Source organism: Echinicola rosea (genome assembly GCF_005281475.1).
GTDB lineage: Bacteria > Bacteroidota > Bacteroidia > Cytophagales > Cyclobacteriaceae > Echinicola > Echinicola rosea.
On sequence record NZ_CP040106.1, the window covers coordinates 4,433,310 to 4,548,652 of the forward strand.

The 115,343-nt window shown below is 43.8% G+C and carries 110 protein-coding genes, 2 tRNA genes, 1 pseudogene and 1 riboswitch (2 of these 114 cut by a window edge); of the genes and pseudogenes, 66 read left to right on the forward strand and 47 right to left on the reverse strand.

The genetic code is table 11. From position 1 onward, the window contains the following. From FDP09_RS17315 to FDP09_RS17330, 4 genes are all read left to right on the forward strand, one after another. A protein-coding gene (locus FDP09_RS17315) for an alpha/beta hydrolase (RefSeq protein WP_229683349.1) crosses the window boundary here: on the forward strand, positions 1–379 show its 3' portion. It extends 452 nt beyond the left edge of the window; only the last 379 of its 831 coding nucleotides appear in the window; its start codon lies beyond the left edge, outside the window; the stop codon is at positions 377–379. A 245-nt stretch (positions 380–624) separates the two neighbouring features. After that, complete coding sequence (locus FDP09_RS17320; RefSeq protein WP_137403861.1) at positions 625–1,653, forward strand: alpha/beta fold hydrolase; 1,029 nt, start codon at positions 625–627, stop codon at positions 1,651–1,653. Positions 1,654–1,772: 119 nt separating this feature from the next. Then, positions 1,773–2,333, forward strand: a complete 561-nt coding sequence (locus tag FDP09_RS17325) for a cysteine hydrolase family protein (protein WP_137403862.1) — start codon at positions 1,773–1,775, stop codon at positions 2,331–2,333. Positions 2,334–2,336: 3 nt separating this feature from the next. Beyond that, on the forward strand, positions 2,337–3,575 hold the full coding sequence (locus tag FDP09_RS17330; RefSeq protein ID WP_137403863.1) for an MFS transporter: 1,239 nt from the start codon (positions 2,337–2,339) through the stop codon (positions 3,573–3,575). Between the two features lie 128 nt (positions 3,576–3,703). Here FDP09_RS17330 and FDP09_RS17335 read toward each other — a convergent pair whose 3' ends face one another. Next, positions 3,704–3,970 carry a hypothetical protein gene (locus FDP09_RS17335; RefSeq protein WP_137403864.1) on the reverse strand — a complete coding sequence of 89 codons (267 nt, stop codon included), beginning with the start codon at positions 3,968–3,970 and terminating at the stop codon, positions 3,704–3,706. Positions 3,971–3,981: 11 nt separating this feature from the next. Then, a complete protein-coding gene (locus tag FDP09_RS17340) occupies positions 3,982–4,410 on the reverse strand; it encodes a hypothetical protein (RefSeq protein WP_137403865.1) in 429 nt (142 codons plus the stop codon). Positions 4,411–4,540: 130 nt separating this feature from the next. On the opposite strand from FDP09_RS17340, the gene FDP09_RS17345 reads away from it, so the two are divergent. From FDP09_RS17345 to FDP09_RS17355, 3 genes are all read left to right on the forward strand, one after another. After that, complete coding sequence (locus FDP09_RS17345; protein WP_137403866.1) at positions 4,541–4,963, forward strand: organic hydroperoxide resistance protein; 423 nt, start codon at positions 4,541–4,543, stop codon at positions 4,961–4,963. A gap of 84 nt (positions 4,964–5,047) precedes the next feature. Further along, the gene (locus FDP09_RS17350) at positions 5,048–5,473 is read left to right on the forward strand and encodes a DoxX family protein (RefSeq protein WP_137403867.1); all 426 of its coding nucleotides are present in this window, start codon (positions 5,048–5,050) and stop codon (positions 5,471–5,473) included. A gap of 38 nt (positions 5,474–5,511) precedes the next feature. Next, complete coding sequence (locus FDP09_RS17355) at positions 5,512–5,955, forward strand: MarR family winged helix-turn-helix transcriptional regulator (protein ID WP_137405078.1); 444 nt, start codon at positions 5,512–5,514, stop codon at positions 5,953–5,955. A 485-nt stretch (positions 5,956–6,440) separates the two neighbouring features. Here FDP09_RS17355 and FDP09_RS17360 read toward each other — a convergent pair whose 3' ends face one another. From FDP09_RS17360 to FDP09_RS17390, 7 genes are all read right to left on the reverse strand, one after another. Continuing rightward, positions 6,441–7,949, reverse strand: a complete 1,509-nt coding sequence (locus tag FDP09_RS17360) for an FMN-binding glutamate synthase family protein (RefSeq protein WP_137403868.1) — start codon at positions 7,947–7,949, stop codon at positions 6,441–6,443. Positions 7,950–8,159: 210 nt separating this feature from the next. Beyond that, positions 8,160–9,125: a YheT family hydrolase gene (locus FDP09_RS17365; protein WP_137403869.1), complete on the reverse strand. Its 966-nt coding sequence runs from the start codon at positions 9,123–9,125 to the stop codon at positions 8,160–8,162. A 363-nt stretch (positions 9,126–9,488) separates the two neighbouring features. Next, positions 9,489–9,845, reverse strand: coding sequence for a hypothetical protein (locus tag FDP09_RS17370; RefSeq protein WP_137403870.1), 357 nt, complete (start codon positions 9,843–9,845; stop codon positions 9,489–9,491). A gap of 14 nt (positions 9,846–9,859) precedes the next feature. Continuing rightward, complete coding sequence (locus FDP09_RS17375; protein WP_137403871.1) at positions 9,860–11,068, reverse strand: BaiN/RdsA family NAD(P)/FAD-dependent oxidoreductase; 1,209 nt, start codon at positions 11,066–11,068, stop codon at positions 9,860–9,862. Between the two features lie 109 nt (positions 11,069–11,177). Continuing rightward, complete coding sequence (locus tag FDP09_RS17380; protein WP_137405079.1) at positions 11,178–12,707, reverse strand: helicase HerA-like domain-containing protein; 1,530 nt, start codon at positions 12,705–12,707, stop codon at positions 11,178–11,180. A gap of 232 nt (positions 12,708–12,939) precedes the next feature. After that, on the reverse strand, positions 12,940–13,347 hold the full coding sequence (locus FDP09_RS17385) for a DUF4332 domain-containing protein (RefSeq protein ID WP_137403872.1): 408 nt from the start codon (positions 13,345–13,347) through the stop codon (positions 12,940–12,942). Between the two features lie 147 nt (positions 13,348–13,494). Further along, positions 13,495–13,944 carry a DUF937 domain-containing protein gene (locus FDP09_RS17390; protein ID WP_137403873.1) on the reverse strand — a complete coding sequence of 150 codons (450 nt, stop codon included), beginning with the start codon at positions 13,942–13,944 and terminating at the stop codon, positions 13,495–13,497. A 490-nt stretch (positions 13,945–14,434) separates the two neighbouring features. Here FDP09_RS17390 and FDP09_RS17395 point away from each other — a divergent pair, with 490 nt between their 5' ends. From FDP09_RS17395 to FDP09_RS17410, 4 genes are all read left to right on the forward strand, one after another. Continuing rightward, complete coding sequence (locus tag FDP09_RS17395; RefSeq protein ID WP_137403874.1) at positions 14,435–15,136, forward strand: tetratricopeptide repeat protein; 702 nt, start codon at positions 14,435–14,437, stop codon at positions 15,134–15,136. A 24-nt stretch (positions 15,137–15,160) separates the two neighbouring features. Continuing rightward, positions 15,161–15,505 (forward strand): zinc ribbon domain-containing protein YjdM, encoded by a 345-nt coding sequence (locus tag FDP09_RS17400; RefSeq protein ID WP_137403875.1) that lies wholly within the window; start codon positions 15,161–15,163, stop codon positions 15,503–15,505. A gap of 181 nt (positions 15,506–15,686) precedes the next feature. After that, a complete protein-coding gene (locus FDP09_RS17405; RefSeq protein ID WP_137403876.1) occupies positions 15,687–18,014 on the forward strand; it encodes a DUF2339 domain-containing protein in 2,328 nt (775 codons plus the stop codon). Further along, the gene (locus tag FDP09_RS17410) at positions 17,998–19,230 is read left to right on the forward strand and encodes a DUF3999 family protein (protein WP_137403877.1); all 1,233 of its coding nucleotides are present in this window, start codon (positions 17,998–18,000) and stop codon (positions 19,228–19,230) included. Before FDP09_RS17405 ends, FDP09_RS17410 begins: the two co-directional genes overlap by 17 nt. A gap of 15 nt (positions 19,231–19,245) precedes the next feature. On the opposite strand, the gene FDP09_RS17415 is transcribed toward FDP09_RS17410, so the two are convergent. Together FDP09_RS17415 and FDP09_RS17420 are read right to left on the reverse strand one after the other, a co-directional pair. After that, on the reverse strand, positions 19,246–20,271 hold the full coding sequence (locus tag FDP09_RS17415; protein ID WP_229683347.1) for a succinylglutamate desuccinylase/aspartoacylase family protein: 1,026 nt from the start codon (positions 20,269–20,271) through the stop codon (positions 19,246–19,248). A 21-nt stretch (positions 20,272–20,292) separates the two neighbouring features. Beyond that, the gene (locus FDP09_RS17420) at positions 20,293–21,285 is read right to left on the reverse strand and encodes a CobW family GTP-binding protein (RefSeq protein ID WP_187328703.1); all 993 of its coding nucleotides are present in this window, start codon (positions 21,283–21,285) and stop codon (positions 20,293–20,295) included. A 436-nt stretch (positions 21,286–21,721) separates the two neighbouring features. Between FDP09_RS17420 and FDP09_RS17425 the strand changes: the two genes are divergently transcribed. Next, positions 21,722–21,943, forward strand: a complete 222-nt coding sequence (locus FDP09_RS17425) for a hypothetical protein (RefSeq protein ID WP_137403879.1) — start codon at positions 21,722–21,724, stop codon at positions 21,941–21,943. 647 nt (positions 21,944–22,590) lie between these two features. Here FDP09_RS17425 and FDP09_RS17430 read toward each other — a convergent pair. Next, a complete protein-coding gene (locus FDP09_RS17430; RefSeq protein ID WP_137403880.1) occupies positions 22,591–23,622 on the reverse strand; it encodes a linear amide C-N hydrolase in 1,032 nt (343 codons plus the stop codon). A 395-nt stretch (positions 23,623–24,017) separates the two neighbouring features. On the opposite strand from FDP09_RS17430, the gene FDP09_RS17435 reads away from it, so the two are divergent. Beyond that, entirely contained in the window at positions 24,018–24,467 is a 450-nt protein-coding gene (locus tag FDP09_RS17435) for a glycosyl-4,4'-diaponeurosporenoate acyltransferase CrtO family protein (RefSeq protein ID WP_137403881.1), read from the forward strand. A gap of 173 nt (positions 24,468–24,640) precedes the next feature. Here the strand turns inward: FDP09_RS17435 and FDP09_RS17440 are convergent, their stop codons facing one another. The 5 genes from FDP09_RS17440 to FDP09_RS17460 form a co-directional block, all read right to left on the reverse strand. Then, complete coding sequence (locus FDP09_RS17440; protein ID WP_229683346.1) at positions 24,641–27,112, reverse strand: glycoside hydrolase family 2 TIM barrel-domain containing protein; 2,472 nt, start codon at positions 27,110–27,112, stop codon at positions 24,641–24,643. A gap of 69 nt (positions 27,113–27,181) precedes the next feature. Continuing rightward, a complete protein-coding gene (locus FDP09_RS17445) occupies positions 27,182–27,997 on the reverse strand; it encodes a GIY-YIG nuclease family protein (protein WP_137403882.1) in 816 nt (271 codons plus the stop codon). An 82-nt stretch (positions 27,998–28,079) separates the two neighbouring features. Then, the gene (locus tag FDP09_RS17450; protein WP_137403883.1) at positions 28,080–29,747 is read right to left on the reverse strand and encodes a PepSY-associated TM helix domain-containing protein; all 1,668 of its coding nucleotides are present in this window, start codon (positions 29,745–29,747) and stop codon (positions 28,080–28,082) included. A gap of 3 nt (positions 29,748–29,750) precedes the next feature. Then, positions 29,751–30,050, reverse strand: a complete 300-nt coding sequence (locus FDP09_RS17455; RefSeq protein WP_137403884.1) for a hypothetical protein — start codon at positions 30,048–30,050, stop codon at positions 29,751–29,753. 2 nt (positions 30,051–30,052) lie between these two features. Beyond that, positions 30,053–30,379 (reverse strand): hypothetical protein, encoded by a 327-nt coding sequence (locus FDP09_RS17460; RefSeq protein ID WP_137403885.1) that lies wholly within the window; start codon positions 30,377–30,379, stop codon positions 30,053–30,055. Between the two features lie 336 nt (positions 30,380–30,715). On the opposite strand from FDP09_RS17460, the gene FDP09_RS17465 reads away from it, so the two are divergent. Then, complete coding sequence (locus tag FDP09_RS17465; protein WP_187328704.1) at positions 30,716–33,115, forward strand: TonB-dependent receptor; 2,400 nt, start codon at positions 30,716–30,718, stop codon at positions 33,113–33,115. A 51-nt stretch (positions 33,116–33,166) separates the two neighbouring features. On the opposite strand, the gene FDP09_RS17470 is transcribed toward FDP09_RS17465, so the two are convergent. The 4 genes from FDP09_RS17470 to FDP09_RS17485 form a co-directional block, all read right to left on the reverse strand. After that, the gene (locus tag FDP09_RS17470) at positions 33,167–33,856 is read right to left on the reverse strand and encodes a TrmH family RNA methyltransferase (RefSeq protein ID WP_137403887.1); all 690 of its coding nucleotides are present in this window, start codon (positions 33,854–33,856) and stop codon (positions 33,167–33,169) included. Next, positions 33,846–36,473 carry a DNA gyrase/topoisomerase IV subunit A gene (locus FDP09_RS17475; protein ID WP_137403888.1) on the reverse strand — a complete coding sequence of 876 codons (2,628 nt, stop codon included), beginning with the start codon at positions 36,471–36,473 and terminating at the stop codon, positions 33,846–33,848. Before FDP09_RS17475 ends, FDP09_RS17470 begins: the two co-directional genes overlap by 11 nt. 162 nt (positions 36,474–36,635) lie before the next feature. Next, on the reverse strand, positions 36,636–38,540 hold the full coding sequence (locus FDP09_RS17480; protein ID WP_137403889.1) for a DNA topoisomerase IV subunit B: 1,905 nt from the start codon (positions 38,538–38,540) through the stop codon (positions 36,636–36,638). Between the two features lie 45 nt (positions 38,541–38,585). Beyond that, positions 38,586–39,080, reverse strand: a complete 495-nt coding sequence (locus FDP09_RS17485) for a DNA topoisomerase IV (RefSeq protein ID WP_137403890.1) — start codon at positions 39,078–39,080, stop codon at positions 38,586–38,588. Positions 39,081–40,000: 920 nt separating this feature from the next. Between FDP09_RS17485 and FDP09_RS17490 the strand changes: the two genes are divergently transcribed. After that, positions 40,001–40,393: a hypothetical protein gene (locus tag FDP09_RS17490; protein ID WP_137403891.1), complete on the forward strand. Its 393-nt coding sequence runs from the start codon at positions 40,001–40,003 to the stop codon at positions 40,391–40,393. Positions 40,394–40,460: 67 nt separating this feature from the next. Here the strand turns inward: FDP09_RS17490 and FDP09_RS17495 are convergent, their stop codons facing one another. Together FDP09_RS17495 and FDP09_RS17500 are read right to left on the reverse strand one after the other, a co-directional pair. After that, on the reverse strand, positions 40,461–41,378 hold the full coding sequence (locus FDP09_RS17495; protein WP_137403892.1) for an ROK family protein: 918 nt from the start codon (positions 41,376–41,378) through the stop codon (positions 40,461–40,463). Positions 41,379–41,427: 49 nt separating this feature from the next. Beyond that, positions 41,428–41,916, reverse strand: a complete 489-nt coding sequence (locus tag FDP09_RS17500) for a YkgJ family cysteine cluster protein (RefSeq protein WP_137403893.1) — start codon at positions 41,914–41,916, stop codon at positions 41,428–41,430. A 200-nt stretch (positions 41,917–42,116) separates the two neighbouring features. Between FDP09_RS17500 and FDP09_RS17505 the strand changes: the two genes are divergently transcribed. Next, a complete protein-coding gene (locus FDP09_RS17505; protein ID WP_137403894.1) occupies positions 42,117–42,476 on the forward strand; it encodes an arsenate reductase family protein in 360 nt (119 codons plus the stop codon). Here the strand turns inward: FDP09_RS17505 and FDP09_RS17510 are convergent. The 3 genes from FDP09_RS17510 to FDP09_RS17520 all read right to left on the reverse strand — a co-directional run bounded on the left by FDP09_RS17510 (position 42,473) and on the right by FDP09_RS17520 (position 44,040). Beyond that, a complete protein-coding gene (locus tag FDP09_RS17510; RefSeq protein ID WP_137405082.1) occupies positions 42,473–43,303 on the reverse strand; it encodes a CvfB family protein in 831 nt (276 codons plus the stop codon). The genes FDP09_RS17505 and FDP09_RS17510 overlap by 4 nt on opposite strands. Positions 43,304–43,367: 64 nt before the next feature. Continuing rightward, on the reverse strand, positions 43,368–43,574 hold the full coding sequence (locus FDP09_RS17515; RefSeq protein WP_137403895.1) for a helix-turn-helix transcriptional regulator: 207 nt from the start codon (positions 43,572–43,574) through the stop codon (positions 43,368–43,370). Then, positions 43,564–44,040, reverse strand: a complete 477-nt coding sequence (locus FDP09_RS17520) for a hypothetical protein (RefSeq protein WP_137403896.1) — start codon at positions 44,038–44,040, stop codon at positions 43,564–43,566. The genes FDP09_RS17515 and FDP09_RS17520 overlap by 11 nt, the downstream gene beginning before the upstream one ends. Positions 44,041–44,433: 393 nt before the next feature. On the opposite strand from FDP09_RS17520, the gene FDP09_RS17525 reads away from it, so the two are divergent. Beyond that, a complete protein-coding gene (locus FDP09_RS17525) occupies positions 44,434–45,324 on the forward strand; it encodes a 3-hydroxyacyl-CoA dehydrogenase family protein (protein ID WP_137403897.1) in 891 nt (296 codons plus the stop codon). Between the two features lie 114 nt (positions 45,325–45,438). After that, positions 45,439–46,056, forward strand: coding sequence for a deoxynucleoside kinase (locus FDP09_RS17530; protein ID WP_137403898.1), 618 nt, complete (start codon positions 45,439–45,441; stop codon positions 46,054–46,056). 252 nt (positions 46,057–46,308) lie between these two features. Here FDP09_RS17530 and FDP09_RS17535 read toward each other — a convergent pair whose 3' ends face one another. After that, positions 46,309–46,953, reverse strand: a complete 645-nt coding sequence (locus FDP09_RS17535; protein ID WP_137403899.1) for a DUF7255 family protein — start codon at positions 46,951–46,953, stop codon at positions 46,309–46,311. A gap of 38 nt (positions 46,954–46,991) precedes the next feature. Then, positions 46,992–47,141: a hypothetical protein gene (locus FDP09_RS23855; RefSeq protein WP_187328705.1), complete on the reverse strand. Its 150-nt coding sequence runs from the start codon at positions 47,139–47,141 to the stop codon at positions 46,992–46,994. Positions 47,142–47,314: 173 nt separating this feature from the next. Here FDP09_RS23855 and FDP09_RS17540 point away from each other — a divergent pair, with 173 nt between their 5' ends. From FDP09_RS17540 to FDP09_RS17550, 3 genes are all read left to right on the forward strand, one after another. After that, complete coding sequence (locus FDP09_RS17540) at positions 47,315–47,647, forward strand: Hpt domain-containing protein (protein WP_137403900.1); 333 nt, start codon at positions 47,315–47,317, stop codon at positions 47,645–47,647. 92 nt (positions 47,648–47,739) lie between these two features. After that, positions 47,740–50,115 carry a S9 family peptidase gene (locus FDP09_RS17545; RefSeq protein ID WP_137403901.1) on the forward strand — a complete coding sequence of 792 codons (2,376 nt, stop codon included), beginning with the start codon at positions 47,740–47,742 and terminating at the stop codon, positions 50,113–50,115. A gap of 93 nt (positions 50,116–50,208) precedes the next feature. Then, a complete protein-coding gene (locus FDP09_RS17550; RefSeq protein ID WP_137403902.1) occupies positions 50,209–50,748 on the forward strand; it encodes an SRPBCC family protein in 540 nt (179 codons plus the stop codon). Positions 50,749–50,926: 178 nt separating this feature from the next. Here FDP09_RS17550 and FDP09_RS17555 read toward each other — a convergent pair whose 3' ends face one another. The 6 genes and pseudogenes from FDP09_RS17555 to FDP09_RS17580 all read right to left on the reverse strand — a co-directional run bounded on the left by FDP09_RS17555 (position 50,927) and on the right by FDP09_RS17580 (position 56,647). Further along, a complete protein-coding gene (locus FDP09_RS17555; RefSeq protein ID WP_229683345.1) occupies positions 50,927–52,735 on the reverse strand; it encodes an OmpA family protein in 1,809 nt (602 codons plus the stop codon). Position 52,736: 1 nt separating this feature from the next. Next, the gene (locus FDP09_RS17560; protein WP_137403903.1) at positions 52,737–53,708 is read right to left on the reverse strand and encodes a deoxyhypusine synthase family protein; all 972 of its coding nucleotides are present in this window, start codon (positions 53,706–53,708) and stop codon (positions 52,737–52,739) included. 107 nt (positions 53,709–53,815) lie between these two features. Continuing rightward, on the reverse strand, positions 53,816–54,454 hold the full coding sequence (locus tag FDP09_RS17565; RefSeq protein ID WP_137403904.1) for an OmpH family outer membrane protein: 639 nt from the start codon (positions 54,452–54,454) through the stop codon (positions 53,816–53,818). A gap of 104 nt (positions 54,455–54,558) precedes the next feature. Continuing rightward, positions 54,559–55,462, reverse strand: a pseudogene (locus tag FDP09_RS17570) (histone deacetylase family protein). 72 nt (positions 55,463–55,534) lie between these two features. Then, complete coding sequence (locus tag FDP09_RS17575; RefSeq protein ID WP_137403905.1) at positions 55,535–56,092, reverse strand: hypothetical protein; 558 nt, start codon at positions 56,090–56,092, stop codon at positions 55,535–55,537. A gap of 183 nt (positions 56,093–56,275) precedes the next feature. Next, on the reverse strand, positions 56,276–56,647 hold the full coding sequence (locus FDP09_RS17580; protein WP_137403906.1) for a phage holin family protein: 372 nt from the start codon (positions 56,645–56,647) through the stop codon (positions 56,276–56,278). A 191-nt stretch (positions 56,648–56,838) separates the two neighbouring features. On the opposite strand from FDP09_RS17580, the gene FDP09_RS17585 reads away from it, so the two are divergent. From FDP09_RS17585 to FDP09_RS17620, 8 genes are all read left to right on the forward strand, one after another. Beyond that, on the forward strand, positions 56,839–57,588 hold the full coding sequence (locus FDP09_RS17585; protein ID WP_137403907.1) for an acyl-CoA desaturase: 750 nt from the start codon (positions 56,839–56,841) through the stop codon (positions 57,586–57,588). Between the two features lie 214 nt (positions 57,589–57,802). Next, positions 57,803–58,165: a BlaI/MecI/CopY family transcriptional regulator gene (locus FDP09_RS17590; protein WP_137403908.1), complete on the forward strand. Its 363-nt coding sequence runs from the start codon at positions 57,803–57,805 to the stop codon at positions 58,163–58,165. Positions 58,166–58,170: 5 nt separating this feature from the next. Continuing rightward, a complete protein-coding gene (locus FDP09_RS17595) occupies positions 58,171–60,639 on the forward strand; it encodes a M56 family metallopeptidase (protein WP_137403909.1) in 2,469 nt (822 codons plus the stop codon). Between the two features lie 108 nt (positions 60,640–60,747). Beyond that, the gene (locus FDP09_RS17600; protein WP_137403910.1) at positions 60,748–60,864 is read left to right on the forward strand and encodes a 30S ribosomal protein THX; all 117 of its coding nucleotides are present in this window, start codon (positions 60,748–60,750) and stop codon (positions 60,862–60,864) included. A gap of 213 nt (positions 60,865–61,077) precedes the next feature. Beyond that, positions 61,078–62,103 carry a hypothetical protein gene (locus FDP09_RS17605; RefSeq protein ID WP_137403911.1) on the forward strand — a complete coding sequence of 342 codons (1,026 nt, stop codon included), beginning with the start codon at positions 61,078–61,080 and terminating at the stop codon, positions 62,101–62,103. Between the two features lie 328 nt (positions 62,104–62,431). Continuing rightward, positions 62,432–62,541: riboswitch (SAM riboswitch) on the forward strand. Positions 62,542–62,765: 224 nt separating this feature from the next. Beyond that, complete coding sequence (metX, locus tag FDP09_RS17610) at positions 62,766–63,821, forward strand: homoserine O-acetyltransferase MetX (RefSeq protein WP_137403912.1); 1,056 nt, start codon at positions 62,766–62,768, stop codon at positions 63,819–63,821. Further along, positions 63,814–65,040, forward strand: a complete 1,227-nt coding sequence (locus tag FDP09_RS17615; protein ID WP_137403913.1) for a homoserine dehydrogenase — start codon at positions 63,814–63,816, stop codon at positions 65,038–65,040. The genes metX and FDP09_RS17615 overlap by 8 nt, the downstream gene beginning before the upstream one ends. Positions 65,041–65,114: 74 nt before the next feature. Then, positions 65,115–65,504, forward strand: a complete 390-nt coding sequence (locus FDP09_RS17620) for a VOC family protein (protein WP_137403914.1) — start codon at positions 65,115–65,117, stop codon at positions 65,502–65,504. Between the two features lie 914 nt (positions 65,505–66,418). On the opposite strand, the gene FDP09_RS17625 is transcribed toward FDP09_RS17620, so the two are convergent. Then, a complete protein-coding gene (locus FDP09_RS17625; RefSeq protein WP_137403915.1) occupies positions 66,419–67,840 on the reverse strand; it encodes an alanine/glycine:cation symporter family protein in 1,422 nt (473 codons plus the stop codon). Positions 67,841–68,102: 262 nt separating this feature from the next. Between FDP09_RS17625 and FDP09_RS17630 the strand changes: the two genes are divergently transcribed. From FDP09_RS17630 to FDP09_RS17745, 23 genes are all read left to right on the forward strand, one after another. Then, positions 68,103–68,993 (forward strand): cell division protein FtsX, encoded by an 891-nt coding sequence (locus tag FDP09_RS17630; protein ID WP_137403916.1) that lies wholly within the window; start codon positions 68,103–68,105, stop codon positions 68,991–68,993. Position 68,994: 1 nt separating this feature from the next. Then, on the forward strand, positions 68,995–69,204 hold the full coding sequence (locus tag FDP09_RS17635; protein WP_137403917.1) for a DUF3098 domain-containing protein: 210 nt from the start codon (positions 68,995–68,997) through the stop codon (positions 69,202–69,204). Continuing rightward, the gene (locus tag FDP09_RS17640) at positions 69,205–70,002 is read left to right on the forward strand and encodes an undecaprenyl-diphosphate phosphatase (RefSeq protein ID WP_137403918.1); all 798 of its coding nucleotides are present in this window, start codon (positions 69,205–69,207) and stop codon (positions 70,000–70,002) included. A gap of 1 nt (position 70,003) precedes the next feature. Then, entirely contained in the window at positions 70,004–70,678 is a 675-nt protein-coding gene (gene truB / locus FDP09_RS17645) for a tRNA pseudouridine(55) synthase TruB (RefSeq protein WP_137403919.1), read from the forward strand. After that, positions 70,675–71,604 carry a bifunctional riboflavin kinase/FAD synthetase gene (locus FDP09_RS17650; RefSeq protein ID WP_137403920.1) on the forward strand — a complete coding sequence of 310 codons (930 nt, stop codon included), beginning with the start codon at positions 70,675–70,677 and terminating at the stop codon, positions 71,602–71,604. Before truB ends, FDP09_RS17650 begins: the two co-directional genes overlap by 4 nt. 139 nt (positions 71,605–71,743) lie before the next feature. Beyond that, the gene (locus FDP09_RS17655; RefSeq protein WP_137403921.1) at positions 71,744–72,436 is read left to right on the forward strand and encodes a CoA transferase subunit A; all 693 of its coding nucleotides are present in this window, start codon (positions 71,744–71,746) and stop codon (positions 72,434–72,436) included. A gap of 147 nt (positions 72,437–72,583) precedes the next feature. Beyond that, entirely contained in the window at positions 72,584–73,240 is a 657-nt protein-coding gene (locus FDP09_RS17660; protein WP_137403922.1) for a 3-oxoacid CoA-transferase subunit B, read from the forward strand. A gap of 213 nt (positions 73,241–73,453) precedes the next feature. Further along, the gene (locus FDP09_RS17665) at positions 73,454–73,735 is read left to right on the forward strand and encodes a type II toxin-antitoxin system RelE/ParE family toxin (RefSeq protein ID WP_137403923.1); all 282 of its coding nucleotides are present in this window, start codon (positions 73,454–73,456) and stop codon (positions 73,733–73,735) included. A 17-nt stretch (positions 73,736–73,752) separates the two neighbouring features. Further along, positions 73,753–74,079 (forward strand): HigA family addiction module antitoxin, encoded by a 327-nt coding sequence (locus tag FDP09_RS17670; RefSeq protein WP_137403924.1) that lies wholly within the window; start codon positions 73,753–73,755, stop codon positions 74,077–74,079. Positions 74,080–74,641: 562 nt separating this feature from the next. Continuing rightward, positions 74,642–75,151, forward strand: coding sequence for a hypothetical protein (locus tag FDP09_RS17680; RefSeq protein ID WP_137403925.1), 510 nt, complete (start codon positions 74,642–74,644; stop codon positions 75,149–75,151). A gap of 361 nt (positions 75,152–75,512) precedes the next feature. Then, the gene (locus FDP09_RS17685) at positions 75,513–75,905 is read left to right on the forward strand and encodes a glycosyl-4,4'-diaponeurosporenoate acyltransferase CrtO family protein (protein ID WP_262710669.1); all 393 of its coding nucleotides are present in this window, start codon (positions 75,513–75,515) and stop codon (positions 75,903–75,905) included. 4 nt (positions 75,906–75,909) lie between these two features. Then, positions 75,910–76,500: a GDP-mannose pyrophosphatase NudK gene (gene nudK, locus FDP09_RS17690; protein WP_137403927.1), complete on the forward strand. Its 591-nt coding sequence runs from the start codon at positions 75,910–75,912 to the stop codon at positions 76,498–76,500. A 177-nt stretch (positions 76,501–76,677) separates the two neighbouring features. Then, a complete protein-coding gene (locus FDP09_RS17695) occupies positions 76,678–77,067 on the forward strand; it encodes a hypothetical protein (RefSeq protein ID WP_137403928.1) in 390 nt (129 codons plus the stop codon). Positions 77,068–77,172: 105 nt separating this feature from the next. Next, positions 77,173–77,589 (forward strand): DoxX family protein, encoded by a 417-nt coding sequence (locus FDP09_RS17700; protein WP_137403929.1) that lies wholly within the window; start codon positions 77,173–77,175, stop codon positions 77,587–77,589. 140 nt (positions 77,590–77,729) lie between these two features. Beyond that, positions 77,730–78,308 (forward strand): hypothetical protein, encoded by a 579-nt coding sequence (locus FDP09_RS17705; RefSeq protein WP_137403930.1) that lies wholly within the window; start codon positions 77,730–77,732, stop codon positions 78,306–78,308. A gap of 51 nt (positions 78,309–78,359) precedes the next feature. Continuing rightward, positions 78,360–78,833 (forward strand): hypothetical protein, encoded by a 474-nt coding sequence (locus tag FDP09_RS17710; protein WP_137403931.1) that lies wholly within the window; start codon positions 78,360–78,362, stop codon positions 78,831–78,833. 36 nt (positions 78,834–78,869) lie between these two features. Beyond that, positions 78,870–79,091 (forward strand): hypothetical protein, encoded by a 222-nt coding sequence (locus FDP09_RS17715; protein WP_137403932.1) that lies wholly within the window; start codon positions 78,870–78,872, stop codon positions 79,089–79,091. A 275-nt stretch (positions 79,092–79,366) separates the two neighbouring features. After that, entirely contained in the window at positions 79,367–79,732 is a 366-nt protein-coding gene (locus tag FDP09_RS17720) for a DUF2200 domain-containing protein (RefSeq protein ID WP_137403933.1), read from the forward strand. Positions 79,733–80,185: 453 nt separating this feature from the next. Beyond that, positions 80,186–80,767: a sugar O-acetyltransferase gene (locus FDP09_RS17725; protein ID WP_137403934.1), complete on the forward strand. Its 582-nt coding sequence runs from the start codon at positions 80,186–80,188 to the stop codon at positions 80,765–80,767. Positions 80,768–81,128: 361 nt separating this feature from the next. Further along, the gene (locus FDP09_RS17730) at positions 81,129–82,052 is read left to right on the forward strand and encodes a mechanosensitive ion channel family protein (RefSeq protein ID WP_244940515.1); all 924 of its coding nucleotides are present in this window, start codon (positions 81,129–81,131) and stop codon (positions 82,050–82,052) included. A gap of 620 nt (positions 82,053–82,672) precedes the next feature. Beyond that, positions 82,673–83,299 carry a hypothetical protein gene (locus tag FDP09_RS17735; RefSeq protein WP_137403936.1) on the forward strand — a complete coding sequence of 209 codons (627 nt, stop codon included), beginning with the start codon at positions 82,673–82,675 and terminating at the stop codon, positions 83,297–83,299. 823 nt (positions 83,300–84,122) lie between these two features. After that, a complete protein-coding gene (locus FDP09_RS17740) occupies positions 84,123–84,449 on the forward strand; it encodes an ArsR/SmtB family transcription factor (RefSeq protein WP_137403937.1) in 327 nt (108 codons plus the stop codon). After that, positions 84,446–84,949, forward strand: a complete 504-nt coding sequence (locus tag FDP09_RS17745) for an SRPBCC family protein (protein WP_137403938.1) — start codon at positions 84,446–84,448, stop codon at positions 84,947–84,949. Before FDP09_RS17740 ends, FDP09_RS17745 begins: the two co-directional genes overlap by 4 nt. Positions 84,950–85,290: 341 nt before the next feature. Here the strand turns inward: FDP09_RS17745 and FDP09_RS17750 are convergent, their stop codons facing one another. Continuing rightward, a complete protein-coding gene (locus FDP09_RS17750) occupies positions 85,291–85,740 on the reverse strand; it encodes a DUF2147 domain-containing protein (RefSeq protein ID WP_187328706.1) in 450 nt (149 codons plus the stop codon). A gap of 94 nt (positions 85,741–85,834) precedes the next feature. Between FDP09_RS17750 and gldC the strand changes: the two genes are divergently transcribed. From gldC to FDP09_RS17765, 3 genes are all read left to right on the forward strand, one after another. Beyond that, the gene (gene gldC, locus FDP09_RS17755) at positions 85,835–86,176 is read left to right on the forward strand and encodes a gliding motility protein GldC (protein WP_137403940.1); all 342 of its coding nucleotides are present in this window, start codon (positions 85,835–85,837) and stop codon (positions 86,174–86,176) included. Between the two features lie 213 nt (positions 86,177–86,389). Then, positions 86,390–89,275 carry a TonB-dependent receptor gene (locus FDP09_RS17760; RefSeq protein ID WP_137403941.1) on the forward strand — a complete coding sequence of 962 codons (2,886 nt, stop codon included), beginning with the start codon at positions 86,390–86,392 and terminating at the stop codon, positions 89,273–89,275. Between the two features lie 12 nt (positions 89,276–89,287). Next, the gene (locus FDP09_RS17765; protein ID WP_137403942.1) at positions 89,288–90,754 is read left to right on the forward strand and encodes an SGNH/GDSL hydrolase family protein; all 1,467 of its coding nucleotides are present in this window, start codon (positions 89,288–89,290) and stop codon (positions 90,752–90,754) included. An 866-nt stretch (positions 90,755–91,620) separates the two neighbouring features. On the opposite strand, the gene FDP09_RS17770 is transcribed toward FDP09_RS17765, so the two are convergent. The 5 genes from FDP09_RS17770 to FDP09_RS17790 form a co-directional block, all read right to left on the reverse strand. Then, positions 91,621–91,692, reverse strand: a tRNA-Glu gene (locus FDP09_RS17770). 26 nt (positions 91,693–91,718) lie between these two features. Further along, positions 91,719–91,793 (reverse strand) — tRNA-Glu (locus FDP09_RS17775). Positions 91,794–91,955: 162 nt separating this feature from the next. Beyond that, complete coding sequence (locus FDP09_RS17780) at positions 91,956–92,573, reverse strand: DUF4230 domain-containing protein (protein WP_137403943.1); 618 nt, start codon at positions 92,571–92,573, stop codon at positions 91,956–91,958. Positions 92,574–92,922: 349 nt separating this feature from the next. Beyond that, complete coding sequence (locus tag FDP09_RS17785) at positions 92,923–94,470, reverse strand: sulfatase family protein (protein WP_137403944.1); 1,548 nt, start codon at positions 94,468–94,470, stop codon at positions 92,923–92,925. A gap of 102 nt (positions 94,471–94,572) precedes the next feature. Further along, positions 94,573–96,033: a sulfatase gene (locus tag FDP09_RS17790; RefSeq protein WP_137403945.1), complete on the reverse strand. Its 1,461-nt coding sequence runs from the start codon at positions 96,031–96,033 to the stop codon at positions 94,573–94,575. Between the two features lie 248 nt (positions 96,034–96,281). Between FDP09_RS17790 and FDP09_RS17795 the strand changes: the two genes are divergently transcribed. Both FDP09_RS17795 and FDP09_RS17800 read left to right on the forward strand, forming a co-directional pair. Further along, positions 96,282–96,860, forward strand: a complete 579-nt coding sequence (locus FDP09_RS17795) for a DJ-1/PfpI family protein (RefSeq protein ID WP_137403946.1) — start codon at positions 96,282–96,284, stop codon at positions 96,858–96,860. A 107-nt stretch (positions 96,861–96,967) separates the two neighbouring features. Beyond that, entirely contained in the window at positions 96,968–98,383 is a 1,416-nt protein-coding gene (locus FDP09_RS17800; protein ID WP_137403947.1) for an SDR family oxidoreductase, read from the forward strand. Here FDP09_RS17800 and FDP09_RS17805 read toward each other — a convergent pair. From FDP09_RS17805 to FDP09_RS17830, 6 genes are all read right to left on the reverse strand, one after another. Next, complete coding sequence (locus tag FDP09_RS17805; protein ID WP_137403948.1) at positions 98,380–100,875, reverse strand: receptor L domain-containing protein; 2,496 nt, start codon at positions 100,873–100,875, stop codon at positions 98,380–98,382. The genes FDP09_RS17800 and FDP09_RS17805 overlap by 4 nt on opposite strands. Before the next feature lie 254 nt (positions 100,876–101,129). Next, positions 101,130–101,414 (reverse strand): hypothetical protein, encoded by a 285-nt coding sequence (locus tag FDP09_RS17810; RefSeq protein ID WP_308420998.1) that lies wholly within the window; start codon positions 101,412–101,414, stop codon positions 101,130–101,132. Between the two features lie 194 nt (positions 101,415–101,608). Beyond that, positions 101,609–102,565: a GNAT family N-acetyltransferase gene (locus FDP09_RS17815; protein WP_137403949.1), complete on the reverse strand. Its 957-nt coding sequence runs from the start codon at positions 102,563–102,565 to the stop codon at positions 101,609–101,611. Positions 102,566–102,573: 8 nt separating this feature from the next. After that, a complete protein-coding gene (locus FDP09_RS17820; RefSeq protein ID WP_137403950.1) occupies positions 102,574–103,476 on the reverse strand; it encodes a 1-acyl-sn-glycerol-3-phosphate acyltransferase in 903 nt (300 codons plus the stop codon). Between the two features lie 112 nt (positions 103,477–103,588). Beyond that, a complete protein-coding gene (locus tag FDP09_RS17825; protein WP_137403951.1) occupies positions 103,589–104,419 on the reverse strand; it encodes a DUF4249 family protein in 831 nt (276 codons plus the stop codon). Positions 104,420–104,423: 4 nt separating this feature from the next. Beyond that, positions 104,424–106,820, reverse strand: coding sequence for a TonB-dependent receptor (locus FDP09_RS17830; protein ID WP_229683342.1), 2,397 nt, complete (start codon positions 106,818–106,820; stop codon positions 104,424–104,426). A gap of 448 nt (positions 106,821–107,268) precedes the next feature. On the opposite strand from FDP09_RS17830, the gene FDP09_RS17835 reads away from it, so the two are divergent. The 9 genes from FDP09_RS17835 to FDP09_RS17875 form a co-directional block, all read left to right on the forward strand. Next, positions 107,269–108,234: a VWA domain-containing protein gene (locus tag FDP09_RS17835; RefSeq protein WP_137403952.1), complete on the forward strand. Its 966-nt coding sequence runs from the start codon at positions 107,269–107,271 to the stop codon at positions 108,232–108,234. 24 nt (positions 108,235–108,258) lie between these two features. Further along, positions 108,259–108,906, forward strand: coding sequence for a hypothetical protein (locus FDP09_RS17840; protein WP_137403953.1), 648 nt, complete (start codon positions 108,259–108,261; stop codon positions 108,904–108,906). Further along, positions 108,896–109,567, forward strand: a complete 672-nt coding sequence (locus tag FDP09_RS17845; RefSeq protein ID WP_229683341.1) for a hypothetical protein — start codon at positions 108,896–108,898, stop codon at positions 109,565–109,567. The genes FDP09_RS17840 and FDP09_RS17845 overlap by 11 nt, the downstream gene beginning before the upstream one ends. 213 nt (positions 109,568–109,780) lie before the next feature. Then, on the forward strand, positions 109,781–110,965 hold the full coding sequence (locus tag FDP09_RS17850) for an acetyl-CoA C-acyltransferase (protein WP_137403955.1): 1,185 nt from the start codon (positions 109,781–109,783) through the stop codon (positions 110,963–110,965). A 61-nt stretch (positions 110,966–111,026) separates the two neighbouring features. Beyond that, complete coding sequence (locus FDP09_RS17855; protein ID WP_137403956.1) at positions 111,027–112,331, forward strand: toxin-antitoxin system YwqK family antitoxin; 1,305 nt, start codon at positions 111,027–111,029, stop codon at positions 112,329–112,331. 127 nt (positions 112,332–112,458) lie between these two features. Then, positions 112,459–113,394, forward strand: coding sequence for a phosphoribosylaminoimidazolesuccinocarboxamide synthase (locus FDP09_RS17860; protein ID WP_137403957.1), 936 nt, complete (start codon positions 112,459–112,461; stop codon positions 113,392–113,394). Between the two features lie 55 nt (positions 113,395–113,449). Further along, positions 113,450–113,833, forward strand: coding sequence for an STAS domain-containing protein (locus tag FDP09_RS17865; RefSeq protein ID WP_137403958.1), 384 nt, complete (start codon positions 113,450–113,452; stop codon positions 113,831–113,833). A gap of 2 nt (positions 113,834–113,835) precedes the next feature. After that, positions 113,836–114,747 carry a ribonuclease Z gene (locus FDP09_RS17870; protein WP_137403959.1) on the forward strand — a complete coding sequence of 304 codons (912 nt, stop codon included), beginning with the start codon at positions 113,836–113,838 and terminating at the stop codon, positions 114,745–114,747. Between the two features lie 3 nt (positions 114,748–114,750). Further along, a protein-coding gene (locus FDP09_RS17875; protein WP_137403960.1) for a queuosine precursor transporter crosses the window boundary here: on the forward strand, positions 114,751–115,343 show its 5' portion. It continues 208 nt past the right edge of the window; only the first 593 of its 801 coding nucleotides appear in the window; its start codon is at positions 114,751–114,753; its stop codon lies beyond the right edge, outside the window.

Sequence of the window (115,343 nt, forward strand, 5' to 3'; positions counted from 1 at the left end):
CATCATCACCTCTCGAGCTTATCCATCGATCAAAGGGAAAATAGACTTTATCATAGGCGAAGGTTATGTTACCGATACATCAGCCATTATCGACAAGTACCAAGCCCAGGAGAAGCATCTTGACCTTCCTGAGGCCTCAGGGACTTATATGAACTCGATCCAATCAATAAATATCCCGATGCTCATTTTTACAGCTTCTGAGGATACCATCACCACACATGAAGATGCGCTGAAGTTGAAGGACAAGCTCGGAGATACCTGTCACATAATCCAATACCAAGCAGCACACCTTCAAGGTTTTCAGTATCTGTATGAATCCAAAGGCTTCGGAGGATGGTACATGGAGCAAATAGATGCATTCATAAAGTCCATTTCATGATGACCTCCTATTTTTGCAAAAGTAGAAGGTAAATTCCAGCCCAACATTATTCTCGAAATTCCTATTGTTTTTAGATTGATAGGAAAAATACTTCCCTTATCGTAAACGGAAAACACTTTATGATCGTTGATAAAGCAGATGAAATAAGTCAGCTTATCAATCAACAGGAACCATTACTTTTTACTGCACGATAAACCCTTTTTGTAACCTCCCCTTTTTGAATCATAAAACATTTGAAAACCATTATGAAAACGAACTTGATTTTAGTTGTAGTCATGTTTTTTGGGGTGGCATATCATGTCTCTGCCCAAAACCCAGACTTAAAATGGCTGGATATTGAACTTTCCAATTATCAATACCCTTATGACGTACACTCAATCGATCTGAATGTGCAGGGTCAACATCTCCACATGGCCTACATGGATGTCAAACCTACCAACTACAATGGCAAAAACGTCCTCCTGCTACACGGCAAAAACTTTAATGGAGCTTATTGGGAGACCACCATTGAGGCACTTACCCAGAAAGGGTTCAGGGTAATCGTCCCTGATCAAATCGGTTTTGGCAAAAGCTCCAAACCGAGCCAATTTCATTACACCTTCCAGCAATTGGCCCAAAATACCAAAGCAGTTCTGGACGAGATCGGGGTGGACCAGGCCGCTGTGCTCGGCCATTCCATGGGCGGTATGCTGGCGACCCGATTTGCGCTGATGTACCCCGAAATCACAGAAAAGCTGATTTTGGAAAATCCCATTGGGTTGGAAGATTGGAAACTAAAAGTCCCCTACAAACCTGTGGAGTGGTGGTACCAAAATGAGCTAAAAAAAGACTATGACGCCATCAAAGCCTATCAAACAGAAAACTACTATGACAATAAATGGAAACCTGAGTACGATGAATGGGTGAATTTACTGGCCGGATGGACCTTTAATTCCAATTACGAGACCATTGCTTGGAATGCAGCCCTTACTTACGACATGATCTTTACCCAGCCTGTCGTATATGAATTTAAAAACATCACCGTACCTACACTACTGATCATCGGTACCCGTGACAGAACTGCCCTGGGAAAACCACTGGTTTCTGAAGAAGTCAGGGCAACAATGGGACGGTATGATGAGTTGGGGAAAAAGACCCAAGAACGTATTCCCGATGCCCAATTGGTGGAAATAGAGGATACTGGACACCTTCCCCATATTGAGCGATTCGAACAGTTCATTTCCCCCTTGATTACCTTTTTGAAACCTATAGATACTGCCAAGCCACTAAGATAGTTATATCATTTCTTCATTGGAAAATAACTGATACAAGCCTCATTAATTGATATATTTACTTAAAATTAGTATATTTTACTTGTGAATTTTCCTACTTATTTAAATAAACACTTCCATTCATGAGCACGGCTTCCCCTTCCACCGCTTTATTGGTAATGGACATGCAATCGGTGATCCTGAACTTCATGCCAAATCACGAAACCACCTTACACAATGTGGCCAAGTGCCTCAAAAAAGCACGAGAGGATAAGATTCAGGTGATATACGTTCGATTGGGTTTTCGGGATGGCTTTCCTGAAATAAGTGAAAAGAACAAATCTTTTACAAATTTCAGGAAGTACCTAACCACCCTTGACCCATCGGAGATCAGCCAAATCCACCCGTCCATACTTCCTTTTGCAGAAGACATTGTGGTGACCAAAAAACGGATAAGTGCATTTTCAGGAAGTGACTTGGAGATGATCTTAAGGTCTATGGACATTGACCATTTGATCCTCACTGGAGTGGCTACGAGTGGTGTGGTGCTTTGTACTTTTTTGGAAGCGATGGATAAGGATTACCAGCTCACGGTCATTTCAGATGCCTGTCAAGACAAAGACGAAACGTTACATCACATGGTAATCGACAAGTTGTTTTCTGAAAGGGGAAAAATCATCTCCACCAATGATTGGGTAGCATAATGCATGGGAAAAGTTCAAAACACCTTCAGAGCACTCCAATCTTCCAATTATAGGATTTTCATCGCCGGCCAAGCCATTTCACGTATTGGGACATGGATGGAAAGGACGGCCGTAAGCTGGGTCGTGTACGAAATGACCAACTCTACCTTTATGCTCGGACTTACCGCCTTTGTGTCTCAGTTTCCCTCCTTCCTGTTTTCCTTGTATGGCGGCATTTTATCGGATAAGTATCCAAGGCACAAAATCGTCATGATCACTCAAATTGCCTCCTTTTTGCAAGCGGCCATTTTGGCTTTTATGGTGCTGAGAGGAGACACAACGATATGGCATATTCTGACCCTAATTACCCTGCTGGGCATTATCAATGCCTTCGACATTCCTGCCAGGCAATCGCTCGTGCACCAGCTGCTTTCCGATCCGGCCGATTTATCAAACGCCGTAGCACTCAATTCTTCTGTAGTAAATTTGGCAAGGCTGATAGGGCCTGCTATAGCCGGGCTGGTACTGAGTACACTGGGTGCTGGTATTTGTTTTTCCCTTAATGCCCTGAGCTATTTGGCCGTGATCATTTCACTCTTATTTCTCCGGCTAGCGCCACAACCCAAAAAAGTCAAAAAGCAAAGCAACTTCTCCGAGATCAAAGAAACCTTTTCATACTTAAAGCATCACCCCATCCTCGCCCCTACGATGATCTACATCGCCATCATCAGCCTCTTGGTCATTCCTTACAATACCCTTTTGCCGGAATTCGCAAAGGCCGTATTTCAGGGAAATGCACAGACCTACGGTTTTATGGTCAGCAGCATCGGTCTGGGGGCATTTTTGGGAACCCTGTTTTTGGCATCTCTGCCTCCAGAAACCAAAAAATCCCGGATCTTGATCATCAATGCGGCTATTCTGGGAATTTCCTTGATCATTTTTTCGATCACCGAGCTACTGCCTTTTGCCCTATTTTTGGCCGTCATCACAGGATTCACAGGACTGACCCAATCCACTATCTGCCTGACCATCGTCCAAACGGAAGCTGATGCGGAAAAAAGAGGCCAACTTATCAGCTTGTACGCCATGGCATTGTTTGGGATGATGCCCTTGGGAAGTTTATTGGTCGGATCAATCTCCAATCACATTGGGAGTTCTACCACACTGCTGATCCAAGGAATAATCGCCATTGCTATTGCCATCTCTTTCTTTCGATTCCTGAGAAATAAAAAGCTGAAATCAATGAAGTATACCTTACGATAAAAGTGTAACTATTTTTTGTTGTCATCTGCACCTTCTGTATGATCCTCCGCCAAAGGCGGATTAAACCCGAAACCAATGCCGTTTAGTTAAGGCTATATCCCTATTTTCACCTGCTAGGAGTTTCTTTTCTATTTGACTTTAACTTTATGGCTTTGACCATTTTGGTGGATTTTATACTTTTCCTTTTTTCCATTGATGAAAAAAGAAAGAAAAAAATCTAGGCCGGTGGTCTGCCCTTTAAAATGGGACATGGATTTACCCTGCGACGTGGATCCGTCACCCATTTTAATTTCCACCCGATGGCTACGACCTAAAAGCGAGTGGGTCTCGCTGTTCCACGACGCGAGCCAACTCCCTTTCTTAACGGCCTCCACCACCGGATGAAAAACAGGCATACCAAGGGCCGTCAAAAGGAAGCGATATATTTTTGGGACTTATTAACTGAATCCGCCTTGCAGGTATTGAGCGTTAAGAAATTAAAAAGCGGGCGGGCAATTAGGCAGGCTTGTTTGACGAAATGCTGCCCAAAAAGAATGTTGGCAGCTAAAGAAGGTTTACCTGGCTTTAAATTAGGCCTGCTTGGCTTTAGACAGGAGGAGTTTGCCTGCATGGGGGAAGGCTTTAATTTTAGGCCAATAGCTGCACACCTGTGCGCCGTGGCGTAGCGGCGGGGTTTTTTGGTTACTTTTTTGACCTGAAGCAAAAAAGTAACAAAGGTAAAGGGATGAAAACCACCTAGAAATTTAGCTAGAAAAATAACTGCCCAAGGAAAAAATATAGAACCCGTATTTTCCAGAGACACATAACTAAACGGCATTAAACCCGAAACATGCATTAGCCTATCTTTGCCACGCACAGGCGATGAATAAAAAAATCCGCACCATTTTTTAAACTTTTCATTAATTTAAATCGTTTACGATATATTCGCTTGTGAATAAAATTAGAAAACTTAAATGTAATCCATTATGAAAACATTATTTGAAACTCGTGCCACGGCCGTTGGCGGTAGAAATGGCCATGTAAAAAGTGAGGATGGTATTCTGGACTTTGACGTCCGCGTACCGACGGGAATGGGCGGCAAAGGCGGTAAATTTACCAATCCAGAGCAGCTTTTTGCAGCAGGATATGCCGCTTGCTTTGACAATGCCATTATCCACGTGGCAGCTATGAAAAAAGCAAAAATACAGTCCCAAACCACCGCCAATGTCGGATTGGTAATGACAGACGACAAAAGCTATCAGTTGACCGTCTCCCTTGATGTCACGATAAAAGGTACCGATCAGGCCACAGCCGAAGAAATCGTTACCTCTGCACACGCTACATGCCCCTACTCCAATGCTGTAAAAGGTAATGTGGAAGTCAATATTACTGTAAATGCAGATGATTAACCTACATTCCTAATCCATGAAGCCTCAAACGTGGCTTCATGGATATTTTGAATCACATGTTGCACCTTATACCCCCTTGAGACCATGACCATTCCATCCGTCAAAACAACTTTAGTACAAAATATTTTCCGTATCATATTAGGCCTGAACATGCTTTTCGCAGGAATCGGGCATATGACCTTTCTGCGGGCAGAATTCCAAGCTCAGGTTCCAGATTGGACACCTTTCTCAAAAGATTTTATTGTTCTTGCTTCAGGAGTGGCAGAGATCATCTTAGGTCTTGCCATGATCATCGGCACTAAATACAAAGTACATACCGGGCTTGCATTGGGGCTATTTTTCATAGCGGTCTTCCCTGGTAATATCTCACAATACGTAAATGGTATCGATGCCTTTGGCCTGGATACGGACACCAAACGATTGGTCAGGCTATTTTTCCAACCCGTGCTGATCGCTTGGGCGCTTTGGAGTAGTGGCGCGTACCGGTATTGGATAAAATCGAAAAACTGATGTAAATTGGATTGATAGAACGAACAGATACCCTGACCATGGCAAAAACTGTAGATTATTCAAGCCTTTTCCTTGAAAACCAACTTTGTTTCCCACTCTATGCAGCCTCCCGACTGATGATAAAAGCCTATCAGCCGCACTTGGGCAAACTGGACCTGACCTATCCACAGTATTTGGTGCTGTTGGTCCTTTGGGAAAAAGACCACCTTACGGTCAGCCAAATATCCCAAGCACTTATGCTGGAATCAAACACCCTTACGCCACTTTTGAAAAGGCTTGAAGAAAAAGGTTTGCTAAAAAGAACGCGGGACAAGGATGACGAACGAAAGGTGTTTGTCACCTTGACCTCTAATGGAAAAACCATGAGGGAAAAAGCAGTTTGCATCCCTACCGAAATAATGAAAAATGTAGATGTGCTCAATTTGGAGGAAATGAAAGCGCTTTATGATCATCTTGGCAAATTGATCAAGCACTTAAAGTAGCTCTAAACAGGACAAACTTTTTCTTCTCCTATTACTGGGTTCTTACTTCCCATTTGATACAAGTTATTGGGGACTGACTCGATTACGTAAACTCATTTAAGCTACCACCTACTGACTCAATGTACTTCCTGATTAGTGCTGACCGGATTAATAGTAACCTCAGTTCGATTATAAAACCGTTACTGCGAGGCTTAGAGGGTGGCCTGAGCGGGTGGAAGCCGTGGCAGCTCGCCGCGGCGAGTTGCCACACCCTTTTCCAACCCACATCCACCTATAAAGGGTTTGCAATGACGCTTTTAATGCTAAAAATAAGTCGAGCTCAGGTTAGTAGTTTTCATTATCAATTATTGTAATCGCTAGTCATTTACTAAAATCCTATTGTATTTCTCTTCGCTCCATAATAACCCCACCTAACCTCTCCTAAAAGGGGAGGATCGTCTCAATACAATGTACATTTGTCTCAAGACTCACTTCTAAAAACCACATCAATCCACCCTGTTCAGGACAGAATCAGGGAAATATTTATTGGTCAAGGCAACCATTTCATCTCCTTTTACAAACATACTGATGTCAATTTCATTGGTATGTTTGACACCACATGCTCCCAAAAGTTCTAGTACGGCATGCATGGTATTGCGATGGAAATTAAAGACCCTTTCTGCCTTATCTTCCACCACCAAGCCTTTTGTCAGCATTTTATTTTGTGTGGCGACACCTGTGGGGCAATCGTTGGTATTGCAACGGAGTGCCTGAATGCAGCCTACTGTAAACATGAAGGCGCGGGCGGAATTGCACATATCAGCTCCCAGCGCCCGCATCCTCAATATAGAAAAAGCCGTGAGCACTTTGCCACTTGCAATTACTTTCACTTCTTGTCGCAGCCCAAATTTTTCCAAGGTCCTGTGCACAAAAATCAAGGCCGGCTCAAGTGGAATACCGACTGAATCAGAAAACTCCAGCGGAGCAGCTCCTGTACCACCTTCGGCACCGTCCACCGTGATAAAATCCGGTACTACGCCATGCTGCTTCATGGCCGCACAGAGGTCAATAAACTCCTCCGTCCTACCGACGCAAAGCTTAAACCCGATGGGCTTGCCATCGCTAAGTTTCCTTAACTCACTGATAAACTTTATCAGGCCATCAGGATCTGAAAATTTCCGGTGGCTGGGCGGTGAAACAATCGTGGTATGGGGTTTTACACCCCTTATTTTAGCAATTTCGGGTGTATTTTTTTCCCCTGGAAGAACGCCCCCATGACCCGGCTTAGCTCCTTGGGATATTTTGATTTCTATCATCTTTACCTGCTCAAGGGCTGCATTTTGCTTAAATTTTTCAGGATCAAAATCGCCATCTTCCGTACGGCAGCCAAAATACCCGGTACCGATCTGCCAAACCAAATCTCCTCCACCTTCCAAGTGATAGGGAGAAAGCCCTCCTTCACCCGTATTATGATAAAAATGACCTTTCTTAGCTCCTCGGTTTAGGGCCATGATGGCATTTTTGCTCAGTGAACCAAAACTCATCGCTGAGACATTCAAAATCGAAGCACTGTACGGATGCTTGCAGGCCTTGCTGCCGACAATCACCCTGGGAATCTCTGAAACGGGCGGGGTAGCATATATCGAATGCCGAATGGCTTCGTAGTTTTCCCCCGTGATCTCCAGCTGTGTACCAAAGGGATGGGTATCATTCACATCCTTGGCGCGTCTGTACACCAAAGCCCTGTGGTTTCGGCTGAAAGGTTTACCGTCGGTAGTCCGTTCGATAAAATATTGCTGGATTTCTGGGGAGATCATCTCAAAGAAATACCTGAAATATCCCAAAATCGGAAAGTTCCTTAAAATGGTATGACGTTTCTGAAACCGATTGTAAATACCGATAATTACTATCGGTCCTATGATCAGAAAAGCCCAAATCCATTGTTCATAATAGTAAGCCAAGATGCCAAAGAATACAACTAGGATAATGGTGATATTATAAAAAAGATAACGCATAATAATGGTGTTTACTGCTAAACTTGGGAAATAGGCATGCTGTTTTTTTAGGCTGCCTATTTTATTCACTCAGCTAAATATAAGCTTTTTGGAGGATGTGGAAAACTATTTAATATCCTAAACTATCAAATCGGCAAAAGGTTTTGATCACTAGGTAATGATAGTGGATATAAGCATCAATCTAAAAAAACACCTAAGATTCACCTCATATCATTTCGAAGCCAAAAACTCTAGCAGCCTTTCCTCGACCCAGCTAAACTCCTTTCCCTTAACAGCGAACCCAGTATGTCCCCCCCTTTCAGGCATTTCCAAATGAATCAGTTTATGCTTTCTCGCCAACGCCACAGGATAGCATCGGTCAATCAGCAACGGATCATTTTTAGCGTTTACAATGAGCGTGGGAACCGTGATTTCTGCCATCCAATTGTCAGGGCTGACAGTCCGATAAAAGTCCTGACCATCCCTAAAACCGTGAAGCTTTGCCGTAAAATGGTCATCAAAAGTATCAAAATCCTTTACATTCGGGAGTAACGATTCGTCCAAAATGCCTGGAAACTGCTTGGCTTTCTCGGCCATCTTCACCTTTAGCTTGGCGAGGAACTTATTTTTATAAAAGATGTTTTTGGTCAATCGCAACGTCGCCGCACTGTCCGGTAAATTACAGGGAGTGCTATAGACCGCAGCCTTTTTTAAAGGCTGAGGAAGCGCACTTCCTTCTTCGCCGAGGTATTTTAGTGTTTGGGCACCTCCCATACTGATCCCAGCAAGGTAAATTTCAGCATAATCCTCCGTCGCCAGCACGTGCTCGATTACTGCTTTCAGATCATGTGAGGCGCCATGGTGGTAAAGTACTTGCTGACGGTTCATCTCCCCGCTGCACGAGCGATTGTTCCAGGCCAATGCATCTATCTGGTGTTGGTTAAACAATTTCACCAAACCGGTGACATAGTGTCTTTCGGAGCTACCTTCCAGCCCATGGGAAATGATCAGGAGCCTCTTGCTCCCCACCTTACTCCAATCCAAATCCAAAAAATCCCTGTCCGGCGTATCGATCCGTTCACGCTCGTAAACGACCCCCATAATCTTCCGAAATACACTGGGCAATATCGTTTCGAAGTGCCCATTAAAGTGATGTATAGGTGGGCCGGGATAGGAGGATTTTTTAATGATGGGCATGGAAATTCAGCTCGTTAATGACCGACAAAGTAAATGGTCTTAGCCTATTGAAGCAATAAACTGGCTGAAAAATCACCATAAGTGAAGCGTATTTTTCCAGCCAAAATTTCGTCCCATAAACATTGTTCTATCTTCAACTATTCTGCTTGAACCAGAATCCACTCCGGTCCTGGGTATATAACGTTATATTATAAACAAATCCTGTTCGTGAAGAAATACAATTAGCAGCAGTAGTAATTAATTTACACCCCAATATGATCGAAAAAATCAACTTATCAATACTTTACTAGTAAATTAATGGGCAAAAAAGTAGTGTGAAGTAGTAGCAGTTAGCAATCCTCTATTGGCAAACGAAATTTGCACTCAGTTACTCATTTCATAAATCTCGCGAAGCAATTCATCAATTGCCTTCAAAAACTGATCGTGATGGTCATTGACTTTATCCTCCGATTCGTCATGACGGATAACCTGTTTTCCTTCATCCAATACTTGGCTGAGATTTCTTAATTCAAAAATGGTCACCGTAGGCCTTACCTTATGTCTGGCTTGGTGTAGCAAGTCCTCATCGCGCTGAACCATTGCTTCTGTATATCTATCCTTTAATTCCTCTACAGAACTAGCAATAGCCTGAAGCAACTCCTTCTGAAATTCCAAATCTCCTTCTGACATTTCATGGACTTTATCCATGTTGATATTCCTGCTTTTAATCATGTTAGGCATGGTGTTGATCATAGTTAGTTATGTGTTGATTGTCCTGCAATATATCCCGTGGTCCAAGCAGCTTGAAAGTTAAAACCGCCTGTAATTCCATCAATATCTAAGACTTCTCCTGCAAAAAACAAATTCGGTACCAAGCGACTCTCCATAGTAGTTGGATTTACTTCATTTAGGGCGATTCCCCCAGCGGTAACGAATTCCTCTTTGAAGGTTGTCTTTCCTTTCACTTGTAATATATAGCAAAAAATATGCTGTTCCAAAATATTTATTTGTTTTTTGACACATTCCTGCCAAGTGAGTGAGCCGCTAATACCAGCACTTGCTAAAAGGTGCTCCCATAGTCTTTTGGGTAAATCAAACAGGGGATATCCATGCATTTTACGCTTGGGATGCTGATGCTTGTATGCTCTCAATGCCTCACGGATTTCTTCTTCTTTCATATCTGCTCTCCACCTTATGTGCACATTGGTGTGGTACATTTGCTCATTCAACCATTTTGCACCAAATGCTGACAATTTCAAAACCACTGGCCCACTGATTCCCCAGTGGGTGATCAGCAGTGGCCCTTGATAGGCCAATTTCGTCCCTTCTATCCTAACTAGGGCATTGGGTACGGTCAATCCTGGCATCTTTTTGAGGTCTGATTCAGGTGAATTAAATGTAAAAAGACTCGGGATAGGATCTACTACCTGGTGCCCCAGATCCCTGTACATTTGGTAACTCTTCGATTTTGGGCTTCCTCCTGCAGAAACGATCACTTTGTCCACCAACCTATCTTTTCCATTCACCTTAAGCATAAATCCTTCTCCCTTACGGACAATATGCTCCACAGAAGCCCGAAGCTCGACCACTACCCCAAATTTCTCCGCTTCTTTACGAAGCAGGTCAATGATGGTCTGTGAACTGTCCGTGACGGGAAACATCCTACCGTCGCTCTCTGTCTTTAGTTTTACGCCCCTGGACTCGAACCACTCCACGGTATCCTTGGCATGGAATTTCATAAACGATTTCTTGAGAAACTTCTCTCCTCTTGGATAATGCTTTACCAACGCTGATACTTGAAATGCTTCATGGGTCACGTTACACCTGCCACCCCCCGAGACTTTTACTTTCGACAGGGTCTTGCCTGTTTTCTCGAAGATGATCACGTTGTTTCCTTTTTGCGCTGCGTGAATAGCGGCAAAAAAACCAGCTGCCCCGCCACCAATTACTCCTATAACTCCCATAGTTTACAAAAATATCCATCTCACCCCTTATTTTAACAAATCATTACTGATTTCTCCTTTTAAATTAGGATGTATGGACTAAGATAGAAATATCTTGCAAAAATTAAAACTATCTTCGCTTTCCAGTCAATGTCCCCAAGATACTTCTGGTTAACTCTCGGAAAATCGTCCGTCCGATCTGTCTCACCATGGTGTTTTTTGACAATTCTTCAAACAGGTTGTCCCCTTCTTTTGTGGCAGACTTGCCTGCACCCCTCGAAGCTACTTTTTCTTTGGCTGTTTCTTCAGCCAGCTTGAGTTTCGCCTCGATCATTTCATGCGCACTCTCCCGGTCTATTTGCTGATTATATTTAGCAGCAATACTCGAACTATTGACCAATTCGTTGATCTCTCGCTGCGAAAGGACATCCATTCGTGAAATAGGTGCCCTGACCAATGTATGCGCCAGTGGTGTAGGAAGCCCCTTTTCACTTAAGGCTGTAACCAGCGCTTCTCCTATTCCCATTGAGGTGAGTACTGCTTTGGTATCATAGAATTCGGAAAGGGGATAATTTTCGGAGGTTTTGCCGATTGCCTTGCGGTCTTTGGCCGTAAAAGCCCTTAAAGCATGCTGGACTTTTAGCCCCAATTGCCCTAAGACCTTGTCGGGAATATCAGTGGGACTTTGGGTACAGAAATACACCCCTACGCCTTTTGACCTGATCAGTTTCACAATAGCCTCGATCTTATCAATTAGGTCTTTGGAGGCATTATCAAATACAAGATGTGCCTCATCGATAAACAAACATAACTTGGGCTTATCCCCATCGCCCTGCTCGGGAAAGGTCTCATAAATCTCCGACAACAGGCTCAACATAAAGGTAGAAAATAGCTTTGGCCGATCCTGAATATCCGTCAAGCGAATTATGGAAACCACTCCTTTACCGTCCTTTTGCCTTACCAAATCATTGACGTCAAAGGACACTTCTCCAAAAAATGATGTCGCTCCCTGCTGCTCCAATTCGATGATCTTACGCATGATGGTATTCACAGAGGCAGAGGACACTGCTCCAAACTCCTTTTTTATTTCTTCCTTGCCCTCATTGATCACATACTGTAAGACCTCTTTCAAGTCTTCCAAATCCAGCAGGGGTAATTGCTTGATATCACAAAACCTAAAAATCAAAGCGATGATCCCTTGTTGGGTACTGTTCAGGTCCAGGATCTGCGAAATCAGTACCGGACCGAACTCCGTAACTGTAGCCCGCAGCCGCGTTCCAGGCTGCTGACTGATCGTCAGCAGCTCCACAGGAAGACCGGTGGCCTCATAATCCACCCCGATGGCATCACTTCGCCAGACAATGTGTTCGTTAGAGGCACCTGGACAAGCCAGACCAGAAAGATCACCTTTTAGGTCCATGAGCACGCTCGGGACGCCTTTCAGCGAAAGCTGCTCCGCTATCACTTGTAAGGTCTTGGTCTTACCAGTACCGGTAGCACCTGCGATCAAGCCATGGCGATTAAGCGTCTTAAGGGGGATCTTGACAGTAGCTCCCTTTACTGGATCCTGTCCCAATACGCCTGTTCCTAAGATAAAAAAATCCTTTTTCGTTTGGTACCCTGCCGAAATACATTGCTGGAAATCTTCTTTGGTCTTCATACGTAATGATTGAGCTGGTGACTGGACTTCAGAAACCCCAAAATACTTCATGATGAGGTCCTTGCTGACTGCCCTAAGTTTTTGTTCTTTACTTGATAAGCACTTTTTCATGAATCCATCAGCACAATTGGATGGAAAGCATATTCTCATGCTATGCCGAAAGATCGGTCATGCTAAAATGAAAACACCTTGGACGACAAACCATCCAAGGTGCTTTATTTTATTACTGATATCAATGGGTAACCACAGGATCCAATGATTTGGCCTGATCGATAAAATCTTCAATTTGGCTCAAGGCAGGTACCACTCTGGTCAACTTTTTGGATTCATTTGTTTCGGTGAGCGCTTTGTGCAGATTTTCGGGATTTCGGGTACGAAGTTCTTTGACTGTGTCCACACCGGTGGCTTTCAGTAATTCTGCAAACTGGCTGGCGACACCGTTGATTCTAAAAAGATCAGCCATATTGACAAAGTCCAAGATCTTACCTTCATCAATTCCTGTAGCTTCGGCCAGTGCTTTTCTCCCTTTCTTGGAAGCGCCTTTTTCCAATAATGCTTCCACGGTTTTTACTGCTGCTTTGGCCAGTTTTTCCTGGTTCACAGGTCCTATTCCTTCAATACTTGTGATGGTTTTTGACATGGTTGTAAATGAATTATATAATTTGAAAATAAACAGTAAGTCGTGCTATGATAACATTCCGAAACATAAAGGAGCTGAAAACAACACGTGGATGACAGTACTCAATACGATCACCAATCAATAATTTTGTATCTAAACGCTTGATGATCATTTAAACATATTTCCCAATCCACCGAGCATATCACCTGCCTTTCCTTTGAGGATGTCGCCGGCACTGCCTCCGATAAGCTTCATCAAATCTCCCTTTCCAGCATTGCCACCTGTTTGGCCTACGATTTTGTCAAGAACCAGTGGGAGCACAAAGTTGCTGATCTGCCTAGCTATGCCTTCAGAAACTCCCAGCTTGGAGATGTAATCACTGGCCAGGTTTCCTGCAAATTTTTGAAACATACTACCGCCCGCAGCCCCGCTACCTTGATTGATCATATCGAGAAGACCATCCAGATTACCACCTGCGGCTTCTTTGGTGGCAGTAGCGGTTAACGACTCCTGAGTTGTGTCCACTGCCTTGGAAGCTTGCTCTTCTGACAATCCGAATTGGCTGGTAATTTTGGAAATCACCTCTGGCCCCACGTTTTTTAAAATTTCATTGATCATGATAAAACAGTTAAGTTGTATAGTGCATCAAAAAGACCGCAGTGACTATTCATCAATTACACTGGCCACTTTTTAATAAATAATTTTTAATATAATAAAAATTTACAAATCATTTAACCACGACCTATCATATTAACTATTAATTATAAAATCCTTAACAATAGATTAGTAAATAATACTTAAAACAATTTATTTTCATCAGGTATAATTAAGAGGTACCATTGGATTGGCCCGGCACCATTAGGCATTCATTAATAGCCTACCTAAAATTGGCAAAAGGGTCAATATTTTTGGCGTCACATCATCAAAACCACTTGGCCAAAAGGCGTTCTAAAAGCATAATGATGTTAATAAAACTTAAAAAAAGGGGAAAAACTGCGGACAATTCCTACAAATTTAAGTTCTTTAGGCTCGATTAGACAGAGAGTAGATTACTATGCCGCGAAAGAGAAATATCCAGGACCTATCCTTCCTTCCCATACTCCTTCTTATGACCATATCCCTAATGCTGGGAACGGGGATTCACAACACTTCTTTGGCCCAGGGCAGTCCGAATTTGGGCAAGACGGATCGGTTGATGGAGATGGCCAAAGCCTCCATTGCCAAAAACGAATATAAAAAAGCCAATTATTATTTCCGCCAAATCATAGAAAGCAGTGCTTCTATCCCACCAGAAATGCCGTATTATTTTGCAGAAACGCTTTACGAACTAAAGCAATATGACAATAGCGCAAAATTTCTCAACAAATATTTAGAGATCAATGGATTCAAAGCCGATAATTACGAGTCTGCCAAAACCCTCGAAAAGAAATTAAAAGCCCCGTTAGAGGCCATTGCAGCCTGTAAACTGTGTGACTCCAAGGGATATCGATACCAAATGTGCCCCACATGCCATGGAGAGAAAGTCATCCAGCAGGATTGTAGCTATTGCAAAGGAAACGGCATCGTGGGATGCAGCCGCTGTAAAGCCACTGGCATCGTCACCAAAAAAAATGTTTTCAACATTACGGAATATTACCAATGCTCCCGCTGCAAAGGAGAAGGCAGGCTCACCTGTCCGCGATGTGATGGCAGCCTAAAAGAAGTCAGCGCCTGTCACACCTGCTCTGGTTTTGGTGAAGTACATTCAGAAGAACTATGTGACCATCAAGTGCAGGATAAGCACCATGATGAGAACATTACAGTCCAATAATTCATCCCAACTTTTGCATTGATCATGTCAGATATAATCCCTTGCCCAAAGTGCAATTCGACCTATACTTATCCAACAGGAATTTCGATGATGTGCCCTGAGTGTGGCCACGAGTGGAACCCAGAAACAGCAACAGTAGCGGAAACTGAAGAAAGTCTAGTCGTCAAGGATGCCAATGGCAATTCCCTTCAGGATGGCGACGATGTGATCGTCATCAAAAATCTCCCTGTAAAAGGTGCAGCCCACCCCATAAAAGCCGGCACCAAGGTGAAAAACATTCGTTTGGTAGAGGGAGATCATAACATCGATTGTAAAATCCCTGGCTTCGGTGCAATGGCCTTGAAGGCCATTTTTGTAAAAAAAGCCTAACGACCATCCGATACTATTTCCCGTATATTCTCCAAGAACTATAGCTCCATCACATTTCTTCAGGCAGTGGTACCGGTTATGGAGCCTTTCATCCTATAATTAGTTAAGAAAATCTTATATTGGCAATGTAATTAGCAAACTGCTATTTTTTCATCAATCGACTTTATTTTACCATTAATGTATGGCCGAAAATCACGAAAAGCTGGACTTGCTCCTAAAAAAACTGGATGTATTGCTGGAAAAACAGGAAGCGTTTTCCAAGGAAGTCAATCAACTGCAATCTGAAATCCAACTTCTTAAAGGAACGGCTGCCTCCGCTGTAAAAAAGGAGCATACCCAATCCGAAATACCCCAAAAGAAACCAATACCCCAACTCCGTCCTTTCCGTAAACAGGAAAAGTCAAAAGCCGCCCTGGCCTGGGATTATCCCCCAAAGCCTAAAAAATCTAAAACCGATTTCGAAAAGTTCATTGGTGAAAATCTGGCCAATAAGATCGGGATAATCATCGTCATTATTGGAGTCGCCATAGGTGCCAAATACACGATCGAAAACCAACTTGTCGGGCCTATGACCAGGGTTGTCATTGGCTACATCATGGGAATTGGTCTAATGGGCTTTGCCATAAAGCTGAAAAAGAAGTACGAAAACTTCAGTGCCGTATTGCTCAGTGGAGCAATGGCCATCATGTACTTCATTACTTTTGCGGCATTTAGTTTTTACGGGCTGATCGGGCTTCCAATTACTTTTGTGCTAATGGTTGTTTTCACAGCTTTCACCGTGCTGGCAGCATTGCACTATGATAAGCAGGTCATCGCGCATATTGGATTGGTCGGCGCTTATGCCGTCCCCTTTCTGCTCAGTGATGGATCCGGAAATGTCGGTTTTCTCTTTTCATATATCGCTATTATCAATGCGGGAATCCTGGTCATTGCTATCAAAAAATACTGGAAAGCACTTTACTATTCCGCTTTTGGACTGACTTGGATCATCTATCTGGCCTGGTTCATTTTGGACTATAGTCGAGGGTATCATTTTGGCTTGGCCATGACGTTTCTGGCGGTCTTTTTTGTGCTCTTCTACTTGGCTTTCCTTGCGTATAAATTCCTCCAAAAAGAAACGTTCAATTCCGCAGACATCATCATGCTGCTGAGCAATGCCTTTATCTTTTATGGAATAGGTTATGCACTCCTTTCAGGTCAATCGGAAAATGCATCCTTTTTGGGAATGTTTACACTGGGAAATGCCATTATCCACTTCTTGGTCAGCTTGCCCATTTATAAACGTAAACTAGCGGATCGTAACCTCTTCTATTTGGTGATAGGATTGGTCCTGATATTTGTAACTTTGACTTTCCCAGTACAGTTTGATGGCAACTGGGTGACACTGATGTGGACTGGAGAAGCGGCATTGTTATACTGGATAGGAAGGACCAAGCAGGTAGCATTTTATGAAAAAATGGCTTATCCCCTGATGCTCCTTGCTTTCTTTAGCCTTGTCCAAGACTGGTCTATCGTCTATGGTACATCTTATCAGGAAATGGAAGGTTCTCATTTTAAGCCACTGCTCAATATTCATTTCTTGTCCTCCCTACTATTTTTGGCCGGCTTTGGGTGGATCTTTTGGATTCAGTCTAAAATAGATTTCGCCCCGTCTTGGAAACCGGCCAAAGGAACAGCCCGTATTATTTCTTATGGGATCCCCGCGATCCTGCTCTTCACTGCTTTCTATGCATTCTTCGCAGAAATCACTACATATTGGCAGCAGCTGTATGTAACCTCTGAAGTGGCAATTGTCAACAACGGATATTTAAGGGACGACGACTTGCTGCATTTCAAGAGCATCTGGGCCATCTGCTATTCACTGGCTTTTGTGGTAAGTTTGGCTGTTTTGAATTTCAAGAAACTCCGCAGCCAGCGGCTCGGGTTTGTCAACATGGTTTTAATAGCCTTTACCCTGTTGATCTTCTTGACCAATGGTCTCTATGCGCTGAGTGAACTTAGGGTAACTTATCTGAAACCACCACATCCGGAATACTTCACCTATGATCTTGAAAATATTATCATCCGATACATCTCCTTTGTATTTGCGGGTCTAGCCCTCATTGCAGCCTATTTCTACCGAAAACAAGCTTTTATGAAGCGTTCGTTTGTGATGGCTTTTGACTTTGTCCTGCACTTAACGCTGGTTTGGATCCTCAGTAGTGAACTGATCCATTGGATGGACATGGCCGGTTGGTCCCGTCAATATAAGCTTGGACTCAGTATATTTTGGGGTGTCTATGCGCTGACAGTGATAGGAATTGGAATCTGGAAAAACAAAAAGTACCTGCGGATAGCGGCGATTGCGCTGTTTGGCCTTACACTGCTCAAACTGTTCTTCTATGACATCAGTCACTTGGACACCATCGCCAAAACCGTGGTTTTCATTTCCCTTGGTATTTTATTGCTGATCATTTCATTTCTGTATAACAAATTCAAGCACAGTATTTCTGATGAGACCAATCATTAAACTGCTAACCCCCATTTTGCTGCTGATGTGCCAAGGTGCCCTTGGGCAAGTAAAGGAGTACGCGTACATGCGTGAATTGGAAGGAATCACGGATACCTGGCACCAGATCAATTTGCCGGATGACATTTTCGGGAAAGTCAATCAACAGCTCACCGATATCCGAATCTATGGCATCACCACACAGCAGGACACGATAGAGGCTCCTTACCTCCTTCGTTCCTCCGCCCCAAAAGCAGACAAAACAGCCATTGATTTCAACATACTCAACACTTCGCATCATGGCCAAAAGTACTTTTACACATTCGAAGTAGCGGATGAAACGATAACGGACCATATTGCCTTAAAGTTTGATCAACATAACTTTGACTGGAAAATCAAATTGGAAGGAAGCCATGACCAAAGCGAATGGTTCACCTTACTGGAAGATTACAGGATTCTCTCCATCAAAAACACTTCCACTGACTTTCAGTTTACCACCCTGAAGTTTCCAGCAGCCAATTATTCCTTCTATCGACTGACCATCCCCAATAACAAAAACCCCAACCTTCAACATGCTGGACTAACGCGACAGGTCATCGAAAAAGGAACGTACCAAGACCACCAAGTTACGAACATGCAGTCCCGTCATGACAATCAATCAAAATCAACGCATATCGAGGTAAAATTGGCCATGGCGGTACCGATAAGTCAGGTAAAGGTAAATATTAAGGAAGATTTTGACTATTATCGCCCTATTACTATTAGCTACCTTTCTGATAGCGTAAAAACAGAAAAAGGCTGGCACTACCAATACCGGCAATTGGCTTCGGGGACACTAAATTCCCTCTCGGGCAACCAATTCTCCCTGCCTCCAACCACCCTTCAGCAGCTCCACATCACCATCCATAACCAGGACAATGCCCCACTTACCATCAATGATGTAGAAGCCAAAGGGTTTGAATATAGTTTAACTGCCCGCTTCACCACACCGGCTGATTATTTTCTAGTGTATGGCCATACCAATGGGGTGAAACCAGACTATGATATCGCCAAATTCCCTGAAAACATCCCTTCATCTCCAAAAACACTTACGCTAAAACCGGCAATAGCCGTCCAGCCAACACCAGATGCAGCCCCATTGCCGCTATTTGGCAATAAAGCGTGGCTTTGGGCTGTTATGGCGGTCATTATTGCTGTTCTGGGTTGGTTTTCGCTCAAGATGATCAAAAATGCCTGATATCCATTCAAAAATTCACTTTCCAATGCAAAACAACGTCTCCCCTTTGTTTACAGGTGGTGTGCCCACTTTGTAGAGTACAGTACCTGAGGCGGGGGCTGAAATATCTGCTAGCTTCTCACCAAAAACATTCGTGATCACTCCAAGGACTTGGCCTTCCGCCACCTTGTCACCACTTTTGATATTGCTGTAAAAAATCCCTGTGGATGGGCACTTTAAATAAACTTGCTCTTTTAACCATTTTTGGTTCACATGTCTCTTTTCATCAAAAGGGTACATTTCCATGGTGGCCAGCATGTTCATTACCCCCTCGGTAATCATCGCAACCATAGCTGGCTGGACATTGCCCAACTTACCTGCCTCAATGCTCAAGGCCGTTTTGCCCTGCTGGACAGCCTCTTTAAAAGCATATTCCGATGGTGCATCCGGCGACAAGGTGTAGGGATAGACCACATTGTATTCAAAGTTGGCCGCTTTGGTAAGTCGATGTGCAAGCGCTACCTGGTCAGGTGTGTCCTTGCGGTTGTAATAGCAAACAAACGGTAACAAATCCTCACTGGCATCTCCTCCATGGATGTCCAAAAACACATCCGATACGGGAATCACTTCCTTACTGATCCAGTGCGCAATCTGCTCGGTAATGGAGCCCCCAGCTTTTCCGGGAAAAACACGGTTAAGATTTTTACCATCTTTCGGATTGGTAAAGACCGAACGACCGTAAAAAGCAGCTTCATTGGCGAGAGGAAGGATTACCAAAGTGCCATGTAGCTTTTCGGGTTGAATCCTTTTCATCAAATCCTGAATGGCCAATATGGGGGGATACTCAAATCCGTGAACCCCTGCTACCAAGGTAAATACTGGGCCATCGTGCTTTCCCTTTATCATGGTAACTGCCAACGAATCTTCGCTCCCAAGGTACACCATAGTATCCCTCCTGCAGCCAGAAGGAAAGTCCGTAAGCTGTTGGGCAGTTGTCGCCGTTCCTAAACAAAATAGCACGATCACTCCGAAAAGTGACACTAATAGATTTCGATTTTTCACGCTAGGGATTTTCAGGGTTGGTCATTGTTCAGGGTTGGTCATTGATTGCTTAATATCTGAGGATTGGGACGTTGTTTCATGATCAAGTCCTTTGGCGAATAGTTTCTCTATCCCTTTTCTGGTTAGCCCTTTTCCTATGACCACCAAAAATGGTGCTTGTTCCTCCTCCTGTGTGACAGGCGAAATACTTAGCTGCTGCCCCACACTTTGGACCAATTGTAGCCTTTTACTTTCACTGATATGGACAAAGCCTTTTATCCTGTAGATCTGATGGTAATGGAGAAATAAGGACACTGTCAAGATACTTCGCAAGCGCCCAAGGTCAAATATGGCATCCTTGAAATCCAACTTAATGGACTTGACATTGCTATGTTCATGAGGAAGTGTTTCTTTGTACGTTAGCAGCTGAGAATTTCGAGTAAAGTCCTTTTCCAGCAGCTCTTCGGTGAAGTTACCGTAATTGGTAGGAAACACCATGGATAGTGGATTTATATGTTTGATTTTCTGGACAAGTGAATGGATATAGTCTTTGGTGACCATTGCTTCCTTGTTTAACAAAATCAGGTCAGCGATGGCCAGCTGTCTCCCCGCCTCTGCCACTTCAGCCAAACTATCCTCAAACAAAACAGCATCCACCACTCCTATGACAGCCTTTACGGTAAAATACTCACTGATCGTTTCGAAGATAAAAACACTCGCCAATGCCCCCGGATCTGCCATTCCTGAAGCCTCTATAAACACGTTGTCCGGTGGTGTGGACAATTGGGCTATATCCCTCAGTACCGCATATAATTCCTCTCCCAACGAACAGCAAATGCAGCCATTATTCAACTCAAAGACACGGTCATACTTCAAGTTCACCAAACCTCCATCCACCGATGCTGCCCCAAACTCATTTTCGATCACCATGTTTTTTTGTTCGGAATAATGGGCAAGCAAATTATTGAGCACAGATGTCTTACCAGCTCCCAAAAAGCCAGTCAGGATAGTGACGCTTATTTTTTTGTTCGGCATAGTCGTTTTCCTTTGTCCCAATACAATTGGGGAAAGATTCATTGAAGTTCAGATAGGCAAACTTAATAGCTGCAAATAATATTTGCAACATAGTTGCGATATAGTTTATGCAAGATGCGAGGATGAATTTAGCCATCTTTCACACACCATACGATAGGCTTACCATCCTTCCAACAAAGTCCCTGGCTAGTAACTTTAAGTAAGCCAGTATGGTATCAGACTCATTATAGAGAATCGGGGGTGCACTTTACTACACTTATATTGATGAAGGAATGCATTGCTTTTAATACGCCTACTATTAAAATTAGTAACAATTAAGTTTTAAAAACACCATCTCTTCTTATCTTTTATTAAATAAATCACATTAACCATTTGCCAACAAGTTAATTTTGATTATTTTCATCAAAAGAATTACACTCTACTAGATCTACAAAAAATGAAGAAGCACCTCATCGACTTTGAGTTGTTCAAAGTACTATTCCCTTCACTGTTAAAGCTCGAGATAAATCGGTTCAAAATAGCCATAGGCCAAGCCGAAGAAGTCTATTTTTTGGAGGGCACCAAAAAGGTGAAAATCCATTCATTCTCAGAATTCAAAAAAACCCTATACAGAAAACTTCCAGTAGAAATTTATAGAAAGTGTTTCCCTAAAAGCTAACCTGTATTTTATTCTATTTCATACCCCTATGGACCTGGTCAAGCTCTATTTCTAGGGCGACGAATGTTGATATGGTCTATAAAAGAAAATTTAATTTCATACCGTTAAAACGTTGGGCTTTCTTCAAAGGGAAATCGCTTTTACCCCATGAAGTTATTTAATTCTGGCAAAAAGCGTCAGCCTGAGCGGAGTCGAGGTCCAACGTATAGCCTTCGACTCCGCTCAGGCTGACATCTCTTTACTAATAGTTTAAAAGCGATTTTCCTAGCCTCCTCCATCCGCTTGATTGGGTTTTAGCGGGAATTCATGGGGAATAAGGAGGAAAATGAATCTAAAAACGAAAACGTTGGATGGGCAATTTACCATGGGATGCACCCGTGGCTATAAATATGTCGCCTCTCTGAGACTAGCTTTCGAGTGTAATCTTTCAATGTAGGTTCAAAATGCACTTGGTGCCTTTCGGACTTCGTGGCATTTTTATGTTTCGGGGGTTTTGCCATTAAGAAAACTGGCAGCCCCCAACTTTGACGCTTGATCCGGAATACTTTTCGACACTTTCATAAAATTGCTTTTCAAGTTGAAGAATAAAATCAGCGCAGATCTTAATCACCTGAGCTCCTATTTCGTTACAATCTTTCGCCTAGGTCCTATAAACCAGCAAATTCGAAAGGTTCAGCGTCAATAAAATGATCCAGTGCGTCTCCTTCATAGGTCTCATTGTTGGACAGGGCCAGTTTCCGTGTGGGAGTAGTCCCAAAATCCACCCTCTTGATATCGACCCAAAAGGTATTTGGTGTCATGATTGACTCAAAATAATAGACCAGGTGCTTTTGATCTGAAACGGTACGCCATCTGGTAGATGAAATATTTGGTTCACTTTCAGAAGATATACCATAAGGAACTGAGCAATTTCTGATCACACTAAAAACGCTCGCGACTGCTGTACGCCTGTCAGTTGACTTGGGGATGGCGTCAATATAGTAAGATGCTCGAACAAACCGATCGGCAGCATTATTGGTCCCTGGTAGCATCATCGTCCCCGGAATTCGACTCCAATATGCATTTAAAGCCAACTGCTGTTCATAAACAGGGGAATTGGTCATCACCACGTACGAGGGATCATGATGGATGACAAGCTTTCCACCGACATACTCAAAAACTGCATTATCTCCTTTAGCATCTGAAATGGATAAATGACAGGTAGCAAACCGTTCTGTACCAGGAATATTGCTGGAGACAACCACATAATCCTCCTTTTCCATTCTTCGCACTGCTTCTTCTACTGTGGCAAAGTTATCCAAAACATATTGCGCCCAAGCAGCTATAGACAGTCCCTGCTGTTTTCCATCGTAGGGAGGATATTCGGATTCTGTTAGCCAAAGGATATTGGCGACTAATCCTTTCTCATTCATCCCATCCACGGTGGCAATACCAAATGAACTGGCCACGATGCTTCCGTACTTAGAACGCCACGTCAAAGAGTTGGGGCCTACTTTACCTTCTCGATCCATCGCCCGTGGGAAAATCCACAAATCTGCTGGAATTTCATCCTTCCAGTCCATCGACCTTGCTGTAATCACCAAATTCTCTGATCCCTTATACACCACACGTGTACACGGAATCGCTATCCGCACCAAGAAAAAGAGAACAAAAACAATCAACACGTGTTTGGTATTCATAACATCATTTCTTTTAAGATAAATAAGTACTTAACACCTATTAAACAAACCCAAAAAATGAAAAAACCGCTCACAACAACTGGGAATTATTCAAAAATAAAATAAGGAAACCACGCAATTTTAGTAGATTTCACAAAATAAATATAACTTTTTAAACTCACTATTTCTGTATTTCACTTAAAAAATAGCAATCCTCCGCACACAAAAGCAGCATCAAATTTAGTATTGTCGCGCATTAGGTTCCTTACCGCACAGCATGTGCTTTTGCCATTCCTAAAAGGATTAAGTAAAAAATAAGCCTATAATTTGATCATTTAAGTAAACAATCATCAAAATTTAAAATAATTATGTAAATAGCGTGTTTATGTAATTAGCAAGTAAATAATCCCAAATAAATGATCTTAATCACCATCATTTTACCCACCCTTCTTTCATTGGTTTTTTCTTGGTTTGTAGGAGTTATGGTCTGTCATTGGACCAAAGGACACCTTCTCTATCCAAAGTATGAAAATCGTTTCCTCATCCACGACCGAAAATGGGAAAAATTCATCGCACTAAAATGGTTCGAAAAATTCATTTCTTACTTTCCATTGGAATATTGGGAATTCAAATTGATGTATGGCAAAAAGCCCGACAGCTATAGGCTGGAGGAAATAAGAGAAAAACACTTCACCCGAGAAATGGAATACTTTATTGCCTTTACCGTCTTGGCAGGCCTTACCTTATTTATATATTTCACCCACAACACTTTGTTTTTTTACCCTCTGTTGGCAGCCAATGTCTTTGGGAACATATACCCCTTCTTGGTTCATCAACGCATCAGGAGAAAACTGCAAAGAAATTAGTAAAAGACACTAACCGCGGTTTAAAAATCACCATTGCAAACCATAACAAGGGAATTTGGGGGAAAGTTGCCTATCCCTTTTCAAACTACTTCTTCATTAAAAACAAGACCGATTCTTACCGACTGCCGTCATAATTTTACGGCCAGTTTTTATCAACTTATATTAAAACAGGATCAATATGCATCAATAGTCACCTCTCCTTTTTTAAGGCCTTTCCCAGTGGCTTTCAACTGGATAGCACCCACATTTTCTGGCGAAACGATAAGTGTGAGCTGACCGTTAAATACCCGCATATGAGGCTTATGAAACAGTTCTAGGCTAGTCGGATCACCATTGGCCACTGCTTTAAAATTGCCAGCACCTTCCACGGTAAAAGATAGGGAACGCTGATCTGTAGGGCAAACCCGTCCCTTTTTATCCACGACCTGCACACGGACAAAAGCCAATTCCTTACCATCCACAGACACTTTCTCTTTTTCTGGAATGAGTTTGATGTGATGGGCTTTTCCTGCCGTATGTAGGAGTTTCTCCGCTGCCTTATTACCATTGTCATCATAAGCGATCACCTTTACCTCCCCAGGTTCATATACCACATCCATCCACATTAGCCGGTAGCGTTCCTGCAAGTTTCCCTCTTTGTTCTTGGTCTTTTTCCCTTGGCTCTTGCCATTGATGAAGAGTTCGGCAGACGGATAGTTGGTATAAACAAAAACAGGAGTTTGCTCCCCTTCTCTTCCTTCCCAGTTCCAATGTGGTAAAATATGAAGGGTCTCTTCTTCTGGCTTCCAGACACTCTTGTACAGATAGTACCTGTCCTTTGGGATACCTGCCAAGTCAACAATTCCGAACATCGAACTGTGATTGGGCCAAGCGTCGGTATCGTAAGGAGTAGGCTCTCCCAAATAATCGAAACCCGTCCACACAAATTGCCCCAAGGTCCAGTCATAATCTTCGGCCAGTGCAAAATCATCCTCCGGGAGGTTTGACCAGCTGCAATACTCCAACCCATAGGCACTGGACTGTTGATCTTCATGAATGACCTGTGCCACCTTTTCTACAGGAAAATGATATACACCACGAGAACTCACGGTAGATCCTGTTTCTGAGCCCAACACCAAACTGTGCGGGAGCTTTTCATAACCTTCCTGGTATCGATGGGTGCGGTAATTAAAACCCGTCACATCGATCATGGCGGCAAAACCATTGTCCAATACACATGAAATACGATCCATCCCTGCGGTAACCAAGCGGGTAGGATCTTCACGATGACAAATATCTTGGAGAAATTTGGCTACTTTATACCCGTCAGCACTGCATTGCGTAGGCACCTCATTGCCGATGCTCCACATGACCACGCTGGGGTTGTTACGGTAATGACGCACCATATTGACCAGGTCTTTTTCAGCCCACTCGTCAAAAAAGCGGTGATAACCGTTTTTGCATTTGGCCACATCCCATTCATCAAAGGACTCTACCATCACCATCAAGCCCATCTCATCGCACAGCTCCACCAGTTCTGGAGCAGGCATGTTATGTGAAGTCCTGATGGCATCAGCGCCCATATCCTTCATGAGCTGCAGTTGTCGCTTAATAGCAGAGCGGTTCACAGCCGCACCCAGAGGACCAAGGTCATGGTGCAGATTTACCCCTTGGAATTTTCTTCGTTGTCCGTTAAGAAAGAAACCCTTGTCCGCAATGAAGTCAATCTTTCGGATGCCAAAACGTGTCGTAAACGCATCCACCTTCTTCCCATCAATTGAAATGACCGATTTAGCAAAATAAAGGTAAGGAGTCTCCGGAGACCACATATGCGGATTGTCAACCGTCAAAAACTGCTCCAAAGGTCTCCCATGGTTAAGCCTTTGGACATTCTCTTTCCTTGCTACCACTTCACCCTTAACATCCAGGATCAAGGTCTCAATCGAAACGTCCGTTCCTTCGGCTACCTGTTCGAGCTCAGTTTTGATATTAACAGAAGCATATGCTTCCGAGACGTACGGAGTCGTCACAAATGTCCCCCAAACGGGCACATGGGTTTTCGGTGTGACCAATACATGGACATTCCGGTACAGTCCGGCCCCGGGGTACCAGCGAGACGATTGCTCCTTGTTTTCCAGCCTGACGGCCAATTGATTTAAGGATCCGTCCGCATTCAGAAAATCTGTCACATCGAAATAGAATGTATTATAACCATACGGCCAAAAACCAACTTTTTCACCATTGACATACACTTGTGCCTCGCTCATGGCCCCATCAAAAATCAGTTTTACCCGTTGCCCATCAGGGTCAAAATCAGGAACCTCAAACGTCCTTCTGTACCAGCCGACTCCCATATAGGGCAATCCACCTGTTCGTCCGGTTTTCTTGGTAGCCACTTTTTCGCCGTTTTGAGTGACCGCTACGATCTGCAAATCATGGCTTTCATCAAAGGGACCATAAATAGCCCAGTCATGCGGCACCGTTACTTCCTCCCAATCATCATCGTCAAAGTCCATAGCATAGGCTTCCTCTTGTGTTCCTTTACTGAACTTCCAATCATCTTCCAGCGTCCATGACTTCCGTACATTCTGGGCAAAAAGGACTGTGGAAACACTACATAAGAAAAGGAAACAAGAAATAACAAATGGGGTACGCATGATCTTCATATCTATTGTTTAGGCTAAAAAATAAAGATAATGACTTTAAGAACATCTCCCTCAATACGGTAGTAAAATTCAGTTCCCTTGTGCTGTACTGTGCTGTTTTCTAAGGTATGCCCGAAGCAATCGCTGACTGTCCCTATCGTCTGTTTTGGATTGAATGACGTCGCTTAGACGAACATCTTTTTCCAGCTCTCCCTTAAAAAAACCATAGCCTCTGTAAACACCATTTTCGATCAAGACTACTCCCCGCTCCCCTTCCGTTCTACCATCCAGCAGGAGGACCTGATTCTCATTAGGCAGGCTAACATCCTGGACAAATTGCCGCACCCTTTCGTTATACATCCAAGTAGGCTCTATCCCTATGCAGGCACCTTTACACGTTTTCAAAGTGAACTGGAAGCAGGCCCCTTTGGAAGGATATAACCCATTTATTTTTTGGCAAAGTTGATACCGTTCGGTTATGCGAAACAGGTATTCCTTTCCTTCGGTTTTGGCGGTAAAAGCCATCAGTTCCCGCTGTTCTTTGTTGATTTTTTGCAATTTCAAGGCCAAATATCCATCTTCCGTATCCACTAAATAAAGCCCCCACAGAAACACACTCCTCCTTAACGCTCTGTTAAACACAGGCTTGTGCGCTTTGATCAGCTCCGATTCCCGTAATAAGGCCATCAGTTCATTGCCCATGTTTTCATACTTCACCTGGTGCACTTGATGTTGCATCCTGACAGCCTTGGAAGTCGTGTGCTGAAAATGCTGCTGGACACGTTTTCTGATATCGTTGCTCTTACCGATGTAGATGATGCGGTCATGCTCATCCATAAAAAAATATACCCCCGTGATGGCCGGAGGTATATGGTGGAGTATATGTTTTAATTTTTCTGATAACATTTTTTCCAATACAAACGCCGAAGGTTAAACCTATGTAATAACGTCAACCTTTTGCAAGCAAAAAATGTTACCGATTTTATCATTAATTTTGATACTGAGGGTTGGTATTTCTTACCAAGCCTTTTTCGATTCCACCGTTTAAATGAGTTGATCCTCTTTTTTTGGTTTCCGTTGCTTTAGATGAGGGCTGCTTTTTCACCTTGCTGGCCACCCACAGGGACGTGGCACCGAGCACCAGCCATAAAAAGTCAACTGTAAACATCTGATAGAATCCCACTTGATAGGATTTCCATAACCAATTTCCTGTCACAAGGCCATTGGCCACAGGCACGGCCAGTCCTAAAACCCCACCTGAAACGAGGCAAAATTTATTGATAAAGTAATTGTTTCTGGTTACGGCAAGACCTACACTGCACACCAACCAAGCGTAAAAGAACACTTGATAAATGAAAGTCATTCTGGTATCATCCAACTCCAGTGGCGAAATTTTGACCATAATAAAGGTAAAGGCAGAAACCGGCAGCATACTGAGGCAAATCGCCAAGTACGAGGCCACTAACCAAGCATTAAACTTCCTCTTGGCCGGGGATACATGTTTCTTGTCCCTGGCCACCAGCCAGATCATGACACCGGAAATGATGACAAAACAGGTCACCAATCCAAGGATAAAATAAATGACCCTGAGCGGTATCCCTCCAAAATCACCATAATGGAGTTGGGTAATTACAGCTGCTGCGGCATCCGTGTAGCTGGTCTCGGTAAAAGGGTTCACCTCGTAAACCTGCTCACCCGTCGCCATATTGTACATCACCCCTCCTCTGCCGAGAAACTTGGCATCCGTATGGGTATTTCCCTCGATGAGGGCATGCATGTTTTGATCACCAAAATTGAACAGCTGAACGGATTTCACTTCAAAATCCGTCCATTTTTCCTCTACCCTGTCCACAAAGCTATTGACACTGGGTACAGTGGCCATAGACTGACCTGCTGGTGCTATCTTGGGGGGATTAAAACCAAAATCATCATACAACTTGGTCATATCCCCATCATACATATACGTTACAATAGCAGGTGAAAGCACCGTCGTACCAATGATCAAATAACATCCTGTCACGGCAAAGACAAACTGATAAGGCAAGCCCAACACTCCTAAAGCGGTATGGGCATCTGTCCAAATATTCTTCAGGCTTGCTTTTGGCCGAAAGACATAAAAGTTAGAAACGATTTTTTTCCAATGCACCAGCACTCCGGTCACCACAGCAAATAAAAAGAAAAACGCCACAAACCCTGCTAAAAGATAACCAGATGTTCCCCAAAGGTTGAGCTGTGCAAAAAAGTGGAGTCTATAAAAAAACTCCCCAAGGCTGTAACTGCTTCTATACGTATATGCATCTAAGGTTTCGGGATCCAAATAAAAAAACTCCCCCCTTCTCCTGCCTTCATCCTGGGCAGTGGTATCCTTAGGCGCACTTAAATTCACATTGATCCGGCGTTCCTCAAAGTGCTTATAAAAGGAAATATCCCTTCCGGCTAGCCCTTTTCTGGCATCCAACGTATCCAAAACATGATCCAGATCAAGGTGTTTGAGATTGGCATTCTCACTGATCGGTTCATTCCGCTCCCACCCGATGATTTCGTCCCGGAAAAAAGAAAGGGAACCGGCAAAGAAAATCACGTACAAAGCTGCACTAATGATGATCCCGCTGATCGTATGGGTGTGAAAAAGGATATTGTAAATTCTATTACTCATATATCAGAATATTGGCAGGTACATTTTATTGAAGTATATCACCACACTAAATATCACGGTGATGATAAGGTAAATCCCCCAAGCCTTCCATCCATTCCGGAACAAAAAGGCAAGTAAAAACAAGGTGGCCCAAAGCATAAATCCTCCAAACCGTAGTGTCATCAAGACATTGACGTGATCCAACCAGTAAGCGACCATCATAAACGCCGCAACAGTCACTGCATAGCCCCCAAAAAAGCCTGCTGTGATCTTGGCAAAGCGCTGAAAGGGTGAAGTAGTCAAGTATTTTTTATTTGCTGGCATCTTTAAAGTAATTCAAGTAGTAAACTCACTGTAAACATCAGCACCAATACCTTAGGATCGAGTACCCTAAGGGGATTAAGCAATACCACCAAACTCCCCACCGTCATCAAGACGACGCTGTAGGCAAATATGCCTGCTCCAATTCCCAAAGCCACGATCGAAAGTGCTCCTCCAATAATGAGCAGTGCACTTCCTACTCTTTTAGCCATTAAGGGTTGTTGCTGGCCCCATTTCACGAGTGGAAGCTCTTTGGTTAGGACAGCCCTTTTTGAGGTGATATAAAAGCAGACAAAACCTGCTAAAGCAATTAAGACAGTAATGGTGATCATTTTTCAGTTCGATTTCCCACAAATATAGAAGCACACCTGATGCCTCGCAACTTTAATTAGATTTAATTTAAATAATCACACAACAAAGATGATGGAGGCTATACTTTGTGATTATTTCGAAAAATGTCATTGATCAAAACAAACATCACCCGCATCCATAATCAATAGAAAAAATCAATGGTAAAAAAAATAATTTTCTTACCGCCAATCTTTCTTGTTTACTAGTTTTGAAAATATTTAGATCAAATCTAAATTAATACATATCAATAATGAATGAGTAAACCATTTAAGGATTTACTAAAAATTATAACCTTTAACCGATCACAACACACTAAAATGAAGCACATTTTACCTCCTTTACCCTTTTTGAGCCATTGCCTTCAAAGAAATACTATTTTCTATTTACTGGTTTTGCTAACCCTTGCTACTTCGCTTTCAGCCTCCGCCCAAACCGGTTCTATCAGTGGAAAAGTAACCACCAGCGACGGAGAACCGGCTGAATTTTCGACAGTAAGTTTGGGTAACAACCAATTTACCTTGGTAAACCATGAAGGTGAATTTTCCTTTAAAGGATTGGCGGCTGGAAACTATACCTTGGAAGTCAGTTTTGTAGGGTTGGAATCCCAAACAAAAACTGTCCAAGTAAAGCAGGGGAAACCCGTGAAGGTAAATTTCATCCTTTCGGCCAGTTCAAACTCCCTAAATGAATTTATGGTAATCGGTGACAAATATACCGTCACTTCCCGAAAAGAAAGTCCCTATGTGGCCCGACTGCCCATCAAAAACCTCGAAAACCCACAAGTGTACAGCGTAGTCGATATAGAACTGATCAATGAACAAATGGCGCTTACGTTAGAAGAATCATTTCGCAATGTTCCAGGGGCTGCTCCAGCCAAAACCGGCGCGGGGATGCCTGCCTTTTTTAGCCGTGGTTTCCAAACCTCTGATAATCTCAGGAACGGTCTTGCCACTTCCCTCAAAACCGGAATAGACCTTGTCATGGTAGAGCGGGTAGAAGCCATCAAAGGCCCCTCTTCTACCCTTTTTGGAGCGTCGATGGTATCTTTTGGCGGTTTGGTGAATTACGTGACAAAAAAACCTCATGAGCGTTTTAGTGGCGAAGTTTCCTATCTCCAAGGAAGCTGGGACCTCAGCAGGATCACGGCTGACATCAACACGCCGCTAAACGACGACAACACGTTACTCTTCAGGCTAAACACGGCGTTTCAAAAGGAAAACTCCTTTCAGGACCAAGGCCATGGTACCACCTTCGTAATCGCACCGTCCTTGACCTATAAAGCCAGTGACCGCTTGACCTTCCGCTTGGACGCTGATCTACAAAAATTTAAAGGCACCTCCAACACTGCCTGGGCCATAAACAGCGGTGTTACGGCGACTTCTTACGACGAATTGCCCATCGCCTATGACCGCTCCCTAATCGACAATTCGTTCGTGGGCAATCAACTGTCCGGTAATGTCTTCCTACAGGCCGAGTATAAACTATCTGAAAACTGGACCTCCAGTACCAACTATGCTTATGGCAATGGGGAATACAATGACCTGCTTTATTTTAACCAGTATTGGATCGATAATACTACTATCCGCAGGGCCATGGGCGTTTTTTCCCCCGACAAAACCGGCAGAAAACAATTTCAACAAAACTTTACAGGGGAATTTAATATTGGTGCCATGAAAAACCGTCTTGTTGTAGGATTGGATTTTATGGACCAATTCCGGAACATGAAATATTCTTACCTCTGGCTGGACACGGTGAATGTGATGGAGCCGACGCCCGATATACGTCTCCAGACAGTAGAAAACACGTTGGGAGAAACCGTCACCCCTGAGCGGCTGAGCAAGCAACGTACCTACTCCGCCTACTTCTCCGATGTGCTTAACCTGACAGAAAACTTCCTAGTGATGGTCAGCCTTCGAGCCGACCGGTTTGCCAACAAAGGCACCACAAACCCGCTGACTTCAGAAACAACAGGAAGCTATTATCAAACGGCCTTTTCTCCAAAGTTAGGGGCAGTTTACCAACCGGTAAAGGATAAGGTAGCGATCTTTGCCAACTATATGAACGGTTTCAAAAACGTGGACAATGCCAACCAGCCACAACCTGATGGAACCGTGGCCAACTTCAAACCGCAACAGGCCAATCAATTGGAAGGCGGCGTAAAACTGGACCTGCTTGAAAATAAATTAAACGCTACCATAAGCTATTATGATATTCAAGTGACCAATTCCACCCGTTCCGCAACGGATGAAAATGGTGCTACTTTCACCGTTCAAGACGGTACTCAGCAAAGTCGGGGATTGGAGGTGGAAGTAATCGGAAACCCTTTTCCAGGCTTCAATTTCGTGACCGGGTATGGTTATAATGACAACGAATATACCAATGCTGCTGAAAATATCGAGGGGAACCGTGCCTTGGGAACCCCAGCGCATGTGGCCAATGCCTGGCTCAGCTACTCACTACTGAAAGGCAACTTACAAGGGCTTGGACTGGGAACAGGAGTAATCTATGTTTCGGATGTATTTTTCAATGACACCAACACCTTCACCCTTCCCTCTTACACGGTACTGGATGCAACGCTCTTTTACAATCGCCCAAAATACCGCATCAGCATTAAGGCCAACAACTTGACCGACGAGCCTTATTGGGTAAGTGATGGATATTATGTGCGACCACAAAAACCCGCACACTTTATTACCAGCTTCACTTTTAAATTTTAATTAACTACCACTAGCAGCCGTTCCCCTGGGGCTTCCGTCCTCAGGGGATTTTTATTTTGCTGCATAAAAACTCCGGATATGTGCCTCCACGTTTTTGACGACACTTTTGTACCATCGGAAGCGGATTTCGGCCTTTTCCTCTTCACTCAGGTAGTAGATTTCCGGTTTGGAGCGTACGATTTTTTGCTGCAAATCATACAGACAGATCGATGCACTGACCGAAATATTAAAACTCTCTGTAAAACCTGTCATCGGAATATGGACGACCCCATCACTCTTTCGGATGACCTCATCACTTACTCCTGCATGCTCATTGCCAAAGACCAAGGCCGTTTTCTGATCTGCCTCCAGCTCATGCAATGGGACGCTCTCTCCATGTGGAGAAGTGGCCATGATCTTATACCCCTGCGACCTCAACTCCCCAAAACATGCATCGACGGAAGATCGATCAGGGCCATCTTGGTACTTGTGGATATCCACCCATTGGGCTGAGCCTCTGGTAACATAGGGGTTGACGTCATAGGAATTGGCTTTTTCGATGATGTGAATGTCCTGCACACCAAAGCAATCACAGGTCCTGATCACTGCACTGGCATTATGAGGCTTGTAAATATCCTCCAACACCACCGTAAAAAATCGAGACCGTAAAGCCAGGACTTCTTCCATCCTGGCTTTTTTATGGTCTGTTATATATTGGGATAGGTAAGCTAATAGATCCTTGTCCAAAAAACTACTTTCCATTCTTAAACAAGCCTAGCTGATCCTTATCGTCATCTTCCTCATCCTTTACTTTCAGGTCAATGGTAGATCCGACTTCCAAATTTTCCTTATCCCCTTTCTCCTCTTTGGCGGGAGATTCTTTTTTCACCGGCTCCAGTAGTTTGATACTTTTCACGGGGTGCGCACTCAGCTTATTCCCAACTGACTTCCACCCTTTCACATCAATGACCATGTCCAGATCGTATTCTACTTTTTCGGTTTCCTTGCCTTTTTTAAGGACAACCTCCACTTGGGGTTGTTTGTCCGTGGAGACAATATCCAACGTGGACTTCCGGTGATCGGAAATAAAATTAAATTTCTTGTTTACCGTGCTCGTCTCTATATTAAATCGCTTTACGTAATGATTTTTGCTGGCACCATCAAAGTAAACACATGAAATGACCGCTTGCGGATCAAATTTCTCTATCAACAAGAGCGTGTTGGGGTCATAGCGATTGGTCAATTCATAGGAGGTGAGCTCATAACTGCCATCTTTATAGAAAGCGATAATCTTATCGTCCCCAAGGAAATTACCGATCACCTTGCCTCTTTCATCTGTATTGATCCTGCCGACAGCCTCGTCATAGTACACGTCCAGTCCGCCCAGTGTCGATACCCCTTCCATCTTCAACTGGATCTTTCTGACAGGATACTTAGTCAGGATATTGCCTCCGGCCCCACGGCCTTTGATATCCAATTCCTTAAAGTCATAGTCAAAGACTTTCACCCTTGCCTTGCTTCCTTGCGTGAGGTAAACGGTCACGATCTCCGCTTCTCCATTGGCATTGGCAGTAAAATACAACACTTTGGAGCCTTTGGTACCTTTGGTAAGGACGTATTCCCTGTCACGGGTCACGCTTAGGATCTGGAAGCGCTTCACCATCGTCCGCCCGGATGTGCCATCCAGATAAATCATATTATAGACCATCCGTTCATCCCCCTTACGGAAAATACCCACATGGATAATGTCTTTGCCGACGAATACCTTGTCCTGAATTCTGGTCACTACACAAGTACCATCCTTCTTAAAGGCAATGATATCATCAAGGTCCGAACAGTCGCAAACAAACTCGTCCTTTTTCAGCCCAGTACCGATAAATCCATCTTTTCGGTTCACATACAACTTTGCATTGTTTGCTGCTACCACCGTGGCTTGGATCGTTTCAAAATTGCGTATTTCTGTTTTCCTTTCCCTGCCCTTTCCGAATTTCTTCAGGAGGTTTTTATAATAGTCTATGGCAAATTCCGTGAGATGCTCCAAGTGGTGCTCGACTTCTTTCAGCTCATCTTCCAGCTTCCGCATCAGCTCATCTGCTTTGAAACTGTCAAACTTAGAAATCCTTTTGATCTTGATCTCCGTCAGTCGTACGATGTCATCTTTTGTGATTTCACGGTAAAAGTCAGGCTTGTAGGGATCCAGCCCCTTATCGATCGTAGCAATGACATCTTCCCATGTCTCACATTCCTCAATGTCACGGTAAATCCTATTTTCTATAAATATCTTTTCCAAGGAAGAGAAGAGCAATTTCTCCATCAGCTCTCCTTTTCGGATCTCCAGTTCCCTTTTCAGCAACTCCTTGGTCTGACGGGTATTGTAGGCCAAGATATCATTTACGCCCATGAAAACCGGTTTGTCCTCGATAATCACACAGGAGTTTGGAGAAATCGACTGCTCACAATCCGTAAAGGCATACAGGGCATCAATGGTCATGTCCGGGGACTGGCCAGGAGCCAAAAACACTTGTATTTCCACGTCTTTGGCGGTATTGTCCACCACCTTTTTGATCTTGATCTTGCCCTTGTCATTTGCCTTGATGATGGAATCGATCAGTGAAGTGGTCGTCGTCCCGAAAGGAATATCCTTGATCAAAAGGCTCTTGCCGTCTCCTTCTTCGATCCGGGCACGCACTTTGATCTTCCCTCCTCGCAGGCCTTCATTATATTCCGAAAAATCTGCCAGGCCACCGGTGGGAAAGTCAGGGACAATATTGGCTTTTTTACCCTTCAGTATATCGACAGAGGCATTGATCAGCTCGCAGAAGTTATGGGGAAGGATCTTGGTGGAAAGCCCTACGGCAATCCCTTCTACACCTTGCGCCAACAGCAAAGGAAACTTTACGGGTAACGTTACCGGTTCCCGCTTCCTGCCATCATAGGACACCTGCCATTCCGTGGTTTGTGGATTAAAGACTACTTCCAGTGCAAACTTGGACAATCGTGCTTCAATGTATCGCGCTGCAGCTGCTCCATCACCGGTACGGATATCGCCCCAGTTTCCCTGTGTTTCGATCAGCAGGTCTTTTTGGCCCAAATTGACAATGGCGTCACTGATGGAAGCATCTCCATGAGGGTGGTACTGCATGGTTTGGCCGATGATATTGGCCACCTTGTTAAAGCGGCCATCGTCCATTTCCTTCATCGCATGCAGGATCCTGCGCTGAACGGGCTTAAAACCATCCTCGATAGCAGGAACCGCCCGCTCCAAGATCACATAGGATGCATAATCTAAAAACCACTCTTGATACATGCCGGTCACCGGCACGGAGTCATGCAATGCATCTCCATTTTCACCTTGACCGTTATTTTCTATATCACTCATATTCGGATTACATTAATTGGAAAATTGTAAAATTGGAAGGTTATCGGCCTTGGAAGACACTTTTAATGATAGCCTACGATCTTTGATATCCGCCTATACATTCCCAATTCATCATTCTTAATTCAATCATATTCATTTCTAATCCTAAACTCTTCATTCTCATCATGCTGCCTCTGTCTCTTCGGTATCGGCCTTGACGTCGTCCGCTTTCTCCTCCACTATGTCTTTTTCTACTTTTAAGTTGTCGATGATAAAACTCTGCCTGTTTGGCGTGTTTTTCCCCATAAAGAAAGTCAGCAGGTCTGCTATCTTGGTATCCTTGTTCAGGATAATCGGTTCTAAGCGGATATCTTCACCGATAAATCCACCAAACTCATCTGGTGATATCTCCCCCAGCCCCTTAAATCGGGTGATTTCTGGTTTATTTCCCAGCTTGGCAATGGCTTTTCTCTTTTCGTCCTCCGAATAACAGTAAATGGTCTCCTTCTTATTTCTTACCCTAAAGAGTGGGGTATCAAGGATGTATAAATGGCCGTTTTTCACCAGTTCAGGAAAAAACTGCAGGAAATAAGTCATGATCAACAACCTGATGTGCATGCCGTCCACATCCGCATCGGTGGCAATGACGATCTTACGGTACCGCAAGCCATCGATCCCATCTTCGATGTTCAGCGCGTGCTGCAGCAGGTTAAACTCTTCATTTTCATACACCACCTTCTTGGTCATCCCAAAGCAGTTTAGCGGCTTTCCCCTGAGGGAAAACACGGCTTGAGTCTGTACATCCCTGGATTTGGTGATAGAACCTGAAGCCGAATCCCCTTCTGTAATAAACAGCATCGTATCGTTTTTTTTCTCCTCGTTGGCCTTGGCGTCATCATAATGTACCCGACAGTCCCTCAGCTTTCGGTTATGAAGGTTGGCCTTCTTGGCCCTTTCATTGGCCAGCTTCTTAATACCTGAGATTTCTTTTCGCTCCCTTTCCGATTGCAGGATACGTTTGAGCAGGGCATTGGCTGTCTCGGTATTTTTATGGAGGTAATTGTCCAGCTCTGTCTTTACAAAATCATTGACAAAGGTTCGCAACGTCGGCCCATCTGGCCCCACACTGTGAGAGCCTAGCTTGGTCTTGGTCTGCGATTCAAACACGGGTTCTTGCACCCGAACGGCTATGGCACCGGCGATGCTCTGCCTGATATCCGCTGCATCGTAATCTTTCTTGAAAAACTCCCTTACGGCCTTGACAATCGCCTCCCTAAATGCAGCGAGGTGCGTCCCCCCCTGAGTGGTATATTGACCATTTACAAAGGAATGGTACTCCTCTCCATACTGATTGGTATGGGTAAGGGCCATCTCGATATCATTGCCCTTGAGGTGAATGATCGGGTACCGCTTGCTATCATCATCGACTTTTCTGTCCAATAGATCATGAAGGCCTTTATCGGAAAAGTATTTTTTCCCGTTGAAATTTATCGTCAACCCGGAGTTCAAAAAAGCATAATTCCATATTTGGTTTTCCAAATATTCCGGGATAAAATGGTAATTCTTAAAAACCGTAGCATCTGGACTGAAGACGATTTTGGTACCGTTTCTATCGGAACTCTTGTCCACTGGCCTGTCCTCCTTGAGCACACCTTTTTCGAATTCGGCCACTTTGGTCTGTCCATCACGATAGGATTGTACTTTGAAATATTGGGAGAGCGCATTCACGGCTTTGGTACCCACGCCGTTTAGTCCCACGGACTTTTGAAAGGCACCGGAATCATACTTGCCACCGGTATTGATTTTCGAAACACAATCCACCACTTTGCCCAGCGGAATGCCACGACCATAATCCCTTACTTCTACTTTGTGCTCGCTGATCTTAATGTCAATGGTTCGCCCAAATCCCATCATATGCTCATCGATACTATTGTCTAGCACCTCTTTCACAAGCACATAAATACCATCATCCTGGGCACTACCATCTCCCAACTTCCCGATATACATCCCCGGACGAAGCCGGATATGCTCTTTCCAGTCGAGTGACTTGATACTATCTTCGGTATATTGTACGTTTTTTTCTGCCATGCGTGGTTGTATGTTTTCTTGGCTACTTAATTTTCTCTTAGGTCCTTATTTGATGGACTGGACACTCTTCATTTTTCGGGTCAACAATATAAATAAAATGACGGTCCAGATTACAAATAAAACAGGCAAAATATATAATCCAAATCCCGATGGCCGGCCGGTCTCTTCCATGATTCCATTCAACTGGAATATGTACATCACCACGACGATGATCGAAACATTGATGATACCTACAAAAGAGTAAATCCATGTCAACATCTGGTCGCGAAAAGGATCGCCTTTGGCAAATAACCTTTTTATATTAGGGCTAGCACCATTCTCTATGAGTTTTGCGGGGGTCACCAGCAAGATATTCAACACTAAAAAAATCCCTATAACAATATAGAAAAACATGTTCTTATCCATCACTCCATGAGCAAACCCTTCCTCGTTCAGTTCAAAACCTACCATCCCGGGCAGCCCTGAATAGATGTACATGAAAACAACAATAAAAGCCAATACTGTAATTAAGTGGAATGCTTTAGCAAATCTATGATTCATATATACGCGTTTTAAACTGCTAATATAAGGGTTAAGATTATAGTATGCCTGTTTCTGAAGTATTAGATTTTTGCTTCATTCTAGCCCCCTGATTTTGGGAAGACATAATCTACTGACAATAAGTAGAATTTGAAAGAAAAGTGGTAGTAGTCCTCCTTGGTCAAGTTCAGGCAAGCACTCTTTGAAAGATCGTTTTTTGGAGAAATACATAGGTATATAGGGCGCCATAGAGGGAAGCTCCTACAGATTCAATGGCTCTCAAATCTCACGTCTCGCATCTCCTATCTAATGACTCCATATTCAGATAAGCTTATGCAGTTTCCAATGTACAAATCGGGCCAAAGTGCCAGCGGCACGATAAATTTTGTAACCTGCGGATTCATCCGCAGGAGCTCAAGCTCTCCTCTGCCTCCCGAAGGAGTGCCATCGGCACGGATCATAGCTATGCCTACACGAAAAGTGTTTTCCTTCAACCCGGATTATGCGTTAGGAATCGTAGTGAGAGCTGAAATTGCAAGAAAATCAGTTAGTGTGGAGGCATTAGCGTAGCACCGCTACGGTTATGCCGAAAACTAAAGTGAAACGGCTGATTTTGAAGCAGTTTAAGGTCGCAACAGATAGGCTAATGCATATTCCGGGTTCAATAAACTCTATGCGTTTGCCCAGTGCTAATAACCTCAGTTCGATTATAAAACCGTCACTGCGAGGCTTGGAGGTAGGCCTGAGCGGGTGGAAGCCGTGGCAGTCTCAGTATTTCGGGATTGCCACACCCTTTTCCACCCCATATCCTCCTAAAAAGGGTTCGCAATGACGCTTTTTATACTAAAATTAAGTCGAGCTCAGGTTAATAGTAACCACACTTGTATCCGCCCATTTCTTAAACTACCTTTGGCATCTAATCGTCAAGAAACTTTCAACAGATGAAAAGTAGCCTCCTTCCAGCGATCATTTTTGTGCTGTTTTTAGCCATTTTCGCTAGCTGTGTATCCAAGCTGGACACTGGAAACATCAATATGGAAAATTGGAAAAATGACCGCTACGGCTGCAAAGGCCTTCGCATCCAAGACCTGACAGAGCTAGAATCCCTGAAAAACACGTTTCTGGGAGCGACCAATCAAGAGCTTATTGTTACTTTTGGACGTCCTGACAGGGTCGAACTGCTGAATAAGAGTCAGAGCTTTTTCTTTTATTTCCTCGAACCCTCCGGCGAATGTGACAATCATGAAAAAGAAAAAGAGCCCCTAAAGGCCCTTTTTCGTTTGAATGCCATAAATAAGGTCAGTGAGGTAACTATTACAACCCTTAATCCTTAAGCATCGTTTTTTCATACCACGTCGATATAAATTGCTGATCGGTTCATGCATTTCAGTAAATCCCCGACTAAAAACACAATGCCGCAGCACCTTGGGTACCGGCATTATTGCCCAACGTGGCCTTTTTGAGCTGGAGGTCGTTGGTATAATAATGCGTAAGATATTGCCTTACGGTCTTTTCCAATGCGGGCATCATAAATTCAAGGCCAGCTGAAATTCCTCCTCCAAAATAAACCTCATTGACATCCAAAATCCGAATGGTAGATACGATCGCCTCTCCAAGAATGCTGCCCACTTCTTCAAAAGTAAGCAAGGAGACTTCATTTCCTTCTCTTGCAGTATCTACCAGCAAATGTGTTCCTAATTCTTTATCCATCAGCTCGCCGGACTTTTGGGGATAAGCATTGATCATTCGCTCAAGGATATTCAAAATGCCATTTCTACCAATAATGGTTTCCAAGCGGGCATTTCCCCTGGAAAGCATATGCCCCATTTCCATAGCATTGCCGCGTGCTCCCTTAAAAATCTTCCCATCCACCACAGCGGCGCTGCCGATACCAGTTCCCATGGTGATAAACAGGAAATTAGCAGTAGGCTTGGAGGAGGCAAACTTAAATTCTCCCATGGCCGCTGCACTCGCGTCATTTTCAAGAAAAAAGCTTTTTTCTGGATACTTGTCCAAAAGCGCCCCTTTCAGGTCAAATCCGTCGAGTTCGGGGATCGCAGGAATCTCCAGTGTGGTGGTACGCGCTTTATTGATCAAGCCCGGCAGGCCGATGCCTACTTTATTGATATCAGGATATTTTGACAAGTACTTGCCAATAACATCCACAAAACAGGAATTAAAGCCTTTGGGGTCTTCCTTATAATGACTGGTATCTTCTTTATCAAAGGAAACGATATCTCCTTGCTGGCTCACTTTACCAATTTTTAGGTGGGTTCCCCCTACATCTACACCCAGAAAGTGTTCGTTTTGATTACTCATGGTTTACGGTTTAATAGGTTTTGGCTTCTAAAATAGTAAACAGATAAGCTTACTTCCTAAATTCTTTTGAAAAGTCTTGAAAGATTTCATGAACGGCAGGACAGACCAAGGTATTTTTTAGGCTCAAACCTAAAATTCCGTGCATGTTTTTTCGGTTGGTATGGGGATATTCCCGGCATGCCTTGGGCCGTGATTCATACACAAAACACTTATTGTCATTACCCAAAAATGGACATGGAGAACTATTCAACACAAAATCTCCCTCCTCATCCCGGTGTAAGTAGGTGTCGATAAATTCAGAGGATTTCATCCGCAGCTTCTTTGCCAATCGATCGATATCAATTTGCAGGAAAATAGGACTGGTGGTCTTACAACAATTGGCACACTCCAAGCAATCGATCTTTTCAAACTGTTCTTCATGCGCTGTTGCAAACTTCTCATCGAGCACTTTAGGCTTGACTTTTCGCAATCGCGTCCGGAGCTTTTTATGATAGCTATAATCTGAAAGGGATTTTTGTCTGAAATTTTCTAGGTCCATACATCCTTGTGTTGAATTGTCCTATCGCCTAAAGGGTAATTCGTAGGTGACTACTCAATAGTCTTAAACGTTCATCATTTACACACTCACCAAGCCCTTAAAACCATATTTTCACCTATCACTGGTATATTATAAGGTAAAATATTTTGATTTTACAATATTTTTCGTATTTTTATTGGTAACATAAACCCAGTTTCGACATGAAAATGCATCCAAGTGAATTGTTCTTCTATTATATTCCTTCGCACACTATAGACAAGCAAGCGAGGGCATATGCGCGATCGGTTTCTCGGTATGTCAATGAGATCAATATTGAGAAAGAGCACATCACCACGACAGGATGGAGAACTATCCTGGATAAGTTACACTTGCGGGCCAAGGACCTACTCAACCGGGCTCATCCGCAATACCAAAGTCACATTGCAGGTAAAACCTGGGATGACGAAAGCTGGCTGCACATATTGGTCAAACACCCTTACCTGCTCAAAGCTCCCATTGCCATCAAGCGGGGCAAAGCAGTGCTTTGTATAAAACCAAGCGAGATATTTAAGTTAAACTAACCTGCTAATGCAATACCATCCGGCTTAATTTCGATTTTCCTACTTTTATATAGTTGACCAATGGATTGTTTGAAGTGCTTTTTACTCATCCCTAACGTCTTTTTGATTTCTTCGGGGGATGATTTATCATGAAGGGGCAAAAAACGCTTAACTTTTAAAAGGTTTAAGATTTTTTCTGCCCCTTCTTCATATTTCTGGCGACCGATTGGGGTAAGTTGTAAGTCCAGTTTCCCATCATCCCGACGCTTTTTGATAAAGGCTTTTACATTATCCCCTACCGCTATATCCTTAAAGGTTTCATTTCCATATAACAATCCCTCGTAATGCTGATCAATAAGTACCTTAAATCCCAGATCTGTGGATTCAAATACCAGTCCATCTACCTCTTGTCCTTCTTCAAAAACAGCCGTATCACTTAGCATAAAATCCTGGTACTTCGATACACCGATCAGGCGATTGGTTTTGAAATCCACACAGATCATGACCAAGTGCTGCTCCCCCTGCCTCATAGGCTTGCCCATTTCTGAAATGGGTACAAACAGGTCCTTTGGCAGTCCCCACTCCATAAAAGCCCCAAACTTGGTGACCTCTTTTACCTCCATTACGGCAAATTCATCCACTAAGGCTACCGGTCTGTCGGTTATGGCCACGGGACGGTCTTCACTATCTGTATAGACAAACACCGCTACTTCCTCCCCTTCTTTTTCATCTCCCAAAAGGTAGCCCTTTGGCAATAACACTTCCTCCCCATTGGATAAATTTAAATATGCACCATTTGCTGTAAAGCGGGTTATCGGAAGGGTAGAAATCTTCCCAAGTTCTTTCATAGTATCCATATTCTACAAAGGTAACTAAAAGTGAGGAAATATAAGTAGGCCGTAGTTAAGTGACCTAAGCCCAATCTGAATCTTCCAATTTAAAAATTTCGCTTATTTCAACCTCAAAAATTTGAGCTAACCTCAATGCTAAAACTGTTGACGGGACATATTTACCTAATTCCATCGCATTAATGGTTTGTCTGCTAACTTTTGCCAATTTTGCCAATTCAGCTTGGGTAATATTTTTTTTTGCTCGCTCAACTTTAATACTATTCTTCATAGCTAATGGATCTTTTTAGTTTGGAAATTTGCCAGTTAAACCGAATAATGAAAAACAGCAAAATTGTAAACATGTTAAATATCATAACCCATAAAAAGGACAGCTCAAAAACGAATAAAAATAATATTAAAAGAATTGCGTAATTGAAATAAACAGCCCAAACCAACGATTCCAACCTAATTTTTGAAATATATTCATCTTCCAACTTTTCTTTAGAAAAGGCAACTAATAACGAACTCAATAATATTAGAACACCTAAAATCTCATTTAACACATTGTTCTTTACATTTCCAACAACACCCTTATCCCCGAAAGCATCATTAATAAAAATAGCAGGGACATTAAAATCCAAATAATTAGGTTCAAGATCTAAAACAAGAGTTATCATACCAATAATTGCGGAGGGAATAAGGATTAACCATCCAATTTTCTTGTACTTGTTAGGAAACAGATAATTTAATTTCATAATGCTCAGATTTAATTCGATTTAAATGTAAAGCATATAATTCATTTTGTCAAATAAACTTTACATTAAGTAATATAAACACTACTTAAATTTAGAAACACAGCTTATTACAAGGCAAGTGACTGACTTGAAAGCTTAGACCTAATTAGAATGTCAAATGTAACCTTAAACCCGATGAATTAATCCGCCAACGTTAATCCAAGACCTGAACATGTTCCTCCCTCCTGCGGTGGAGAGGCTGGATAAGGGTAAAAGTGCATTGTGATGGAGCTGTTATACTTTTTGCCCAACACTTGCTAAACCCAGTGATAACATTTAGTTTTAATTAAAGAATAACAAACCAAGCTATAAACCGCCCCAAGCGCTTTCATCCCTTGGGCATAATGTACTTTCATGTCAAAAATAGCCGTAATAGGATCTGGCACCATGGGGAATGGTATCGCCCATGTATTTGCCCAACATGACCATCAGGTATCGCTTATAGATACCAATGATAAAGCCTTGGAAAAAGCCTTGGCGACGATTTCCAAGAATTTGGACCGGCAGCTCTCCAAAGGGGTCATCCAGACAGAAGAAAAAGAGTCCGCATTGGCCAATATCACCACCCATACCGAATTGGCTGACGGCGTGAAAAACGCAGACATCGTGGTAGAAGCCGCCACCGAAGACACCAAACTAAAGCTGGATATTTTTCGCCAGCTGGATCAGCACTGCCCAAAAAACACCATTTTGGCCACGAACACTTCCTCCATTTCCATCACCAAAATAGCCGCTGCTACTAACCGGCCGCAGCAAGTTATCGGGATGCACTTCATGAATCCAGTTCCTATCATGCCGCTAGTAGAAGTCATCAAAGGATATAAAACGTCTAAAGAAACTACCCATCAGATCATGTCCATAGCAAAGGGACTGGAGAAGGAACCGGTAGCCGTAAATGACTACCCGGGTTTCGTCGCCAATCGTATCCTGATGCCCATGATCAATGAGGCGATTTACTCCCTGTATGAAGGTGTGGCTGGTGTACAGGAAATCGATACCGTCATGAAACTGGGCATGGCACATCCTATGGGACCACTGCAATTGGCAGACTTTATTGGACTGGATGTATGCCTTTCTATCCTAAATGTACTCTACGAAGGCCTGGGCAACCCGAAATACGCACCTTGCCCCTTACTGGTCAACATGGTCGAAGCAGGAAACAAGGGCGTCAAATCCGGGGAAGGTTTTTATAAGCACCTTTCAGGAAGTAAAGATCTTATCGTTTCAGAACGGTTTAAGAATTAAGCAGTATTAATGTTAAGGAAAATGAATGTATTTTCTGGGGAAGCACACTCACCATTTGGCCATCCGGTGACACTCCACTCACTGACCAATATTCACGTAACTTAATCACTAACCATGCACATCGCTATCGCTGGTAATATCGGAAGTGGCAAAACGACACTGGCAAAAAAACTTGGCCATCATTACGGCTGGAAGGTCGAGTTAGAAGATGTAGAGGCCAATCCTTATTTGGAGGATTTTTATGCGGACATGAAAAAGTGGTCCTTTCATCTACAGGTATATTTCCTGAACAGCCGCTTCAATCAAATTAAGGAAATTTCCCAATCATCGGTTTCGACGGTCCAAGACAGAACAATCTATGAAGACGCGTACATTTTTGCGGCAAACCTTCACCAGTCGGGATGCTTCGAAGACCGTGATTACCAAAATTACCTGAAGCTTTTCCATTCAATGATGGCGTATGCCTCGCCCCCTGACTTATTGATCTACCTTCGAGCAGATATTCCTAAACTGGTAAGCCAGATAGAAAAAAGAGGGCGTGATTACGAAACCACCATCAGCATCCATTATCTCAGAAACCTCAATATGCACTATGAAGACTGGATCGGTCACTATGACAAAGGCAAGCTGCTCATCATTGATGTGAATGAACTGGATTTTGTTTCCAAAATGGAGGATTTTAGCTTCATCGTCAATCAGATCGACAGGGAAATCAATGGGCTGTTTTCTTGATGCTTTTTATAGCGGAAAAACATGCCGTTGCTATCTTATGGACATAGTAACCTGAGCTCGACTTAATTTTAGTATAAAAAGCGTCATAGCGAACCCTTTTAAGGAGGATGTGGGTTGGAAAAGGATGTGGCAACTCGCCGCGGCGAGCTGCCACGGCTTCCACCCCTCATATCTCCCTCTAAGCCTCGCAGTGACGATTTTATAATCGAACTGAGGTTAGGAAGTTTTACAGCTTTTTGAGCGATCCAATTCTCAAACAGCCTTTCGCTGTAGCCAATTGAGGATAGCATTGTAATTTTCCTCTTTTGGATTCATGAGGAGTTGGTCGATTTTTTTTAGGCTACCACCGGTCATGATGTTTTCGTACATGGGGATTCGGATAATTTTATAGCCGTGCAGCCTCGTGAGCAAATCATATTGGGCATCATTATAGGCGTTTAGCTTCCAGCCTGCGGCGCCATTTCCCGTAAGATCTCCTGGCTCCATGGATTCCCCAAAGCACTTGGCTGCAATGGGCGGGCCATTCCATATTCGATCATGCAGGCCGGCCTTATGGCACTCCCGCTCAAATGTCCTGCACAGCCGCTTATAACTGTCCACCCATGAAAATGTAAACACCTCATACAATGAGGCCTTCAGTGTGGCCAAACGATAGCGGTTAAAATGCACTGCATCATCATAGATAAACAGAAAACGGTCAATTCTAAAATCAGCCCGTAACCGCTCCAGCAAAATGGGCTTCCCCAAACCTCCCAAACATGCGTAAAGTTCCGCCTGCAAACTGGTAGCTTTATCGTCCAATAACTTTTTATTGATATCCAACCGGAAATCTTCTTCCAATTCGACATTATTCTCCAGCAGTACTTTGATGAGGTTTTGAACTTTTAATTGGTGCACTTATAATTTTTTTTCGGTAATAATTTAGATGATTGACACTATTCAGTATCAGAATTGATAATCCTCTCTTTTAGGTTACCCTTAGATCCTGGAAAAGTCGTTTTGGAAGAAATATCAAGCCCGATCAAGATCATAATGATCAGAAAAATGATACTTAGCAGTAGAAATATTTTTTTCTTTGTTTTCATATTGAAATCTTTTGGCCTATTTTTCCAATATAAATTTCGCCAAAAATAGTTTAAACTTAACGTATATAAAAACACTTTAAGCCCCTAACCGTTAAAACTACCAAACATTGGTTTATTTTATAATTGGCAAATTAACAGACTATTACTTCTTAACCATTTTCTTTGACAACTAAATGTACGAACTTATCAATAAGGATGTTATTTTTCAGTTTTTAGGAGATGATCCTGAACTTATTCGCCCTATGTTGGAAATGATGCTGAATAACAGCCTCACTGATCTGGAGGACCTTGACAGCCTCTATCAGCAGGGAAAGTATGAAGAAGTGCGGATAAAAGTGCACAAAGGAAAATCAATGATGGGCTATGTCGGGGCTTCTTCTACAAAAAAAATGCTACAGGAAATCGAAAAGGATGTCCCTAATGCCTATCCAAGGAACATTAATGCACTGAAAGCAGACATTGAAATTCTCAAAAATGAAATTTCTGATTTCTTGAAGGAAATTTAACCCAGTTTTTATTCATAAGCTTTCGTAACCATTTAACCTTTTTGCCTTGCAAGGAAAGGACTTCTTGATCATATTGGGAAAAAATCCCAAATATGAAAAAAGTTTGCTTGCTGTTATTAGTAGTTTTTGGTACGTTCATAAGTGCCCCCGCCCAAAAAAGTGCCCTTTCTGTAGAAGAAATCATGCGAGATCCCTCTTGGATGGGTACATTCCCTTCAAATGTCCAATGGAGTGCGGATAGCAAAACCATTTACTTCAACTATAATCCAGAAAATAACCCTGCCGATTCGCTCTACAAAATACAGGTATCCGATACCGAAAAGATCATCAAGGTTCCCCTCAAAGAAGCAAAAGGCCTTATCCCCTCTTCCGGTGACTTTAATGAAGCCCTCGACCGTAAAGTCTATACAAGAAATGGCATTTTATTTTTGTATGATTACAACGAACATCAGGAAAAACAACTCCTGGAGCTGGAAGACAGAATTTCCCACCCAGAATTCCTAGCGAACGAAGCGGTCATTGCCTTTCAGCTTTCTAACAACCTCTTCACCTATCACCTGACTTCAGGTGAAGTCAGAAAACTTACCCACATCAGTGACGGGGAAAAGCCAGAAAAAAAAGAGGCAAAATCATCCGTAAAAGACAAGTGGCTGAAATCCGAAAATCTTGACTTGCTCCAGGTCATCCATGAACGCGAGAACAAAAAAGAAAAACAAAAAGCCTATCGTGAGGCGACGAAAGAAAAGGAAAAATTCACCTTTTATACCGGCAAAAAGCGATTGGCCAACCTGCAGATTTCTCCTGACGCGAAATTCGTCACCTTTAGTCTAATCACCCCTGCCGAAGAGCGGAAAAACACCTTTGTCCCCGATTACACCGATGTCACAGGCTATACCACGGACTTGGATGCCCGCCCAAAAGTAGGCGCAGAGGCCTCAAAGGTGGAAACGGCTATTTATAACCTGGAAAAGGATACCGTTTACTACATCCAAACGGACCGCTTACCGGGCATTAAGGATCTTCCTGACTATGTCACAGATTATCCTGAACGGGAATGGAAAGCGGAAAACCGTACAGTCATCACCTCAGGAGCTTATTTTGCACAAAACAGTCAAGCGATAATCAACATTCGCTCCACAGACAATAAGGACCGGTGGATTGCCCTGCTTAACTTGGAAGACGGCTCCTTACAAACACTGGACAGGCAGCGTGATGAAGCTTGGATAGCTGGTCCCGGCATTGGTTATAGTTTTGGCGGAGGCACCTTGGGATGGCTTCCTGATGGGGAACACATCTACTTCCAATCAGAAGCCACCGGATATTCTCACTTGTACCTGTACAATGTAAAAACCAATAAGAAAAAGGCCCTTACAAAAGGAGAGTTTGAAGTGTTTTCCCCATCACTCTCACGGGATGGTAAATATTGGTATTTGACCACTTCTGAAGTCCATCCGGGAGAACGGCATTTCTACCGCATGCCCGTGTTGGGTGGAAAAATGGAAAAACTTACCTCCAAGGAAGGAAACAACAGGACAAGTCTCTCTCCGGATGAAAAGCACTTGGCCATCTTGCACAGCTACAGTAACCAGCCCTGGGAACTGTACCTTAAACCAAACGATGGCAAAGCCAAAGCCGTCCAGCTCACAAATGGTCAAAGTGAAGCCTTCAAATCCTATGAATGGCGGGATCCCGAATTGGTTCATTTTGAGGCCCAAGACGGTGCTCAAGTACCAGCCAGGCTGTACACCCCTACTCCCTCTACCGCCAATGGTGCCGCAGTGATATTTGTCCACGGAGCAGGATACCTCCAAAACGCCCATAAATGGTGGTCAAGCTATTTCAGGGAATATACATTTCACAATTTACTGGCCGATTTAGGCTATACCGTTTTGGATATCGACTACAGGGGAAGCGCCGGATACGGCCGGGACTGGCGAACGGGCATCTACCGACACATGGGCGGCAAGGACCTCTCCGACCAAGTGGATGGCGCCAAATACCTGATCGATGAATTAGGAATCGATTCCGAAAAAATCGGTATTTACGGCGGCAGCTATGGAGGGTTCATCACGCTGATGGCTTTGTTTAACGAGTCCGAGACCTTTGCAGCAGGAGCTGCCTTGCGCTCCGTTACGGACTGGGCCCACTATAACCACGGCTACACTTCCAATATCCTTAACGAGCCTTTCAATGACCCTATTGCTTACCGGAGAAGTTCGCCCATTTACTTTGCCGAAGGCCTTCAAGGACACCTCCTGATCGCACATGGAATGGTAGATGTAAATGTGCACTTTCAAGATGTGGTAAGGCTTTCACAACGGTTGATCGAATTGGGAAAGGACAACTGGGAGATGGCCGTATATCCGGTGGAAGACCATGGTTTTGTGGAGCCAAGCAGCTGGACAGATGAGTACAAGCGCATTCTCAAGCTCTTTAACAGCACACTGTTGGACGAATCCACTGACTAACAAATCATATTACTTAAAAAAAACAAAAATTTATTTTAACTTTAGAATATTCACGATCTAATATTCGTCATATTATAACCCAACCATAATATCATGAAAATTCTAAAGACCGCTCTTCTTGCCATCCTAGGGCTGGCTGTTTTAGTGCTCATCATCGCTGCGTTTGTCCCTCGCGAAATGAATGTGGAAAAAAGCGTGGTTATCAATCGTCCCGTTGAGGAAGTTTTTGATTATGTGAAGATGCTGAAAAACCAAAATGAGTTTTCGGTGTGGATGACGATAGATCCCAAAATGAAAAAGTCGTACGAAGGGGTGGATGGCACGGTGGGAGCCGTTACCAAATGGGACAGCCAAAACGAAGAGGTAGGCAAGGGCGAACAAGAAATCACAGCCATAGAAGCCAATAAACGGATCGATTCCGAGCTGCGCTTTATAAGGCCCTATGAATCAACCGCACAGGCATACATGATCACCCAAAAGGCTTCTGCCCATCAGACCAAGGTGATTTGGGGCTTTCATGGAGAAAGTAAATACCCAATGAACCTGCTCCAAAAAATCATTGGAATAGAAGAAATACTTGGAGATCAACTGCAGCAAGGACTGGACACGCTCAAAGACCAAATGGAAGGATGAGTGGCTGTCTCACAAATCCTACAATGTCAGTATGAGTGGCGTGAAGTGGTCTTTTCGCATTTACGGGGGCTTACCTGTCTAAAGGACAAAAGGCAGGCCTCTCCCGTAACTGCTACTGATTGATGAAAACCCTGTCCCTGATTTAATGCCGACAAGGTCCCTGATTTGCAATTCCCCCTCAATCTAATATAACCATTTCCACTCGCCTGTTTTTTTCCCTTCCTTCGGTGGAGCCATTATCTGCAATAGGCTCACTCCCCCCCATTCCACGAAGCATGATGCGCTCAAATTGGATCCCATGGTCCACCATATAATCCCTGATCGCACTGGCCCGCTCCATAGAAAGTTGCTTGTTTAGGGCTGCATTGCCTACATTATCGGTATGACCTTCCAGTCTGATCTTCTTGGAGGGGTTCTCCTTCATAAAATCCACCAGTTGATCAATATAGGTCAAGGAGTTTTGGTCAGCCAGATCGGCTGTTCCTTTCATAAACAAAACCTCTTGCAAAACCAAACTTGTCCCTTTATCTGCTGGCGTGAGCATCACCAACTCTTTTTCTCGTAAATCATTCACCAAGATCGTCTCAGGAAGGTAGTTTTCGGACGATATGGTCACTTTTATGGCCCTTTCCCGGAGGGGGAGCTCGTGGGCTCCTTTTAGCCCTTCCTCGACACCTACTTTATCTCCATTTGCGTTCTTGAACGTCACCTTAAAAGGAATCTCAGCATTGGTATTTTTATCCAATGCACTAACCTTGATCTTGGAATTGAGGAGGGGTGTTTCTGCTATCGCTTCCTTCTCGTCCACCGGTGATATTACCGATTTCTCCGCCAAACCTTCTTTTACTTTTTGTGGCTCCACAGGCTCCGCTGGCACTTCTTCAGCCACTTGTGCCTGCTCCTTAGCAGGCATGGATGTAGCATTACTTTCCTCCTCAGCAATAGCAGCCTCTTTAGGTGCCGAAGAGGCAATGGATGTTCCCAAATTTACCTCAGCTGTGTTGGCTTCTGAAGCCGGACTATTCTCGCTGACGGGGAAACTAGCGGCCAAAAAACGCTCGTTTGCAGCAGGTGCAATTTCCTCCAGCACAATTTCCTCTTTTCTTCTCATCAGGATATCTCCATAGCCTTCACTGTTTTGGGTAGTCGTGACAAAAGCCGTATAGGGGCTGTTAGGGTCGATAAAATACGAGAGCTCTACCCCTCTGGAATTGATATCGTCTTTAAGCATTTTGGGGGCAGTCCACCTTTCCCAAGAATCATCAATCCGCTGGGAATAATAAATGTCCCTGCCCTCTCCGGTCCCATGACCGTTGGAAGAAAAATAGAGCACTTGCTTGTCGTCGGACAAAAAAGGCGTCATCTCCTGCTCATAGCTGTTTACATCAGCACCAATGTTCTTTGGTACTGACCATTTCCCTTCAGACTGTTTGAAACTTACATAGATATCCTCATTACCAAAAGTCCCATAGGTATTCATGGACATGATGAGGATTTCGCCGGACGGATGCAAGCGAGCGCTAAAAGTCTTTCCATTGTTTTTAAAACTTCCAAAATCCAACTGGTATTCATATTTCCAATCCGTTTCACCTGTTCGGCGGTACAGGTGGATACCATGGGGTTTCTTCTTTCCATCATGGTACACCAATGCCGTGTTATCATCTGGAAACCCAATAAACAAGTCGTAGCCTGTCGTACTCAAGCTGGCCACAGGCTTGGCTTCTTGCCATTGGTTAAAATCATCTTTTTTGCTGTACCAGACATCCCCATAATCCCTGCTGCCACCAGTATTGTCAGGGTGGAAAGCCACGCTGAGAAACAGCTCTTCCCTTGAGGAAAGCACGGGCTGCTGCTCATCGTATGGGGTATTGACCTGCTTGAGGGCATAGATCCCTTGGCCAAAAGACGGTGTAAATGCACAAAAAGCAAGCACCGGAACCGTGCTTGCTTTTAGAATTGTTGATTTTAGTTTTTCTGTTACCTTCATTTTATTGATCTAATACAATCGCAAATACTAATGGCGCCACAATGGTCGCATCAGATTCGATGATGTATTTTGGCGTGTCGATCCCCAGTTTTCCCCAAGTGATCTTTTCATTGGGGACCGCTCCCGAATAAGAGCCATATGAGGTCGTCGAGTCAGAAATCTGGCAAAAATAGCCCCAAAGCGGCACATTTTCGCGTTGCAGATCCTGATGAAGCATCGGCACCACGCAAATGGGAAAATCCCCTGCGATGCCTCCTCCTACTTGGAAAAAACCAACGGTACTCTCCTCCTTGGCATTTTCCGTGTACCATTCTGCCAAATACATCATGTACTGAATACCGGTTTTTACGGTATGGACATTTTTCACATCTCCGGTGATCACATGTCCTGCAAACATATTGCCCAATGTAGAATCTTCCCATCCTGGTACGATGATCGGAAGGTTCTTTTTGGCTGCTTCGAGCAGCCAACTGTTTTTAGGGTCAATCTGATAATGTTCCTCCAGTTTTCCAGAAAGCAGGATTTTGTAGAAAAACTCATGGGGAAAGTAGCTTTCGCCGGCACGATCGGCTTTTACCCATTCCTCCAAGATGACATCTTCTATTCTTCTCATCGCTTCCATCTCTGGAATACAGGTATCCGTGACCCTGTTCATATGCCTGTCTAGCAAATCCTGTTCCTCTTCTGGTGAAAGATGCCGATAATGTGGTACTCTTTCATAATAATCGTGCGCCACTAGGTTAAAAACATCTTCTTCGAGGTTGGCTCCGGTACAGGTGATGATATGCACCTTGTCCTCCCGGATCATTTCTGCCAGTGAAATGCCCAATTCTGCTGTGGACATGGCACCCGCAAGGGTGACCATCATTTTTCCGTTGTTGTCCAAGTGGGCCTTGTAGCCTTCTGCCGCGTCAATCAAAGCGGCAGCATTAAAATGTCTGTAATGGTGTTTGAGAAATGCTGTTATTTTCATCAAGAATAATGTTTACGTCCTCATTAAAATTACTGATATTATCCGATACAAAAAAAGCCCGGAACGTACCGGGCTTTTGATATTTTTCAATTTCCCATCAGGGAGAATCATTCACCTGCTGCAGTACTGTCTTTGTCAGCTTTTGCCGGTACAGCAGTATCGCCGGACTTATAAGCCTCATTAAGTCCCTTGGTGACGTCCTTGGTCACATCCATGGCATCGTGTGCATACCATACGCCTCCGCCCCTGGTATAACTCAACACCATTTCCAGGCCATTTTCTTCTGCATAGCCTTTCATGAACACCTGAATCTTGTCATATACCTTATTGTAGAGCTCCGTTTCATCAGCAGAGAGTTCTTGCATCAAGTTATTTCTGTACGTCATGAGATTTTGCTCCTTTTTCATCAAGTCCTCTTGTTTGGCCCTGGATTGGTTAGGAGTCATGTTTTGCGCAGATTGCTGAAAATTGGCCACTTCCTGCTCAAACCCCTTGGCACGATTGGCCAGCTCACTCTCGTAGCGCTTGCCCTTTTCAGAAATCTCATCTGATTTGTCCTTAAAAAACTGGTAGTTATTAATCACACTGTCGGTATTGATATAAGCAATTTTCAATTCGCTCAAATCGACCGTACCACCATTTGATCCTTCGTTACTTGTAGAGTTAGTTTGGTTTCCTTGGTTACAGGCCGTAAAAAGAATTGCAGCCATTCCCAAAATGCCTAATGCTTTGCTAATGTTTTTCACTTTTCTTGTTTATTATTTCAACTTGCCGCAAATATAAACAAAGTTCTCATTCTACAAATTGGTTGTTGGGTTATTTAGCAGGGTTAATGCATTTAAAAAATGTTCTAAAAAAATATATCCTGCGCAAGCCGGTACGTATTGGCGTGGGCTTCGATGATATGGCCGATCTTTTCGGAATACCCGCCTCCCATACAGCACATGATGGGCAGCCCATGCTGATAGGCCGTCTCCAGTACTATTCTATCGCGGTCCCGGCAACCTTGGATGCTCAATCCCAGCCTGCCCAGCTTGTCTGTGGACAGTACGTCCACACCACATTGGTAGATGATAAAATCGGGCATTACCCGATCGATCAGTCGTGGCAAATATTCTTTTAGTGTCTTTATGTAGAATTCATCCCCCACTTTGTCGGGCAAGGGCACATCGAGATCAGACTTTTCCTTGTGCAAAGGGTAATTGGCAGCACCATGCATGCTGAACGTGAACACCGCCTCTTCGTCTTTGAAGATCTCGGCAGTGCCATTGCCCTGGTGGACGTCCAGATCGACCACAAGCACCTTCTTTGACAGCTGGTTTTTGATCAGGTAATGTGCGGAGATCGCAATGTCATTGAGCAGGCAGAAGCCTTCCCCCCTTGTCCGAAAACGCATGATGAGTGCCCCCAGCGACATTCATGGCGATGCCATTTTCTAGCGCAAACAGGCACGCCTGTACAGAGCCGTCCATGATGTGAACCTCACGTTCTACCAATGCGGCACTCATCGGAAACCCTGTTTTCCGGATTTCCGATTTGGAAAGGGTAAGTTCTGTTAGTTTCTGGAGATAGCCTTCTTTGTGAGGGCCGATGATCCACTTCCGGTCCAAGGCTCGCGGCTCAAATAGGTTTCCTTGTGTTATGGTACCTTCGTATAGTAATTGTTGAGGTAAAAGTTCATACTTTTCCATCGGAAATCTGTGCCCAGCGGGCAATGGATGTGCATATCTGGAAGACCAGGCGATCTTTAACATAGACGACAAAATAAAACCGTTTGATGGGTTTCAACAAACGGTTTGGCCAATAAGTTTTAGTAAGAACAATGATTACTCCTCAATATCCTCAGACTGAAAAGAATAAAGGGTATCGTCAAGCTTAATGGTATCGTCGTTAAATTCCTTTATGAATTTTTTAATCACGGCGTCATCGATTTGGTCCACATGCAGAGCAGCGTCCACACCGATACCAAAATCATGATTGGTGTCCATATCTATAAACTCCTGAACCTTTACAGCCTCTTCTTCTTCCAGGTCCATGATGATTTCTGTGATAAACCAGCCAATCTCCTCTTCATCATTGTCCAGGGGCTTGAGGTTTCCGTTTTCATCCTCCTCATAGTGAATCCCTTTAAAATCCGGGAATTTCTGTGCAGCTTTGTGCTCTGCCAGTTCATAGATTTCACTAGAGTGATGCAGCCTCAACGTATAGAGTGCAGCATCATAAATCACTTCCCTTCCCTCAAACATCCCTATAAAGTAAAAATTTTTGAACTCATCGTTGTTCCCATCTGAAGGTATCACCTTGTAGGATTTCCCTGAAGCCTTTAACTCTTCCTTCAAGGCTTTGATTGTCTCGGGCTTAAACCCATCATTCTTATATAACATATCTACTGTCAAAAGGGTGTATTAATTAATATTCTAATCAATTGATATAAAAATGTACATCCTGAATTGCATCAATCTACACTCAAACTCTACTAAGTAATTAAATTACAACTAATTACAATAAAAAAAAATGAATGCAGAAAAATTTCAGGTCCCAAATTCTATCATCAGCCATGTGCTGAACTACTTCTCGCTATCAAACAACGAAACGCCAAAGAGGGCATTGATGATTGATAAAATAAAACTGAACAATAATGCCCACCAAAATCCATCCACGACAAACCCAGGGATGATTTCTGCAGCAAACAAAATAATCAGTGCATTAATTACTAGCAAAAACAAGCCCAATGTCACAATCGTGATCGGAATGGTCAAAATGATCAATATAGGTTTTATGGTATAATTCAACAAACTGATGACCGCAGCAATGACCACCGCGATCCAGAAATCTTCTACATAAACCCCTGGCAAAAGATATCCCGTAATAATGACAGCCAAACCAGCCACAACTAACTGGACGAGGATATTACCCCAGCTATTGCGTTTATCACTCATATTATTACCTATTAGATTTTAAGTTTAGCATAAAATACAAGTGCATAATACCAGATTAATAATGCTTATACAATAAAAATCATCACTAAAAATCATGAAAGATATCATCTTTAACAAAATTTATCAGGCCTTACTCAAATTTTACGGTTTAAGAAATTATCTTTGTAATCTAAAATCAACAATAAAATCAAGTGATATTAATAGTATTCTTCCTTCTTCACTGGTATTTCTCCCTGTTTTGCCAGAGTTTCTTTCTGCACCGCTATGCAGCCCACCAGATGTTCATCATGAACAAATTCTGGGAAAAGTTCTTTTACCTTTTCACTTGGGCATGTCAAGGCAGTTCCTATCTGTCTCCAAGGGCTTATGCCATTCTTCACAGAATGCACCATGCCTATAGTGATACACCTAAGGATCCACACAGTCCACACCATACAGAGAATCTTTTTACCATGATGTGGAAGACCAAGAACATCTATAACGAATATTTCAGCTTTAGACTCAAGCCTGAAGAACGGTTTTCAAAAGACGTTCCTGACTGGAATAAATTTGACCTCATGGCAGACAGTATGTTTGTCCGCGTGGCTTGGGGATTAGTTTATGTCGCCATATATGTACTAAGCATCAGCGTGTTTGAACTACCGGGAACACATTGGTGGATGTACTTTCTTCTTCCTATTCATTTTTTGATGGGGCCGGTACACGGTGCCATTGTGAATTGGAGCGGGCACAAGTACGGTTACGCCAACTTTGACAATAATGATCATTCTAAAAACAGCTTGCTGTTGGATGTGTTAATGCTGGGTGAATTGTTCCAAAACAACCACCACAAGCTTCCTAACCGTCCTAATTTTGCAGTAAAGTGGTATGAGTTTGACCCGACCTATCCGGTGGTAAAGCTCCTGCACCTTACCCGTATCATTAAATTGAGAACGACTTGATCTAATGCTGCTATTAGATATCTCCAAAAGGACTGCCCTACTCGAGCAGTTCTTTTTTTGTTTACAGACAACTAATCTTTTAATTAAAACTAATAAAACAGTTGTTAAACTAAATTTTTAATTGTATTTTTATACTTGCCAAAAGGAAGACCGGTTCTTATTTGCTATTTTCAAACTAAATGATTAAGTTGACAGAAAAACATAAAGAACCAAAATGAGAGAGTTAACAAGAGCTGAGGAACAAGTAATGCAAATCTTATGGGGTATCGAGAAAGGCTTCGTCAAGGATATCCTGGCCAAAATGTCATCACCCAAACCGGCCTACAACACCGTATCCACGATCATTAGGATTTTGGAGAAGAAGGGTTTTGTCAAGCATAAGGCTTATGGCAAATCCCATGAATATTACCCCATCGTCACAAAAGACCAATACAGAAGCTTTTCAATCAAAAACCTGTTGACCGGATATTTTGGTGGTTCATTTTCCAAACTGGCTTCCTTCTTTGCCAAAGACGAAAACCTGGACATTAAAGAATTAGAAAAATTGATGAATGAGGTTAAAGACGATGTAAAATAAACTAGATGGCACATCTGATCGACTATATCTGGCAGAGTTCCTTCTGCCTCTTATTTTTTTTCGGGATATATTGGTGTTTCCTGAGAAGGGAAAAAGTTTTTGGCTTTACGCGGGTGTTTCTACTGGTCACACCCGTACTGGCCTTGTTATTCCCCTTGATAGAAATACCGGTGGAATTTTCCAAGCCCACCATATCCCTGGAAAACACGGACTTTTTACAATACTTGACAGCGCAGGAGGCCAAAGAAGGCATTGCAGCAAGTTATGGACTTCCTGAAGTAACCGTAGAAAGCACCAAGCTCCCCATTCTCTTGGAGTGGAAAGACTATTTGTTTTTAGGGTATTTGACGATAGCAATATTACTTATTTTCAGGCTGTTGTGGCAGTTCCTGCAATTAAGGCTGCTGACCGAAAAGGGTTGGTACCAAACGGTATTCAATTTGAAAAACAGCTATTTTTTGATACCTACATTCGGTCTGGCACCGGTATTTTCATTTTTCAACAGACTCTTTTGGGACGATAGCCAGCAACTAAAACCTGAAGAAAAGGCACATATCATCAAGCATGAAATAGAGCATATTCGCCAGGGGCATTCATGGGATATGATGTATTACCAGATATTGAGTATTTTATTTTGGTTTAACCCCGGTATCCATTTAATGCGAAGTGCATTAATTGACACCCACGAATATTCGGCAGACGCCAATGTCGTGAAGCAAACCGCAAACAAAGACACCTATACGAATCTTATTGTCAAAATAGCATTTAAAGGACTGGATCTTCCTGTTGGCAACTATTTCATTAGATCGACAACCTTAAAACGCATTATGATGATGAAGAACAACAAAAAAACCAATTGGTTTAAGTTGGTGATGGTGGTACCCCTGACAGCCATGTTACTGGCTCTGGTCTCCATGAAGACCATTTCTACCTCCAGCTTTTTTGAGACAGGATCCAGCTTGAGCTTGGCCAACATGAAAGAACTGATCAAACAAGCGCAGGATACGATAAATGTGAGTACTAAGGTGATGCATATTCCAAACCCTGAGCACTACGAATATGTATCAGCCCTAAAGGATGGCAAAGTCATTGCCCAACTGGGAAACCTACAATATGAAATCGGGAACATTTCCGATGATGAGGAATATGCTGACGTGATGGGAATGATAAACATCTTCAAACACCACAGCAGCTTTGTTAAAAGATACGACACCCCGGAACTGCATACCACAGCAGATAAAATGCCCGTGGCAAAAGGCGGCATAGAGGAATGGAATAAGTTTCTATCCAAAAATCTCAAGTACCCCACCGAGGCAAGAAGGCTGGGAATGACCGGTAATATTTACATCGAGTTTGTGGTGAGCAAAGAAGGCAAAGTCCTACAACCCACTCTTAAACGATCTTTGGGCATGGGCTTGGATGATGAGATTTTGAGAATTTTCTCTTTGGAAAGTATGCCTGAATGGAATCCAGGCATCATCGATGGAAACGCCGTCAATACGCTCATGGTCCTTCCTATCAGGTTTAAACTTAAGGGAGAAGTGGCCAAGTCCTCATCGTTTTTTGACACTCCTTCTTACACCCCCAAAAAGGAGGTTTTTGATGTGGTCGAAAAAATGCCTGTTCCTAAAGGAGGTATGGATGGCTGGAAAGAATATGTTTCTAACAATTTAACTTACCCGCAAGCCGCTCAGGAAAAAGGTGTAGAAGGGACAGTCTATGTCAGCTTTATCGTAGATGAAGACGGCACACCTCAAAATCCTAAAATCCTTAGGGGTATCGGCAGCGGAGCGGATGAAGAAGCCATGAGGCTAGTGGCAAACGCCCCCAAATGGACTCCAGGTCAGCAACAAGGCAAAACCGTTCCTGTAGAGATGAAAGTACCCATTAAGTTTCAACTGGATATTCAGGCTATTGGTGCTCCCAAACCAAACCAACTCGATGACATAGTGGTCGTTGGCTACAGTGCTGTGAGCATAGAGAAAGACAGAAAAAGCCGTCCATCAAAACCTTCCATAAATTCTTCAGATAAGACCGAAGACAACGGAGAAGACCCGCTTTATATAATTAACGGTGAAGAATATCAAAAGGCAGATATCAGTAAAGTTTCCCCTGAGGACATTAAATCCATCAATGTCCTGAAAGGAGAATCAGCCATTGAAAAATATGAAAAGAAAGGTGAAAATGGTGCTATTGAAATCACTTTAAAGGAGGGTGTCCAACCTCCAAAAAAATCCGATAAATCCAACAACAACCTTCTGCAAGCCCCCAATAAAGATCTCCCAACCTTTGCCAAAGGCGAAGAACCGATCTATCAAGTGGATGGTGTTGTTTACAAAGCTTCCAAGGTTAAGCTTGAGCTGTCCCCAAAAGACATCAAATCCATTGAAGTGATCAAAAGTGAAGAAGCCGGTATTTATGGCTCAGCTGCTAAAAATGATATTGTTGTCATTACCACAAAAAACAAACCTTAAGCGGACTTCTTTTACATCTACCCTTAGAGCATTTGTTGTTCTCTTTTATGGCCATTACCTTCGCATGTATAGATGAAATAAATTCTTAACCGTAAAATCATAAAAACTATGGGCAAAGGAGATATGAAATCCAAAAGAGGTAAAATCCACCAAGGGACGTTTGGTAAAAGCAGACCGCGCAAAAACCAAAATATAGCGACCAAAAAAGAGCAATCACAAGCCTAAAGGATCGGTATAAGACACAAGCACTTCAAAACCAAGGCTCGAGAAATACTCGGGCCTTTTCTCTTTTTTGGGCTTTCTCTTTATTTTTCGTTTATATATTTCCCCGTATTATACACATATTACACTATTTAATATACCATTCGTAATATTCAAACGATCCAATCCATCCAGAAGCATCGTAGATAGTTTGTATAAATCACAACTCACTATCTTATGAAAACAATAGCAAAAACAATTTTAAGAACAACACTCATCGCCCTACCTACATTAGGCTTCTATTCCTGTGACAACGATGAGGAAATGGACATGCCGGAAAATGAAGTGGCATCCCTATTCGTATCCAGCAATACCAGTGGAATGATCACCATTTTAGATTTCGCCTCAATGGATGGCATAGGCAGCAGCACTGTCGCTTCTGCCGGTGCAGATGCCGATGGGATTTATTATGATGAGGAAGAAGATCAAATCATCCAATTGGTGCGTAGCGACAATTCGCTAAACGTCTATTCTGATATCATGGCCGCTAAGATGGACGATGGACTGTCCGCCTCACTGGAACTAAGCGGGACAGGCGGCTTTGTGAGTGGGCGTGAAATTGCTGTCATGAATGATATGGTCATCGTGGCGGAATCACCTGTAGAGGCCAACGGCAATCAGAGCAGCCTTTATGTTTACCAAAAAAATGCCAATGGATTTTCTCTTCAAAACACCTACCAGGTAGATTTTGCCTTGTGGGGTATCCACATAGAAGGCAATACCCTCTATGCTATCGTGGACAAAACGGCTGACCTCGCCGTCTTCAACAACTTCATGGCCAATACTGACGGCATGATCACGCCGGATAAACGTGTCACCATCGAAGGGCTCGGGAGGACCCATGGACTGACCTATTCGATGGAAGATGACCTGATGGTCCTTACTGACATAGGTGAAGCATCTTCAGACAGTGATGGCGGTTTGGTCATCATCACAGATTTTACCAGCACACTTAGCAGCACCTCTGACGGTGGCACCATTTCTATGAATGACCAAGCCAGGATCGAAGGCAGCAACACCATGCTGGGCAATCCCGTGGATGTCGCCTACAGTGAAGATAGTAAAATGATTTTCGTGGCTGAAAGGGCCAATGGAGGCGGAAAAGTACTGGTTTACGACTACTTCTCCTCAAATGGCAATCCTTCTCCGGCTTATAACTGGGACGTTGCAGGTGCTTCTGCCGTCTATTACTATGAGGACTAGGCAAGCATTGATCTCGGTTTAGTCAAACCTACTCCATCCATGATTATAAAGGGAGCTACACACTCTTCTACTCCCAAAGGTGCGCTGATTTATTCAGGCACCTTTTCCCTTTTATCCCTTCTGCTTTCGATACCTTTCGAACAGTAAACCAATTCCATAACGCTTTTGAGGACGTCGCTTCACTCAAACGCATCAAAACCCTAATTCTCTATCGATTTTATAGGGTTTTTAAAAGGGAATTATTTTTAAAAAACTCTTTTTCGAATACTTGCAAGTTTAAAAATTGGATTGTTACTTTGTGCTATCCTTTACTTTTTAAAAGTACAAGGATTTATACAGAAGAGGTAAGAGACAGGCTCGCAGACCCTCTGGCAACCTGGAAAATCCAAGGTGCCAATTCCTGCCGAATGTGAATATCCGCATTTGGAAATATAAATTCTTAAACAATGAATTTTATAAAAAGGATACACACAGCAATACAACTTCACACACAAATCATCATAGCATTTCTTTTTACCGAAAGGGACAGTTTCATGCATCGTCGAATGTGCATGTGCAACTAAGCCCCCTACTTTGGTCCATACCGGACAACCCGATTCTTTTATATCCATTATTTGATGATCCCAGTTGACTGAAGTCAACGCTAAATTAAGAGTAAGAAAATGAATCTAACATCACCGTATCTGATTACCGATATGACACAGGAAACATTCCACTGTGAAGAGGAATTAAATCTCGAATCAGGTGAATCACTACCAGGATTTGAGATCAGCTATACTACTCAAGGGCATTTGACACCAAAAAAAGACAATGTCATCTGGGTATTGCATGCACTGACCGGGGATGCCAATGTCCACGAATGGTGGAGTGGTCTGGTGGGTGAAGACAAGTTTTTTGATCCTACCAAGTACTTCATCGTCTGTGCCAACCTGCTTGGATCATGTTATGGATCCACACAGCCCCTTAGCGAAAACCCCAAAACAGGAAAACCATACTATTATGACTTCCCAAACCTGTCCACACGCGACATGGCCAAGGCTTTTGACCGTCTTCGTCAGCATTTGGGAATTCAGCAGATCGACACCATCATCGGTGGATCACTCGGAGGCCAGGTAGCGTTGGAATGGTCATACAACTTGCAAGAACAGGTAAAGAAGACCGTAATAGTAGCCTCCAACTCAAAGACCTCCCCTTGGACGATCGGCTTCAATGAAGCCCAAAGGATGGCCATCGAATCCGACAGCACTTGGGGACAAAACTCTCCAGATGCAGGCAAAAAAGGCCTCGAAGCAGCCCGTGCCATAGGCATGCTCAGCTACCGGCACCAAGATATTTTCCATGCCAGCCAAGCCGAAACGGAAGAAAAAACGGACCATTTCCGCGTAAGCTCCTACCTGCGCTACCAAGGCCAAAAACTCTCCAACCGCTTTAATGCCCTCTCCTACTGGGTGCTTACCAAAGCCATGGATAGCCATGACCTGGGCAGAGGCAGAGGAGGTACCGCAAAGGCCCTGTCACAGATCAAGGCAAAAGTCCTCTCCATCGGGATCAACACAGACTTGCTCTTCACCAAAGAAGAGTCGCAGTTTATCAGCAAAAATGTCCCCAATGGCACGTATCGTGAGATTTCTTCCATCTATGGACATGATGCGTTTTTGGTAGAAAACGAACAATTAAATTATATTCTAACTTCTTTTTACTTGGAAAACAATGACTAACCACATTGGTTTGTTTGGCTTTGGAGTGGTCGGCCAAGGATATTATGAAATCGCTAAAAACGACCGCCTCGCGCTTTTACCTAAAACAATTGTCGTACAAAATAAAAATAAAGAACGAGATCATTCACTGCAGTTTTCTTTTGACCCAAAAGACATTTTGGATGCCCCTTGTGACATTGGAATAGAGCTGATCTCAGATCCTGTGCAGGCCTATGATTATGTCAGCAGCCTTTTAAAATCAGGAAAAAAAATCATTTCCGCAAACAAAAAAATGCTTTCAGCCCACTTGCCTGAGCTACTGGAACTGGAAAAAATTTATGGTGGAAGCCTACTTTATGAAGCCTCCGCTGCAGCAGGTATCCCGATCATTACCTGCTTGGACTGTCATTTTAGGGGCGATCACATCAGCCAGCTTCAAGGCATCCTCAATGGTTCTTCCAATTACATTCTTTCCCGTTTATTTCAAGATGACCTTAGCTTACAGGAAGCCGTAAAACTGGCCCAAGAAAATGGATTTGCGGAAGCGGATCCCACTTTGGACATCAATGGCAGCGATGTCAGCAGTAAACTTACCATTCTTAGCCTTCATGCCTTTGGAAAGTACATCCCCGAGGGAGAAATCCTGACCCTTGGCGTGCAACATGTCCATGCAGCAGATGTGGCACTGGCCAAATCCCTAGGGTTAAAGATCAAGCTGATCGCCACCGCAAAACAAACCCCGCAAGGCCTAAACATGTATATTCTCCCCGCTTTGGTAGGCGAAAGTGATCCGCTTTTCCTGGTAGAAAACGAATACAATGCGGCAAAAATAACTTCCCAAAACCTAGGTGAACAATTCTTCCAAGGAAAAGGTGCTGGGAGCTTACCGACTGGTGCTTCCGTTTATGCGGATTTGACCAAGGTGGAAAAGGGCTATGCCTACAGCTATGATAAGCTTAATGGCCAGAAAATCAATCCCCAAAGTCCACACCCCACCTCCTTGGACGCAATGATCAGTGCAGACAGCCTAGAAGCCCTGAAACCGCTTGTCGCCAGCGCCCCAATCCATCAAGCCAACGGTAAATATTGGGCCGTCAGTGCTATTTCTACGGCTGAGCTGATCAATCAGATCCCGGCCATAGAAGCCAATAAGGTCTCCGTCATAGCACTCAACAATGTCCTCAGCAAAGAAGATGCACTTGCCCAGATCCAAAGACAGGAAACCGTAAGCCTAAAGTAGTCCCAACATAAATTCCGGATCGCTTAATAGATCGCGATACGTGTATTTTTAATTGTTTTCACTAACTTGAAGACATGGATTATACGCAGATCAAAGAAACTTGTCTCTATATCCCTGACTTGGATCAGGCGCAGGAATTCTATCATGACAAACTCGGTATGCCGGTAATTTCCAAGGAGGAAGGCCGGCATATTTTTTTTAGGTGTGGCACTTCCGTACTGCTTTGCTTTATTCCAACGGCCACCAAAAACGAGAAGGTACTTCCTCCCCATTTTGCCAGTGGCAAACAGCACATTGCCTTTGAGGTAGCAGCCAGTGCCTACCCGAAGCATAAAGCTGAACTGATCAAAAAGGGCATTGTCATCACACACGAGCAAGAATGGAAAGAGGGCCTTGAGAGCGCTTACTTCGAAGACCCCTTTGGCCATGTGCTGGAAATCGTGCCAAAGGGAATTTGGGAGTAGCTGGTTTTTTAATGTCCAAGTGGGAATAGTTTCCTTAAGGCCATAAGTACTTAGAAAATTGAGGACCAAGCGGAAAAGTTGGTGGCTGCCAGTTTTCTTAATGGCAAAACCACCGTTAAAAAATGCCACAAAGGTCCCAAAAGCACCAAGTGCATATTGGGCCAGCATTGAAAGATGGCACTCGAAAGCTAGCCCCAGAGGATCGACACGTTCATAGCCATTGGTGAAGCCCGTGGTAAATTGCCCATCCAACGTTTTCGGTTTTAACTGCATTTCCCTCCCTATTCCCCATGAATTCCCGCTAAAACCCAATCAAGCGGATGGAGGAGGCTAGGGAAATCGCTTTTAAACTATTAATCTCAGTTCGATTATAAAATCGTCACTGCGAGGCTTAGAGGGAGATTTGAGGGGTGGAAGCCGTGGCAGCTCGCCGCGGCGAGTTGCCACACCCTTTTCCGACCCACATCCTCCTTAAAAGGGTTCGCTATGACGCTTTTTATACTAAAATTAAGTCGAGCTCAGGTTATTAGTAAAGAGATGTCAGCCTGAGCGGAGTCGAGGGCTAGACGTTGGACCTCGACTCCGCTCGGTCTGACGCTTTTTGCCAGAATTAAATAACTTCATGGGGCAAAAGCGATTTCCCTGTGGAGGAATCCCGTCGCTTTAATGATATGAAATTTTCTTTCTTAAGACCATGTCAACATTCGTCCCCCTAGAAATATTGCTTGACCCAAAGTTGACGAAGTGATCTATTCTTTAAATGAACAGATCGCTTCACTTTATTACCATTTCGTTAGCGATGACCGCTTCACCCACCTCATTAAACACCAATCGAGACCTGAATGAAAGCGGGGAACCTTTTTCGCAAATGGCTGGATCATATCGATGCTAACTCAGCGCGTCTTAAGGGACCATTACTTCCAAAAATCAGCGTTTTCCACTCCTGCTTCCTTCGCTTTGAAAATCGGGTCTTTGCCAGCTTTAAGCTGATTTCTATAATCGTCAAAAGTTTTCATGGCCGGTTTTCTAAGCAATAAAATGGCGATCACGTTTAGCCAAGCCATCAACCCAACACCTATGTCACCAAGCATCCAGGCCACCTTTGCCGTCTTGATCGTACCATAAAAAGTCGCTCCCAATATCATCAACCTCAAAGCCCAAAGGCTCCACGTCCGGTCCTTAAAGCGGTTAAGGTAACTTAAGTTGGTTTCAGCGATATAGTAATAGGCCATAATGGTCGTAAAAGCAAAAAACAAGAGTGAAATGGCTACAAAGCCGCTGCCCAAATCCGGGAAATGTGTGGCCACCGCATATTGGGTAAATTCAGGACCTACTTCCACGCCCGGTAAGTTTTCCTTGATGAATCCACCGTCTGGATTGATGACATTGTATTGGCCTGTAAAAAGGATCATGAGCGCTGTGGCCGTACAGACGAACAAGGTATCCACATAAACCGAAAATGCCTGCACTAAGCCTTGCTTGGCGGGATGGCTTACCTCTGCAGCCGCAGCGGCATGGGGAGCGGTACCTTGCCCGGCTTCATTGGAATAAATGCCCCGCTTCACTCCCCAAGCGATGGCCATTCCAAAAACCCCACTGAAAGCCGCCTCAAGGTTAAATGCCGACTTAACGATCAAGGTCAACACTGCTGGCACCTCGGTGATATTGGTGCCAATGATCACAATGGCCATGAGGATATAGGCGGCAGCCATAAAAGGCACGACTACCTCAGCCACTTTTGAAATCCGCTTTACCCCACCGATAATGATCAATCCCAGAAAGAATGTAATGCCCATTCCAGTATATTCCACCGGTACGCCAAAGGCATTCTGTACACTTAGGGCGATACTATTGCTCTGCACACCCGGCATAAGCAAGGTCATACTGATGATGGTCGCAAATGCAAAAAGCATCGCATACCACCTCACGCCCAGTCCTTTTTCAATATAATATGCGGGACCACCACGGTATTGGCCATCATTCACTTCCTTGAAGACCTGGCCCAAGGTGGATTCTACAAAAGCCGAAGCCCCACCCAAAAATGCAATGATCCACATCCAGAAGATGGCACCAGGCCCTCCCATTGCTATGGCCATGGCCACACCGGCAATGTTTCCGGTACCCACCCTTCCTGAGATAGCAATGGCAAAGGCCTGAAAGGAAGACACTCCCTTTTCGGATGATTCTCCCCGGAAGAGAAGTTTAAACATTTCCTTCAGGTAAGTTACCTGCAAAAAACGGGTTCTAACAGAGAAATATACCCCTGCTGCCAGGCACAGCCCAATCAGGGCATAACTCCAAACGATATTATTGATGACTTCTACGATCTCTTTCATAACGGTGCACTACGCTTCACTTTCCGATTAAGCTTTTATAAATGGGTTCAGATAAATCAAGTTGCCAAAGAAAAGAAAAAATTATCAATTTTATCAAAACAATATTCCATACAATCCTTTAATTTGTACAAGTGGTAAAAATCACGTAAAATTTTGCCGGTATCATTTCGTTATACTGGCATGTTTTCGAAGGTTTCATTTTAATCCAATATCATTGGTTTAATACAGATACCTGATTAATTTTGGAGGAATTCACAGCAGCATGGGCAAATCTTCAAGGAAAAAGAAAAGGTTAGGCAGTTTTAAATTTATGAGTGTGCTCTTCAGCACCACACTCTCACTTTTCATCGTTGGACTTTTTGGTGTCATCGTCATCCAGGCAAAGACACTCACGTCCATCATTCGTGAAAATATCGAAGTTCAGGTATTTTTACACAAAAACATCTCCGAAGCAGACCAAGCCAAGCTTGGTAAACTTTTGGAAAACCAACCTTATATTCTACAAAAAGATGATGGTGCCCAGCTATCCTACATCACCGCCGACGAAGCAGCAGCTACATTTCTAGAAGATACCGGGGAAGATTTCAGCAAATTTCTGGATGATAATCCGCTCCGTGACAGCTATGTCCTATCCATCAACGAGGAATACCAAACATCAGAAAAGATGGAAAAAATCGTAGCCGATATCCAAAAAATGGACGGAGTCTTTGAAGTAACCTACATGAACGATCTGGTAGAATCCATCAACAAGAACCTTATGAAAGTGAGCATTGTCCTTGGGGCTTTTATCTTGATTTTGGTCGTTACGGTAATTATATTGATCAATAATACCATTAGGCTGGCACTTTTCAGCCAGCGCTTTCTGATCAGGAGTATGCAGCTTGTAGGCGCCACGAGGGGATTTATCCGCAAGCCCTTCCTCAACCGCTCCTTCGTATTTGGAGCACTTGCGGGCATCATTTCCTCGGCCATGCTCTATGGCCTGATTGAATATACCAAAGCGAACATAGATGGATTTGCTTTGCTCCAAAATAACCGTATGCAACTGATGCTTTTTGGTGGATTGGTACTCTTGGGAGCCATCCTTTCCCTCTTCAGCACCCTCAGGGCAGTAAACAAGTATTTACGAATGTCATTGGACGAACTTTATTAAGATGAACAACAACTTACCTTTTTCCAAGCGAAATTACCTTTTGATGCTTATTGGCATTGCCATCATCGTGATAGGATTTATCATTATCGGTCTGGACAGCGAGCCACACGGATTCGGTTTTATGGGACTTACATTGGGGCCTTTGGTCACTCTTTTTGGTTTCCTTTTTGAATTTTATGCCATTTTTTCAAAATCCAAATCCGAAGAATAAATGACCATCATCGAAGCGATTATCCTGGGCATCATTCAGGGATTAACTGAATTTTTGCCTGTTTCCAGCAGTGGACACATTGAGCTGGGCTCTTTCTTATTGAATGTCCAAGCAGCAGACAACCTGCTGTTTACCGTGGTCGTCCATGCAGCTACTGCCCTAAGTACCATCGTGGTTTTCCGAAAGGACCTTGCCAATATCATCAAGGATGTCTTCAAATTCCAATGGAACGATGGCACGCAATTTACTGCCAAGATTTTATTGTCCATGATCCCCATAGGCATTGTTGGGGTATTGTTTGAAGAGCAAATCGAAATGCTTTTTGGGGGAAAAATAGTATTTGTGGGCGCCATGCTACTGGTCACCGCTGCTCTTTTGGCTTTTTCACACTTTGCCGCCAAGCGGGAAGGAAATGTCACCTTCCCCAAAGCACTGGTCATCGGCATTGCCCAGACCATCGCCATCATGCCGGGCATCAGCAGGTCCGGATCGACCATTGCCACGGCGCTGCTGATCGGCGTGGAAAAAGAACGGGCCACGCGGTTTTCGTTCTTGATGGTCCTACTGCCGATCCTGGGAGCCTCTGGAATCAAACTGATCAAATATTTGGAAGATCCCAGCCTAGCGGAAGGCATCTCCATGACCGTTCTTTCTGCGGGATTTATCGCTGCTTTTATCGCTGGTCTGGCAGCTTGTATCTGGATGATCAATATTGTAAAGAGAGGCAAACTTATTTATTTTGCTGTCTATTGTGCCATTGTCGGTTTGATCGCCGTCATTGGCGGATTAACACTATAAAATGGAAACACCTTACGGAGAAATATTCCTGGTCAACAAACCTTACCGCTGGACCTCTTTTGATGTGGTCAAAAAGATCAGGAATACCCTCAAAATCAAAAAAGTAGGCCATGCGGGTACTTTGGATCCACTGGCAACAGGATTATTGATCGTTTGTGCCGGCAAGAAGACCAAAAGCATCAATGATTTTATGGGACAGGAGAAGGAATATACGGGGACTTTTGTCCTTGGCAAAACCACCGCTTCTTACGACCTGGAGCAGGAGGTAGAAAACGTGGCCGATCCCTCGCACCTTTCCTTTGCCGCCATCCAAGAGGCTTGCAAAACCCTCACCGGTGACATCATGCAGGTCCCTCCTGCCCATTCTGCGATCAAGAAAGATGGCAAAAGGGTCTATGAAGCTGCCAGGAAGGGCATTGATGTAAAGCTGGACCCCAGGCCAGTGACCATATCGACATTTGAGATCACAAAATGTGAACTTCCTGAAATAGATTTTCGTATTGTCTGTTCCAAGGGTACGTATATCAGGAGCCTCGCCAGGGACTTGGGCGAAGCACTTCAAGTAGGTGCTTATATGTCTGCCCTCACGCGCACACGGATTGGTGACTTCCACCTTTCTGATGCTGCTGACGTCAGTGCCATAGTAGAAAAAATCAAAGGAGAAGCCAACTCATGAAGATTTACGAAGGCCTGGACCATTTTAAACCCGTCAAACATGCCGTTGTCACCAGCGGTACCTTTGACGGTGTCCACCTGGGACATCAAAAAATCCTTGACCGCATAGACAACATGGCCGAAAAAATGCGTGGGGAAACCGTCTTGATTACTTTTTGGCCGCATCCCCGGCTAGTGCTGTATCCCGAGGATCACAACTTGCGGCTGCTGACGACTTTTGAAGAAAAAGCTCGGCTATTGGAGATGTTTGGCATTGACCATTTGATTACCATTCCCTTTACCAAGGATTTTTCCCAAATGACCAGTGAGGAATTTATCCAGAAAGTGCTGATCGAAAAAATCCAAACCGAAAAGCTTGTCATCGGGTATGATCACCGGTTTGGCAAGAACCGGGAAGGCAGTTTTGAGCATTTGATGGAAAACAAAGTGCGCTATGGCTTTGATATCGAGGAAATCTCCAGAGAAGACATCGACCATGTCGGGATCTCCAGTACCAAAATAAGGGCTGCCCTGCTCGAAGGCAACGTAACGGAAGCCAATGAATTTCTGGGCCGGGAATATGAACTCAACGGCATCGTGATCAAAGGCCAGCAAATCGGTCGCTCCATAGACTTCCCCACGGCGAATATCCATGTGCCTAACAACTACAAACTTATCCCTGGCGATGGTGCCTATGCTGTGCGGGTAGGTGTGGGACAAGAAATGTATTATGGAATGCTCAATATCGGCAACCGTCCCACAGTGGATGGCATAGAAAAAACCGTGGAAGCCCATCTTTTTGATTATAGTGATAACTTATACGATAAACAAATCACTGTTTATTTCACGGAATTTTTGAGGCCGGAAAGAAAATTTGCAAATTTAGAAGAGCTAAAAGGCCAACTGGAAAGAGACAAGAAAAAAGCAAGGCAAATCCTTGGTCTATAGAAGCTGGAGTGTCAAAAGAAAAGGAATAGATGATCGATGGAAGGATTAGGGGATTTGTCCCCTGATTTTAACCCAACACCACCTACTGCTTTTTAGCTACTCTACTGTATTGACATAATGTTCCGTAAACCCTAAAGATATGATCAACAAGACCATAAGCGGTGCCGATGAGGCCGTCGAAGACATTACCAGTAACTCCGTGCTGATGCTGGGGGGATTTGGTCTGTGTGGCATTCCTGAAAATTGCATTGATGCCCTCCTTAAAAAAACCATTACTGGCCTCACCTGTATTTCCAATAATGCCGGCGTGGATGATTTTGGTATTGGCCTCATGCTGAAAAAGCGAATGGTCAAGAAGATGATTAGCAGCTATGTCGGTGAAAATGCGGAATTCGAACGGCAACTGCTTAACGGTGAACTGGAGGTAGAGCTCATCCCCCAAGGCTCCCTAGCGGAACGTACCCGTGCAGGAGGCGCTGGCATCCCGGCTTTTTTCACCCCTGCTGGGGTAGGAACGGAAGTCGCAGAAGGCAAGGAAATGCGGGAGTTTGACGGAAAACTGTACATTCTCGAGCGTTGGCTGAGGGCTGATTTCGCGTTGGTCAAAGCCTGGAAAGGAGATACAGCCGGAAACCTTATTTTCAAGGGTACGGCCAGAAATTTCAACCCCATGATGGCCATGGCAGGCAATATTACCATTGCCGAAGTGGAAGAACTGGTACCTGCAGGAGAACTGGATCCCAACCAAGTCCATACCCCTGGTATTTTTGTACAGCGCATCTTTCAGGGAAACCATTACGAAAAACGAATTGAAAAACGAACGGTGAAATAGCACGAAGAATCCTCACAGGAAGATGAGTCCAGGTCACGGGAGGCCCCCACGAAGTCCACACGTCCGAAGCCATAACGCTGAAAAGCCCTGCACCCATCGACCCTTAATTTAGGTGATTTAACCTTCTTTTACCCAAACACAACAGCCATGCTCAACAAAGAACAAATTGCCCAACGAATCGCCAAAGAAATCAAAAACGGCCAGTACATTAACCTGGGCATAGGCATTCCCACCCTCGTAGCCAACTATATCCCCGAGGGATTGGAAGTAGTCCTTCAGTCGGAGAACGGGCTATTGGGGATAGGCCCCTTCCCTACCGAGGAGCAAGTAGATGCCGACCTGATCAATGCCGGCAAGCAGACGATCAGCATGGTAAAGGGATCTGCACTTTTTGATTCCTCCGACTCCTTTGCCATGATCCGGGGCGGCCATGTGGACCTGACGATCCTCGGTGCCATGGAAGTGGCAGAAAACGGTGATATCGCCAACTGGAAAATCCCCGGCAAAATGGTCAAAGGCATGGGAGGCGCCATGGACTTGGTGGCCTCTGCGGAAAACATCATCGTCGCCATGCAGCACTGCAGCAGGGATGGCAAGTCAAAACTGCTTAAGTCCTGTACCCTCCCGATCACCGGCATCCAATGTGTTCGCAAAATCGTCACCGACCTGGCTTTTCTCAAAGTGCTGCCAGAAGGCGGTTTTAAGCTCCTCGAACGGGCACCGGGCGTCAGCGTGGAAGAAATCAAAGCCAAAACAGAGGGCAGACTGGTCGTGGGCAAGGAAGTGCCGGAGATGGTATTTTAGCCCTATCAAGCAGAAGCCACTCAGGCATAGGTATGGCTATAATAAGAAGAGCCGTATGATGGGAGACTATCACGTACGGTTCTGTGAGAGGCTCGGGGTGAAATTCCCCTTGCCTACTCGACACACGACCGTTAGGCAGCATAATTTTATCGTGCTTGGAACTTTTAATTTTTTACTTATCTTTAACGTTAGTAACGTGAAACAGAATTATTAGTGATAAAATCTTTTGCAGACAAAGAAGCTGACAAAATTTGGAATGGAACCCAATCAAGAAAGCTTCCTGCTAATATTCAAAACGTAGCTAGAAGAAAATTAAGAATGGTAAATAATGCTCAAAATATAAATGACTTAAGAATTCCTCCAGCTAATCATTTGGAAAAGTGTAGTGGAAATTTAGAAGGTTTTCATAGCATTAGAATTAATAAACAATGGAGAATAATGTTCAAATGGGAAAATGACAATGCTTTTGAAGTTCAAATTGTTGACTACCATTAAACTAAAAAAATAGAGAAATGAAAAAACTTGAAAACATACATCCAGGAGAAATCTTAAAAGAAGAGTTTTTAGATCCAATGGAAATTACTGCATACAGACTTTCCAAAGAAACATTTATTCCGCAAACAAGAATAAGTGAAATCATTAAAAAGAAAAGAAGAATAACTGCTGATACAGCCCTCCGACTTTCAAAATATTTTGGAACAACTGCTAAATTCTGGTTGGGTTTACAAGATGATTATGATTTAGAAGAAGAAAAATCTTTGAAAGAAAAGGAATTCAATAACATAAAACCGTTAGAAAAAATAACGCAGCCTAATCGTGTAGTCGGCCGTAAGCTATAAGCCCACGGTGCGCCTCACACACCACCGTACGTACGGGTCTCGTATACGGCGGTTCACTGGATTATAGGTTGCGATTTGAGGTAGTAGGAAAGCATGGATTCGTATCCCTTTCTTCTCAGGCGTGACAAAGTGATAGTCGTGATCAGGATTGGGCTTTGAGCCACTGCCTACCCCCCTTTGCTGGTACGGCTCCATTCATAGGCATGGTCTTCCGTATCCATCCGACCTCATAGCCTCTGTATGTGGTTCATGTTCTTCAGTACAGACACCGCAGTCTGGCTTACTTCAGTGCATGGATCACTCCAAACCACCTTGCCACTTGCTTGGCTTCGGGACGTTACCCCCGCGCTTAAGGGACTTTCACCCGTTGGAACGGTCAACTTTTTGACCTATATTCACCATTCAAGGCACACACAAAACCTAAGAAAACATGGGGAGAATCGTACTGAAATCAAGCATAAAACTTCGTAGTTTAGTTCGTCACAGGCGGACAGAAATGTACTTCGAAATCCCCACGTTTCTTAGCTAGAACCGTTATGCACCAAGATGAGCTGAACCACCTATGAGTAGTTTTAACTTTAGAAATCGAAATCTGATATCAGGGCCACACCTACTTGGACCACTCCTAATAATTGCAGGTTTTTTTGCTTTAGTAAGTCCGACTTTCTTAGAAATTGGAAGTTCAATGGAAAGGGTCTTTGCTGTAGGAACGGGGGCTATAATTGTAGGTCTTTTAATCATAACTTCTTTTAGTGGGACACTGATTGATTTTACCCAAAATAGATTTAAAGAATATCAATCGGTAGTAGGATATAAATTTGGAGAATGGACTACTCTTCCAGAAATAATAAAAGTCAAAGTAATTTCAAATAGCTACATAAGCAGTAATACTCCAAATGGGATAAGCCCAACTCTATCGGGGAAAGTGACAAAATTCAAAACACTTGTATATTCAAATTCTTCTAAACCTATTCTTTCATTTGAGTACTCTACTATGAATAAGGCAGTCAAACATGCAAAGCGTTTAGCTGCTAAATTCAATGCTGATTTAGATCTCGGTATCCCAGAATAAGAATGAAAATACTAAGAGGCTTAAGACTGACCTAAACTTGAGGGAGGTGCATAGTCGTGTAGACGGCCGTGCGCCATAAGCTCACGGTGCACTTCACACAGCTCTGCTGAGCTTGTCGAAGTACCGTCGCTCAGGATAAACCAAGCGGGTCTCGTACCTGCCTCACGACAAGGTAGGTACAGCGGTTCACTGGATTATAGGTTGCGCCTTACCCGTTGGAACGGTCAATTTTTTGAGCCATATCCACCATATGAGGCACGCCACTACCTATTGCCAAAACCACTCCCAATAACTAAAAAATATGACCATTGAATACTTCGCATTCGGAATAGCATACTCATTCACTTCCTGGATATTCGGAATGGTATTCAATAGTATTCTTGTGAAAACTGAATTTTACAACCGACTTTCTCACCTGAATTTTATTGAAAGCAAAACCGTGAATAAGTACATTGGACTCTTTTATTTTAAATGGGTGGTAAAAAATACCTTTTTTAAGTTCTTCAATCAAAAGATCAAAATTCAGAACAAAAACACATCCTTAGCGGACATTCGGAGGGAAATGACAATTGCTGAAATCAGCCATCTCATTGGTTTTATTTTTGTAGCCGTTATTGCGGTTTTAAAAAGTATATCCGTTAACCCTGTTTGTGGAGCGACCATCATGTTAGTAAACATCATCATGAACCTATACCCAGCATTATTACAGCAAGAGAACAAAAGGCGCTTGGATAAATTAATCGTAAATGAGTAAAAAAATGGACACTAGAATCAACATACTCAAAACTGAAACCCTCTCGGACAATTGGTACTCATTGAATAAAGTGACGTTTGAATATCAAAAACGAAATGGCGCTCTGGAAACCCAATCCCGAGAAGTCTATGACCGTGGAAATGGCGCCACCATACTATTGTACCATAAGGAAAAAGGAACCATCATCCTCACCGAGCAATTTAGGTTACCTACCTTCTTAAACGGCAACTCGACGGGCATGCTCATCGAATCATGTGCCGGATTATTGGATGAAGACAATCCGGAGGATTGTGCCAAAAAGGAAGCTGAAGAAGAAACGGGCTTCCGAATTTCCAAGGTAGAAAAGATTTTTGAATCCTACATGTCCCCTGGTGCGGTTACAGAAATATTGCATTTCTTTATTGCCGAATACCAAGAAGGAATGAAAGTCAGTGAAGGCGGTGGCCTGGATGAGGAGCATGAGGATATTGAAGTATTGGAAATGAAGTTTGGGGAAGCATATGAGATGATTTTTACAGGAAAAATAAAAGATGCCAAAACCATCATGCTGCTACAATATGCCAAGATCCATGATTTATGCACTAAAAGTAAGTAACAAACACTAACACCATCCTAAACTTTCAAAAAATCGTCCAGTGATTTTGTTAAAATTTGATCAAATACCCTATATTTCAAGGACTTGAAAGGCGGACACTTAATCAGGCACACCGGTATCCCATCAATGAAACTGGTGAATAACCAAGATTCCATTCCGCTACCAAATAATCTATTAATGAAGATCAGCTATCGTAAAGGGCGGCTCCGACAGCACCTGATTTTTGGTGTGATTTGGTCCATACTGGGCATCATCGCAGTGATCTATCAAGCTGCCAACGTGTTTATATATGGCTACTTGATGGCTGGACTGGGATATATGGCACTGTTCCTTTTCGAACAAAACAAACAATATCTAACGATTTCCGGTGGGACGATTATAAAAAATACACTGCCCCCAAAGAAAATATTTCTAAATGACATAACGAAAATCACCAAGGCCAATGGATATTTCATTTTAAGATCCAAAGGAGCCAACATGAAAATCGACATGGATTTAATTGAATATCAGTCTCTCGTAAAATTAAAGGATGTTTTCAGTAAGTTGAATGTGGAAATAGAATCGTAAAATAGCATTGCCAATAGAACCATATTGGCATCAATAAGATATAACCTTCTGTGGCTACTGAAAACCACCACGCATAAAAACTCATCACTTAAAAAAATAAACTATATGGCTATCAAACTCTTCCTCCGGCTCGCTATCTCAGCGGGGTTTCTATCTGCAGTAGCCGACAGGTTTGGGATATGGAGCAAAGAAGTTTCCGTTTGGGGAGACTGGAGCAGTTTCCTCCATTACACCCAACTGATAAATCCCTGGTTACCAGAAACCTTCATTCCTACTATCGGAGCTGTGGCAACAGCAGCAGAAATCATTTTTGCAGTGTGCTTGATTGTCGGGTTCAAAACCGAACTGTTTGCCAAATTAAGTGGGGGACTACTGCTATTGTTTGCCTTTTCCATGACGTTGTCCTCCGGGATTAAAGGGGCCCTGGATTTTTCAGTTTTCAGTGCTTCTGCCGGCGCTTTTGCCCTGAGTCTAATGAAGGAAAAACACCTGGAGCTGGACACATTGATTGCCAGCTCTTAAACCTTGCGGTAACCCGCTTTATAACACAATAAAACACTTAAAGTATGGATAAGTGGAATGGAAGAAGGAGATGCTTGCAGTGGATCAGCTAAAATTATCGAAAACAATGGACGCTAGGCTATGACCAATTCATCTATTCCATGATAAAAGTAAATGCATTTTTCATTACGTTGCTGCTAGCAATAGTAAGCGTTAAGGGTTTCGGGCAGGAATTTCATCCTTCAGAAGAATTTCTTATGACCACTGTTCCGGATTCATTGAGGAGCATTGACGCCCTGTACTCCTCTCCTAATGACCGTACCAATATCTACCTGACGGATAAGAAGGGAAATGTCCTGAAGGAATTTTCAGTGTTCATTGAATCCTATTATGACGACAGCAAAGTAGAGGAAATGGCTGTACCACACCTCAAACATGTTCGGAAAGTCATTCGCCTAAGCATCTCCCATTGTCCCTGTTACTGTGATATAGACGTGCACTACTGGCTACTCACCCATGATGGCAAATGGGTGGCCCTTCCTGTGCTGACACCTCCTGATTATGAAGCTAGCTTGACCTATTTAGCCTATATTTTTCCTGAAGAAAAACCAAACCTAATCGAACTCCACGAATACCAGGACGAGGTGATTTTAGGCGATGGAGAACCAAGGTTCAACCAAATCGCTGACCGCACCATCAAAACCCTATTTTGGAATGGGATGACCATAGAAGAAAATTAAAGAACTGTTTATATATCTTTCATTACTACATTTACTACAACACTCCTCTAGATGATGAAAAAGACTATTTTGACACTAATCATTACGTTAGCGGTGTCGGCACTGTGCAGCGCCCAACGAATCGAATCGCAGAAAGTATTTGGCGGATACCAATACACACTGAACGGGCAACCCATCAGTTTAAAGCACATGACAATAGCCATGGAGTCCAATCCAGAGGCTTTTGATCTGATCAAAAAGGCAAGGGCCAATACCACTATTGCTTCTATTTTTGGATTTGCAGGTGGTGCCTTAATTGGTTGGCCCATCGGAACCGCTATTGGAGGCGAAGAGCCCAATTGGGCTTTGGCAGGAATTGGCGCAGGCTTAATCGCAGTGGCCATTCCGATTTCCTCCAGTGCCAATAAAAAAACCAACCAAGCCATAGAGATCTATAATTCCAACCTCTACTCAAGTGGGTATTTTAAACCTGAATTTAAATTCCTCACAAATAAGAATGGTATAGGCCTTGCAATGTCATTTTGACTGTACCCTCTTAATAATACACCTTCATAGTAAAATATGGACTCAGTAAAGGTTGAAAGAAGAGAGAAGGCTAGAATTTATCTAATGAAATATAACTTCGATCCATGTCTGGCAATTACTTCCATTCGACTGATTGTCGGCCCAGAATTGTTATTTTGGGGATTTTATATATATTCAAATGCTATGGGACGTTTTAGAATAGGATACGGAGGCGTGACGATTGCATTTGCAGTGAATTATACATTTAAGCCCTTTTGATGGGTTTTGATAAAATAGAACTATTACTGTCCTTTTGAATTCCAGATCGAAGCAACCCCTCACAAGATAATGATAAAAGAAGGTCAAAATGAATCCCAAAATAAAAATGCCAAACTTGAGAAAATCAAAAGGCAAAAGGATTAATTCTAACTAGGAATTCAAAAGGCCATAAAACGCTACCTACCTACGGAGCAACTACCCTCTCAAACGATTGAGCCCCTTATGAAGCAACAGAAATGATTCAGTAATTCTATACACGTAATCAGGAACATATCATGAAAACCACAGATAAACATGACGAGCGCATGGCCAACATGACTTTTGCTTCGGTGTATCCACATTATATCACCAAAGTCGAGAAAAAAGGCAGGACCCAAGAAGAACTCCACCAAGTCATCACTTGGCTTACCGGCTTCCAAAACGAGGATATTCAGCGACTAATCGAAGAAAAGGTAACCTTTAAGGAGTTCTTTGATCAGGCCACTCTCCATCCCAATGCCCCTTTGATCAAAGGGGTCATCTGTGGGTACCGTGTAGAAGAAATCGAAAACCCGCTAACCCAGCAAGTAAGGTACTTGGACAAACTAGTGGATGAGCTGGCCAAAGGTAAAAAATTGGAAAAAATACTCCGCCAGTCTTAAAGCCATATTTCCAGCTACGCACTAACTAAACGGCATTGATTTCGTGTTCAATGCCGTTTATTAAGAAATATGCCACTACATGGAATAATGATATTAATTTATCCAAAAGAAACTTATTAATTGGATCCGCCTTGCAAGTATTGGGCGTTATGAAATTAAAAAGTGGGCGGACAATAAGGCAGGCTTGTTTGACGAAAGGCTGCCCAAAAAGGATGTTGGCAGCTAAAGAAGGTTTAAATTTTAGGCCAATAGCTGCACACCTGTGCGCCGTGGCGTAGCGGCGGGGTTTTTGGCTTACTTTTATGACCTGAAGCAAAAAAGTGACAAAGGTAAAGGGATGAAAACCACCTGGGAATTTAGCTAGAAAAATAACTGCCCAAGGAAAAATATAGAACCTATTTTATATTCGCTAATTTTGACACTAAGCTATTCCACCTTACACCTATGGATACTATGAAAACAGAAATGGAAAAAATGATGGCCGGAGAGCCTTATGATGCGCATTGTGAGCAAATGATCGCTATCAGAAAAAATGTCAAACGCATCCTGCACAAGCTCAATGTCACAGAATACTATACCGACAAGTTTCAGGACACCATCAATGAATTATGCCCCAATTCTGCCAAAAACCTTCACCTAGAGCCTCCATTCCACTGCGATTATGGTCAAAACATCCATGCCGGTGACGGTGTATTTATCAACTTTGACGCCGTCATTTTGGACGGGGCTAAAGTGACCATTGGCAGAAAGACCCTCCTAGCACCAGGTGTCCATATCTATACCGCCAGACATCCCCTAAATGTGGCCGAAAGAAGAGAGTGGGAAGACTGCCGTCCAGTGACGATCGGCGAGGAATGCTGGATCGGGGGACATGTCACCATATGTCCAGGTGTGACCATCGGTGACCGAGCGGTCATTGGTGCAGGGGCAGTGGTCACCAAGGATATTCCAGCAGATACTTTGGCTGTGGGTAACCCGGCAAAAGTCATTAAAAAACTGAACAATAAGGATCGGTCGGAAACTCTTAACACCTAATCTCTTCCTAGTATTTCATATCCACTCACCATCATCCTGATCACCACCGCCTTTAATCTCTCTGAATGCACTTGGATTCCTAATCTACCACAAATAGGTTACCAGAAACACTCCATTTCAGCCACTTCAGAATTGATGAAATTTCTTTACAATTTTTCAAACAAATCGGTGGTTTTTAGTATTTTACCGTACAATGGATTTTATACGTCAACACCAATCAGTCATCTACTATTCTTTAATTGTGGTTGGTTTGGTGGCTATCATGGTATTTTTAACCAATTATATTCACAATTGGCTATACCGTAAGGCTAAAAACAAATATCCAAAGGAGTCTCCTGACACCATCTTATTGGTGAAGCGTATGTTAAATTCCCTCTGGCTCCTGTTAGGTGGATTGATTTTGAGCCTTGCTTATATTGAAAAGAATCTTTATGATGTGGTAGAGGAAAATTTTTGGTTGATCTTCTATCTTGGAGTGGTATTGACGACCACCGTGGTCTTGGCGGCCCTGGTCCAAACCTTCTTCAGTAGGGCCATCAGGAAACGTACGGAAATGGATGAAGGGGATCCCACCAGCCATAAATTCCTAAGGTACTTGACACTCTTTGGGATTTACTTTATCGGAACGCTTTTTGCGATTTTGGCTTTTCCATCCCTAAGAGGAGTTGCCACCACAGCGCTGAGTGGTGCGGGGGTCATTACCGTAATCACAGGTATCGCCTCCAAAGAAGCACTCGCAAACCTCATCGGTGGTGTGTTCATCATTATTTTCAAACCTTTCAGGGTGGGCAATGTAATCAAAATCACAGACCAATTGGTGGGTACAGTAGTGGACATTACGCTTAGACATACCGTGATCAGGGATTTCAAAAACAAAATGATCATCATTCCTAACGCCATCATCAATCAGGAAAAAGTCACCAATTACAACCTTATTGATAAGAAAATCTGCCAATGGATTGAGATCGGTATCTCATACGACAGTGATATTGACCTGGCAAAAAAAATCATGCAAGAAGAATGTGAAAACCACCCGAGTTCTGAGGATTGCCGCACGTTCAGGGAAAAAGAAAAACAAGTGCCCAAGGTAGTAGTACGGGTAATCAGCTTGGCTGAATCAGCAGTGACCCTTCGGGCATGGACATGGACAAAAGACTACCCCACTGCTTTTGTAATGAAGTGTGATCTATTCGAATGCATCAAAAAAAGATTCGAAAAAGAAGGAATAGAAATCCCCTATCCCCACACGAAAATTCTATTTAAAAACCGAGAGCCCGCTTCTTAGTTCCCACCCAAAGGTAGCCTATCATTTTGATTTCTTATATTTTTAAACTAAATTAATAGTTGTTATTAAATAATGGCTCTATATGGATTATAGTGGGTAAAGATATTATTCCGGTTAAATTAATGTTGATTCATGTTCCTTTTCAGTGGGCAATTTTCTATTCTGCCTTGAGGTATTTGACGTTAAGAAATCAAAGAAGTGGGCTGGAAAAAGCGCAGGCTTGTTTGACGTGAATCAGTACAAAAAATTGGTATGCTGCACAAATAGAGGTGTTTGCCTGCGTGAGTGCTGGCTTTGATTTTAGTCATATAGCTCACCGCAGCGGGTTTTTTTGGTTACGTTTTTCACCTGAAGGAAAAAAGTAACAAGGCAACAAGATGAAAGGCAAGCTAGAATTTGACATGCAAAGTAATAGTTACCCATAGTAAATCATATAGAACCTAAATAATTATATGATACCCTACCTTAAATACCTAGTATATCTACTCCTAATTCTAGCTTATGTAAATGTTGGATATGCAGAATGTGGCTATAGCGGCATGAATTTTTATCCCCAACAGCGGTCGATCAATATAGACGCCATGTTTATGATTGAAGGGTATGGTTATAGCCAAAAGACCGTGAATAGCTTTTATGACAGGAAGGTTTATTTGGAAAGCAAAGATGGACAGTTGATTAAAATGGAATTGCAAGAAATATTAGTTGGTCAATTGCAACTGACCCAAGCAGTCTTTAAACCTTCTCAATGTCTATTGCCAAATACCACCTATTCTATCAAGTATGAAAATCAAACGGAAATGGAAACAAGGGAAATGTATGGCTGGGACAGTGACACAGAATCAAGAGAAAAAATACAATGGACAACTCAGCCGACCATTAACAGCGATTATATGACCCGACCGCTAAAAATCAATTATATAACATCTGAAGTCAATTACTATGGTTGTGGTCCTGAAGCTTATGCGATATTTGAAATAGAAAATCCACATACTATAGAAAAATGGTATAAAGTAACTTTAGTCGATCTCAGTACCCATGAGGAAAGCATTTACATCATAACAGCCTATGAAGGTAAATTGTACATTGGTCACGGTATGTGTGCAGGGCCTTTCGTTTTTAACAGCAATGGCAAATATAAATTAAAAGTGTCCCAAATGGACCTAAATGGAAAATATCATCCCCCCACTCCGTGGATTACTTTCCAAAACCCCTACGAAGACCACCCAAGCCCTTGGAGTCCATTTTAGTAAAGACGTTTATTTTAAGTACACTTTTTAGGTAATGGCAATTCTCTTTTATCCTTCACCCAAAACTATTTCCTTTGGCCCCAAAGGGAAGATGAAGTACAATGACCATGGGCAATCCGGCCAACGTGATCAGAAAACTAAATGAAAAAGACCGAAAATCAACTTTCAATACTTGATCCAGCTTTAGCAAGAAATATAGCGGTCCATATTGGACCAATAATCGCAACTTGCATTTATACCTGCCGTTCCTACGGAACTTACCCGTTTGTCTGTAATCATTTTTGGTGCAGGTTTTTACCTACCCCTTCTATTTGGCCTTCCCCCTAATGCGGATGAGGCAGAATGCTCAGTTGCTAACACCTATTCAGTGTTTAACCTCAACCTAGGCAACCACTATACATGAGCAGACAGGCGCGACGGCTTGTACGATCCAAATCAACTGATCATTCTTATAGCCTATCCCGACATTCAGCAAGATAGACTACTGCATGTCCCAATGCAAAAATCAGGACAATGTGCCAGCGGCACGATAAATTTTGTAACCTACGGATTCATGCGCAGGGGCTTAAGCGCTCCACAACCTCCCGAAGGAATGCCAGCGGCACGAATAATAGGTATGCCTTTACGAAAATTATTTCTCTTCAAAACAAACGCGTTTGCCCTGTACCCCCATAGGACACTGGTTTACAAAACCAATTTGTAACACTATTTAAATACAATTTATCTAAACCTGATATACAAAAATCGCACAATAATTTGCGTAGCCAAATAACTACATTTATATTAGTAGTCAAATGACTACATTAATTCTCACTGAACTAAAATGAAACTCAGACGCGATCCATTCCAAGCTATAGCTGACCCTACCCGAAGGGCAATACTGCTACTTCTTGCCGCTCAGACCATGACAGCCGGAACCATTGCCGAAAACTTCGAAGCAGCTCGGCCTACCATCTCCAAGCACCTTCAAGTACTTCAAGAATGTGAATTGATTGATTCCAACCAAAAAGGCAGGGAAGTCTTCTATGAAATTAAAGTGGACAAAATGAAAGAAATCGACCAATGGCTGGAGCAGTTTAGAAAAATCTGGGAAAGCCGTTTTGGACAATTGGATAATCTTATTGCTAAACTCAACCATAAAAAACCATGAAAACAAAACTCGCATTTGACTTCATTGTAAACAAAGAAGCCAATACCATGACGATCAAAAAGGAATTTGCTGCGGCCCGCCAACAGGTATGGGACTGCTTTACCAAAAGCGAATTATTGGACCAATGGTTTGCCCCTGAACCCTACAAGGCAAAAACCAAGCACATGGACTTTTCTGAAGGAGGGAATTGGCTCTTTGCCATGGTCAGCCCTGAAGGTGAAGCGCACTGGAGCCGATTTGATTTTCTGCGTATCCAGCGTTTGGAACACTATACGGCGGTGGATTATTTTTGTGACGAAAGCGGAAAACCCAACCCGGATCTCCCCCAAGGCAATTGGAAAGTCAACTTCAGCAATTCAGCAGACACCACTGAGGTGGACATCCTCATCAGTTACGGCTCACTGGAAGACCTTGAAGTCGTCGTGCAGATGGGCATGCAAGAAGGATTGACAGAGACATTGGAACAGCTGGAAGCTCTTCTGGAAAAGAACGTAAAATAATTCCATGAACTATAAGCGATAGAACTGATCGACCAATTATTAACAACCTCCGCTCGACTTAATTTTAGTATTAAAAGCGTCATAGCGAACCCTTTTAAGGAGGATGTGGGTTGGAAAAGGGTGTGGCAACTCGCCGCGGCGAGCTGCCACGGCTTCCACCCCTCAAACCTCCCTCTAAGCCTCGCAGTGACGATTTTATAATCGAACTGAGGTTAATATCCAGCATTGGTGATCAGTTCTTTTCATCCCCTGCGATTATCCTTAAAATAAAGATAGGCTTTACTCCTGAAGAACTTAATGGCATCTTAGGCACTCCTAGCCCCGATATTGGAAGTCCTGAATCACTCACGCTCCATCCGCTCCCAAAACACCGACCGGCCAAAAGTGGGCATGCCCAAGTACCCCCTGATCTCAAGTTGATCATCATCTTCCTTTAACCTCGCTAGACAACTGTACGTCTTTCCACTTTCGGGATCATACAGTTCCCCTTCACGCCATTCGCCGTCATCATATTGTAGTCCCTCAATGATATTGATCCCCAAAATAGGCCGGTCCCTTTGCGCTGGATCTTTATTTTCAGTATCCAAGGGAGCAGCATTCCCGTCTTGCATGGACTTTAACCATACGATCTTTCCCATATAACCTTCTTTCTCCTTGGTGATCTTTACTTTGGCTTTTTGATCAGTAGTCAACCATTCCCCCACAATTTTATCAGCTTGGGCAAAGGCAGACCCTACCATTATAAACTGGGCTAAAAAACCAACTATCAGTGCTTTATCAAGTCTCTTCATAGTAAGCAAATATAGAAATTTAGTTTTATACATCTTTATAAAAGGAACTCCAAACATTGTTTTGTAGTTTTGCACTTTAAAATTGAATGAGCACATGAAAAATTCCGAGATAAAGTTCACCATTAACTTGGACGAAAAGAACCTACCCAAAACCATCACGTGGGATGCTACCGACAAAGAAAGTGAAGGCGCAGAAGAAACCAAAAGCATCAGCCTGAACGTCTGGGACAACCTTAACCATAGTACGTTGCGGATTGACCTTTGGACAGATGACATGTCTGTGGTGGAAATGAAGCGGTTTTACATCGATATTTTGGGCGGCATGGGGCAAACCATACTCAACAGCACCGGAGACGAGTACATGTCAGAAGAGATCAAAGAACTCTGTGACCGATTGGTAAAGCATGTCAATGAGGAAAACAATAAGGCAAAATAATGCGGCATTGACCGTTTTATTTTTGTGAGAAAAAAAGACAGCTGGGGACTCCCTTGGCTGTCTTTTTTTTTGATAGGTCAATAATAAACTTTTTGTTCAAACCTAAATTTAACCCATTAACACCCGTAATAATTATTTTTTTACCTTATATTAACTAGGCGATTAGTCACTTTATTGGCTAAAAGCAATTAGCGAATCAAACCCAATAATAACATGAAGAAAACACTACCTACAAGGAAATCAATGCGGGTGTTTTTATTTTTCACACTATTCGTGATCGGAATTAGTGCTGCACTTGCCCAAGAGACCACCATAAAAGGAACCGTCAAAGATGCCACCACTGCAGAAACCCTGATCGGTGTTAATATCCTGGTCAAAGGGAAAGTGGTCGGCACAGTAACCGATTTGGACGGTAACTTCTCCCTCACCGTCCAGCAAGCCCCTCCCCTCACGCTGGTCGTTTCTATGGTCGGCTTTACGAGTAAGGAAATCCAGATCACCTCCTCTGTCAATACCGATCTGGACATCACGCTGGAAGAACAAACCCTTCTCGGGCAAGAAGTGGTCGTCTCTGCCTCCAGGGTGGAAGAAAGCATCCTTACTTCCCCGGTATCCATCGAGCAGATGGACATCCTCAGCATCAAAGAGACCGCCAGTGACAGCTATTACAAGGCCATTGCAAACCTAAAAGGTGTGGATGTCACTTCTTCTTCCATCAATTTCCAAATCCTCAATGCCCGCGGGTTTAACTCCACCGGGAACACCCGCTTTGTGCAGCTCACCGACGGAATGGACACCCAAGCACCAGCGCTGAACTTCCCCATCAGTAACCTGAACGGTCCCTCCGAACTGGATGTGGAAAGGGTGGAGTTTATCCCAGGTGCATCTTCTGCACTCTATGGCCCCAATGCCTTTAACGGAATCCTCTTGGTCAATAGCAAAAACCCTTTTGACTACCAAGGCCTCAGTGCTTATTACAAACAAGGTGTCAATCACGTCAATGGACGTGAAGGGGAACCCCAAAGCGCCCAACCGATGTACGAAGGTGCCATCCGCTATGCCAAAGCCTTCAACAACAAATGGGCCTTTAAGCTCAATGCTTCCTTTATGCGGGCCGAAGATTGGTATGGCACGGACATGAGTGACCTCAACGCCCGAAGCCAAGGCGACCTGCCCTTTAACCCGGGCGCCAATCGTGTACATATTTTTGGCGACGAAGTAGCCAATAATATTGGTTTACTCCGTAATGTCAGTGCCATTCAACAGCAAGCTGCCAACCTCGGGATAGCGGGCTACTTGCCCAGCATTCCAGACCAGATTGTTTCCAGAACGGGCTATGAAGAGCCTTACTTGGTGGATTATGGCGCTGCCGCTTATAAATTCAACGGTGCACTCCACTACAGGATCAATGACTTCCTAGAACTATCCTACACTTTAAACTATGGTTCAGGTACCTCGGTCTATACCGGTGCCCAACGGTACTCACTATCGGATTTTGAAATCTCCCAGCACAAGCTTGAATTGACTGGAGACAACTTTTTTGTGCGGGCATACACCACGCGTGAAAATTCCGGTGGCTCATTTATCGCGGACCTTACAGGCGTCCGTATCAATGACACCTGGAAAGACAATTCCTCTTGGTTTGGGGAATATACCCTTGCTTATATGGGCGCTTTGGCTCAGCAAGGCGTAGCCCCCGGTGCTCTAGGCACTACCGAACAGCAAGCTGCTGCCCACCAAGCCGCACGCGGTGTGGCAGACCAAGGCCGGTTGATGCCGGGATCCGCAGAATTCAATAACACCTCCGAACAGATTAAGTCGGACTTCATTCCTGAAGGCTCACTCTTCAATGACCGCTCCAGGATGTACATGGCAGAGGGACAGTATAATTTCAAAAATGAAGTGGATTTCATGGACCTGCAGGCAGGGGCGAGCTACAGGCTCTATGAACTGCGCTCAAATGGTACCATCTTTGCCGATGTGGCCGGCAATGACATCACCATTTCGGAATACGGTGCATTTGCCCAAGGGGCAAAAAAAATATTGGATGACAAATTAAAGCTAATGGCCTCCATACGGTATGATAAGAATGAAAACTTCAAGGGACAGGTCAACCCTCGTTTTGCTGCGGTATTCTCCCAAGGGAACAGCAACATCCGCTTTTCTTACCAAACGGGTTTCAGGATGCCTACCACGCAGGGACAGCACATTGACCTAAATGTGGTCTCGGCCAGGCTCTTGGGAGGGTTGCCCTACTACAGGGAAAAATACCAAATCTTCGAAAATGCCTTTTCCATTGCCTCTGTAAACAACTATATAGCCAAGGTCGGTGAAGGGCTAAGTCCGGTAAGTCCAGAGGCCACCGCAGAACTCGTCCCCGTCAATGACCTTCCTGCACTCAAACCTGAGCAGGTAAAATCCTTCGAGATCGGTTATAAAGGATTGCTGGCAGACAATCGGCTCTTGATCGATTTTGCCTATTACTATAATATTTACAATGATTTCATCACACAAACTGCTGTCAGGAAAGCTTCAGGGCCGGTTTATCCTGATCCGGCAAACAGCGACCAAGAAGCTATCAATGCAGTCAATGCGCCCTCATTGCTAACGCCCATTACCACTCCGGGTCAAGAAAACACATTTCAAACCTATACCAATTTGGTCAACAACAGTGTGAAAGCCAATGGAGCAGCCATCGGCATCACCTATAACCTGCCCAAAAATTATACCTTCAGTGGAAACTATAATTACAACAAACTGCTGACAGATATCGAAGAAGGCTTCCTGTCCGATTTCAATACGCCCGAACATAAATTCAACCTGATCTTTTCCAACAGAAAGCTCACCGAAAAATTAGGGTTCAATGTCACCTATCGCTACCAAACAGTCTTTCGCTGGGAATCTTCCTTTGCCGCTGGCGAGGTACCGCAGGTAGGTACAGTCGATGCACAAGTAAGCTACAAGGTCAAAGACTGGAAATCCATCATCAAGCTGGGCGGATCCAATGTCTTAAACAACCGTTACTTCCTCAATTATGGCGGACCGACCATCGGTGCCATTTATTATGTAAGCATCACCTTTGACGAACTCCTAAACTAAACCCAAATGACCATGAAATTGCTAAATCAATCGACCTATATCTTACTTTCAGGCCTATTGCTGGGAGCATGTCAATATGAATTCCCCGCATCGCCTGTCGATGCACCTGATGCCGGTAATGCTGATTTCTCCAAATACGTGGCGGTAGGAAATTCCCTTACCGCCGGTCTGATGGACGGTGCGCTTTATGACAGGGCACAGCAAAATTCCTTTGCGGTGATTTTGGCAGGACAGCTGGAAGCTACCGGAGGCGGCTCCTTCAATGTGCCGGATATTGATTCTGAAAATGGATTTTTCAGTATGGGGCCAAGCGGCCCCTTGGGCCGGCTTATCTTAACAGCCAATCCTTCCACTGGCGCCATAGCCCCTGCACCTATCGGAACAGGGGACCTTCCCACTCCATATACCGGTGACAAGGCAGCCTTGAATAACTTTGGTGTCCCAGGCATCACACTCGGACAAGCACTTACGCCATTGACAGGAGGTCCTGCCAGTGCCGAAAACCCCGCATACTCCCCCCTTTATGCCCGATTTGCCAGTAATCCGGGCCAATCCACCGTTATTGGTGACGCTGCAGCCGCTATGGCAGACGGAGGCACGTTTCTTAGCTTTTGGCTAGGAGCAAATGATGTCTTGGGATACGCCATCGGTGGTGCATCCAACCCGACCATTCTTACGACTGATGTGGATTTCCAGACAAGATATACAGCAGCCCTGACCACTCTGCTCCAAGCCAATCCTGCAGCCAATGGTGTAGTCATGAACATTCCTGCTTTTGAACACCTACCGTATTTTAACCTTGTGCCTTTCAATGCCATTCCACTCACGCAAGTACAAGCAGATCAGGCAAACCAAGCTTATGCCCTTTACAATGGAGGGCTTCAGCAGGCTGCAATGGGCGGCCTGATCACAGAAGAAGAACGGCAGTACCGAACCATTGCCTTCTCCGCCGGAGCCAATGCCTTCGTCATGGAAGACGAAAGCCTGACTGATCTTAGCTCGCTTGGACTACCTTCCATTCGTCAAAGTACCACAGCGGACAAGACTACCCTTCCCCTATCCCAAGCACTGGGTGCCCCTTCGGAGGAAAACCCAAATGGCCAAAGAGGAGTTTCTTTTCCAGTGGAAGACGAGTTTGTACTGATTCCTGACGAGCAAATGGAGATCAACGGAAAAATAACAACTTTCAATGAGCTGATCACAGCCGCTGTCAATGCAAATCCAGAGCGTTTGGTTTTGGTGGATGCAGCGGCCTTTATCGACCAAGTGGCCGCTGGACAGGTCAGCGCAGGAGGAGTCGCTCTTAATGCCAGCATCACCCCTCCCAACGGTGGATTTTCAGTAGATGGTGTCCATCCAAACGGCCGTGCACATGCATTCCTTGCCAACTTGGTCATCGACACCATAAACGCCAAATGGGAATCCAATATCCCTAAAGTAAATCCCAATGCCTATATTGCAAATGACCTTCCGAGGTAAGGACTTACTTCTCTAGTTCCGTATTTGAATGCTTCTTTGCAGCGAAACATCCTAAAATAGGATCAAGCAATATTTCTGGGGGGACGAATGTTGACATGGTCTTATGAAAGAAAATTTCATGCTTTTAAAAGGATGGGCTTCCTTCACAGGGAAATCGCTTTTACCCCATGAAGTTATTTAACTCTGGCAAAAAGCGTCAGACCGAGCGGAGTCGAGGGCTAGACGTTGGACCTCGACTCCGCTCAGGCTGACATCTCTTTACTAATAACCTGAGCTCGACTTAATTTTAGTATAAAAAGCGTTGCGAACCCTTTTAAGGAGGATGTGGGTCGGAAAAGGGTGTGGCAACTCGCCGCGGCGAGCTGCCACGGCTTCCACCCCTCTAATCTCCCTCTAAGCCTCGCAGTGACGGTTTTATAATCGAACTGAGGTTAATAGTTTAAAAGGGATTTTCCTGGCCTCCTCCATCCGCTTGATTTGGTTTTAGCAGGAATTTTTGGGAAATAGGAACAGGGAGAAAAATGCGGCTAAAACCGAAAACGTTGGATGGGCAATTTACCACGGGCTTCACCCATGGCTATGAACGTGTCATTCCTCTGGGGCTAGCTTTCGAGTGTAATCTTTTAATGTAGATCCAACATGCACTTGGTGCTTTTGGGACCTTTGTGGCATTTTAATGTATCGGTGGTTTTGTCATTAAGAAAACTGGCAGCCCCAACTTTTCCGCTTGATCCAGAATGACACAAAAAAAAAGCCTCGTAACAATGTAACGAGGCTTTTCCATTCACTTTAACCACTAACAACCATAAAACAAAAATTCATCATGCTATAAGCAATCAGAAATGATGAAAACATCACTTTGTCAGTAGTCCGTACGGGAATCGAACCCGTGTTTCATCCGTGAAAGGGATGCGTCCTAACCCCTAGACGAACGGACCATAAAACAAAAAAGGCAAGTCTAAAATGGTAGTCCGTACGGGAATCGAACCCGTGTTTCATCCGTGAAAGGGATGCGTCCTAACCCCTAGACGAACGGACCATTTTGTTTTTATTTCCTTGCCTTTCTGTAAGGTGATGCAAATATAGAGGGTTAATTTTACAATACAAAACCCAGCCAAAAAATATTCCGAACTTCACTCCAACCCACTGGTTATTAGTTAAAAAAATTGCACTTGTTCTTCAGGTATCCACAAACCTTTCGTCAATGTAGTTCCTTCAGCTGAAAATCACCTTCACTAAGCACCTCCTTATCTTCATAGACAAGCTTCCAGCCCAAGGAATTCGTCAGCACATAAAACCGCGCCAATTCTGCAATCAACCGTCGGTTGGCATTTTCCTTAAGGTCTGATCCCTCCACCTTTCTTCGTATTGAGGCATTTACACGTGACTTGATGGTATTGATATCATCCGCGTCAAAAGGGTTCAGATAATCCCCCTCAGCGTCATAATATTTAAAATCTGGAAACACCTTCACCTCTGGCGCTGGTATTTCCTTAATACGAAGGGTCTGATTGGCCGCATCAATGTCAAATTTCACCTTGGAAAGGTCATAGGCAATCTGCACATCAGCATTGACCACCACCAAGGCCTTTTTCTGGGTAATCCATAGGTTGCCAAAAATTCCTTCAGACTGTTTATAATTGTAAACCTGGGAAAAATGTCCCTCGGTCACGATCAGCTTGCTGACATTCTCTACTTCTTGCTGGATGAGGCTAGAACTCTCCTCAAGGGTGTTTTTTCGCTCTATCCCCCCTGCAATCCAGCGATAAGCCACTATTGCCAGCAGTCCTATCAAAACTCCAAACAAAAACTTCCGCATAGTTGATTCCGTTGCTGTCTATTTATGGAAAGATACCCATTTTCTTTAATTTGTTTTAATATTAACCTCAGTTCGATTATAAAACCATCACTGCGAGGCTTAGGGGGAGATTAGAGGGGTAAAAGCCGTGGCAGTCTTTGTATTATGGGATGGCCACACCCATTTCCAACCCACATCCTCCTAAAAAGGGTTCGCTTTGACGGTTTTTTACACAAAAAAATAAGTCGAGCTCAGGTCATTAGGAACATCTCACATCAAAAAAATGTACACCTAAACCAAAAACTCACCAGCCACTATAATACGTAACTGGTGAGTTTGGTACTAGACAGACAAGTTCCCCCATCGGAGGTCACTTTTTATCGATCTTTGGTGAATTGATTTCTTGGTAAAAAATCTCCTTTGCCTCTGTATCTTCATACTTTTTTATGGCTTCCAGAAGTTTGGCTTTCATCTCTTTCTGTACTTCTTGATATTGCTCCGTGCCGTATAGATTTTGCATTTCTTCAGGATCTTCTTGAAGATCAAATAGCTCCCAGGCATTTACCTGGTTATAAAACCGGATTATCTTAAAACGCTCCGTTTTGACACCGAAATGAGGAGAAACGTTATGCTCACCCACTTCATAATAATGGTAATACAGCACTTCCCTGCCCTGCTTATCCCTTCCTGTAAGCACTGGAAGCATCGACTTGCCTTGGATATCTTCCGGAACGGCCACGTCAGCAGCATCCAATATCGTCGGTGCGATGTCCAAATTCATGATCAAGGCGTCTGATTTGGTTCCAGGCTCGATCACTCCTGGGTATTTGATCATCATAGGGGTACTGAACGATTCCTCGTACATAAACCGCTTATCAAACCAACCATGTTCCCCTAGGTAAAACCCCTGATCAGAAGTATAGATCACCATGGTATTTTCATCCAGTCCATGTGCTTTGAGGTAATCCAGCGTCCGACCGATATTCCTGTCCATGGATTCGGCCGTCGCCAGGTAATCACGCATATATTGCTGGTATTTCCACTCCACCAAGTCCCTCCCAGAGAGATTTAAGGAATCCAGTTCGTTATGTATCAGCTTGTAATGCGCATCAAACTGGGCACGTTGCTCAGGTGTCATGCGAGTGATATTACGGTCCTTGGAATCATCGGGATACATCTTTAGGTCATAATCCATGATCATGGTCTTGTCCACCGTCATGTCTTGATCCATGGCTGCTTGGCGTCCTTCATAATCATCATAAAAAGTACCCGGCACGGGGAAAGTAACTTCGTCATATATGTCCATGTCCTGCAAATCGGGCATCCATGTACGATGGGTCGCCTTATGCCCAATGATCAGGCAAAATGGCTTGTCATCCGCTCTCCTATCTAACCATTCCTCAGCAGCATCTTCCACGAGATCGCTGACATAACCAGTTCGGTTTACCCTTCCACTGTCCTTTACGAGGAAGTCGGGATTATAATAATAGCCCTGACCGGGCAAAATTTCATAATGATCAAATCCTTGCGGGTCTTCACCTAAATGATATTTACCAATCCAGGCAGTCTGATAGCCTGCAGCTTGCAAATGCTTCACAAACTGATCTTGGTCGCTCTCAAATTTGCTATCTGAATTTCTCCTGAAGCCATTTTTATGACTGTATTTTCCTGTCAATAGTACCGCTCGACTGGGACCACAAATGGAATTGGTCACATAGGCATTGGTCAATAAAACCCCTTCATTAGCGATACGGTCAATATTTGGGGTTTGGGTGATCGTACTTCCATACGCACTGATGGCCTGTCGAGTGTGATCATCGGAAACGATGATCACGATATTCGGTGGCTTTTGTGCTTTGGGCTTGGCGCATGAAAACACTGTCAGTGCCAGCAATGCCCCTACTATTATTCTATGCATATCTTTTGTTTAAATAAGTCACTTCATCAGGATCTCCTTCAAAATGCGCATCAGGGTTTCGTCACCAACTGCTGAGCACCCATCACTCCTACCATCCTGCCATTACTTGTTAGCTGGTTCATATTCCTTTGCAAGGTCATTATCCCGCACTTCTGCTAATTTGGCCTTTAGCCGGGATTGGAACATCTCTACTTGATCAGCATATTGGGGATTGGTTGACAGGTTATTAAACTGCTGTGGGTCGTTGACCATGTCAAACAGTTCCATCCCGCCTCCTCCGTCCTCTCCATATTGAATAAAAGCCCAGTCGTCGTTTCTAAGCAGAAATGCCTCCACTCCCCTATACTTTGAAACTGAAAAAGCCATATCCCTGACAGCGTAGCTTGGTTCATCGAGCGTTTTGACCAAACTCTTCCCTTGAATCCTATTCGGCAACTCCAACCCTGCAAGCTCTGCCACCGTCGGGTAAAGGTCAATCAGCTCGGTAAAGGAACGACAAACAGCAGGATCCTTACCAGGCACCTTGATGATCAGCGGTACCCTAGCAGACTCTTCGTGCAGGCTGACTTTCATCCAAAACTCATGCTCTCCCAAGTGAAATCCATGGTCAGAGGTAAAAATCACAATGGTATTGTCCTCTAGGCCTTCGTCCTTTAATGTTTTCAGCACCTTGCCTATTTGGGCATCCATATAGGATACAGAGGCATAATATCCTGAAATCGCCTTTCTCTCCTGGTCTTCAGACATTTCTGCATTTACAGTGGTGACGTAGTTGATGCCATTGGCGGGGATATCATCCCAATCTCCGATAACCTTAGGTGGAAGCACCATTTCCCGATAGGGATAGGCCTCAAAGTAGTCCTTTGGTGCCACGAAGGGCACATGGGGCCTTACGAATCCCACCGCTAAAAAGAAAGGATCTCCTTTGTGTGCCCGAAGCAATTCGGACGCCTTTTCGGCAGTTTTCCCATCTGAATGCGCCAGATCATCCCCCGAAGCCTTAACAATGGTCATGACATTTCCTCCTTTTCTTTCAAGCGTATGATATGGGTTGTTTTGCACCAGTTCTGCTTCACCTTCTGCCTTCCATTCAGGCCCCTGGCTGTTAAAACGCTCTTGCCAAGAGGCAGCATCATCAGCCCCGTGAGAGCCTTTCTCAATATCCCCGGGGACCCCCATATGGTAGATCTTGCTCACCCGCGCAGTGTAATAATCGTTGTTTTTGAAGAGCTGGGACCAAGTGACCTTGTCAGGCCCGATGTTTTCCCTGCCGCTGGTATAGCCAAATGTCTCAGTGGCATGCGGATAATACCCAGACATGAAAGAAGCCCGTGAAGGGCCACAAACGGGAAACTGACAATATGCCCGCTCATAGCGTGTGCCTTCGGCTGCCAGTTGGTCTATATTCGGGGTGATTTTTAACGGATTGCCGTAACAGGACACGGCATTGGCCGTCAGGTCATCGGCAATGATAAACAGTACATTGGGTTTTTCCCTTTCTTGGGCCAAGGTCTGGCCACCAATGATCAGAAGTACCAAGCAAAGCAATCTTTTTACTTTCATATTTAATCTATCCTCATAATGCGATCATCAAAAATTAAGACAAATGCCTCAAACAAATCTAACAAAATGAATCGTAACTTTTATATATTTTTACAGTAATATAACGATAGTATATCTATTTTTTTTCAAAACTTCTAATGTCAATTTTAGGTAAACCTTTCTTAACGCTACTTACTTTTTAATCACCTGAATAATCACTAAATTCTAAACAAAACAGTTCATCAACGCTAAAAATTACTTTTAAAGTTATGGCAAAAAAAATATTAATGATCGCTGGAGACTATGTGGAAGATTATGAAATCATGGTTCCTTTTCAAGCAATGCTTTCTGTCGGACTCGAGGTGGATGTAATAGCCCCTGGCCGTAAAAGCGGAGATACCATCCCCACGGCTATCCACGATTTTGTAGGCGACCAAACCTATAAAGAACTTACGGGACATCGATTTGCCATCAATGCAGACATCGATGCCATAGACCTTTCCGGCTATGACGGACTGTATGTCCCCGGTGGAAGGGCTCCGGAGTACCTCAGGCTAGAACAAAAGGTATTGGACATTGTAAAGCATTTCTTTGATGCTGACAAGCCGGTGGCTGCCATCTGTCATGGCATCCAAATCCTGACCGTAGCGCGCGTGCTGGAGGGCAGGACACTTACTGCTTATGTGGCAGTAGGTCCGGATATCGAACTGGTCGGAGGTACATGGAAAAACATTCCTGCCGATGAAGCCATTGTGGATGGGAACTTGGTCACTTCTCCAGCCTGGCCGGGCCATCCGGCAATATTGAAGGAGTTTTACCAATTGTTGGGAATGAAGATTTCCATTTGACCTGGCCTTATGCCATTCGATAAAACCTTGGAATGGCGTCCCATCATTCCAAGGTTTCTTTAAACCATTTTGACACCAGTGAGTTGAATGTTTAAAAGACAATTCCTGTGAAAATTCTGCTTACTGGAGCTACCGGCTATATTGGTAAAAGGTTACTTCCCTCCCTTGTCAGAAATGGACATGAGGTGATTTGCTGTGTCAGGGACAAAAACCGCTTTGAACCTCCCCCGTCCATTCGCCAGCATATTCAAATAGTGGAAGTGGATTTTTTGGAAGAAAAGACCCTATCCAACGTCCCCAAAGACATTAACGCCGCCTATTATTTGATCCATTCAATGTCTGGTTCAGCGGATTTTACTGAACTGGAAAAAAAATCCGCTCAAAATTTTCGCAAAAGCCTTGAAGGAACCCTGGTGAAGCATGTACTTTACTTGGGTGGTATTGTCAATAATGATGTACTCTCCAAACACCTGCTTAGCAGAAAAGCCGTAGAAGACGAGCTTGGTAAAGGAAATTATCATTTTACCGCCCTCAGAGCAGGCATCATCATCGGTTCGGGCAGCGCTTCATTTGAGATCATCAGGGATCTAGTGGAGAAATTGCCTGTGATGATAGCTCCGCAATGGCTGAAAACCCGATGCCAGCCCATTGCCATTCGTGATGTCATCAGCTTCCTAAGCCTTTCACTAGGGGAGCCAAAAGCGTTTGGCAAGGCATTTGACATTGGAGGGCCTGATGTGCTATCTTACAAACAAATGCTATTGGGCTATGCCAAAAACCGCGGCCTTGCCAGAAGGATCTGGACCGTACCGGTAATGACACCCCGACTCTCTTCCTACTGGTTATTTTTTGTGACCAGTACTTCCTATAAACTCGCTGTTGCTTTGGTGGACAGCATGAAAGTAGAAGTCGTCTGCCACCCCAATAAACTGGCCCAAAATCTGGATATACGACCGATGAACTATCAGGAAGCCCTGGATGCAGCATTTACCAAAATAGAATCTAACGAGGTCCTTTCCAGCTGGAAGGACTCCCTGATCAGTGGGCGATTTGAAAACAACCTATCAGACTACATCCAAGTCCCAAAGCATGGATGCTTTGTGGACCAAAGACAAGCAACTGTCCAGGATGAAAACAAAACCCTTCAACGTATCTTTGCCATTGGTGGTGATACGGGTTGGTATTATGCCAATTGGCTTTGGCAGCTGCGAGGTTTTATGGACAAAACAGTTGGCGGGGTCGGACTCCGCCGTGGCCGTACCCATCCCACCACGATCAATTCCGGTGATGCAGTGGACTTTTGGCGGGTCCTTTATGCCAAAAAAACAGAAAAACGACTCTTGCTCTATGCCGAAATGAAAGTCCCCGGAGACGCTTGGTTGGAATTTAAAATAGAAAGTGGCTGCCTTATCCAGACAGCCACTTTCCGCCCAAAAGGGCTTTGGGGAAGGATATATTGGTATGCGGTTTACCCCTTTCATGGGCCTATTTTTGGTGGGATGGTCCGGAAGTTGGCCGGTTAGTCTCTTAGGATACATTTCCCCGTTTTCATATCAGCCTCTGTAGGATTATAAGCATTTAACTGAATATCATATCCAAATATCTTCCCTTCAGTAAATAAGGAGGTCAATGCACAAAAATCGGCTAATTTCTTATTATCGAATAGTTCAAGACTTTCGGTGTTACGCTCTCCACCCACAGAAATCAAATTCTCCAACCCATTAAGGCTCGTTAATCTGTGGCATGTCTCAATGGACAATTTCCTACCAATCGTTTTGACAGCAATCATCGCAGAAATGTCCTTTAGTCCGCTATTGTATTCTAACGAAACGCTAGACGCTAAATGCTCACTAAAATCCAAACCACCAAGGCTCTCCAATGACCAGTTGTCTGTGATTTCTACACCGCCATCTATTTTGCAGGCAGGCAGGATAAGGCCCTGCAAACTCTCCAAATTACGGTTATTAATACTAGAAAATGTCCTTAATGATGAAATGGAGGTGTCAAATCCGTGAAAATTCACCAGTGATTGACTATCTTCTATCCATAATGTTTTCATTCGTGCTACATTATCCAGCCCCTTTAATGCATTTAGCATTGGATTGGATTCCAGCACCATCCCCCCTACTTCCTGAAGGTTTTCGAGTCCTACCATATTTACCATTGAAGCATTTTTGCTGATCGTAAATTCATTTAGGATGGTCAGACCAGAAAGTCCCTTTAGGTTTTGTAGGGAAGTATTGCGCGCTATTACCAACCTTCCATTAATGGATGTCAAATTTTCCAAGCCATTCAAATTCGATAAATTATCACAATCAGAAATACTCACCACACCCCTAACTTCTGTTAAACTTTGCAGCCCTGCAAGGTCAGAAATCTGGTCTTCAGCATCACTCCGTCCTTTAATCGTCAAATTTCCACTAATGGCCCTACAATGCCATTTCGAAAATTCGTCCACTTCAGCCTGTGTTTCCAAGACCAAATTTCCCCTATACAGACCCTCAACCACCAAAGGTCTAACCTCAAGTTCGAACACCAGGGGATTATCCTCATGATGCTTCAGCAAGCTGTCTTTGGGGTACATAAATTTAAACTCCTCATAGCCCTCCGCTTGCACCTTTATATAAACGTCACCATTTTCGTAATATTCACCTTCAAATAAGTTTACCCGGGTCAAATAGCTTACCTCCTTTTTTATTTCTGCATTCGTTCCAGAAATTAACGTCCCAGTGAGGTGTTTGCTGGGCTTATCTTTCTCTTGCAGGGTCACATAGAAAGGCAACACTTCCTCTTTGAAACTTATCCGATCAGGATCAAAGTTGAATTCACTGGGCAGAAATCCGCGCGTGTCCACTACCCTAAAAAATCTGACATGTGATTTTGCCCCCCCTGAAACAGAAAATTGAGGCGGTAAGGAATACGTGTAATACGATTCGATATAAGACGCTGTAAAAGGAACGGCAAATAAGGTCTTATCTTCAGCATTCTGCAAATACAACTCCTGAATGGCATAATCACCAATGGGTAGGTCTATCGCTTCCAAAAAAAAGTACCCTTCCTCTTCAACAACTGAAACCTCCACATCGTTATAATCCTTCAATTCACTTCCATTGTGGATGATCGTGATCCTGGCTTTGACCACTTCCTCCAAGGAATTCACCATCGTCCCTTGCAACTCCCTGACATGAAAAGCATTTAAACCTATCTTGAATGAATAAAAGTCCTTCAATTTTTCGAGCTCGATGATCAATGGATCTTCCTTGTGCTGAAGTAAACTATCCCTTCCCACAAAGGTCAAAAGCTCAAGGTATCCTGGGGAGTTGGCTTTCAAATAGGACCTATCGTCATACTTGTATTCCTCTTTTAGCAATACCTTCGTAACGGAATCTATCTCAATAAGATTATTAGTCTTCGATTTATTGATGCTAATGGTTCCATTTAGGATGTTTTGAGGATTTCCTTTTTCCACTAGCATTACCTTAAAAAAATCAGCCAACTCAAACACAATCTCCTCCGGATCAAACCCAAATTCCTCAGGCGTAAATCCTAGGGTGGAAAGTACCTCCAGTACTACGGTCTTCATGGTGCTGCTTCTCTCTACGGTAAAAGGAATGGGCAATTGTTGGTCGATATAATCTTGCAGCTTTCCTGCTTCAGGAATGGCAAAAAGCGTCGTGCCTTCTCCATCCAATAGATAAATCTCAGTCACCACATAATCCCCCAAAGGCAAAAACACCTCTTCTGCGTAAAATGCACCATCGGATTCATATAGCTCAAGTTCGGCATTCGTATATTCCGTCGCAGTACCATCCGCTTTGGTGATGGTGACCCTTGCATTGACGACCAGGCTAAAATCATTGCTCGCCACCTTTGACGATTCACTGCCAGCTGGCAAACTAAATCCAAAGGAAACAGGACTCTTAAGCACGTCGGCTTCGGGAAGATCGGTTTGACAGGCATTGAACAATATTATGGCCAATGCACTTAGCATTAGCAGAAAGGAGTAGTTCTTCATGATGTAGTTTCTTTTGATAAAAATAAACGGATAATAGCTTCTCCCCTTTTGGCTGCTGTGGAATTCATCTACCCACCCTTAAAACCAAAAATACTCAAAAAGCAAATAAATGCATTTCAAATATATTAAAAATAATTTCAAACACAATAAAACTATCTTCACTTAAAAAAACTACCTCCAAATTTCCCTTCCTAAGCATATACTCACTGAAAAGGAATAGCAAGAGGCAGCCTTTATATATAGTATGGATAAAATCAATGCGACGGCTCCCAGATCAGCCGGATAAATGAACTGAATCGCTCATTTTCGCGCTCTACTGGAATGCCTGCCACAATGCCCACTACTAAATTGTGCGCTACTCCGACACGCATCTGCGGGCGTATGGTCATATCAAAATCCCCTTGATCAATCACTTGATTGCACTCGATGCCAATAAAATTCCTGGTTCCCGGAATCATATATTCATCAAAGGCATTTTCAAATCCCATGAGGCTCTCCAACAACACTTCCACCATACTTTCTTGGTCGTTGATGGTCAAATCCTCAGGCAGGTAATAGGGTCGGCTATCCGGGGCATCGGCACTGATATTAAAAAAAAACCGCCATGACCGACCATAATAGCCGTAAGACCGTGTTATTTCTCAAAATACTGATCACCGTCTTTGCATGGAATAAAGTAAGGTAAATGCCCTGGTATCACTTCTGAAAAGACATCGGATGTTGTTGTACACCTTTACTCTTCCACTTTCTTATCATAAAACTTATCCCTTTCGAAGGTTTCGATATGACGGTGTTTTTTGCTGTCATAGATATCGGAAAGTGTGATCATGATACCTGTCTCTTCTACCGCACCAAATTCATTGTTCATCGCCGTACCAAAGGTCTTCATCGTAGGCGAAAGGTTCATATAGGTATTGATCAACGGGGGGATATTTTCTCCTAACGCGCGTACCCTAGTGTTCAGCTCCTTATAGCCTTCCTTATAATCCAGTCCATCAAAAAGCCCTTCAAACTTGGACACATCGGTTTTATATGGAAGGGGGCTAATGGGCTCTACGAGATGCTCATTGTCAGGAAAATAATAGTTCATAAAATACAACAGTAGGTCTCTTGCTTCCGCATTGAAATGGGGATACATGGTCACTTTACCAAAGAGGTATTTCACCTCTGGGTGCAGTGCCACCACTGCTCCCAATCCATCCCACAGGTTGTCCAGCGAGAATATTCCTTTACGGTTGTCCTTGCGGGGCTGGTATTTTGGCTGTACAAAGGAGCGTCCCAGCTCGATGGTATAAGGCAAATAATCTGATTTGAATTTTTCGGTAAACTTAAACAAATGCGCTGTAGATAGGTTCACCTCGCCATGGTGGTTCAGTCCGGCTTTGTTACAGTCGATCAATCGATACCCTGCGATAATTTCCTCCTCTATAGGGTTCCAAGCGATGAGCTGTTCGTAACAGTTTTCGCAGGTATCGTTTTCGTCGATGTCAAGCGGAAGCCCCGTTCCTCCTCCAGCACCTCTGAAAGTGACTTCTCGAAGCCTTCCTATTTCCCGCAAAATATGGGGGGAATTGTGGTGATTGACAAGATAAACCTGATTGTCTCCATTGTTGGTGTGGCGCAGGAAACGCTCTGGTGTCAACTCTTTTTTTAAAAGTTCCCTATCTACAGGTGCTATTATCTCTTGCATAAAAACGGTTAACTTTCTGAGGCAATGGAATAAACGACTTTCTTTACTTCCGCTGCCCAGTCTTTTTCATTTTTTGTGTTATCAAAATACTGGTAAGAAATTGGTTTTCCTACATGTATGGTTACTTTTTTGTTCTTTTGACCAAACATCTCATCTGCCAAATACATCATTTCAATATTTGCCTTGACACCGAGTTTTTTCCTTAGCTGAGCCAAATTATAAAAAAAAGAAGAGTTTCTTCCATCGATATAGACAGGTACCACATCTTTTTTATACTTTTTGGCTTTGGCGATAAAGCTTTTTTTCCACTCCAGGTCACTGATACCATGGGACTGTTTTCGGGAAACCAACCCTGCAGGAAAAACCAATACGGCATTTTCCCCGGCATAGGTTTCTTCTATCAACCTCGCGGCTTTTCGTCCATGACTTCCATGTTTGTTTACAGGTACAAACAACGGATCAAAGTTCTTGATATTGGTCAAAATATCATTGACCAAAAACCGGATATCCTCGCGGTATTTGCCGATGGCGTGCATAAATGCAATCCCGTCAAAACCGCCCAGCGGATGATTGGAGGCAAAAATCACTGGCTGGGTGATCGGAATATTCTCTTCTCCCTTCAAAACGATTTTCACTCCAAAATCATCAATTAGCGCATGGACAAAGTCCATCCCATGCAAATGGCCATAATCCGCCATCATCCTATTTATCTCATCTTCATGGGTGATTTTTCGGATATAGTTGAGCACAAATCCTGGAATCCATTTCAGCAATGCCGGATTTTTGTCCCGGATCACTTCTTTTATTTCGATGAATTTTTCTTTCGACTCCTCCACTGCCCATTTTATTTTTGTAATATTCCTCCCAAGCACTGCACTATTACACAGTAATAATTTGATTAACAGGACCATGCCGCCAAATGGGTGTTTTCGGCGATATAAATTCAAGTCTTTGCTGTCCGCTTGAAAGGCTAAAAATACAAAAAAAATTATAAAGCAACCGCTAAATTACCACCTGCCATCTCTACATATTCTCCTCAATGAGCACCGACTCCGTCAAAACCGGTGCTACCAAAAAGTATCCCAGCACAGCCAAGTCACCTTCTACCAATTCAAAATTACTGGGTGGATTTTGGGGAGGGGGACTGAACAATCCTCCATCATTAAACATCAACTCCACGATTCCCTCCATATACCGGTAGGCACTTTCATTGAGCCGGTAAAGGGCAATTCTCGCTTCATCTCCCGCTTGGAATGGAATGGTCTCTATCTCAAACCCATCTTCCAATGCTGACGTTCCAAACGTATCATCAAACAACAAGTAATCGGTCCTTGACACCAATAAGGTGTCATTTCTTACAGCTTTTACCCGGTAAAAATTATCCTCTTCAAAAGGGATCTTGCCATGCAAAGTGAGGTAATAGCCTGCAGGCCTCAAGAGTCTTTTTTCTTTGTACCGATAGCTTATGCTATCCAGCGTAGGTGCTTCCAACATGACACCCGATGAGCGATAGTGGTTTCCATTGACGATTACATGAAGGGTGTAATGTTGCCCTTCGAATGCACGCTGATTATAGACTGGCAAATAAGACAAGGTCTGTTCCGAAAATTCAAATTCAATCCGCTCGTTGCGCTCCTCATGGACAATATACACCGCTGCATTGGTCACAGGCCGGTAAGCTGCCGAGTCGTAATACGCTTTGCTCATGGACACCTTTACTTGGTTTAGGTTACTTTTATCCGTCCAGGAAGCTTCGATTACCGGATAATGTTCACTTTCCCGCAAATCCAGAAAAACTTCTTCCTGGCAGGAAAAGAGGAATAGCAGCAATCCTACTAATAATATATCTCTCATAGTATTAAAATTCAAAATTATAAGAAATCGATGGTAGGAAAGTAAACAGGTATGTCATCACCACACCTGGCCTCCGGGAATATACTGGCTCACCTGAAGCGGATTCGTAGTGGATGTCATTGTTTACGATGTCCTTAAACTGGTAGGAATAGGGGTTTTTCCTGCCATAGACATTATATACACTGAAATTCCAGCTTCCTCTCCACTTCTTCTCCTTGTCTTTATTTTTCCAGGTCACGGCCACATCCATCCGGTGATAGTCTGGAAATCGATCTTCATTTCGTCGTGTATCGTACAAGGGCATTTCCTGATTGTCCATAGAATAAGTGCCAACGGGAAAGCTTACTGCTTGGCCTGTGGAGTACACAAAAGTCATATTGGCCGTAAGCCGCTCACTAAATGCATGCTGCAATACAAGCGAAATATCATGTGGCCGGTCGTACCGTGGATTATAGGCCTTCCCCTCGCTGATTCCTTCAATCTGTCGGTACGTTCTAGAATAGGTGTACCCCAGCCAGCCAGTGGTCTTTCCGGTGTTCTTCTTCAGCAACAATTCGGTCCCGTAAGACCAACCTCTTCCGTCCAGGACTTCCGTTTCCAAATGATCCGTGAACAACACATCTGCCCCTTGCTTGACATCAATGATATGATCATACGTTTTATAATATCCCTCCACAGAAACCTCCCATTTCCCATCGTTTATATCGTTGTACATCCCTGCAGAAAACTGGTCCGACATAATGGGCTGAATGTATTCACTGGCCAACGTCCAGCGATCTATTGGAAGGCCCGCGGAACTGTTGGAAGCCACCTGCTGGTATTGGAAATTTCGGTTATATGCACTCTTGAAGGACAAGTTATCGGTGATTTTGTACCGCAGGGCAATCCGGGGCTCTTTCCCTTGATAAAATGCCATCGGACGGAACCTACTGTATTGGACCGTATCGATGATAGCGGCATTGTCCTGTGCGGGGCTTTCATCATAAATGTATTCTGCACCTTTGCCTATCTGCGCATAAATGCTCCATCGAAGCCCTCCTTCCACCTTCAATTTGGAAGAAATGTCCAACTCTCCGGAAATAAAAAAATCCTGCTGGACTGCATTGCCAGGCTGGGTGGTGATCGGCGTGATCTGGCTTCCTGGATTGGTGGTCATGTCCACCGGTGAAAAATGATAATACCGACTGTGCGCCCCCACTTCAAAAACGGCCCTCTCACTTGGAGTCAACGTGAAAAACCACCGTAATCCACCTTCAGAAATCAAATTGCTCCAGCTGAAGCCATTGTCCTCATCCATGACATCAATTTGGTAGTCATATTGAGAATAATACCCATTGACGTCCAAGAATGTCCTTTCGCTAAACGTCTTGTTCCATAGAATGGAATTGACCCAATTTTTCCATCCGAAGCCAAACATGTCTCCAGCCTGCAAATAATCCCTGCCGTAATAACTGGAAATAGAGACCTTATCTCTGGCAGAAGGCCGAAAGGTCATTTTAGCCCCCAAATCATAGAAGTACAATTGGTTGCTATTGATTTCCTCATTATTGGATAGCTTCAGAAAAAGGTCCGCGTAGGTCCTTCTTCCCGTGACCACAAATGATGACTTTTCAGAAAAAAGTGGGCCGTCCACGGTGATCTTGGAACTGATATTTCCAATTCCACCGGCTCCATGGATCCTGTCTGTCCGCCCCTCTTTCATGGAAATTTCCACAACAGAAGACAGCCTCCCCCCATACGTCGCGGGGATATTCCCTTTGTACAAGTCCACCTCGTCCAATGCATCCGGATTGAATACTGAAAAAAAGCCAAAGAAATGAGAAGGGTTATAGACGGGAGCCCCGTCCAATTGAATGAGATTTTGGTCCGAAGATCCACCACGGACAAATAACCCGGTCGTCCCCTCTCCTGCCGTCTGGATTCCTGGCAAAAGCTGAAGTCCTCGAAGTACGTCCACTTCACCAAACAAACTAGGGATGGATTTTAGCGTCGCTATAGGCACTACATTTCGGCCTATGTCCACACTTTGGGTAATGACTTCTTCAAGCTGTCCCTCTACCACCACTTCCTCTAAGCCGGCCGCAGTGGGTTTTAACGTTACTGTCAGCCCTTCATCCAAGCGATCCTGGCCAAGGGGCATTTTCTCTTTACCATACCCCAGATACATCACCACCAACGTATCCGGCAAGGTGACGACGGGCAGCTCAAATCCCCCTTCCTCATCACTGGTAACTCCCTGCGTCGGTGACGATTGCCAATAAACAGTTGCCCCCACCAATGTTTCATTACTTTCTTCGTCCATGACGACACCTTTGAGGACATTTGTTGCCTGCCCGATTGCCAGTTGTGGGCATCCCAGTGCGGTCATTACCATTATCCATAAGGATATAAGCTGTTTCATGCGCTATGTTATGCTCTTTATTTAGAGAGCGTCTTTAATTTTTGGTGAACATGAATAGCAATTTGCTTGCCTAATGTTGGTCACTAGCTCCTTAAGATAAATAAAATTATGGGAATTGTTCCTTTTGGTATGGCAAGCTTTAAGTCTTTCCTTTTGATCCTAGATTTCACCCTTCGACACGCTCAGTACAGGAATCTGGAACCGTTTTAGGGTGCCTGAGCGAAGCCGAAGGCCACCCACGCCACTCCATTCTTGCCAGCCCTGGGACAAAGTCCCAGCATAACCCATTTACGGTACATTTTTATATCCTAAGAATCAAGACTTTCTACTCATGTCTCACAACTTAACACTTCACCTTTCAGCTTCCGATAATTTTGACCTTTCGTAAAGTATGCGATAATTTATCGCCTGTTCTTTCGTTTTGAATTAAAATTCCTAATTTCAAGGCATGATTTGGGCATATCCTGACTTAACATTAATTGGTATATTGGCAGCCGTATTTGGCGTGCTCTATATTATTTACCTTGTGCGCTTTTATCGCATCAACAAGCGGCTGAAAGTCAAAAAGCATCGACTGCTCATGAAAATGGGCTTGCGCATCGCGTACTTTTTGCTTTTTCTCGTAGCACTGGCAGGCCCTTCTGTGGGCAATGCCACCAAGGAAATCAAACAAGAAGGGAAAGATTTGTTTATTGCCATCGATCTCTCACAGTCCATGAATGCCACTGACATCAGTCCCTCGCGACTCCAGCGGGTAAAATACGAGTTGAAAAACCTCATAAAAAACTTCAGCTCTGACCGTATTGGACTCATTATTTTCAGTTCGGAAGCCTTTATTCAGTGCCCTTTGACTTTTGATCAAAACGTCCTCCAGCTTCACTTGGATGGGCTGAACACCGGCTTGGTGCCAAACTTTGGAACGGACATCGCTGCCCCATTGGCCTTGGCAATAAAGAAATTTAGCACGGACGAAAACCAAGATCCAAAATCAAAATCCATTGTACTGATCAGTGACGGGGAAAACTTCGGTGACAACTTGAACAATATTCTCGACCAACTTAACGATGAAAGCATCAGGGTCTTTAGCCTGGGTGTAGGGACTGAAAATGGCAGCACTATTCCCAAAGGAAATGGCGTGATCATGGACGAATCCACCAATGCTCCTGCCGTCAGCAAACTGAGTTCCAACACCCTCAAGCGAATTGCCAGTGAAACCAATGGCCAATATTTTGAAATCAGTGATGCGAACCAAGAAATCCCGCAGCTGATTTCTGCTATCGAAAAGCTTGAAGGTGCCGTCACGGGCTCCAGAACGGTGGAAGCCTCTGCCAATAAGTTTTTCTACTTCCTACTGGCTGCTCTGGGTCTGGCTGTATTGGACATGATCTTGCCCTTGAAAACCATTAGTATGTAACCTCTAAATGCCCGAAAAGGAAACATGAACAAATTACTTCTGGCAACATTACTCCTTATTCCCTCTTCGTGGTCCAAAATTTCGGAGAAAAATGCGGCCATTGATTTGGCACAGGAAAAATACACCAAAGCTGAATACGAGGAGTCCGTGCGTCAGCACCTTGCGCTATTGAACGAACATGGAATCTCTTCATCTGAAGCTAGTTTTGACCTGGCCCTGAGCTACCAGCTGAATGGGCAGGAAGAAGACGCCAAGAAAAAATACTTAGAATTGGCAGGAGCCCCTAAGCAACATATTGCCAGCTCCGCTGCTAATCAGAATGGCGTGCTGTTGGGCAGGGAAAAGAAATACCAAGAAGCCCTTAGCGCCTTCAAGGCGGCATTAATCAAGGATCCCACCAATGAGATCGCACGCTATAATTATGAACTGCTGGCCCGATGGCTGGACAAAAACCAAGACCAACAAGAAGAGGAAAACCAGGACGAAAACAAGCAGGAGCCTTCCAATTACGCCAAGCGCATGAAAGCGGAAGCAGATAAATTGGTGGAGCAATTTAAATTCAAAGAGGCCCTTGACGTGATGAGCAAAGCCTTGGAGATCGATGAAACTGTTTCTCACTATCAGGAGTTTATAAAGAACCTAGGAGATATCAATGAAATCAATGAAAACTAACATACCGTTCTTTCTTGGCCTTTTGGCCATAATGCTGATATCGGCTTTTTCCTCCGCAGCCCAAACAGCCGATACTTATTTTAATCAAGCGGCCAAAAACTATGTCAATGCAGATTACCCAGGTGTTGGGCAGACATTGGCCGAGGGCTTGCAAAAATTTCCCAATGATCCCAAACTCAATGCCCTGAAGGAAAAACTAAAAGACGAACAGGAAAAGCAGGACCAAGAGCAAAAGGAGCAACAAGACCAACAGGACCAGCAGCAACAGGACCAGCAAAAACAAAACCAAGACCAACAGCAGCAAGGGGACGAAAACCAGCAGCAGGAGGATCAGGGCCAGCAGGAAAAAGAATCCAAGGACGGGCAAGGTGAAGAGCAAACGGAAGAGGATGGTGCCCAGGAATCCGACAAAATGGAGGAAAAACGAGGAGAAAAATCCAACCAGCAAGAACCATCCGACAAGTCTTCTGATATGGAGAGTGATCTGAGCGAGCGAGAAAAGGCCATGGAAGAGCTACGCCAAAAACTCCAGCAGATGAACATTTCCCCCGAGCAGGCCCAGAAAATCCTTGACGCCATGGATAATGCCGAAATGCGCTACATCCAGCAGACCAGAAAAAAACCAAGCAAACGGCCTGATAATAACCTGCCCGATTGGTAAGTTATGAGGCTTTAGTCCGGTGTTTTGAGTCTTGGGTATGTAGTTTCTATTACGGGAGAGGTTATATAGGATAGTGACTCCTCGTCATGGCCAACACATAACAACTGTAGGGACACAAAAGCTGAATTGGAAACATGAAACCTATCATCGTACCAAAAAACTTGCAGCCTTGCAACATTCAAACATTTTAACCTCAACAACCCATAAACCCAAATGAAAGAAGTCTATATCATTTCAGCAATAAGAACTCCCTTGGGGAGTTTTGGAGGTAAGTTCTCAAGTCTCACGGCAGTGGAACTGGGGAGCCAAGCCATCAAAGGCGCTTTGGACAGGGCACAAGTGTCTCCGGATCATGTCGAAGAGGTGATCATGGGAAATGTGCTATCTGCAAACCTTGGCCAAGCTCCTGCCCGCCAAGCGTCCATAGGTGCCGGCATTGGCTACGAAGTTCCTTGTACCACCGTCAATAAGGTCTGTGCATCCGGCATGAAGTCGGTGATATTTGCAGCACAATCCATCATGACCGGCCAAAGCGAAGTGATCGTCGCAGGAGGCATGGAGAGCATGTCCAATGTCCCCTACTACATTCCCAAAGCCCGCTTTGGCTATAAATTTGGCAATGGTGAATTTATCGATGGACTCGCCAAAGACGGCCTGCACGAAGTGTATTACAATTTTCCCATGGGAAATTGTGCCGAAAATACGGCCAAGCAACGGAACATCAGCCGGGAGATGCAGGACCAATATGCTGTGCAGTCCTACAAGCGGGCTGCTGAAGCGTGGAAAACCCAAGCTTTTAGCAATGAGGTAATTCCCGTGACATTGAAGGGTAGAAAAGGAGAAACCATCACTGTGACGGAAGATGAAGAATATCAAAAAGTCATTTTCGAAAAAATACCCTCGCTGCGACCTGTTTTTGACAAAGAAGGCACAGTAACCGCTGCCAATGCCTCTACTATGAACGATGGTGCTTCGGCACTGGTGCTGATGAGCAAGGAGAAAGCCGAAAGCCTGGGACTGAAACCCATTGCCAAAATACGGGGTTTTGCCGATGCCGCTACCGATCCGTTGTGGTTTACGACCGCTCCTGCCCTGGCCATTCCCAAAGCCCTCAAAAATGCAGGCATAAGTGCAGAGAAGGTGGATTATTACGAAATCAATGAGGCATTTTCAGCTGTAGCCCTTGCCAACCAGCAGGAATTGGACATTCCGAATGACCGCCTCAACGTTTTTGGAGGAGCCGTATCCCTCGGCCATCCACTTGGCGCATCAGGAGCACGGATCATGGCCACGCTTTTCACTGTACTTCAGCAAAAAAATGGCCACATAGGCGTGGCTGGCATCTGTAACGGCGGGGGCGGTGCGTCAGCCATCGTTATCGAACGCATGAAAGACTAGCAATGAATTAATTTCCAGAATATCCCTTTAAAAATTACCTTTGAACGCTTCATCAAACGACATGCTTATCAGATCAACGCTGCTCTTGCTATTGATCCTAAACTGCTTCAGTGTGCGGTCTCAGGATACGGTCAGAAATTACTATGATGAAGAGCAATCAAAATTGATGGAAATCTATTTTACCGCCAATGGCCAAGTTGAAGGGCGCTACCAACGGTATTATGAAGAAGGATCATTGCAGCTCCAAGGTACTTTTGTAAATGGTAAACGGGAAGGGGTTTTTGTACATTTTTATCCAGAAAGTGGAGACACCCTTAAAACCATCCGCTACCAAAATGATCTACGTGAAGGGACAGCCTTATCCTACAATCCAGCAGGAAAGCTTATTCAAAAAGCCACTTTTCAGGAAGATATGATGGAAGGAACCCTGGAAAGCTATTTCCCGGATGGTACATTAAAAATGACCGGACTATTCCTCCATAACAAACCGAACGGAAAACATACTGACTACTTTCCCAATGGCTCCATCCGTGCTGAATCCATTTATAAGGAAGGAGTGCTGGATGGTCCTTTTAAGAGTTTTTATGAAAATGGCCAGCTCCAATCTGAAGAACACTATTCCGAAGGCCAGCTGGACGGGCAAGTCACCGCATACTATCCCAATGGCCAAATTAAAGAACGGTCATTTTATGACGACGGGATGCAAGATGATGTTTTTGAAGGATACTATGAAGATGGTCAGTTAGCCAAAACAGGAAGTTATAAAAACGGAAAGCCTAATGGTATTTTCAAGACTTATTATCCCTCAGGAGCCACCAAAGAACGTGTCGAATATAAAAAGGGAAAGCCCGTCGGCAACCAAATCCTCTATTATCCCTCAGCCAAAAAATCAGAGGTAATCTCCTATGACCGGGATGGCATCAAGCAACAACACACCTTTTACCATGAAAATGGCCAGTTACAAAAAAAGGTAAACTTGGTCAGTGGGCTACCACAGGGTCAGGTGGTGGCATATGACCAAAATGGCCAAAAACAAGAAGTAATCCCCTATCAAAACGGAAAGTGGCACGGTCAATACAGGCGCTTTGATGAAGCAGGAAACCTAATTTTGGAGCAGGGGTTTAGGAACGGAAAACAACACGGAGAAGAAAAAACCTATTACCCCAATGGCCAGCTCAAGACATTGACAGTTTATGATTATGGATGGAAGCACGGTCCTTACCGATCATTCGGCCCTTCAGGGGATCTCCGAGTAGAAGGAAGTTTTTGGTACAACAAAAAATCCACTGCATGGGAGTACTATGACGATAAAGGAACCCTCATAAAAACAGAAAATTATGATAAAAAGGGTAAATTAGTTGAATAATTTTCCAACAATTGAAAGGTTAAAATCAGCCTAACTCCTATTTTTGCTAATTAAAATTTATTCGTTAACCTCAGGTAACATTCGATAGAAAATATCGGACAGTTGCCCCAAAGCAAGTGACAGCATCATGAATACGGCCATTAAAGAAACCCAATTTGAATTCCCGAATCAAACTGGTTTTTACAAAGGAAAAGTCCGGGATGTTTACATGTTTGAGGATAAGATCGCGGTGGTCGCCTCTGACAGGATCTCCGCATTTGATGTGGTCCTACCCCTGCCCATTCCTTTTAAAGGCCAAGTGCTGAACCAGATCGCGGCCAAATTTCTGGCCGCCACAGCTGACATCGTCCCCAACTGGGTGATATCCACGCCAGATCCGAATGTAACGATCGGCAAAAAGTGCGAGCCATTCAAAGTGGAAATGGTCATCAGGGGTTATCTCGCAGGCCATGCTTGGAGGGAATACCGGGATGGTAAAAGGAGCATTTGTGGGGTAAGCCTACCGGAAGGCCTAAAAGAAAATGACAAATTGCCCGAGCCCATCATCACCCCTACCACCAAGGCAGATGAAGGGCATGATGAGGACATCAGCAGAGAGGACATTTTGGCCACTGGCATCGTCAGTGCCGAGGATTACGCCATTCTGGAAAAATATACCCGGGCGCTTTTTCTCAGAGGTACTGAAATGGCCGCCGAAAAAGGGCTCATCCTTGTGGACACCAAATATGAATTTGGAAAAGCAGATGGTATTATCTACCTGATCGATGAAGTGCATACACCGGATTCCTCGCGATATTTCTATGCCGAAGGATATGAAGATAGGCAAGAGACCAATCAGCCCCAAAAGCAACTTTCCAAAGAATTTGTACGGCAATGGCTAATTGCCAATGATTTCCAAGGCAAAGAAGGCCAGAAAATCCCCAATATGCCCAATAAAATTGTAAATGATATTTCCGACCGTTATATTGAGCTTTATGAGATGATTACTGGTGAGGATTTCCATAAAGCAGACAATACCGATATGATGGACAGGATAAGGAAATCCATTGAAGAACACATTTGATTTCCAAAATTCCCAATCACAAAAGGCCTAAATGGGCCATAAAAAAAACTAAAAAATGAAATACGCAGTAGATAAAAAAGAGCAATACGTAATATTTACCTTGCAGGAAGAAAAGTTGGATTCCCCGCTTTCTCCCGTGCTCAAGTCAGAACTATTGACCGTCCATGCTGAGGGCTATAAAAACCTCGTCCTGGACATGAGCCACGTAAAGTATGCCGACTCCAGCGGACTGAGTGCCTTATTGGTGGGACACCGTGCTTTTAGCGAAGACGGCGGCATCTTTATCATCTCAGCCCCCCAAGACCATGTCACCAAACTTATCAAAATCTCCATGCTGGACAAAGTCATGAATGTAGTGGACTCGATCGAAATTGCAGCTGACAAGATCTTTATGCACGAGATCGATGGAAATAAGGAAGAGGAAGAAGAGGAAAACTAATATTGGAATTTTCGGTTACCATTTTAGGGGCTAATTCGGCCATTCCTGCCCACGACAGGAACCAGACTTCCCAGATCATCACCCTAGGTAGTAAATTGCTGATGATCGACTGTGGGGAGGCCACCCAAATCCAGTTGCAGCGCTTCAAAATACGGTCGTTTAAGATCGATCACATCTTTATATCACACTTACATGGAGATCACTACCTCGGACTGATGGGCGTGATCTCCACCTTTCACCTTAACAAGCGCAAAACCCCACTGACCATTTACGGCCCCCGAGGATTGGACGAGATCATCACCACCCAACTTAAATACGGCAATACGAAGCTTAATTATCCCCTTCATTTTGTCCGGACAGATCCCGACCAGAAGCAGTTGCTGGTGGATGCCAAAAAGTTTATGGTCTATAGTTTTCCGCTAAAACACCGTTTGCCCTGCACGGGCTTTCTGGTGGTGGAAAAACCCGGTCTCCGGCATATCATCAAGGAAAAGCTCTTGGAGCAACCTTTAAGCATCCCTGCCATCAACGTCCTCAAACACGGTAAGGACTATACCGATAAAGAAGGCAATGTATTTACCGTCGAGGAATTTACCCGTCCACCAAATCCGATCCGGAAATATGCCTTCTGCTCGGACACCATTTTCGACCAAACGCTGGTGCCGTACCTGAAAGAAGTGGATTTGCTGTACCATGAATCCACCTTTATGGAAGCCGAGTGTGCCAGGGCCGAGGAGACCTATCACTGTACCGCCAGCCAAGCCGCTACCATCGCCAAAAAGGCCAATGTCAAGCAATTGCTCTTGGGCCACTATTCCACACGCTATGTGGAGCTGGAGCCCTTATGGGAGGAAGCAAGCCAGGTATTTGACCGCTGCCAGCTCAGCATCGAAGGAGAAACCTATCACCTTTAGCCTATGTCAGCCACCAACGACCAAACTTTCCAAAGCAAAAAAACCACCCTTTTTATCGTGCTCAGTGGCATATTTCTGACCAATGCCATCCTGGCCGAAATCATCGGAGTGAAAATATTTTCTGGGGAAGCCACCGTGGGCCTGGAGCCCGCCCATTGGACATTCTTTGGGGAATATGTGCTGGACTTTAACCTTACCGCTGGAGCGGTGATCTGGCCGGTGGTCTTTATCACCACGGACATCATCAATGAGTATTTTGGCAAAAAAGGAGTACGCAAAATCAGTTTCCTCACGGCGGGCTTTATTGCCTATGCGTTTATTTTCATTGCCATCGTTACCGCCTTGCCTCCGGCAGCATTCTGGCTGGATGTCAACAGCACTGATCCCAATGGCAACCCGTTCAACATAGAATATGCCTTTGATGTCATCTTCCGGCAAGGTTTGGGAATCATCATCGGCTCCTTGACTGCATTCTTGTTGGGGCAGCTGATTGACGTGTTTGTCTTCCAAAAACTCCGCAAAATCACCGGTGCCAAAATGATCTGGCTACGTGCCACCGGCTCCACCTTGGTCTCCCAGCTGATCGACTCTTTCGT

Excerpts from the sequence above, each read along its gene's own strand:
- FDP09_RS17555 (WP_229683345.1), bottom strand. The coding sequence starts at position 52,735 with ATGAAGGTAACAGAAAAACTAAAATCAACAATTCTAAAAGCAAGCACG.
- FDP09_RS17500 (WP_137403893.1), bottom strand. The coding sequence starts at position 41,916 with ATGGACCTAGAAAATTTCAGACAAAAATCCCTTTCAGATTATAGCTAT.
- FDP09_RS17685 (WP_262710669.1), top strand. The coding sequence starts at position 75,513 with ATGGTATTCAATAGTATTCTTGTGAAAACTGAATTTTACAACCGACTT.
- FDP09_RS17505 (WP_137403894.1), top strand. The coding sequence starts at position 42,117 with ATGAAAATGCATCCAAGTGAATTGTTCTTCTATTATATTCCTTCGCAC.
- FDP09_RS17765 (WP_137403942.1), top strand. The coding sequence starts at position 89,288 with ATGAAATTGCTAAATCAATCGACCTATATCTTACTTTCAGGCCTATTG.
- FDP09_RS17345 (WP_137403866.1), top strand. The coding sequence starts at position 4,541 with ATGAAAACATTATTTGAAACTCGTGCCACGGCCGTTGGCGGTAGAAAT.
- FDP09_RS17455 (WP_137403884.1), bottom strand. The coding sequence starts at position 30,050 with ATGCCAGCAAATAAAAAATACTTGACTACTTCACCCTTTCAGCGCTTT.
- truB (WP_137403919.1), top strand. The coding sequence starts at position 70,004 with ATGGAAACACCTTACGGAGAAATATTCCTGGTCAACAAACCTTACCGC.
- FDP09_RS17790 (WP_137403945.1), bottom strand. The coding sequence starts at position 96,033 with ATGAAAGTAAAAAGATTGCTTTGCTTGGTACTTCTGATCATTGGTGGC.
- FDP09_RS17375 (WP_137403871.1), bottom strand. The coding sequence starts at position 11,068 with ATGGGAGTTATAGGAGTAATTGGTGGCGGGGCAGCTGGTTTTTTTGCC.
- FDP09_RS17630 (WP_137403916.1), top strand. The coding sequence starts at position 68,103 with ATGGGCAAATCTTCAAGGAAAAAGAAAAGGTTAGGCAGTTTTAAATTT.
- FDP09_RS17590 (WP_137403908.1), top strand. The coding sequence starts at position 57,803 with ATGAGAGAGTTAACAAGAGCTGAGGAACAAGTAATGCAAATCTTATGG.
- FDP09_RS17425 (WP_137403879.1), top strand. The coding sequence starts at position 21,722 with ATGAAGAAGCACCTCATCGACTTTGAGTTGTTCAAAGTACTATTCCCT.
- FDP09_RS17540 (WP_137403900.1), top strand. The coding sequence starts at position 47,315 with ATGTACGAACTTATCAATAAGGATGTTATTTTTCAGTTTTTAGGAGAT.
- FDP09_RS17380 (WP_137405079.1), bottom strand. The coding sequence starts at position 12,707 with ATGAAGACCAAAGAAGATTTCCAGCAATGTATTTCGGCAGGGTACCAA.
- FDP09_RS17785 (WP_137403944.1), bottom strand. The coding sequence starts at position 94,470 with ATGCATAGAATAATAGTAGGGGCATTGCTGGCACTGACAGTGTTTTCA.
- FDP09_RS17490 (WP_137403891.1), top strand. The coding sequence starts at position 40,001 with ATGAAAAGTAGCCTCCTTCCAGCGATCATTTTTGTGCTGTTTTTAGCC.
- FDP09_RS17355 (WP_137405078.1), top strand. The coding sequence starts at position 5,512 with ATGGCAAAAACTGTAGATTATTCAAGCCTTTTCCTTGAAAACCAACTT.
- FDP09_RS17655 (WP_137403921.1), top strand. The coding sequence starts at position 71,744 with ATGATCAACAAGACCATAAGCGGTGCCGATGAGGCCGTCGAAGACATT.
- FDP09_RS17430 (WP_137403880.1), bottom strand. The coding sequence starts at position 23,622 with ATGAATACCAAACACGTGTTGATTGTTTTTGTTCTCTTTTTCTTGGTG.
- FDP09_RS17365 (WP_137403869.1), bottom strand. The coding sequence starts at position 9,125 with ATGCCCATCATTAAAAAATCCTCCTATCCCGGCCCACCTATACATCAC.
- FDP09_RS17595 (WP_137403909.1), top strand. The coding sequence starts at position 58,171 with ATGGCACATCTGATCGACTATATCTGGCAGAGTTCCTTCTGCCTCTTA.
- FDP09_RS17795 (WP_137403946.1), top strand. The coding sequence starts at position 96,282 with ATGGCAAAAAAAATATTAATGATCGCTGGAGACTATGTGGAAGATTAT.
- FDP09_RS17660 (WP_137403922.1), top strand. The coding sequence starts at position 72,584 with ATGCTCAACAAAGAACAAATTGCCCAACGAATCGCCAAAGAAATCAAA.
- FDP09_RS17840 (WP_137403953.1), top strand. The coding sequence starts at position 108,259 with ATGAACAAATTACTTCTGGCAACATTACTCCTTATTCCCTCTTCGTGG.
- gldC (WP_137403940.1), top strand. The coding sequence starts at position 85,835 with ATGAAAAATTCCGAGATAAAGTTCACCATTAACTTGGACGAAAAGAAC.
- FDP09_RS17720 (WP_137403933.1), top strand. The coding sequence starts at position 79,367 with ATGAAAACCACAGATAAACATGACGAGCGCATGGCCAACATGACTTTT.
- FDP09_RS17825 (WP_137403951.1), bottom strand. The coding sequence starts at position 104,419 with ATGAGAGATATATTATTAGTAGGATTGCTGCTATTCCTCTTTTCCTGC.
- FDP09_RS17495 (WP_137403892.1), bottom strand. The coding sequence starts at position 41,378 with ATGAGTAATCAAAACGAACACTTTCTGGGTGTAGATGTAGGGGGAACC.
- FDP09_RS17395 (WP_137403874.1), top strand. The coding sequence starts at position 14,435 with ATGACCATATCCCTAATGCTGGGAACGGGGATTCACAACACTTCTTTG.
- FDP09_RS17385 (WP_137403872.1), bottom strand. The coding sequence starts at position 13,347 with ATGTCAAAAACCATCACAAGTATTGAAGGAATAGGACCTGTGAACCAG.
- FDP09_RS17605 (WP_137403911.1), top strand. The coding sequence starts at position 61,078 with ATGAAAACAATAGCAAAAACAATTTTAAGAACAACACTCATCGCCCTA.
- FDP09_RS17805 (WP_137403948.1), bottom strand. The coding sequence starts at position 100,875 with ATGAAGAACTACTCCTTTCTGCTAATGCTAAGTGCATTGGCCATAATA.
- FDP09_RS17700 (WP_137403929.1), top strand. The coding sequence starts at position 77,173 with ATGGCTATCAAACTCTTCCTCCGGCTCGCTATCTCAGCGGGGTTTCTA.
- nudK (WP_137403927.1), top strand. The coding sequence starts at position 75,910 with ATGGACACTAGAATCAACATACTCAAAACTGAAACCCTCTCGGACAAT.
- FDP09_RS17470 (WP_137403887.1), bottom strand. The coding sequence starts at position 33,856 with ATGGAAAGTAGTTTTTTGGACAAGGATCTATTAGCTTACCTATCCCAA.
- FDP09_RS17710 (WP_137403931.1), top strand. The coding sequence starts at position 78,360 with ATGATGAAAAAGACTATTTTGACACTAATCATTACGTTAGCGGTGTCG.
- FDP09_RS17830 (WP_229683342.1), bottom strand. The coding sequence starts at position 106,820 with ATGAAACAGCTTATATCCTTATGGATAATGGTAATGACCGCACTGGGA.
- FDP09_RS23855 (WP_187328705.1), bottom strand. The coding sequence starts at position 47,141 with ATGAAAACAAAGAAAAAAATATTTCTACTGCTAAGTATCATTTTTCTG.
- FDP09_RS17780 (WP_137403943.1), bottom strand. The coding sequence starts at position 92,573 with ATGCGGAAGTTTTTGTTTGGAGTTTTGATAGGACTGCTGGCAATAGTG.
- FDP09_RS17510 (WP_137405082.1), bottom strand. The coding sequence starts at position 43,303 with ATGAAAGAACTTGGGAAGATTTCTACCCTTCCGATAACCCGCTTTACA.
- FDP09_RS17465 (WP_187328704.1), top strand. The coding sequence starts at position 30,716 with ATGAAGCACATTTTACCTCCTTTACCCTTTTTGAGCCATTGCCTTCAA.
- FDP09_RS17740 (WP_137403937.1), top strand. The coding sequence starts at position 84,123 with ATGAAACTCAGACGCGATCCATTCCAAGCTATAGCTGACCCTACCCGA.
- FDP09_RS17420 (WP_187328703.1), bottom strand. The coding sequence starts at position 21,285 with ATGCCGAACAAAAAAATAAGCGTCACTATCCTGACTGGCTTTTTGGGA.
- FDP09_RS17850 (WP_137403955.1), top strand. The coding sequence starts at position 109,781 with ATGAAAGAAGTCTATATCATTTCAGCAATAAGAACTCCCTTGGGGAGT.
- FDP09_RS17335 (WP_137403864.1), bottom strand. The coding sequence starts at position 3,970 with ATGCCTGTTTTTCATCCGGTGGTGGAGGCCGTTAAGAAAGGGAGTTGG.
- FDP09_RS17525 (WP_137403897.1), top strand. The coding sequence starts at position 44,434 with ATGTCAAAAATAGCCGTAATAGGATCTGGCACCATGGGGAATGGTATC.
- FDP09_RS17760 (WP_137403941.1), top strand. The coding sequence starts at position 86,390 with ATGAAGAAAACACTACCTACAAGGAAATCAATGCGGGTGTTTTTATTT.
- FDP09_RS17560 (WP_137403903.1), bottom strand. The coding sequence starts at position 53,708 with ATGAAAATAACAGCATTTCTCAAACACCATTACAGACATTTTAATGCT.
- FDP09_RS17580 (WP_137403906.1), bottom strand. The coding sequence starts at position 56,647 with ATGAGTGATAAACGCAATAGCTGGGGTAATATCCTCGTCCAGTTAGTT.
- FDP09_RS17620 (WP_137403914.1), top strand. The coding sequence starts at position 65,115 with ATGGATTATACGCAGATCAAAGAAACTTGTCTCTATATCCCTGACTTG.
- FDP09_RS17360 (WP_137403868.1), bottom strand. The coding sequence starts at position 7,949 with ATGCGTTATCTTTTTTATAATATCACCATTATCCTAGTTGTATTCTTT.
- FDP09_RS17370 (WP_137403870.1), bottom strand. The coding sequence starts at position 9,845 with ATGCCTAACATGATTAAAAGCAGGAATATCAACATGGATAAAGTCCAT.
- FDP09_RS17730 (WP_244940515.1), top strand. The coding sequence starts at position 81,129 with ATGTTAAATTCCCTCTGGCTCCTGTTAGGTGGATTGATTTTGAGCCTT.
- FDP09_RS17745 (WP_137403938.1), top strand. The coding sequence starts at position 84,446 with ATGAAAACAAAACTCGCATTTGACTTCATTGTAAACAAAGAAGCCAAT.
- FDP09_RS17635 (WP_137403917.1), top strand. The coding sequence starts at position 68,995 with ATGAACAACAACTTACCTTTTTCCAAGCGAAATTACCTTTTGATGCTT.
- FDP09_RS17845 (WP_229683341.1), top strand. The coding sequence starts at position 108,896 with ATGAAAACTAACATACCGTTCTTTCTTGGCCTTTTGGCCATAATGCTG.
- FDP09_RS17750 (WP_187328706.1), bottom strand. The coding sequence starts at position 85,740 with ATGAAGAGACTTGATAAAGCACTGATAGTTGGTTTTTTAGCCCAGTTT.
- FDP09_RS17600 (WP_137403910.1), top strand. The coding sequence starts at position 60,748 with ATGGGCAAAGGAGATATGAAATCCAAAAGAGGTAAAATCCACCAAGGG.
- FDP09_RS17615 (WP_137403913.1), top strand. The coding sequence starts at position 63,814 with ATGACTAACCACATTGGTTTGTTTGGCTTTGGAGTGGTCGGCCAAGGA.
- FDP09_RS17865 (WP_137403958.1), top strand. The coding sequence starts at position 113,450 with ATGAAATACGCAGTAGATAAAAAAGAGCAATACGTAATATTTACCTTG.
- FDP09_RS17325 (WP_137403862.1), top strand. The coding sequence starts at position 1,773 with ATGAGCACGGCTTCCCCTTCCACCGCTTTATTGGTAATGGACATGCAA.
- FDP09_RS17835 (WP_137403952.1), top strand. The coding sequence starts at position 107,269 with ATGATTTGGGCATATCCTGACTTAACATTAATTGGTATATTGGCAGCC.
- FDP09_RS17820 (WP_137403950.1), bottom strand. The coding sequence starts at position 103,476 with ATGGTCCTGTTAATCAAATTATTACTGTGTAATAGTGCAGTGCTTGGG.
- FDP09_RS17725 (WP_137403934.1), top strand. The coding sequence starts at position 80,186 with ATGAAAACAGAAATGGAAAAAATGATGGCCGGAGAGCCTTATGATGCG.
- FDP09_RS17650 (WP_137403920.1), top strand. The coding sequence starts at position 70,675 with ATGAAGATTTACGAAGGCCTGGACCATTTTAAACCCGTCAAACATGCC.
- FDP09_RS17545 (WP_137403901.1), top strand. The coding sequence starts at position 47,740 with ATGAAAAAAGTTTGCTTGCTGTTATTAGTAGTTTTTGGTACGTTCATA.
- FDP09_RS17715 (WP_137403932.1), top strand. The coding sequence starts at position 78,870 with ATGGACTCAGTAAAGGTTGAAAGAAGAGAGAAGGCTAGAATTTATCTA.
- FDP09_RS17435 (WP_137403881.1), top strand. The coding sequence starts at position 24,018 with ATGATCTTAATCACCATCATTTTACCCACCCTTCTTTCATTGGTTTTT.
- FDP09_RS17440 (WP_229683346.1), bottom strand. The coding sequence starts at position 27,112 with ATGAAGATCATGCGTACCCCATTTGTTATTTCTTGTTTCCTTTTCTTA.
- FDP09_RS17485 (WP_137403890.1), bottom strand. The coding sequence starts at position 39,080 with ATGAATCATAGATTTGCTAAAGCATTCCACTTAATTACAGTATTGGCT.
- FDP09_RS17625 (WP_137403915.1), bottom strand. The coding sequence starts at position 67,840 with ATGAAAGAGATCGTAGAAGTCATCAATAATATCGTTTGGAGTTATGCC.
- FDP09_RS17350 (WP_137403867.1), top strand. The coding sequence starts at position 5,048 with ATGACCATTCCATCCGTCAAAACAACTTTAGTACAAAATATTTTCCGT.
- FDP09_RS17445 (WP_137403882.1), bottom strand. The coding sequence starts at position 27,997 with ATGTTATCAGAAAAATTAAAACATATACTCCACCATATACCTCCGGCC.
- FDP09_RS17860 (WP_137403957.1), top strand. The coding sequence starts at position 112,459 with ATGAATACGGCCATTAAAGAAACCCAATTTGAATTCCCGAATCAAACT.
- FDP09_RS17520 (WP_137403896.1), bottom strand. The coding sequence starts at position 44,040 with ATGAAATTAAATTATCTGTTTCCTAACAAGTACAAGAAAATTGGATGG.
- FDP09_RS17575 (WP_137403905.1), bottom strand. The coding sequence starts at position 56,092 with ATGTTATATAAGAATGATGGGTTTAAGCCCGAGACAATCAAAGCCTTG.
- FDP09_RS17515 (WP_137403895.1), bottom strand. The coding sequence starts at position 43,574 with ATGAAGAATAGTATTAAAGTTGAGCGAGCAAAAAAAAATATTACCCAA.
- FDP09_RS17670 (WP_137403924.1), top strand. The coding sequence starts at position 73,753 with ATGAAAAAACTTGAAAACATACATCCAGGAGAAATCTTAAAAGAAGAG.
- FDP09_RS17855 (WP_137403956.1), top strand. The coding sequence starts at position 111,027 with ATGCTTATCAGATCAACGCTGCTCTTGCTATTGATCCTAAACTGCTTC.
- FDP09_RS17390 (WP_137403873.1), bottom strand. The coding sequence starts at position 13,944 with ATGATCAATGAAATTTTAAAAAACGTGGGGCCAGAGGTGATTTCCAAA.
- FDP09_RS17460 (WP_137403885.1), bottom strand. The coding sequence starts at position 30,379 with ATGATCACCATTACTGTCTTAATTGCTTTAGCAGGTTTTGTCTGCTTT.
- FDP09_RS17640 (WP_137403918.1), top strand. The coding sequence starts at position 69,205 with ATGACCATCATCGAAGCGATTATCCTGGGCATCATTCAGGGATTAACT.
- FDP09_RS17400 (WP_137403875.1), top strand. The coding sequence starts at position 15,161 with ATGTCAGATATAATCCCTTGCCCAAAGTGCAATTCGACCTATACTTAT.
- FDP09_RS17330 (WP_137403863.1), top strand. The coding sequence starts at position 2,337 with ATGGGAAAAGTTCAAAACACCTTCAGAGCACTCCAATCTTCCAATTAT.
- FDP09_RS17450 (WP_137403883.1), bottom strand. The coding sequence starts at position 29,747 with ATGAGTAATAGAATTTACAATATCCTTTTTCACACCCATACGATCAGC.
- FDP09_RS17480 (WP_137403889.1), bottom strand. The coding sequence starts at position 38,540 with ATGGCAGAAAAAAACGTACAATATACCGAAGATAGTATCAAGTCACTC.
- metX (WP_137403912.1), top strand. The coding sequence starts at position 62,766 with ATGAATCTAACATCACCGTATCTGATTACCGATATGACACAGGAAACA.
- FDP09_RS17550 (WP_137403902.1), top strand. The coding sequence starts at position 50,209 with ATGAAAATTCTAAAGACCGCTCTTCTTGCCATCCTAGGGCTGGCTGTT.
- FDP09_RS17530 (WP_137403898.1), top strand. The coding sequence starts at position 45,439 with ATGCACATCGCTATCGCTGGTAATATCGGAAGTGGCAAAACGACACTG.
- FDP09_RS17705 (WP_137403930.1), top strand. The coding sequence starts at position 77,730 with ATGATAAAAGTAAATGCATTTTTCATTACGTTGCTGCTAGCAATAGTA.
- FDP09_RS17695 (WP_137403928.1), top strand. The coding sequence starts at position 76,678 with ATGAAGATCAGCTATCGTAAAGGGCGGCTCCGACAGCACCTGATTTTT.
- FDP09_RS17815 (WP_137403949.1), bottom strand. The coding sequence starts at position 102,565 with ATGCAAGAGATAATAGCACCTGTAGATAGGGAACTTTTAAAAAAAGAG.
- FDP09_RS17320 (WP_137403861.1), top strand. The coding sequence starts at position 625 with ATGAAAACGAACTTGATTTTAGTTGTAGTCATGTTTTTTGGGGTGGCA.
- FDP09_RS17340 (WP_137403865.1), bottom strand. The coding sequence starts at position 4,410 with ATGCATGTTTCGGGTTTAATGCCGTTTAGTTATGTGTCTCTGGAAAAT.
- FDP09_RS17410 (WP_137403877.1), top strand. The coding sequence starts at position 17,998 with ATGAGACCAATCATTAAACTGCTAACCCCCATTTTGCTGCTGATGTGC.
- FDP09_RS17405 (WP_137403876.1), top strand. The coding sequence starts at position 15,687 with ATGGCCGAAAATCACGAAAAGCTGGACTTGCTCCTAAAAAAACTGGAT.
- FDP09_RS17475 (WP_137403888.1), bottom strand. The coding sequence starts at position 36,473 with ATGAGTGATATAGAAAATAACGGTCAAGGTGAAAATGGAGATGCATTG.
- FDP09_RS17680 (WP_137403925.1), top strand. The coding sequence starts at position 74,642 with ATGAGTAGTTTTAACTTTAGAAATCGAAATCTGATATCAGGGCCACAC.